Origin of the sequence: Mycoplasma crocodyli MP145 (assembly GCF_000025845.1) — a bacterium.
Lineage (GTDB): Bacteria > Bacillota_I > Bacilli_A > Mycoplasmatales > Metamycoplasmataceae > Mycoplasmopsis > Mycoplasmopsis crocodyli.
The window spans coordinates 807402-922744 of sequence record NC_014014.1 but is presented as its reverse complement, the minus strand read 5'-3'; the positions used below and the strand labels follow the sequence as shown (position 1 = coordinate 922744).

At 27.6% G+C, this 115343-nt stretch carries 86 protein-coding genes (2 of these 86 cut by a window edge); 68 read left to right on the top strand and 18 right to left on the bottom strand.

The features are described from left to right. The 4 genes from MCRO_RS03935 to MCRO_RS03920 all read left to right on the top strand — a co-directional run. Positions 1 to 2314, top strand: the final stretch of a protein-coding gene (locus MCRO_RS03935; RefSeq protein ID WP_041594092.1) for an ABC transporter permease. Its footprint begins 5546 nt before the window's first position; the window shows 2314 of its 7860 coding nt (coding positions 5547-7860); its start codon lies beyond the left edge, outside the window; its stop codon occupies positions 2312 to 2314. After that, positions 2314 to 3264, top strand: a complete 951-nt coding sequence (locus MCRO_RS03930) for an ABC transporter ATP-binding protein (RefSeq protein ID WP_013054548.1) — start codon at positions 2314 to 2316, stop codon at positions 3262 to 3264. Before MCRO_RS03935 ends, MCRO_RS03930 begins: the two co-directional genes overlap by 1 nt. Positions 3265 to 3346: 82 nt before the next feature. Further along, on the top strand, positions 3347 to 4822 hold the full coding sequence (gene lysS, locus MCRO_RS03925; protein WP_013054160.1) for a lysine--tRNA ligase: 1476 nt from the start codon (positions 3347 to 3349) through the stop codon (positions 4820 to 4822). Beyond that, a complete protein-coding gene (locus MCRO_RS03920) occupies positions 4822 to 5649 on the top strand; it encodes a Cof-type HAD-IIB family hydrolase (protein WP_013054422.1) in 828 nt (275 codons plus the stop codon). Before lysS ends, MCRO_RS03920 begins: the two co-directional genes overlap by 1 nt. Positions 5650 to 5714: 65 nt before the next feature. On the opposite strand, the gene glpK is transcribed toward MCRO_RS03920, so the two are convergent. Beyond that, positions 5715 to 7244, bottom strand: a complete 1530-nt coding sequence (glpK, locus tag MCRO_RS03915; protein ID WP_013054761.1) for a glycerol kinase GlpK — start codon at positions 7242 to 7244, stop codon at positions 5715 to 5717. Positions 7245 to 7251: 7 nt separating this feature from the next. Then, a complete protein-coding gene (gene glpO / locus MCRO_RS03910) occupies positions 7252 to 8397 on the bottom strand; it encodes a type 2 glycerol-3-phosphate oxidase (protein ID WP_013054559.1) in 1146 nt (381 codons plus the stop codon). Between the two features lie 371 nt (positions 8398 to 8768). Here glpO and MCRO_RS03905 point away from each other — a divergent pair, with 371 nt between their 5' ends. From MCRO_RS03905 to MCRO_RS03895, 3 genes are all read left to right on the top strand, one after another. After that, complete coding sequence (locus tag MCRO_RS03905) at positions 8769 to 9521, top strand: MIP/aquaporin family protein (RefSeq protein WP_013054441.1); 753 nt, start codon at positions 8769 to 8771, stop codon at positions 9519 to 9521. Positions 9522 to 9624: 103 nt separating this feature from the next. Next, positions 9625 to 10812 (top strand): hypothetical protein, encoded by a 1188-nt coding sequence (locus tag MCRO_RS03900; protein ID WP_013054626.1) that lies wholly within the window; start codon positions 9625 to 9627, stop codon positions 10810 to 10812. A gap of 145 nt (positions 10813 to 10957) precedes the next feature. Then, entirely contained in the window at positions 10958 to 12109 is a 1152-nt protein-coding gene (locus tag MCRO_RS03895; RefSeq protein ID WP_013054308.1) for a trigger factor-related chaperone, read from the top strand. A gap of 19 nt (positions 12110 to 12128) precedes the next feature. Here MCRO_RS03895 and MCRO_RS03890 read toward each other — a convergent pair whose 3' ends face one another. Both MCRO_RS03890 and lplA read right to left on the bottom strand, forming a co-directional pair. Next, on the bottom strand, positions 12129 to 12917 hold the full coding sequence (locus MCRO_RS03890; RefSeq protein WP_013054803.1) for an alpha/beta hydrolase: 789 nt from the start codon (positions 12915 to 12917) through the stop codon (positions 12129 to 12131). Continuing rightward, entirely contained in the window at positions 12910 to 13899 is a 990-nt protein-coding gene (lplA, locus tag MCRO_RS03885; RefSeq protein ID WP_013054510.1) for a lipoate--protein ligase, read from the bottom strand. Before lplA ends, MCRO_RS03890 begins: the two co-directional genes overlap by 8 nt. A gap of 121 nt (positions 13900 to 14020) precedes the next feature. On the opposite strand from lplA, the gene MCRO_RS03880 reads away from it, so the two are divergent. Beyond that, positions 14021 to 14845: an MAGa3780 family membrane protein gene (locus tag MCRO_RS03880; protein WP_148207934.1), complete on the top strand. Its 825-nt coding sequence runs from the start codon at positions 14021 to 14023 to the stop codon at positions 14843 to 14845. Positions 14846 to 14861: 16 nt separating this feature from the next. On the opposite strand, the gene MCRO_RS03875 is transcribed toward MCRO_RS03880, so the two are convergent. Continuing rightward, complete coding sequence (locus tag MCRO_RS03875; RefSeq protein WP_013054213.1) at positions 14862 to 15179, bottom strand: hypothetical protein; 318 nt, start codon at positions 15177 to 15179, stop codon at positions 14862 to 14864. A 64-nt stretch (positions 15180 to 15243) separates the two neighbouring features. Between MCRO_RS03875 and mf1 the strand changes: the two genes are divergently transcribed. Then, positions 15244 to 15981, top strand: a complete 738-nt coding sequence (mf1, locus tag MCRO_RS04010; protein ID WP_013054448.1) for a diacylglycerol cholinephosphotransferase Mf1 — start codon at positions 15244 to 15246, stop codon at positions 15979 to 15981. Between the two features lie 50 nt (positions 15982 to 16031). Here mf1 and MCRO_RS03865 read toward each other — a convergent pair whose 3' ends face one another. Beyond that, on the bottom strand, positions 16032 to 18902 hold the full coding sequence (locus MCRO_RS03865; RefSeq protein ID WP_013054356.1) for a lysylphosphatidylglycerol synthase transmembrane domain-containing protein: 2871 nt from the start codon (positions 18900 to 18902) through the stop codon (positions 16032 to 16034). 2 nt (positions 18903 to 18904) lie between these two features. Next, on the bottom strand, positions 18905 to 20173 hold the full coding sequence (gene serS, locus MCRO_RS03860; RefSeq protein ID WP_013054430.1) for a serine--tRNA ligase: 1269 nt from the start codon (positions 20171 to 20173) through the stop codon (positions 18905 to 18907). A gap of 137 nt (positions 20174 to 20310) precedes the next feature. Between serS and rpmH the strand changes: the two genes are divergently transcribed. The 6 genes from rpmH to MCRO_RS03830 all read left to right on the top strand — a co-directional run bounded on the left by rpmH (position 20311) and on the right by MCRO_RS03830 (position 27757). Continuing rightward, the gene (gene rpmH / locus MCRO_RS03855; protein ID WP_013054135.1) at positions 20311 to 20457 is read left to right on the top strand and encodes a 50S ribosomal protein L34; all 147 of its coding nucleotides are present in this window, start codon (positions 20311 to 20313) and stop codon (positions 20455 to 20457) included. Next, positions 20457 to 20795 (top strand): ribonuclease P protein component, encoded by a 339-nt coding sequence (gene rnpA / locus MCRO_RS03850; RefSeq protein ID WP_013054172.1) that lies wholly within the window; start codon positions 20457 to 20459, stop codon positions 20793 to 20795. Before rpmH ends, rnpA begins: the two co-directional genes overlap by 1 nt. Next, positions 20773 to 22665, top strand: a complete 1893-nt coding sequence (gene yidC / locus MCRO_RS03845) for a membrane protein insertase YidC (protein ID WP_013054409.1) — start codon at positions 20773 to 20775, stop codon at positions 22663 to 22665. Before rnpA ends, yidC begins: the two co-directional genes overlap by 23 nt. A 62-nt stretch (positions 22666 to 22727) precedes the next feature. After that, complete coding sequence (locus MCRO_RS03840; RefSeq protein WP_013054348.1) at positions 22728 to 25688, top strand: transglutaminase-like domain-containing protein; 2961 nt, start codon at positions 22728 to 22730, stop codon at positions 25686 to 25688. A 213-nt stretch (positions 25689 to 25901) separates the two neighbouring features. Further along, positions 25902 to 26729 carry a DNA adenine methylase gene (locus tag MCRO_RS03835; RefSeq protein WP_013054605.1) on the top strand — a complete coding sequence of 276 codons (828 nt, stop codon included), beginning with the start codon at positions 25902 to 25904 and terminating at the stop codon, positions 26727 to 26729. Between the two features lie 95 nt (positions 26730 to 26824). Beyond that, positions 26825 to 27757 (top strand): type II restriction endonuclease, encoded by a 933-nt coding sequence (locus MCRO_RS03830; RefSeq protein ID WP_013054507.1) that lies wholly within the window; start codon positions 26825 to 26827, stop codon positions 27755 to 27757. Between the two features lie 86 nt (positions 27758 to 27843). On the opposite strand, the gene MCRO_RS03825 is transcribed toward MCRO_RS03830, so the two are convergent. Further along, a complete protein-coding gene (locus MCRO_RS03825; RefSeq protein ID WP_041594089.1) occupies positions 27844 to 28353 on the bottom strand; it encodes a hypothetical protein in 510 nt (169 codons plus the stop codon). A gap of 248 nt (positions 28354 to 28601) precedes the next feature. Between MCRO_RS03825 and MCRO_RS03820 the strand changes: the two genes are divergently transcribed. Beyond that, positions 28602 to 29471, top strand: a complete 870-nt coding sequence (locus MCRO_RS03820; protein WP_013054133.1) for a thymidylate synthase — start codon at positions 28602 to 28604, stop codon at positions 29469 to 29471. After that, positions 29471 to 29944 carry a dihydrofolate reductase gene (locus MCRO_RS03815; protein ID WP_013054223.1) on the top strand — a complete coding sequence of 158 codons (474 nt, stop codon included), beginning with the start codon at positions 29471 to 29473 and terminating at the stop codon, positions 29942 to 29944. Before MCRO_RS03820 ends, MCRO_RS03815 begins: the two co-directional genes overlap by 1 nt. A gap of 40 nt (positions 29945 to 29984) precedes the next feature. Here MCRO_RS03815 and nrdE read toward each other — a convergent pair whose 3' ends face one another. From nrdE to MCRO_RS03795, 4 genes are all read right to left on the bottom strand, one after another. Further along, positions 29985 to 32141 carry a class 1b ribonucleoside-diphosphate reductase subunit alpha gene (gene nrdE, locus MCRO_RS03810; RefSeq protein WP_013054617.1) on the bottom strand — a complete coding sequence of 719 codons (2157 nt, stop codon included), beginning with the start codon at positions 32139 to 32141 and terminating at the stop codon, positions 29985 to 29987. A gap of 7 nt (positions 32142 to 32148) precedes the next feature. After that, positions 32149 to 32604, bottom strand: coding sequence for a class Ib ribonucleoside-diphosphate reductase assembly flavoprotein NrdI (gene nrdI, locus MCRO_RS03805; protein WP_013054725.1), 456 nt, complete (start codon positions 32602 to 32604; stop codon positions 32149 to 32151). An 8-nt stretch (positions 32605 to 32612) separates the two neighbouring features. Next, positions 32613 to 33635 carry a class 1b ribonucleoside-diphosphate reductase subunit beta gene (gene nrdF / locus MCRO_RS03800; RefSeq protein WP_013054480.1) on the bottom strand — a complete coding sequence of 341 codons (1023 nt, stop codon included), beginning with the start codon at positions 33633 to 33635 and terminating at the stop codon, positions 32613 to 32615. Positions 33636 to 33779: 144 nt separating this feature from the next. Beyond that, entirely contained in the window at positions 33780 to 34358 is a 579-nt protein-coding gene (locus MCRO_RS03795) for a hypothetical protein (protein ID WP_041594088.1), read from the bottom strand. 88 nt (positions 34359 to 34446) lie between these two features. Here MCRO_RS03795 and MCRO_RS03790 point away from each other — a divergent pair, with 88 nt between their 5' ends. From MCRO_RS03790 to hinT, 3 genes are read left to right on the top strand one after another with little or no spacing between them, the layout of a single operon-like run. After that, complete coding sequence (locus MCRO_RS03790; protein ID WP_013054769.1) at positions 34447 to 36615, top strand: HinT-interacting membrane complex protein P80; 2169 nt, start codon at positions 34447 to 34449, stop codon at positions 36613 to 36615. Positions 36616 to 36623: 8 nt separating this feature from the next. After that, positions 36624 to 37868 (top strand): HinT-interacting membrane complex lipoprotein P60, encoded by a 1245-nt coding sequence (locus tag MCRO_RS03785; RefSeq protein ID WP_013054144.1) that lies wholly within the window; start codon positions 36624 to 36626, stop codon positions 37866 to 37868. A 1-nt stretch (position 37869) separates the two neighbouring features. Next, the gene (gene hinT / locus MCRO_RS03780) at positions 37870 to 38190 is read left to right on the top strand and encodes a histidine triad protein HinT (protein WP_013054145.1); all 321 of its coding nucleotides are present in this window, start codon (positions 37870 to 37872) and stop codon (positions 38188 to 38190) included. 90 nt (positions 38191 to 38280) lie between these two features. On the opposite strand, the gene MCRO_RS03775 is transcribed toward hinT, so the two are convergent. Next, positions 38281 to 38580, bottom strand: coding sequence for a thioredoxin family protein (locus MCRO_RS03775; protein WP_013054366.1), 300 nt, complete (start codon positions 38578 to 38580; stop codon positions 38281 to 38283). A 186-nt stretch (positions 38581 to 38766) separates the two neighbouring features. Between MCRO_RS03775 and MCRO_RS03770 the strand changes: the two genes are divergently transcribed. Genes MCRO_RS03770 through MCRO_RS03760 form a run of 3 tightly spaced genes read left to right on the top strand, consistent with a single transcriptional unit; the run spans position 38767 to position 40143 of the window. Continuing rightward, positions 38767 to 39240: a hypothetical protein gene (locus MCRO_RS03770; protein WP_041594087.1), complete on the top strand. Its 474-nt coding sequence runs from the start codon at positions 38767 to 38769 to the stop codon at positions 39238 to 39240. Then, the gene (locus MCRO_RS03765; protein WP_049757060.1) at positions 39240 to 39749 is read left to right on the top strand and encodes a DUF4231 domain-containing protein; all 510 of its coding nucleotides are present in this window, start codon (positions 39240 to 39242) and stop codon (positions 39747 to 39749) included. Before MCRO_RS03770 ends, MCRO_RS03765 begins: the two co-directional genes overlap by 1 nt. Next, a complete protein-coding gene (locus MCRO_RS03760) occupies positions 39742 to 40143 on the top strand; it encodes a hypothetical protein (protein ID WP_013054188.1) in 402 nt (133 codons plus the stop codon). The genes MCRO_RS03765 and MCRO_RS03760 overlap by 8 nt, the downstream gene beginning before the upstream one ends. Positions 40144 to 40263: 120 nt before the next feature. On the opposite strand, the gene ffh is transcribed toward MCRO_RS03760, so the two are convergent. Together ffh and MCRO_RS03750 are read right to left on the bottom strand one after the other, a co-directional pair. Next, positions 40264 to 41610, bottom strand: a complete 1347-nt coding sequence (gene ffh / locus MCRO_RS03755) for a signal recognition particle protein (protein WP_013054790.1) — start codon at positions 41608 to 41610, stop codon at positions 40264 to 40266. Positions 41611 to 41780: 170 nt separating this feature from the next. Further along, positions 41781 to 42017 (bottom strand): YdbC family protein, encoded by a 237-nt coding sequence (locus MCRO_RS03750; protein ID WP_013054527.1) that lies wholly within the window; start codon positions 42015 to 42017, stop codon positions 41781 to 41783. 284 nt (positions 42018 to 42301) lie between these two features. Between MCRO_RS03750 and MCRO_RS03740 the strand changes: the two genes are divergently transcribed. The 9 genes from MCRO_RS03740 (at position 42302) to MCRO_RS03700 (ending at position 51376) form a co-directional block, all read left to right on the top strand. Next, positions 42302 to 43297 (top strand): YwaF family protein, encoded by a 996-nt coding sequence (locus tag MCRO_RS03740; RefSeq protein WP_013054696.1) that lies wholly within the window; start codon positions 42302 to 42304, stop codon positions 43295 to 43297. 234 nt (positions 43298 to 43531) lie between these two features. Beyond that, the gene (gene dnaX / locus MCRO_RS04005; RefSeq protein WP_013054457.1) at positions 43532 to 45562 is read left to right on the top strand and encodes a DNA polymerase III subunit gamma/tau; all 2031 of its coding nucleotides are present in this window, start codon (positions 43532 to 43534) and stop codon (positions 45560 to 45562) included. Positions 45563 to 45583: 21 nt separating this feature from the next. Beyond that, the gene (locus tag MCRO_RS03730; RefSeq protein ID WP_337998352.1) at positions 45584 to 45859 is read left to right on the top strand and encodes a YbaB/EbfC family nucleoid-associated protein; all 276 of its coding nucleotides are present in this window, start codon (positions 45584 to 45586) and stop codon (positions 45857 to 45859) included. Between the two features lies 1 nt (position 45860). Then, positions 45861 to 46442, top strand: coding sequence for a toprim domain-containing protein (locus tag MCRO_RS03725; protein ID WP_013054585.1), 582 nt, complete (start codon positions 45861 to 45863; stop codon positions 46440 to 46442). A gap of 1 nt (position 46443) precedes the next feature. After that, positions 46444 to 47106: a dTMP kinase gene (tmk, locus tag MCRO_RS03720; RefSeq protein ID WP_013054367.1), complete on the top strand. Its 663-nt coding sequence runs from the start codon at positions 46444 to 46446 to the stop codon at positions 47104 to 47106. Continuing rightward, positions 47087 to 48010: a DNA polymerase III delta subunit-related protein gene (locus tag MCRO_RS03715; RefSeq protein ID WP_013054327.1), complete on the top strand. Its 924-nt coding sequence runs from the start codon at positions 47087 to 47089 to the stop codon at positions 48008 to 48010. Before tmk ends, MCRO_RS03715 begins: the two co-directional genes overlap by 20 nt. Then, positions 48003 to 48716 (top strand): 16S rRNA (cytidine(1402)-2'-O)-methyltransferase, encoded by a 714-nt coding sequence (gene rsmI / locus MCRO_RS03710; RefSeq protein WP_013054270.1) that lies wholly within the window; start codon positions 48003 to 48005, stop codon positions 48714 to 48716. Before MCRO_RS03715 ends, rsmI begins: the two co-directional genes overlap by 8 nt. Before the next feature lie 124 nt (positions 48717 to 48840). Beyond that, positions 48841 to 49491, top strand: a complete 651-nt coding sequence (locus MCRO_RS03705) for a GntR family transcriptional regulator (RefSeq protein WP_013054453.1) — start codon at positions 48841 to 48843, stop codon at positions 49489 to 49491. A 61-nt stretch (positions 49492 to 49552) separates the two neighbouring features. Continuing rightward, positions 49553 to 51376, top strand: a complete 1824-nt coding sequence (locus MCRO_RS03700; RefSeq protein ID WP_013054545.1) for an alpha-amylase family glycosyl hydrolase — start codon at positions 49553 to 49555, stop codon at positions 51374 to 51376. 398 nt (positions 51377 to 51774) lie between these two features. On the opposite strand, the gene MCRO_RS04115 is transcribed toward MCRO_RS03700, so the two are convergent. After that, the gene (locus tag MCRO_RS04115) at positions 51775 to 51984 is read right to left on the bottom strand and encodes a hypothetical protein (RefSeq protein ID WP_013054624.1); all 210 of its coding nucleotides are present in this window, start codon (positions 51982 to 51984) and stop codon (positions 51775 to 51777) included. 72 nt (positions 51985 to 52056) lie between these two features. Between MCRO_RS04115 and MCRO_RS03695 the strand changes: the two genes are divergently transcribed. The 6 genes from MCRO_RS03695 to MCRO_RS03670 are packed head-to-tail and all read left to right on the top strand — an operon-like array spanning position 52057 to position 60905. Beyond that, positions 52057 to 54468 carry a type 2 periplasmic-binding domain-containing protein gene (locus tag MCRO_RS03695; RefSeq protein ID WP_013054701.1) on the top strand — a complete coding sequence of 804 codons (2412 nt, stop codon included), beginning with the start codon at positions 52057 to 52059 and terminating at the stop codon, positions 54466 to 54468. A gap of 32 nt (positions 54469 to 54500) precedes the next feature. Continuing rightward, complete coding sequence (locus MCRO_RS03690) at positions 54501 to 54977, top strand: hypothetical protein (RefSeq protein WP_013054673.1); 477 nt, start codon at positions 54501 to 54503, stop codon at positions 54975 to 54977. Then, on the top strand, positions 54964 to 58071 hold the full coding sequence (locus MCRO_RS03685; RefSeq protein ID WP_013054758.1) for an ABC transporter permease subunit: 3108 nt from the start codon (positions 54964 to 54966) through the stop codon (positions 58069 to 58071). The genes MCRO_RS03690 and MCRO_RS03685 overlap by 14 nt, the downstream gene beginning before the upstream one ends. Further along, the gene (locus MCRO_RS03680) at positions 58071 to 59048 is read left to right on the top strand and encodes an ABC transporter permease subunit (RefSeq protein WP_013054255.1); all 978 of its coding nucleotides are present in this window, start codon (positions 58071 to 58073) and stop codon (positions 59046 to 59048) included. Before MCRO_RS03685 ends, MCRO_RS03680 begins: the two co-directional genes overlap by 1 nt. A gap of 1 nt (position 59049) precedes the next feature. Continuing rightward, positions 59050 to 60252 (top strand): ABC transporter ATP-binding protein, encoded by a 1203-nt coding sequence (locus MCRO_RS03675; RefSeq protein WP_013054351.1) that lies wholly within the window; start codon positions 59050 to 59052, stop codon positions 60250 to 60252. 2 nt (positions 60253 to 60254) lie between these two features. Beyond that, positions 60255 to 60905 (top strand): hypothetical protein, encoded by a 651-nt coding sequence (locus MCRO_RS03670; protein WP_013054596.1) that lies wholly within the window; start codon positions 60255 to 60257, stop codon positions 60903 to 60905. Positions 60906 to 60972: 67 nt separating this feature from the next. Here MCRO_RS03670 and MCRO_RS03665 read toward each other — a convergent pair whose 3' ends face one another. Beyond that, positions 60973 to 61395 (bottom strand): Dps family protein, encoded by a 423-nt coding sequence (locus MCRO_RS03665; protein ID WP_013054330.1) that lies wholly within the window; start codon positions 61393 to 61395, stop codon positions 60973 to 60975. A gap of 169 nt (positions 61396 to 61564) precedes the next feature. On the opposite strand from MCRO_RS03665, the gene MCRO_RS03660 reads away from it, so the two are divergent. The 9 genes from MCRO_RS03660 (at position 61565) to MCRO_RS03620 (ending at position 81617) form a co-directional block, all read left to right on the top strand. Further along, the gene (locus MCRO_RS03660; RefSeq protein ID WP_148207932.1) at positions 61565 to 63595 is read left to right on the top strand and encodes an alpha-amylase; all 2031 of its coding nucleotides are present in this window, start codon (positions 61565 to 61567) and stop codon (positions 63593 to 63595) included. Next, positions 63585 to 65222 carry an alpha-amylase family glycosyl hydrolase gene (locus MCRO_RS03655; RefSeq protein ID WP_013054405.1) on the top strand — a complete coding sequence of 546 codons (1638 nt, stop codon included), beginning with the start codon at positions 63585 to 63587 and terminating at the stop codon, positions 65220 to 65222. The genes MCRO_RS03660 and MCRO_RS03655 overlap by 11 nt, the downstream gene beginning before the upstream one ends. Positions 65223 to 65226: 4 nt before the next feature. Continuing rightward, entirely contained in the window at positions 65227 to 67596 is a 2370-nt protein-coding gene (locus tag MCRO_RS03650) for a glycosyl hydrolase family 65 domain-containing protein (RefSeq protein ID WP_013054538.1), read from the top strand. Beyond that, positions 67589 to 68257 (top strand): beta-phosphoglucomutase, encoded by a 669-nt coding sequence (pgmB, locus tag MCRO_RS03645; protein ID WP_013054781.1) that lies wholly within the window; start codon positions 67589 to 67591, stop codon positions 68255 to 68257. Before MCRO_RS03650 ends, pgmB begins: the two co-directional genes overlap by 8 nt. A 199-nt stretch (positions 68258 to 68456) precedes the next feature. After that, a complete protein-coding gene (locus MCRO_RS03640; RefSeq protein ID WP_041594085.1) occupies positions 68457 to 68945 on the top strand; it encodes an NfeD family protein in 489 nt (162 codons plus the stop codon). A gap of 9 nt (positions 68946 to 68954) precedes the next feature. Beyond that, positions 68955 to 69848 (top strand): SPFH domain-containing protein, encoded by an 894-nt coding sequence (locus MCRO_RS03635; RefSeq protein ID WP_013054216.1) that lies wholly within the window; start codon positions 68955 to 68957, stop codon positions 69846 to 69848. Between the two features lie 116 nt (positions 69849 to 69964). Further along, on the top strand, positions 69965 to 74707 hold the full coding sequence (locus MCRO_RS03630; RefSeq protein ID WP_013054187.1) for a family 20 glycosylhydrolase: 4743 nt from the start codon (positions 69965 to 69967) through the stop codon (positions 74705 to 74707). Between the two features lie 157 nt (positions 74708 to 74864). Next, on the top strand, positions 74865 to 79409 hold the full coding sequence (locus tag MCRO_RS03625) for a glycoside hydrolase family 20 protein (protein ID WP_013054473.1): 4545 nt from the start codon (positions 74865 to 74867) through the stop codon (positions 79407 to 79409). 174 nt (positions 79410 to 79583) lie between these two features. Further along, entirely contained in the window at positions 79584 to 81617 is a 2034-nt protein-coding gene (locus MCRO_RS03620) for a discoidin domain-containing protein (RefSeq protein ID WP_013054509.1), read from the top strand. A gap of 28 nt (positions 81618 to 81645) precedes the next feature. On the opposite strand, the gene MCRO_RS03615 is transcribed toward MCRO_RS03620, so the two are convergent. Further along, positions 81646 to 83265 (bottom strand): ABC-F family ATP-binding cassette domain-containing protein, encoded by a 1620-nt coding sequence (locus MCRO_RS03615; protein ID WP_013054622.1) that lies wholly within the window; start codon positions 83263 to 83265, stop codon positions 81646 to 81648. Positions 83266 to 83364: 99 nt separating this feature from the next. On the opposite strand from MCRO_RS03615, the gene pip reads away from it, so the two are divergent. From pip to MCRO_RS04000, 21 genes are all read left to right on the top strand, one after another. Next, positions 83365 to 84297 carry a prolyl aminopeptidase gene (pip, locus tag MCRO_RS03610; protein ID WP_041594084.1) on the top strand — a complete coding sequence of 311 codons (933 nt, stop codon included), beginning with the start codon at positions 83365 to 83367 and terminating at the stop codon, positions 84295 to 84297. Positions 84298 to 84399: 102 nt separating this feature from the next. Then, positions 84400 to 86637 (top strand): P68 family surface lipoprotein, encoded by a 2238-nt coding sequence (locus tag MCRO_RS03605; RefSeq protein ID WP_013054131.1) that lies wholly within the window; start codon positions 84400 to 84402, stop codon positions 86635 to 86637. 2 nt (positions 86638 to 86639) lie between these two features. Further along, positions 86640 to 87545, top strand: coding sequence for a thermonuclease family protein (locus tag MCRO_RS03600; RefSeq protein ID WP_013054735.1), 906 nt, complete (start codon positions 86640 to 86642; stop codon positions 87543 to 87545). Between the two features lie 9 nt (positions 87546 to 87554). Next, positions 87555 to 89648 (top strand): ATP-binding cassette domain-containing protein, encoded by a 2094-nt coding sequence (locus MCRO_RS03595; protein ID WP_013054347.1) that lies wholly within the window; start codon positions 87555 to 87557, stop codon positions 89646 to 89648. Beyond that, entirely contained in the window at positions 89641 to 90687 is a 1047-nt protein-coding gene (locus tag MCRO_RS03590; RefSeq protein WP_013054272.1) for a carbohydrate ABC transporter permease, read from the top strand. Before MCRO_RS03595 ends, MCRO_RS03590 begins: the two co-directional genes overlap by 8 nt. Next, on the top strand, positions 90647 to 91612 hold the full coding sequence (locus MCRO_RS03585; protein ID WP_013054575.1) for a carbohydrate ABC transporter permease: 966 nt from the start codon (positions 90647 to 90649) through the stop codon (positions 91610 to 91612). The genes MCRO_RS03590 and MCRO_RS03585 overlap by 41 nt, the downstream gene beginning before the upstream one ends. A 118-nt stretch (positions 91613 to 91730) precedes the next feature. After that, complete coding sequence (locus MCRO_RS03580; RefSeq protein WP_013054486.1) at positions 91731 to 93302, top strand: type I restriction-modification system subunit M; 1572 nt, start codon at positions 91731 to 91733, stop codon at positions 93300 to 93302. Beyond that, positions 93302 to 94555, top strand: a complete 1254-nt coding sequence (locus MCRO_RS03575; protein WP_013054598.1) for a restriction endonuclease subunit S — start codon at positions 93302 to 93304, stop codon at positions 94553 to 94555. The genes MCRO_RS03580 and MCRO_RS03575 overlap by 1 nt, the downstream gene beginning before the upstream one ends. After that, on the top strand, positions 94548 to 97535 hold the full coding sequence (locus MCRO_RS03570; protein WP_013054645.1) for a type I restriction endonuclease subunit R, EcoR124 family: 2988 nt from the start codon (positions 94548 to 94550) through the stop codon (positions 97533 to 97535). The genes MCRO_RS03575 and MCRO_RS03570 overlap by 8 nt, the downstream gene beginning before the upstream one ends. Positions 97536 to 97631: 96 nt before the next feature. Then, on the top strand, positions 97632 to 98681 hold the full coding sequence (locus MCRO_RS03565; RefSeq protein WP_013054268.1) for an ATP-binding protein: 1050 nt from the start codon (positions 97632 to 97634) through the stop codon (positions 98679 to 98681). Next, positions 98674 to 100872 (top strand): S8 family peptidase, encoded by a 2199-nt coding sequence (locus tag MCRO_RS03560; protein ID WP_013054762.1) that lies wholly within the window; start codon positions 98674 to 98676, stop codon positions 100870 to 100872. Before MCRO_RS03565 ends, MCRO_RS03560 begins: the two co-directional genes overlap by 8 nt. 143 nt (positions 100873 to 101015) lie before the next feature. Next, positions 101016 to 101954 (top strand): RluA family pseudouridine synthase, encoded by a 939-nt coding sequence (locus MCRO_RS03555; RefSeq protein ID WP_013054784.1) that lies wholly within the window; start codon positions 101016 to 101018, stop codon positions 101952 to 101954. Positions 101955 to 101986: 32 nt separating this feature from the next. Beyond that, the gene (locus MCRO_RS03550) at positions 101987 to 102949 is read left to right on the top strand and encodes a hypothetical protein (RefSeq protein WP_013054675.1); all 963 of its coding nucleotides are present in this window, start codon (positions 101987 to 101989) and stop codon (positions 102947 to 102949) included. Between the two features lie 179 nt (positions 102950 to 103128). After that, the gene (locus tag MCRO_RS03545; RefSeq protein ID WP_013054258.1) at positions 103129 to 103563 is read left to right on the top strand and encodes a hypothetical protein; all 435 of its coding nucleotides are present in this window, start codon (positions 103129 to 103131) and stop codon (positions 103561 to 103563) included. Then, positions 103556 to 104323: a hypothetical protein gene (locus MCRO_RS03540; protein WP_013054360.1), complete on the top strand. Its 768-nt coding sequence runs from the start codon at positions 103556 to 103558 to the stop codon at positions 104321 to 104323. The genes MCRO_RS03545 and MCRO_RS03540 overlap by 8 nt, the downstream gene beginning before the upstream one ends. A gap of 292 nt (positions 104324 to 104615) precedes the next feature. After that, the gene (gene rpsL / locus MCRO_RS03535) at positions 104616 to 105032 is read left to right on the top strand and encodes a 30S ribosomal protein S12 (protein ID WP_013054446.1); all 417 of its coding nucleotides are present in this window, start codon (positions 104616 to 104618) and stop codon (positions 105030 to 105032) included. Between the two features lie 27 nt (positions 105033 to 105059). Further along, positions 105060 to 105530: a 30S ribosomal protein S7 gene (gene rpsG / locus MCRO_RS03530; RefSeq protein WP_013054539.1), complete on the top strand. Its 471-nt coding sequence runs from the start codon at positions 105060 to 105062 to the stop codon at positions 105528 to 105530. Positions 105531 to 105545: 15 nt separating this feature from the next. Then, complete coding sequence (fusA, locus tag MCRO_RS03525; protein ID WP_013054314.1) at positions 105546 to 107636, top strand: elongation factor G; 2091 nt, start codon at positions 105546 to 105548, stop codon at positions 107634 to 107636. A 259-nt stretch (positions 107637 to 107895) separates the two neighbouring features. Further along, entirely contained in the window at positions 107896 to 108693 is a 798-nt protein-coding gene (locus MCRO_RS03520; protein ID WP_013054766.1) for a hypothetical protein, read from the top strand. 116 nt (positions 108694 to 108809) lie between these two features. Continuing rightward, positions 108810 to 112727: a discoidin domain-containing protein gene (locus tag MCRO_RS03515; RefSeq protein WP_013054325.1), complete on the top strand. Its 3918-nt coding sequence runs from the start codon at positions 108810 to 108812 to the stop codon at positions 112725 to 112727. A 196-nt stretch (positions 112728 to 112923) separates the two neighbouring features. After that, a protein-coding gene (locus MCRO_RS04000; RefSeq protein ID WP_013054286.1) for a beta-N-acetylglucosaminidase domain-containing protein crosses the window boundary here: on the top strand, positions 112924 to 115343 show its start. The gene runs 3463 nt beyond the window's last position; the window shows 2420 of its 5883 coding nt (coding positions 1-2420); it begins with the start codon at positions 112924 to 112926; the stop codon falls past the right edge of the window.

Sequence of the window (115343 nt, the reverse complement as noted above, 5' to 3'; positions counted from 1 at the left end):
TGGATACATACTTGGTTTTTTACTTCAAAGTCCAACAATACGGATATTAGATAATTATTGAACTCTTCCTATTGTAACAACGAACTTTTCATGATTCACCTTATTCTTCACCTTAGTTCTTCCTTTTATTGGAATGTCATTATTAATTGTTGTTACTTCATTATGATCGTTAAGATATAAATCAATAGATCTTATGTCAGGTATCACAGAAGTTCAAACTGGTGAAATATATAGAAAATATCACTCTAAGTTTAGAAACAAAAAGATCACAACAAAGTTTGGCGCTTCATTAATTTTCAATAGTTTTTGAAAATTATGTTCATTTGCATTAAGTGTTATTTTAACAGCTATTACAACAATTTTTGGTATTTCAACATTAGGTGTTTTTGATAAAAGTATTTCAAAAACATATGAAAATAGAGCATATAAATATAAGTATGATTTACAAACTCCAACCATTGAGGGTGGAGCCTTAAATCCCTATAGTCCAGATGATTTAGAAAAATCACTGTATGTAACACAGGGAATAAGCCCTGAACTTAAAAGAAATAATTTCGATTATTTTAAACCAGGATATTCAAGTATATTAAATGCTGAAAATACAACAAATGGCGTTTTAAATAAACATCCAAATGGTATAACAAATAAATATAGTCCACATATAATTACACAATTTTCAATCAACCTAAAAGTTGATTCAGGAGTTGCTGTTGATCCTTGATCAATCGCTTATAATTCAATGCCTGATACTCAAAAATCTAGAATAACTCAACTTAGAAATAAGATGGGAATAGAACTCGAAAAAACTCAAGAAGGATTAATTTATAACTCTCAAGGTAATTTAGACATCAATAAAACAAGAGTTGGAAAAGGATTCTTTAGATATTTAGCAAATAATGTCGTACCTCTTGATTCAAAATTTGTTTATATGGAGTGAAACTCAGATAAATCTTCTTATGATGTCAAAACCATAACTACTCGTGCATATAGAGATGAATATAGAGAATTTTTAGTTAAAGCTTACAAAGATGTTTATACAAATAAAAAACCGGATAATGATTTCTTTATTGCTTTTGGTGGAATTTATTTTGACCCTAAAAATGATGAAAAATACACACATGTTTTAACAGAATTTAACGGCAACAAGGTAAGTATGTATGGATATCAAAAAAATTCACAACAAATAAAACTTGTTGATTCATCAGGAAACGATTTAACTGACGAATTGAATAATTCTAAATATGAAACAACTCCATACATTCCTTTAGTAATTAATGAAGTTGTTTCAAAAAAATTCGGACTTGGAATAGGTAGTGAATTTACAAGTGAAGTCTTTAATAAAACCAATAGATATACAAATAAGTTTAAAGATGCAATTAAACAACCGGTTGAAAAAAATCAAACTTACAACTTTAAAGTAATAGGAATTAATTCTACATATATAAATTATGAATTTATAATTCCAAAAACATGAGCAGATAAAATCACTGGACTTGATAAATTAGACTTTAATGGTGGCGAACGATTTAATGGAATCTTATCTAAATCAGTAAAACCAGAACAATTAATAGGGTCTGCTGCACTTTATTCAATGAGTGGTTATTGACCTGCTTTCTCGTCGTTTGATTTAAACACAATGGAACAAGATGATAAAGTAGAGATATTTGAAAACATATTTGGAAAAGAAGGAATACTTCTTAAAAACGGATATACAAATCAAGATATAGCAAAATTCATTTTAGGACAAGATAGCGACGATTATAATGAAGCACTTAAAATAGGTAAAGCAAACCCTGATGAATACATAAATAAATACTCAGAAATATTTGATAAATCTTTATATGTTCCAACAGCATATTCTCTAATCGCAAGTGATATTGAAATAGGGTTCACTAAAACTATTGCACAAACTGTTCAAATTATTGTGACTGCCGTTATAATTTTAAGTTTTATTGTTTCTTCAATAATTCTAATACTTGTATCAAGTATATTAGTTTCTGAGAACGAAAAAAACATAGCAATTTGAACTATATTAGGTTATTCACAAAAAGAAAAATTAAAAATGTTCTTTGGAATATTTATACCTTTTATTGTTGTTGCGCTTATTGTTGCAATTCCACTTGCACTACTTCTCATAAAAATATTTGCATCGTTCTTAATTGTTTCTGCTTCAGTGTCAATTCCAATAACATTATCAATAGTAAATATAATAATTACATTTATAGTAATAATAGGAATCTTTTCACTTACCTCAATTCTTTCTTGAAGAAGAATTAATAAAATAAAGGCAATCGATTTATTGAAAGGAAAATAATGGCCAAAACTAATAAAGAAAATGATGTTGATGTAACACAAATTATTGACTTAAAAAGCATGACTGATCAAAAAATAACTAGACACAATATTTTTGAAATTCTTGACCAAGAAGGCGGAGTTAAACAAGCAAAAGTTGCTCGTAAAATGGCCAAAGTTCTTAAACGGGCATCAAATATCAAACGTAAAAGGGATGAGTTTAAAGGACTGAAAAACAACAACAATGCTATTATAGAAGTTCAAAATGTAAGTAAATATTACTTATCAGGTGATGTTGTTACTCGTGTATTAAAAAATATCAATTTGACTATAACAAAGGGAGAAATAGTTGTTATAGTTGGTAAATCTGGTGGTGGAAAAAGTACATTATTAAACTTAATAAGTGGATTAGATAGACCAAGTAAAGGTAATGTTATAGTTAATAATGTAAATCTTCCATACTTAAATGATTCGCAATTAACTCTATTTAGAAGAAAAAATGTTTCATTCATTTTCCAAAACTATAACTTACTACAAAACTTATCAGGTTATGATAATGTTGAAACAGGAGCTTATTTACAAAAAGACAAGGATAAAAAGTTTGATATTAATGAACTTTTTACGCAATTTGAACTAATGGATGTTATTGATAAATATCCTTCACAAATGTCTGGTGGGCAACAACAACGCATTTCTGTTTTACGGGCATTAGCAAAAAACGCGGATATAGTTTTCGCCGATGAACCTACTGGTGCTCTTGATAACAAAACAACCGAAATAGTTCTTACAACCCTTTATGAAATGAACCAAAAATATGGAACAACAATTATTATTGTTACTCATAACCCAGACATTGAAAAAATGGCTTCAAGAGTCATTAGAATTAATAACGGTAAAATTAGTGCAGTCAAGATAAACAAAAGCCCAGTTCACCCTTCGAAAATTGAAATTAAAGAAAATTCAGTTATCTAAACAAAGCAAGCAAAATGTTTGCTTTTTTTATGCAATATCTTATAATTAATAAATATATTAAAAATAACTAATAAGGACAAAAATGAGCAATATTAAATATACAGAACAAGAAACAATCAGGAGAAATAAATTAAACTTCTATAAAGAACAAAATATAACTCCTTTTAAACTTATGAAAAAACTTGTAAAATTTGATTATAGTGATGAAATCCAAAATAAATTTTCTGGTTTAACAAGAGAAGAATTAGAAGAAAAAAAAGCAGTAGTTTCAATTTCGGGAAGAATAATTTCTATGAGAGGTCCATTCATTTTAATAAAAGATTATCATGGAAAAATACAGGTTTACTTCAATAAAAAGGAAGATGAAAAATTAGCTAAACTCGTTGATTCGTTTGACTTAGGAGACATTATTTCAGTTTCTGGAATAGTGATGAAAACACATACAAACGAGATAGCTATACGTTCTCAAAAAATTGAATTGTTAACAAAATCACTAAAACCATTACCTGATAAATATCATGGTTTAACAGATATTGAAGAAAAATATCGTAGAAGATATGTTGATTTAATTGTTAATGAAGATAGTAAAAAAGTTTTTTGAACAAGAACAAAAGTAGTTAGTGAAATAAGAAAATACTTTGATGAATTAGAATACATGGAAGTTGAAACTCCATTTTTACATGACTATATTTCAGGAGCTGCTGCAAGACCTTTTAAAACTCATCACAATGCCTTAGATCAAGAATTTGTACTTAGAATAGCAACAGAGATTCCTCTTAAAAAATTATTGGTTGGTGGAGTTGACAGAGTTTATGAAATGGGAAGAATTTTTAGAAATGAAGGAATCGATACAACTCATAATCCTGAATTTACAACTATTGAGTTTTATGAAGCTTACTCTAATCTTGAAGGTATGATGAAGAGAACTGAAGAAGTTTTTAAAAGAATTGCTAAAAGATTAGGTAAATACAAATACATTAATAATGGTGTTGAAATAGATTTGAGTAAACCTTTTAAAAGACTTGATATGGTAGATGCAGTAAGTGAAGCAACTGGTGAAGATTTTAGAAAAATTTCTTTCGAAAAAGCCTGTGATATAGCTAAAAAGAACAAAATTAAAGTTGAAAAATTCCATAAAATAGGTCATATTATTAGTAATTTATTTGAAGAATTAATCGAACACAAATTAATAGAACCAACATTCGTAACTGGACACCCAATTGAAATTTCTCCACTTTCAGCAAAGATGGACGATCCAAGATTTACAGAAAGAGCCGAACTTTTTATTAATACAAAAGAATACTCAAACATGTACACTGAATTATCAGATCCTATTGATCAACTAGAAAGATTTGAAGCTCAAATTTCAGAAAAAAATGCTGGTAATGATGAGGCAACTGATATAGATTATGATTTTGTTGATGCACTTGAATATGGTATGCCACCCGCTGGTGGTTGTGGAATAGGAATTGATAGATTGGTTATGCTTTTTAGTGAAAAAGAATCAATAAGAGATGTGCTTTTATTCCCAACATTAAAAAGAAAAAGAAATAATTAATGAAAAAAATTTTTGCTTTTGACTTAGACGGAACTTTATTAAATAAAGAAAACAAATTACATCCACACACCAAAAAAATCATTATAAAAGCTAATAAATTAGGACACACCAATGTTGTAGCAACAGGTAGAGGAATCAAAAAAGTTATGCCTCTTATCGTCGATAAAACACTAGAAGGATTTGATTATCTAATATGTTCAAACGGTGCTTTTATATACGATGTGAAAAACAAACACAATATTTCACTTGGCAAGGTTGAGCCTTCATCTTTTGACTTTTTAGAAAAACTTGCTAGAGAAAGAAACTTAATAATTACTCTTGATACTGATAAATTCAACGGAACTTGAATTCCGAAAACAGACACTAAAGACTTTCCTGATTGAATGAATGAAACATTAATAATGGATATGAACATTTTAAACAGATGTTCTCTAGAAGAACTAAGAATTAAAGCTAATGAAAAAGATGCGGTTATCTTTCAAATAGCTTTAAGAAGTCCAATTGAAATTGCAAAAGAAGTTACTAAACAAGCACTTGATGAACTTGGGAATAAGCATGCGGTTTTCTTGACGAATGCCATTTACACAGACGTTTGCCCTTTTGGAGTTTCAAAATATAACGCACTTGAACAATTAATTCAAAATATCAGTTTTAAAGGTGATTTAATAGCGTTTGGAGATAGCGGTAATGACATCGAAATGCTTCAACATTCTAAAAAAGGTTTTGCAATGGGAAATGCAACAGAAGACGCAAAACAAGTTGCAGACGAAGTTATCGGAGATCATAACACAGGTACAATTGGTGAAACAATTGAAAGATTCATCTAAAACAATATTTAAAAAGTTGGATTCGATCCAACTTTTTTGTATAAATATCTTATTTGTTTTTTAAATTATTCTATATCTTTTAATCAATTAAGTGTTCTTGTAACACCAACTTTTCAAGCTTTAAGAAGTTTTTTAATTTTTTCTTTGTCCATTTTTGGTGATCACTCAGCACCAACTTTAATTTTGTTTTCAAGTTCTTCTGTGTTCTTTCAATATCCTACATGTAGCCCCGCTAAGAATGCGGCCCCCATTGCTGTAGTTTCTACATTCTTAGGACGTTGAACCGTTACATCTGAAATCGACGACTGGAATTGCATTAAATAACTTGAATTAGAAGCCCCGCCATCAACTTTAAGAACTGGTATTTTAGCATTAATATCTTTTGACATAGCTTCAATCAAATCATTACTTTGGAAAGCAATTGATTCTAAAGTAGCTTTAATAATGTGTTCTCTTCTTGTTCCTCTTTCAAGTCCAAATATTGCACCACGAGAATAAGAATCTCAATAAGGTGCTCCTAATCCCGTAAATGACGGAACAACAATAACATTATGTGTTTCATCTTTTGCTGCAAGATTTGCATAAAAATCACATTCTGCTGAATCGTAAACTATTCTTAACGAATCTCTTAATCATTTAATAGATGCCCCTGCAATAAATACAGAACCTTCTAAAGCATAAACAGGTTTTTCTTTTCCTATTCTTCATGCCACAGTTGTGAGTAAATTATTTTTTGATAAAATCGGTTTTGTTCCAATATTCATAAGTGTGAAACAACCTGTACCATAGGTGTTTTTGACCATTCCCCGTTCAAAACACAATTGTCCAAAAAGTGCTGATTGTTGGTCTCCGGCAACTCCTGTAATTGGTACTTGCCCTGTTGCTCTATTTGATCATAAAGTAGGAACAACAATACCATAATCATCCGATGACGATTTTACTTCAGGAAGTATATCTCTAGGAACTTCAAAAGTTTTAAGTAGTTCATCATCTCAGTCCATAGTATTAATGTTAAATAGCAATGTTCTTGATGCATTTGAAACATCAGTTGCGTGAACTTTTCCGCCGGTTAATTTTCATATTAATCATGTGTCAATAGTACCTGCTAGTAAGTTACCTTCATCATAAGTTTTCTTAGCAAGAGGAACGTTTTTTAATATTCATCTAATTTTAGTCCCTGAGAAATATGGGTTAATAATTAAACCGGTTTTTTCACGAATTGTATTAACTAAGTCTTTGTTTTTTTCTAATTCTTCACAATAATCGCTTGTTCTTCTATCTTGTCAAACTATTGCATTATAAACAGGAAGTCCTGTTTCTTTGTTTCATAAAACAACAGTTTCTCTTTGGTTTGTAATTCCAAGAGCCATAACGTTATTAGATTTAATTTCTGCTTTGTTTTTTGCAGATTGCATTGTTGATAGTTGTGTATTCCAAATTTCTAATGCATCGTGTTCTACTCAACCACTTTTTGGGTAGTATTGAGTAAATTCATTTTGTGAAACACTAAGCATGTTTGCTTTATCATCAAAAACTATACTTCTACAAGAAGTAGTACCTGAATCAAGTGTAATAATATATTTTTTATCTTTCATTTTTCTCCTAACTAATAACTTCGAATTTTGGATCCCAATTTTCGTTTTTCTTTAAGTTCATTTCAAGCAATTTCACAACTTCTTCAGCAATAATTGGCGCTGAAGAAAGAGCTGGTGATTGCATACCTGCTGCAAGAATAAAATCTTTATCATTCTTACTTTTTCTAATAACAAAGTCATTAGTTTCAACATCAATAGGTCTTGAACCGGCCAAAGTCATCATAGTTTTATCAACATCTAAATTAGGAATTAACTTTTTACCTATTTTTCCAATGTAATCATATTTTTCTCTAGTAACAAGTCTGGTTTCTTCTTTAGGTACTCCGTCTTCAGCGGTAGGACCAACAATATAATGACCATCTAATGTTGGGGCTACAACTACACCCTTACCATGAATAGTAGGAACCATAAAAACAACAGAATTAACTAAATTATTTATATATTTAGTTAAAACTCTATATTCACCCCGTTTAGTTGTTTGTTTGAAATCGTCAAAATTATTTTCATTTGCGATAACATCAGCATAGTGTCCTGCTGCATCGACAACTTTTCTTGCAAGAATTTTTTCTTGCCCTTCTATTGATATTTCAAAGAACCCTTCTCTATTTTTTTCTATTTTAGTAACTGTAGAATTTTTCATTAAAGTTAAATTGTTTTTAAGTGAAGCACCAACAAGTGCTTTTGTAGCTTCAACAGGAGCAATAGCCCATGATGAAGTACAAAGCAACCCACCAATAATTTCTTTAGATAAATTTGGTTCTCTTTTTTGAATTTCTTGAGAGTTAAGAATTTGCATGTCCTCCGCTTTAACTTTATTTATTAAACCTCTATCATATAACATATGTATGTGCTTCATTTCTTCTTCATTGAAAGCACAAATTAAAGAATCAACCTTTACTCTTGGAAATGTTAAGTGTTTAAATCATGTGTTAACCCATTTCCTATTACCCTTAACATTCATTCAAGCCTCGATTTTGTGCGGTTCTGGATCAAAACCACCGTGAATAAGTCCTGTATTAGCAAGAGAAGTTTCTGAACCAAGTACTGGATTTTTTTCTAAAATTACAGTTTTTACATCATATTTACTTAATTCATAAGCTACACTTGCACCAATAATTCCACCACCAATTATTGCAACATCGTATTTTTTCATAAATACTCCTTTCATTAGTTTGTACATAATAATTATATTTTCGATTATCAAATAACTAAGTATTTAGTCATTTTTTCCTAAAATGTGGTAGTTTCCACTTTTTGATAAAAAAAATTAAAACTATTAACTTATCTAAAAAACAACAAAAAAATAACTTTTTGTTTTTTTAAATAAAAAAGTTTAATTAAAAAGTTAAAAAAATATACTTATAAGTAAATTAAATTAAAAGGTGAAATGTGCAAAATGTGGAAACATCTCCATTTTTTATTATGAAATGTGGAAACATATAAAAAAGTTTTTAAATCTTATAAAATTATTATGGAACTTTTCAGAGAGTTTCAAATCTTTATATAAAACAAAGGAGAATAAAGATGCCTGAATTATTAAAATTCTTCTTAGGTGAATTTTTTGGTACAGCACTTCTAATTATTTTAGGAAATGGTGTTTGTGCTGCGATGTCATATAAGAATATGTTTGCCGCTTCAAAAGGAGGGAATTGGGTTCCGATCGCTCTAGGTTGAGGTATGGCAGTTCTACTAGGAGTATTGGTTGCTAATGCTTTTGGTACAGGAGGACATTTAAACCCAGCTGTAACAGTTGCTTTTACAATTAGTGGTGCAACAGCTATTAAAGCAATGCCTATTTATATAGTAGCTCAATTTGCTGGAGCAATGTTTGGACAAGTTATTTTAAACTTAGTAACATACAAACACATTCAAGAAACAGATCAACTTGTTGTTAGAGGATGTCACGCAACAGGACCTGCATATCCAAATGCAATAGTACAAAATTTAGGAATGGAATTCTTAGGAACGGTAATTCTAATTGGTACAATTATGTGTTTAGGACTTGGTGCAAATAATATGACTACAACCTTTGGACCTTTAATTGTAATGATCATTGTTATGTCAATCGGTTTTTCATTAGGTTCAACAACAGGTTATGCAATTAACCCAGCTAGAGATGCTGGACCAAGATTGGTATTTATGTTGATGCAAATGTTGCCATTAAAAGGTTCAAACAAAACAAGTGCTAACTGAGCATATGGATGAATACCAGTTGTATCACCAATATTAGCAGGAGCAGTTTTAGGACTTTTAGCAAGATTTGTTACATTAGCTTAACAAATTTAAACAAGGTTTTATTACCTTGTTTTCTTATTTTTAAATAATTTGTTATCATTAAAATAAGATTTTATAAACATAAATAAAAAAGATTTGAGGTATTATGAAAAACAAAAAAAATAAATTATTATTAGTGGGCTCAGTTTTAGGTCTTGCTTCTATGACAACCATTGTAGTTTCATGTGGAAAAAATAACAATGATACTCTAAAAGAAAAATTAGATCAATTAGAAAAATTACAATCAACAATTTCACCAATTTTAAATAACACGTTGTTCACAAAATCAAGTGAAATTAAAGAAAAAGATTTTGATTTTAAAATAGATAAAACAATTTTTGGGATTAAAGATTTTTCAATAACTAATTTAAAAGATGATAGTTTAACTATTAATTTTTCTGTTTTCATTATTTCTAATCCTGAAAAAAACTTTACTACCTCAAAAGAAATTACTGAAATTGTTAAATTAATTAAACAAACTTTAAATGAATATATTAATGTAGTCAATGCAGATGTACAAAACAAAGAGAGTATTGAAATAACAAAGGTTAAGATTGATGATATTTTGTTGCAAATTGACAAATCTTCCTATTCTATTGATGATGCAAAAATAACAATAATTAACCCTATAACTCTTAATTATTCGGCATTTATTTCTTATAAAGAAAATCCAAATATTAAGTTTAATTTTACAAAAGAAATAAAAGGTTTTAAAATTCCGAACAGTGATAATATTGAGGCTATAAAACGTAATGAATTAAAAGTTGCTGCACAAACAATTATTGTTAGTGTTCCTTCAAAAGCAAGTTTAAAATCTAATGATGTAAGAGAACGTGATTTAAAGATTATAAACTTTGATAACACTAAATTTAACTTATATGAAAAAAACATTAAAACCCTATCACCAAGCCAAATAGAGTTTTCTGCAAAACTAAAATTTATAGATACAAAATGAGATTTTGAAGAAACAGTTAAGGTAGTTATTTCGGGATTTAAGGAAGATAAAACAGACGCTCAAAAACTTGCTGAATTGAATTCGGTTTCTGAAAATATCATTGCTGATGTTGAATCTAAACATAATAAAGAAGCTAAAACAATACAAGTGAATGATGTTAAATTAAGTAACTACAATATTGCTAATTATGAAATTACCAATAAATCTATTAAATTAATTTCTGATAGAGAAATTGAATTTAGTGCAAAACTAAAATTTAAAGATCCTAATGAAAAACATGAAGTAAATATAACAAAGAAAATTGTTGGGTTTATGGTTCCGGAATCCAATATAAGTTAAAGATGATAATATTTTGATCAGTTGATAAACTGCTTATAAATCAAAAATATAATAATATGTAATCTTAATCATTATTGGTTAGGATTATTTTATTTATAAATTAAATTATATTTTTATTGTAAAATAATTAGAATTAAGGAGAGAAATGAAAATAACACAAGAAAAAATTGAGTTTAAAACTCAGGGTGATGAATGAATTTTGACACAAAAGAAAGCGCTTGATTATTTGGAAACATTAAGAAAAGAAAAGATAGTTCAAGAAGATATTTTGGAGTTTGCTACCAACAAGTTTTTAAATGATAAATTAACAGAATTCATTGCAAATAAGGCAAAAAAGGAAAATAAATTTTATAGAGATCCGATGTTAATTGATAAAAAAGTAACTGCAGAATCTTTGGAAGCACAATTATTAATATTCTATTATGATGATGTTGATTTTACAATTTTTGAAAGGGAAACAAAAATACCTTTTCTTCAAAAAGATAACAAAGAAATGATAGAAAACTTTACCAAAATGTACATGCTCAATTATTCTTTTGAAAAAGAGCAAGATAAAATTGATGAAAAAACAAGTGCAATTCAAATGGACTTATTAGATGAAAATGATAAGTTAATTTCTTCTGGTTCAAAATTATTATCTAACAATCCGCTTTACAAAACAATTTATGCGAAAAAAAGTGATATCAAAAAAGGTGATATTTTAATAATGGACAAAAAGTCTAAAGTTAAAATTAATAAAATTTTTACTAAATCAATAGAACCAATCACCAAAGATAATGTTGCTAATTTAAATGTTCCAGAAATTAAAACATTAGATGATGCAAAAAGATTTGTTGCTAAAATTGCTAATTCTCAATTTGTTAGATTAGAATTACTTAATTACAAAAGAGATATATCATTTCATTTTTCAAAATTAATTTTAAGTTCAGAATTATTAATAAGCGATCATCTTATTAATGCTTTAAAAACAGAAAAAACAGAAATGGTTGAAAAAGCTATAAAAGATAAAAAAATATCTCTTACAGACGAAGAAAAGCAAAAAGAAATTGATATGCTAGTTTCTGTTGATATATCTGAAGGGCTTCTTGAAAAATATTTTTATAATAAATTTGTTGATACTATAACCAACAAAGAACTTGAAGAAGAAATAAAATTTTTAAAACACAATCCAATGCTTAACACAGAAATAAATTTAAATGAAATTGCATTAAGCGCTTTAATCGATATTAAAGTTGCTCTCCATTATCTAAAATTAAATAACAAAAAACTTCATGACGAAATAATTGAAAACTTTTAAAAAAAAGAACCTTTGGTTCTTATTTTTTTGTAATTAATTCAAATAACTCTTTACTTCTTTCGTAGATAATTGCATGTCCTGTTTGCGGTAAAAAAGTTATATTGATTTTAGATTCTTCGCTTACTTTTTTAAGACCTTCGGAAGGAGTATATAAGTCGTTATCACCTGTAACTATTGTCGTGTTTAAACAATCGAGAAATAGAGGCTTTAAATTCTTATCTAATCAATCGATGTTTAAAATTTGATTTGAAACCATTGAACCAAATTTTAATAATTGAATTTTAGACTTAAGCATATTTTTTTCGGAAATTATTGATGCACTTCTTTGTAATATGTCGCTAGGATTATAAAACAAAGTTAAATACGATCTTTTAGCATCAATAATGTTTTGTGGTAAAAGTCTATTTCTTAAGTCATTTTTTTCTTTTTCCGAAAGAAATAAATTGTAGTTAAAAGGTGAAAGTAAAAATGTCTTTTTAACAATTTTATTATTATATAAGGCACTATATGATCCTAACGAGTGAGAAATAACTGTTATATCGAAACCACCTAATTTTTGCTCTATAAACTTTTTGGTTATTATTGGATAAAGCTCAAGGTCTATGCTGTCTTTTGAACCCGAATTTCCACATCCAGGAAAATCAAAAGCTGCTCAATTGTAGTTGATTTCTAATAATTTAAATAAAGGCTTAAATGTTTTATATGTATCAGCAAAGCCGTGAAGGAAAAGAAAAATATCTTTACTGTTTTTATTTGCTATATGTATTTTGAAATCAATTTCAAAATTTTCTAATTCTATTTTATTCATTTTTACCAAACATTAACTCAAGTACTTCATCAATTGTTATAGATCCAAAATAATTATTTAAGTCTATTTTTTCTAAAACTTTCTTAATTTCGGTGTCCTTATATCGAACATTCATTAATGATTTTTCAACATCTGATACATCACTTTTGCTTAAAAAATCACCTTCAAATTTTATGTTTGTTATTTTTCCTCTAGCCACGTTGTACTTTACTTTTAAAATACCACCAGGAAATTTTGCGATATTTTCAGCATCAAAAACAGCTACTTTGTCATATACTCATTTTTCGCTTTTTCTTTCATCAATAAGTTTGTTTAAATCATTAGAAATTATTCCTGCTGGTATTTCTTTTCTAACTGCGCCATAGTTGTTTACAAAAAAACTAACAAGTTTATTTATGAATTCCTTTACATCTATTTTATAATCTAATTCCTTAGCTATATTTGTTACTCTTGCTCTAATTGATTGAATTCCTTTTGATTCTATTTTAAGCTTTGAAGGATTTAAAGCTTTAGATAATTTTGTTAAATCTACGTCAAAAAGAAGGGTACCATGAGAGACTATTCTATCTTTATATATATATTGAGCATTTCCGCTTATTTTTGCACCGTTACACAATAAATCGTTTCTACCGTGAAATTCGGCGTTTAAACCAAGAGAATTTAAAAAATCAATTATAGGTTTTAAAAAAGTCTCATATCCACCATCCGATTTATTTGTGTAAATAAACGAAAAATTAACATTTCCTAAATCGTGATATACAGCTCCTCCACCACTCAATCTTCTAGCAACCTGAATATTATTTTCCTTAACAAAATTTTTGTTTATTTCTTCATGAGCATTTTGATTTCTTCCGATTATAACTGCATTTTCGTGTTGGTAAATATAAACCAAGTCATMTTTTTCATTATCATTTTTAATTAATAACTCCTCTATACTTAAATTTACATAAGGAGAAAGGTTTTCTGATACAAATATTTTCATAGTTTTATTCTATCAAAATATTTTTTTATTAAGGCTATTTTAAAAATATGAATAAAAAAAACAACAAATTTTTAAAGTTGATTTTTTTATAATGCATATTTGTTTAATCTATAATAGTCTCATGAAAAATAAAATTATAAAACCAATACAAAATTACTTTGTTGATTGAACATTAAAAAGGAAGATGTTTTTAATAGTAGGAATATCATTATTGTTTATTAATATTATTGTTTCGATTCTTAATTTTTATAGTTCAGCAACCATTGTGTTAGAAAAGATTAATTCTCAAGAAATAAAAGAATTCTTAAGTGAAAATAACCTAATTCCTTCTGCGTTAGCAACAACTTGAAAAACAACAATGACTTTTACAAATATAAGTAACTATATATTAGCGATAATGTTTATTGTTTATCCCTTTTATTGAAAAAATAAAAAGACTCAAGCATTTGTTTTTTCTTCTATTGTTTGAATTTCAATAACTTTTTTAGTGTATTGAACACTAATTTCTTGAAATGGAGTTGATTGAAAAAATCCACTTACTGCAATAAAAAGTTTAATTGTTCATGTAACAAACCCGTTGGCAGGATATATAATGTTTTGAATAGTTCGAAAGGATTTTGAAATATCTCGTAAAACAATTTGACTAAATAATTTATTTATTTTAAGTTATTTTGCGCTTGCGTTAATCATATTTTTAGTTACATATAATTTTTCAAATATATCTACCACAAAGGTAAATCCATATAAAGCTGCCGATATGACAGTTTATAATTTCCTTAATCCTGTTCAACCTTTCTTCTACAATGGAACAAACATATTTGTTGTATTAACTTTAAATTTCACAATGGTTTTATTAGGTGTGTTTTTATCGCCTGGACTTGCATATTTAATAAAGTTCATTTATAAAATAAAAATTACAAAGAAAACAAAAACAAAAAACGACTAAGTTGTCGTTTTTTAGTTTACACTGTAATTTTGAAGTTGGTAACTTTATTTGTTAAGAAGTCTACGAACTCAAGTTTGTCTTCAGCAGATAATCTTAAGTTTTCAATACCTGTAAATTTAATTCTAGAAACGTCAAATCTCAATTGGTATCCGTTCATTTCTAAGAAAAATAGTAAGTCTTCCATAAATCATTCACAGTATTTTTCTGAATAGTTTATATCTCTTAACATTGTTCCTAATTCAATAGTAAAGTGTCTATTGTGATAATCTAATATTGCAAAGCTAAATGATAAATTTAACTCTTTAGATTTTTTTGTTTGTAGTTCTGTGTTCATAGTGATTTAAATTATAATGTTTTAAAAAGAATATTTTTATAAAATGTGTAATAATATTCAATATATGAATGATAAGCAAAAAAGATTAATGAAACTTTTAAATGAATTAACAACAATTTTAGACAAAGAAAATATAAAATATTCCTTAGGTTTTGGTTCGCTTTTAGGAACTGTTAGACACGGTGGTTTTATTCCGTGAGATGATGATGTAGATGTATTAATTGACCATGAAGGTCTTGAAATTTTGTTCAAAAAATATCCAGACAAAGTTTTTTGAACAGATAATTCAAAAAACTTTTTACCATGATCCAAGTGATCTAATGATAAAGAAAATGATGATGACCCTGTTGTTATAGATTTGTTTCCAGTCATTAAAACAAACATTAGAAATGTAAACAAAACTTTTTCATTAAAAAATAAATGTAAATTTATAAGTGGTTTTTTTAAGACGCAAATACCCAAACGTTTATACTATTTAATTATTATAAAGATCTTTTTCTTCCCATTTATTTTTTTTATCAAAAAACTTTCATATAAAACATATTTAAGACAATTAAAAATAGATAATAATGAACCACATGTTTATTATATTATTTCACCACCCTTTAAAAAAACATATTTTAAAAAACATGTTTTACCTGTTGATCCGTTTAATGTTGAGTTAGTCAAGTTTCAAGATACAAGTTTTAAATGTTCTAAAGAAAGAAATACTTTATTGTTAAATTGATATGGACAAAAATATATGACTCCAAAAAAATGATTAACCAACGTTAAACATTATGGCTTTTACCATGTTAAGTAGCAAAATTTAAAATGTTGGATTGCCCCCAACATTTTAAATTTTATTTTAAATTATATTCACATATAAAGTCCAGAAACAACTGCAATCCCTACAACTCAAACAATTGTTGCAGCAACATAAAATGTAGTTTTTAATTTAACATTTTTTATGTCGTTGTTTTCCATAATGCAAAGATTTCGTCTTTTTCGAGCGTATTTATTTTTTCTGGTTTCACCTATATATACCGTTAACAAGAACAATGCTGATAACAAAGAAGGTATGATTACAGATGCTACAGAATTTACTGCAGTTACTATTGTTGAAACGTCTTTTGTTGAAATGTAGACACTTTCAAATTTACCGTGCTTATCAATATTAATTGTTGTTGATTGAGTAATTTGAGAGAAAATTTGTTTTATGAAATACTCTGCCGTTCCTGAACCACCTGGAGTGATGCTTATTGCATTTGCAGTATCGGCCAATGTGTATCCAAAAACAGCATTAAAGTATGTTCCGCCTGCTAAATTGGTTTTGAAAGCACCAGACAAAATTCCGTATATTCCTAGCCCGTTAGTAAAAATTTGAATAAACTTATAGAAAAATAATTCTAAAAATATTTTTCAATTTGTAAGTAGCATCTTTAGAGTTTTTCTATTAATAGAAAGAATTTCTTCATAATTAGCTCTTTTTTTATCTCAATCCAACACAGGAAGAAACACAATTTTTGTACCTATAAAAATAATTAATTTTAACAAAAAGTTTTGAACTTTTTTAACGAGGGTTGCGAGTACAACAACAAGTCCGATCATTGTATCAACAAAAATGCCAAGAACAAGAAAGGCAATAAATATTTGTGTATTCTTATCTTGCAAGTCATAAAAAATGTCTGAAAATAAATATAAACCAAGCGGTATTATTATAAAACCCTGAACGACACTTTTTATTTGATAAATTATTGTCGATGATATAGTTACTGAAACAATTACATTTCCCGGAACACCTTTTTTTCGCAAATATCAGAAATTTCCAACGTCAGCACCTAAACTTTTTGGAGTAATTTTTTGGAGAATTTTACCTATAAAGGAAATTGTAATTACATCACGTCACGTTACTTTTTGATGTTGGAATGTAAGTGACCTTTTTCAATATAACGATGTTATAAAAAGGTCTACCACAACCATTGAAAATATTGAAACAACCCCTATTTTAATTTTATAATTTCCATAAAAAGCAGAACTAAATAATTTTCAAAAAACCTTGGTTGTATCAACACCGGGTTGTTTTTTTTCTAATTGATATACACTAGTAAATAGAAAAACAAAGATAAGAATTGTAATTAAAACAAAAACCAAATACTTTATAACAGATAAATATTTTCGCTTTATTTTTACTGTATCATTTTTAATATCTTCAATTGCTCTTAATGCAGTTTTCTCATTTGTAATTGCTAATATTTTCGACTCATTTGTTTTTCATTTGTTTTGAACATAGTAAGTTATTTTAGAATAAACCATTGAATATTTTAGTATTATACTTGTTCCATTACTTAAGTAAATTTTAACTATTCAAAAAGGTTTATCAAAACCACTTTCTATGATATCTTTTCTTATAATTGTTTCGTTTTCAATTTTGTCTAACAACTTAATTCTAGATAAGAATTTCGATGCATCAGTATATGTTGAATTAAAAGACATGATTTCATTATAATAATGATTATATGGTGCTGTTAAAAAATCTATGTAATCAACAATTTCATCTATTTTTTTGTATCTATTTAGAATATTAGATAGCTCTTCCAAAAATTTGTATGAGTTATTTGTTTGTGTCTCGTCATCATAACTTAGAAATACATAATCTTCGTTAAAATACAATAATGCATTTTTATCAGATATAACTTGCTCATAGTTATATTCATCAACTTCTTTAATTTTTATTTCACGAACTTTTGCTCACTCATTAATGAAACTTGTGGTAGCGATAGTTTTAACAATATATTTGTTTTTTAGTTCGTTTTTATCAATATTTTTGATTATATTATCAAGATAAAGTACTGCAATTTCATCAGCGGTTAAATACTTAATTTTTGTTCTTTTTTTGCTTATTGCAACCCTTAGTGAATAGCCTTCATTAGATATCAAAAAAGATATATATTTTGACTTTAATTTTCCTTTAAGAGTTGCTAATTGCAAGGGTCTTAATGTGGAGTTACAACTTATGTTTATTAATGATTTTGATATAGAAACCGTTTTTGATTTAAGAAAATTTTTATAAAAAAACTCGTTAGTTTTATCAGTAATTGTAAAATAACTAGACCCATCAAAGTTTATTTTATTTTTACTTAAATAGTTATAAATATGATGGTCAAAAAAGTTTTCTTCATATTTTTCAACAGGAACTTGAAATGATAAATCTTGTGAATTTTGTATTGTTTCATATACCATTTTAGAAACAATTTTTTCGCTAAAAACATTTCCGTTACCATAAAAAAAACTAATAGTTGTTGATTTTTCATCATCTAAAAATGAAGAAAAATCAACAATGTAATCACTGTTTGATTTGGTGATAAACATAAATTTTATCGGTTTTGGAATTAATGATGAATCCTTAAACGAGTTAATTTTTATCCCGTTTTTATACAAAGTTCTTGCAAAAATATTTGCATATAAGTTCGAATTTTTTTTATCATCGTAGTTGATAAACACACTTGAATTTTGTTTATTTTCTTTTATCATTAATGAAAAAAAGTTAGCAAAAAGAAGGATGGTTTCGGGCTTTAAACCGAAAGCTTCATCTGATTTTTCCATATAAATTTTGTTTTTGTAAACTTTAAGAAAATTATCTTTACTATAGAAAAGATTTCCTATTTTCTTGGTGTTATCAATTTGATTTAATGGATTGATAAATTGTTTTTTTTGTTGTTCTAACTTTTCATTATTATTCATATTTAATTAATTACTTTCAAGCCATTCATATATGGAACAAGTACTGTTGGAACTGCTATACTTCCGTCTTTATTTTGGTAATTTTCTAAAATTGCTGCAACAATTCTATCGATAGCTAAACCCGATCCATTCATTGTATGCGCATATTGAGTTTGATTATTTTCATCTCTATATCTAATCATTCCTCTTCTTGCTTGGAAGTCTCCCATGTAGCTAACACTAGAAACTTCTCTGAATTTCATTTCGCTTGGTAATCATAATTCAAGGTCAATTGTTTTTCTTGAAGAAAAACCTAAATCACCAGTACACAAAAGAACTTCTCTAAATGGAATTTCAAGTTTTACGAGTACATCTTTAGCATCTTCTAACATTTTTTCAAATTCTTTAATTGAGTCTTTTTCACTAGTTATTTTTACCAATTCAACTTTTTTAAATTGGTGATTTCTTATTATACCACGTGTGTCTCTACCTGAACTTCCGGCTTCGGATCTGAAGCATTCTGTAAATGCAGTGAATAAAATCGGAGAAGTTAAATCAACGATTTCATCATTGTAAATATTTGTTAACGGAACTTCGGCAGTTGGAATTAAATACATTTCGCCACCTTCAAGAGTGAATAAATCTTCTTTAAATTTTGGCAATTGTCCTGTTCCATATAGCATTTTATCTTTAACTATAACAGGTGGTAAGCATTCAATATACCCCTTAGAAGAATGTAAATCAAGCATAAAATTCATAAGCGCTCTAACTAGTTTAGCCCCTTTATCTTTATATAAAACAAAACGAGAACCAGACATTTTAACAGCTCTTTCCAAGTCAAAAAGATCAAGGTTTTTACCTACCTCATAGTGTGGTTTAATTCCTGTGATTAAACCACGACCTAACTTATCGTGATTTCTAATTACTTGGTTCATAATTTCATCTTTACCAACTGGAACATCTTCTAGTGGTAAATTAGGAATATAAGCTAATAAATTATTAATTTCATTATTAATTTCATCTGCTTTTTTTAGTAAAACTGCTTGCTCATCTTTTACTTTCTTAATTTCTTTTTTAAGCTTGTCTATAGCAGTTTTATCATTTTTATTTATTCCAAATTCTTTTGATAAAATCCCTAATTGTGCAGACATTTGTTGTGCTGCAGTCATTGCTGAACCACGTTGTTTTCCTAATTCGATAACTCTATCAATAATGGTTAAATCAAACGATCTATTTTTCATTGCTTTTTTGACTAATTTATCATTTTCTAATATAAATTTTATGTTTAACATTGTTCCTCCAATTTTCCTTAAAATTATAATACATTAAAATATTTAATATAAAGTATTTTTATAATTAAAATAATATTAATCAAAAATTATTTTTTTTGTATAATTAAAAAGCACTTATTCAATTCAAGGAGGCAAAAATGAGTAAAAGAACATTCCAACCTAACAAGCGTAAACATGCTAAAGTACATGGTTTCAGAGCAAGAATGCTTACTGCAAACGGTAGAAAAGTATTAGCTGCTAGAAGAGCTAAGGGTAGAAAACAATTAACTGTATCAGATAAATAATGAAAAAACAATATCGTCTACAAAAAAACTGAGAGTTTAACGATCTTATTCAAAAAAATAAGCAGTTTTCAAACAATTATTTAGTTTCGTATTTTGAACGTTCAGAATCGCTAAAAGTTGGAATAACCATTCCTAAAAAGTTTGCTAATGCAGTATGACGAAATTATTATAAAAGACAATTAAGAGCTATACTTCATGAGTTAAACATTTATGAATTTAAGTTCCACTTTGTTTTTATAATCAGAAAAGATTTTTTGAAAGCGGAATATGCAATCAAAAAACAATCAATACAAAAAATGTTAGAGAAATTTAAAAATGAATCAAAAAAGATCAAATAAATTTGATTATTTCACTAATGACAAGGACCCGGTAGAAAAGAAAAAATCTCTACTTAAAAAAGTATGGTATTGATTAAAAATAAGTTTATATGTACTTGTTTTTGGTCTTACTATTACTGGTTGTGTTCAGTCAATAGCAATAAAAACATCTGGAGAAACAGGAGCAGGATTAGAACTTTATCGTAATAAAGAAGATATTGCACCGAAAGTAAAATCTTTTTTAGTAGAAGAAAAAGAACTAATCAAAAAAGACAATTCGAAAGATGCCGAAGTAATTAAACTACCTACAATAACCGCAATAAGTGAAGAAAATATTCTTATTAAAAACAAGGACATTTTGAACTTGTTAAGAGAACAAACAAAAAACAACAAGGGTGAATATGGAGCTTACAACTCATTTAACTCTGCTATCAGAATCAAAAAAGATGGAAAAGAATTAACTGGTTCTGAAATATATAAAGACAAGGGAAGATTTTTATTTGATGTAAGTAACACAAAGGAATATCAACCTATTACAACTTTCACAAACATCTATACATTTGCAAATGCAGTAGATGTTGAAACACAAAAAGATGCTGCATCACCTTTAAAATCAGATAAAAATGATACTAATAAAATAACATGAGTTTCAGGAATTAGTAAAATAGATAATGATTTTAAAGCGTATGACATAGCTAATTTAAAAAATGAACTTGAAGCTAAAGAAAAAGGGAAAAAAGATTATGTAATTTATTACAAATCAAAAGCTCTTTTCTCAAGGGATATTCTTCAAATATTTTATAACTTAACCTTCACCGATCAAAAATGAAAAGACTTGTTTGATAATAAAGATCCAAGTACTTTTATTAAAGAAAATATAATTGATAAATTTAAAAACAATCAGGAAGTAAGGTTAACATATGTCCAAAAAGAAGGAATTTTAACTTACCACAAATTATTATCAGCACAATTAAATGAACTTGGTTTTGCTAAAACACTAACCTTAGGTTATGATGCATCTAATAAATATGATATAGATATTAGACACTCACATGTGCCTGGTGCTGCAATGCCATATTCTAATGCTGCACAAAAACCAATTACAACATGATCTGAATCATGAGGTCTTGGACCTTTCTATGGATTAATTGTTTATCCGATTTCATATGTTTCACAAGCTCTTAGACAATCATTACCAGACTTATCTGGTTGAAGTACTATCTTTGTTATTATTATAGTAGTTGTAATAATTAAAGCTTTTTCACTTTTAATCACATTCAAAAGTATTGTTGGGCAATCTATACAAGAAGACCTACGTGGTAAAAAAGCTCAAATAGAGGCAAAATATAAAGATTTTGGTAACAACAAAATGATGAAGGCTAGAAAACAACAAGAACTTCAAAAGCTATACAAAAAAAATAATATTAATCCACTTGATCAGTTTCTTAGTGTAATTGTTTCTATGCCAATATTCTTTGCGATGTGACGTGTTATTCAATGTATGCCAGAAATTAAGTCAACTATTTGATTAGGTCTTAACTTCTCATCTACCTCATATTCAAGTTTATTTGCTGGTCAATGGCAATATCTTGGAATTATAGTGATTGCTGTTGGAGTTCAATTAGTATCTCAAATACTTCCTAGATTATTAAATAGAAGACGTTTAAAAGAACGTATATCTATAGCTGAAAATGAAGCACTAAAAAAATCAGAAAAAACACAAAGAATAGTTATGATAGTTTTCTTAGTTATTACTTTAATGTTTACAGCTGGTGTTCAAGTGTATTGAATAATTACTGGATTGTGAACTATAGGTCAAACTATCGGAATTCACTATTTAAAGAAAAGTGCTTGATGAAGAACTAAATATTCAAAAAAATTCAAAGCATAAAATTTTAAAAGTTTCTCATTGAGAAACTTTTTTAAATTCAAAAAATTTGTTAAAATCAAAATATGAAAAAAACAACTTTTAAAAAATATATAAAAACATCTTCAATATTAAGCATGTTTTCACCTCTGATATTTATTAGTTCTTGTACTAATGACAAAAACAGTAATGTTTTAGATAGTATTAATGTTCAATATGAGAAGTTAGAATTTGACTATAAAAACAAAAACGAAACTCTTGTAAAAGATATTGAGTTGGATAACATTTTAATAAAAAACTTAGATCATAATAATTTTAAAATAACAGAATTAAAGGTTATTTTAATTGATGCTAAAAATAGAAGTGTATCAATTTCAGGTAAGTTATGAAGTAAAGCGGATAATTTAATTAACAAAAAATTCAGTATAAAAATCGATGGCTTTAAGCAAACAAACATTCCCACTAGTTCAACTTCCGAACCTCTAGAACAACTTCAAGATCAGACCAATGAAGAAGCTTTAAAAGTGACTGTTGATTATTTAAATAAGTCCTTAGTTCGTGCTGAAAATGCTGACATATCTAATCTTCAATTCGGTAATTATAACAATGAAATTTATTCAATTACAGAACCAAAAATTCTAAGTTATTTTCAAACAACAATAGCTATTCAAGCAAAGGTCGTATTAAATATAAATAACAAAATTTTCAGTATTATAACAAAAGAAATAGATGGTTTCGAAAAACCAAAAATTGACGATCAAAAACCTCCAACAAGTCCTGATGAACTAAACGAAACTGAAAAACATTTACTTGAAAATGTTATGAATGAAAAGAATTTTATATATAGTTTTGAACCTAAAAAACCTCACCATACTAGTTATATAATTAACAACAAAGAGGAATTTCTTGGATTAATTATTGAATTAATCAAAAGAGGAAATGAAGTTGATGTTAATATAGAATTTAAAATTTCTGATGAAGATATAGCCAAAACAATTATTGATTTTTATACAAATCATTACATTGATTATACCTATTTATACAACTCATCTTCTGATAATAAAATATGTCCAAATTTATTTTATGATGAGATTAATAAAAAATATGTTCTTAGGTTAAAATCTAATATAAACATATTAAAAAATTACACAAGACATTCAATTTATGATTTCATAACAAAAGGCTTAGATAGATTAAGCCCTAGTATGAGTGATACCGAAAAAGCCTATGAACTAATGAGATATGTTTCTGACACTACGGAATATTCTGAAAAGTATAGAGGAATTTATGATAATAGAATGCAAAATGATATAGGAATTTGTGGAGATTGATCAGAGAGATATCAGTTACTTTTATCTGCTGCAAATATTCCTTCAGTACCTGTTGTTAGTGATTTTCATGCATGAACAAAGGTTCTTTTAGATGGTAAATGATATAATGCCGATCCTACCTTCTTAAAACCGCTTAGCAACAAGTTAAAGTTGTCTTTAAATAGTTCTATTAATAATTATAGTTATGTAGGTTCATTCTTAAATACGGATGATGAATTTAAAACAACTAATGTCGAAACCGGGGAAACTATATATGGCCATGGAGCTCTAAGAAATTGAAAACCAGTACTTTGAAATCATTCTGGTGCAGCTAACTATATAAAAGCAGAAACAAAAAATACAAGTTATTTTTCAAGAATGTTTTCAACAAGCAGCACTATGTTTTACAATGAAGAAGATCGTTCGTGATATTTTTATGGATATAATTTAAAATCAGAAACTCAACCTAAAACAAGTATGCTTTATAAGTTGAGCGATATTAATGGAGAACCTTCATTAGTTACTGAATTTAATTCAAAAGTTACTGAATTAAACTACGAATTAAGTAACATAAGTATGCTCAAATGAAAGAACTTTTTAATTTTTGGGAAAATTGAAAATGGATCAAAATCAAATCCTATAGCATATGATCTAACAACAAAAACGTTTGTAGAATTTTATGATCAATCAAGTCCGTTCCAATCTTCACACCACCCTATGTATTTATCTAGCGATGGAATATTATTTAGCGGAAATAAAAATGATGGAACTGCACAAGATAAAAACATTAAAAAAATAGATTTAAATAAAACTGTTTTAGCACAATCTATAAATGTAAAAGCTATAGTTCAAAACGCAAGAACTTTTATAGATACACTTTCTAAATTGAGATTATTAAATTCATTCTTACAAGAAGGAAGTGATAAATTCACTATAACAAAGACTGAAAAAGAGGAGTTATCTACTAAAATACAAAGTTTCAAAAAAATTTATTCAGAGAATATAAATAACACAACTTTTGATTGGATTACAAAAGTAGATGAACTAAAAGAAACGATTGCAAAATTCGAACTTCTATTTAACAAACCATTTAAAAAAGAATTATCTACAAAACCATTTATTCACAGCGATTTGAATCCAGTAAAATACTTAACAAAGGAACAAAGAAAATATAATCAAGTATTCCACATAGGAGCATCATCGTTTTTTGGAGACAATATCACTAACTCTCAAAACCTTACTTATACATGATATGTTGACGGTATACCAACAGAAACTTTTAAAATAGCAGATGCAAATTTCGTTATTCAAGCAGTAAAACTTAAAGATAATATGAAAGTTTTTGTTGTTGTTTCAGATTCGTTTAATAAAACAAGTCAAGTTAAAAGTTCTACATTGACTATAAAATTTTTAGATGAAACAAGTAACAATGATTTAATGCCACTTTCATCAACCGATTTTTCTGTATTATCTAATATTGCACCTGGTCAAGATAGCAAAAAAATTGATTTTAAAATTACAACAGAAAATTTTAATTCTTCTAAATTTGACTTTTCTTGAAAACTTGTACATAACAATAAAGTTATAAAATCTGGTTCTGATTTAAATATTACTTATAATAAAACAACATTAGATGACGACGATTATGGATATTATCAAGTAGTATATAAATTAGTAAATAAAGACACAAAAGAAGAATTGTATTGAAAATCAAATACATACTTTGCATATAAATAAAATTAATAAAACCATATTCACCTTATTTATAGGTAAATATGGTTTTTTAAACAAGTCAACGTTTTATATTGTATTTAATTTTAGTTAATTAAATTATTTGATATTTATTAACAAACGAGAGTTAAAAAATAAGAAAATAATAGATTTTTAAATATTTTAATAATATTTATTAACATTAATTATAATTAAAATTACAAACTATAAGGAGATAAAATGGAACGTTTAACACCCTTTGTAAAATGAGTAGGTGGTAAAAGACAATTATTAAATGTAATTAGTAATTCACTACCTAAATTCTATAATGATTATTATGAACCGTTTGTAGGTGGCGGTGCTTTATTACTTTTTCTTAAACCAAAAAAAGCATTCATTAACGATATAAATAATGTATTAATAAACACTTACAAAATCATAAAAAACAATCCAGATGAACTTATAAATTTATTAAGCAAATTCGATTCCTCTAATATTGATAAAGAAAAATACAATAATTTAAGAAATAAATTTAATAAAAAAATTATTAATCAAGAGTTTGATGTTGAGCAATCAGCGTTATTTATTTTTCTAAATAAAAAATGTTTCAATGGCCTTTATAGAGTAAATTCAAAAGGTCTTTTTAATGTTCCGTTCAACAACAAACAGAGAGGAAGTTCCTTCTCGAAAGAAAATATTTTAGCAATTAGCAAGTATTTAAAAAACGTTGAAATACTAAGTGTAGATTTTGAAAAAAGTGTAAATAATGCTAAAAAAGGAGATTTTATTTTTTTGGATAGCCCTTATGTACCTCTAACCGAGACAAGTTTTCATGAATATTCAAAAGAAGGTTTTACATTAAACGATCATATTAGATTGGCTAACTTATTTAAAGAACTTGATAAAAGAGGATGTTATGTTATGTTAACAAACCATAATACAGAATTAATAAATTTTCTTTATAAAGATTTTAATATAAAAACTGTTTCAGTAAAAAGGATGATTAATAGTGATGCAAAAAATAGAGTTGGTGAAGAAGTTATAATTACGAATTATGAATACCAATAATTCAAAAACCATATTAAATATTAGATTGTAGTAATATTGAATTGAAATAATTATTAATACAACCAAATAAATAAAAGATGATTGGAAGAAAATATATGAGCGAAAATCATAAAAACAAACTTATTGATAAATTTGTTAATACATTATTAGAAACTAATAGAAGTTTCAATTTTTTTGTAGACTGAAATAATTTAATTGAAATAGAAAAATACGATGTTGAATTAAATGCATTAAATTCTTTGATTAGAGTGAAAAACTTTAAGGAGCGTTTTATAGAATTATTAACAAAAGTTCCAAGTGTTATTGCTACTTTTCCACTACTGTTTGCATTAAGCAGAAATGAAAGAAAAGTTCTTGAAAAAGGTAAATCAAAGTTGAAAATATTAAATTTAGCAAAAAGTTTTTACTATAAATATTCATTTATTGAATATAAGTCAAATTCATTTTTGTCAAGCGATGAAAAAGAGCTTTATTATGCTCTCTTTAAAGATATGGGTTTAGAGAATTTATTTACAAATTTACTTGAGAAAAGTATAAAAGATTATGTATCCGGTGTATTAGTTGGTCTTGATTCTAATGGAAGAAAAAATAGAAGTGGTAGAGCTTTTGAAGATATTTGCCAACCATTAATTGCTGAGATTTGTAAGAAATATGATATAACTTTACTTCAACAAAAGAAACTTGGAGAATTAGCAAATTTCGGCATTCCAATTAATGATGATTTTCGAAATAGAAAAGCAGATTTTATCTTAATCAAAAATAGAAAAGCACTTAATATTGAGGTTAATTACTTTTTTGCTGGCGGTTCAAAACCAGAGGAAATTATAGATAGTTATATCAACAGAAATAATGAATTAAATTTAAGAGGTATAAAATTTTTACTGATTACCGATGGCTTATGCTGAGATAATAATTCAAAAAATCAATTAGAAAAAGCATTCAAATACATAACCTTAATGAATTATAATATGTCAAATGATGGTTATCTTGAAACAATAATTAAAGACGTTTTTTTATTGAACAACTAAACTTTTTTCATGAAGTTTGAATTTAAAAACCACGTTCACCTTATTTACAGGCAAAAGTGGTTTTATATATCTTAAAAGATTAATTATTATTTATTCTTTTTGGTTGATTCTAAATATTCATCAAAAAGAGTTTTATAGCTTTCTTTTTGTTCTTTATCTAGTTCTTTAAATCTAGAAACAATATCCATAATATTTTGGTTGCTTGATGAAACATTTTTATTAAATCTTTCTTTTTTGTTTTCTGATATTGATGTTAATCTTGCTACGTAAATTTCTAAATGATTAATGTATTCAACTTGTATTTCTGTTAATGCATTGAATTTATTTTTAAATCAATCTGTATTGCTGATTCCTTTTAAATTTTTTAAAATTGTTGAATATTCATTAATGTTTTCTTCTAAACTTTTAATGCTTGATCATTCTTTGAAAAAGTCAATTTCCTCTCTTGGTTTTTCACTTCTATCGAATTTTGGTTTATTGTCAAAACCCCTGTCATCTCTTCTTCTATCATCTTTATTTCATGATCTGATGTTGTTGTTTGGTCTACTTGATCTTTTTGAATCGAAACCTTTTTTGTCTTTATTGAACTCTCTCATATACTGCTTTCTTTATCTTTATTAATTAAAGATATTACTTATTATATAGTGTTTATTTTATTTAATTATAATTAGTAAAAATACTTTAATATGATTTTATAAACATAAAAAATATTAAAGTATTTTTGACACAAAAAAAGAGATATAAATTATTAAATTTCTAGATTAATAAAAAATGTTTTTTATTTTTTAATTCATTTTATTAATCTATAATTATTTTCACTATTCATATATATAAAGGAGCAAAAATGACGCAATATCTAAAACTTCTAAAAACTGTATTAAATACCGGAATGGTAAGAAGAGATAGAACAGGTACCGGTACTATTGGTGTTTTTGGTACTCAAACAAGATATGATTTAAGGAAAGGATTCCCTCTTTTAACAACTAAGAAAATGGCTTGGAAATCTATAGTTGTTGAACTTCTATGATTCTTGAAAGGCGAAACCAATATAAAATACTTGGTAGATAGAAATGTTAATATTTGAAATGAATGACCTTATGAAATTTACAAAAGATCAACGGATTTTCAAGGGGAAACCATAGAGGAATTCATTAATAAAATTAAGAATGATAATGAATTTGCAATCAAACATGGAAATCTAGGACCTGTTTATGGTAGACAATGAAGAGATTTTAATGGTGTTGACCAAATTAAGTATGTAATAAACGAACTTAGAACAAAACCTTTTTCTAGAAGAATTTTAGTAAGTGCTTGAAATCCTGAAGAAGTAGATAAAATGGCTCTTCCACCATGTCATGCTTTATTTCAATTTTATGTTTCATCTAATGATGAATTATCGCTACAACTTTATCAAAGAAGTGGTGACTTATTTCTTGGGGTTCCATTTAATATTGCTTCTTATGCATTATTATTGCACATGGTTGCACAAGTAACAAACTTAAGAGTGGGCGAATTTATCCATACAATCGGAGATGCTCATATTTATTCAAATCACGTTGATCAAGTAACTGAGCAATTAACAAGAAGACCTTTTAAACTCCCAACAATTATTTTGAATAAAAAAGTTAAGGAAATTTTTGATTTCGAATTCGAAGACATAGAACTTAAAGATTACAAGTCACACTCTAGAATTAAAGCAGAGGTTTCTGTTTAATGATAAAGCTGATAGTTGCAACTGATAAAAACAATTTAATTGGTAATGTTGATAAAATGCCGTGAAGAATTAAAGAAGAATTCGAACACTTCAGAAATACAACAATCAGCCATTCTTTATTGTTTGGTAGAACTACTTTTTTAGGTTTACCTGGAAAATTAGACAAGAGAACAATTTATGTATTATCAGAACAAACACTCGATAATTGCATTACAATTCACAACGAAACAGAACTTAAAAACTTGTTTGCTAAATTTAAAACTAATAATGAAGTTTTATTCATTGCAGGTGGTAAATCTATTTATGAAAAGTATTTTGAATATGCTGATGAATTATTAATTTCAAGAGTTGATGGCGATTATCAAGGTAATGTTTATTTAAACCTTAACTTATCAAATTATGAAGTTATAAAAAAACAAAAATTTGAAAAATTTGTTGTAGAAACATACAAAAGAATTCAAAAAACGCACTAGGCGTTTTTTTGTATTTGACTTTGTAATAGTTAAATATGAATTATATTACACAAGAAGTACATTCAAGATTTTCGCTACCTTCAAGAACATCTTGTCTTATTCGAACATAATAAATAGAAGCACATTTTTGTTTAAAAGCATAAATATAAGCTTTATTTAAATCACGCGTTGTTACTGTATCTTTAACAAAAAGGGTTAGAGAAATTGCTTGATCAATGTGTTTTTGAGCGGCAGCGACAACATCAATAATTGGTAATGGTCCAACTTCATAAGCACCCATTTGGTAGTACTTTTTGTTTTCTTCACTTATTTTGTATGCAGGAACATAAACACGTCCTAGTTTTCCTTCTTTTCTAACTTCAACATCCGCTACAACAGGTTGTAAACTTGGTGTACATCCTGACAAGTAACTTATTGAACCGGTAGGCGCAATAGCCATTAAGTGAGAGTTTGCAAGTCCAGTTTTTTGAATTTCTTTTGAAAGTTCTTTTCACTCTTGTTTGGTTGGAATATGAACATCAAACTTTTTGAATAATTCAGCAACAATTTGACTTTTTGGTTTATATTCATCATCTTTTGCTTTTGTATATTTATCAAAATATTCACCAGTTGCAAATTTTGTATTTTCGAAATTAGCAAATTTTCCAAATCCTTCTTTAGCTAATTTATTTGAAGCTTTAAATGAGTGATATGCAAATGTGTAGAAGAATAAATCTGTAAATTCAACAGCTTCTTTAGTATTATAGTAAATGCTATTTGTCGATAAGAAACCATGTAAGTTCATCGCTCCCAACCCAATAGCTCTATTTCTTTTGTTTCCGTTTTGAATGCTTGGTGCAGCACTTAAATCAGAGTTTGTAGCTATGTGATTAAGAGCATAAATTGCACGATATATTGAATCAGAGAATTTGTTTCCTGCTTGCATTAATTTATCAATATTCATTGAACCTAAGTTACATGCGATGTCTTCACCTAATTTTACAAATGAAAGGTCAGGATTATATGTTGTTTCAGAACTTGGTTGCGCAATTTCAGAACAAAGGTTTGACATAATAATTCTACCAGGGTGAGCACTTCTGTCATTAACTGTATCATCAAAAAGTAAATAAGGATAACCAGATTCAAAGTGTAATTCAGCAATGGTTTGAAATAATTTTCTAGCACTTATAAATGTTTTTTTAATGTTTTTATTATTTAACATATTGTAATATTCTTTAGTTATTGAAATATCACTAAATGCTTTTCCATATTCTCTTTGAACATCATAAGGAGAAAATAGAGCCATGTCTTCATTATTTTTAGCTAATTCGAATGTAATATCTGGTAAAACTAATCCTAATGAAAGTGATTTAATACGGATTTTTTCATCAGCATTTTCTCTTTTTGTATCAAGGAAAGTCATTACATCGGGGTGATGAGCACTTAAATAAACTACTCCAGCACCTTGACGTTGTCCAAGTTGATTTGCATATGAAAATGAATCTTCAAGAATTTTCATAACAGGCACTATTCCTGTTGCTTGGTTTTGTATATTTTTAATTGGAGCACCTAATTCACGAAGGTTCGTTAAACAAAGAGCAACTCCGCCACCACGTTTTGATAATTGTAAAGAGGTTGAAATTCCTCTTGCAATTGATTCCATGTTATCTTCAACTCTTAATAAATAACATGAAATATATTCTCCACGTTGTTTTTTACCAGCGTTTAAAAAAGTTGGTGTAGCCGGTTGATATCTTCCACTCATTATTTCTTCAAGTGTAGCTTGTGCAACTTCAACATTTCCATCTCCAATGAAAAGCGCATTCATTAAAGCTCTATCTTCATATTGTTCTAAATATTCAGTATCATCAAAGCTTTTTAAACAATAAGCATTATAGAATTTTAAAGCCCCCATAAATGAAGTAAATTTAAAATGATAATCAATAGCATATTGTCTTAGTTTTTCAATATCTTTAATATTATATTTTTTTACCAATTCATCTTCATAATAGCCATGTTTAACTAAATAATCAAATCTTTCTTTTATAGAATTAAAGACTTTTGTATTAGGTAGAGCATGGTGCTTCATGTATAATCTGGCAGCTTCGTGATCTTGAAAAAAATCACTTTTTCCACAAGCCAATAATTTACTTTTTGCGTTTAGAGCAATATATTCATCATAGTTATTTATGTCTGCAAGTTTTGTTTTCTTAGTCATGTATCCCCTATTTTCCTCAGAATTCGTCTAACATTTTAGCAACGTTTTTAACATCATCTGCAGTTCCTAGCAATTCAAATTGATATAACAATGGAACATTTAATTTCTTAGATAAGATTGGACCAGCTAAAGCAAATGTATCGCCAAAGTTCGTGTTTCCACTTGCTATAACTCCACGACAATGTTTTCTATTAGATTCTTTATTTAAGAATTTAATAACTTGTTTTGGAACTGCTCCTTCTTTAAATTCTCCACCACCACTGTAGGTTGGAGTAATAAGAACAAAGTCCTTATTAACATCAATTTCTTCAGATAATTCATATGGAATTCTTACTGAAGGTTTATTTAATTTAAGTATAAAACGGTGTGTGTTATTTGAAATTGATGAATAATAAACAACAAGTACATCACCTTTCGGTCTTTTAATATCTTTATCTGTTACTTTAATTACATCTTCGTGCATTCTTCCTCCTAAAATTCTCAATCTTCATCTTCTGTTTCTTCGGTAACACCCATTACATAAGATGATCCGTTTCCTGAGAAGAAATCATGGTTTTCATCTGCTCTTGCTGAAAGTTGAGCAAATATTTCTGGTTCGATTCTTGTTTCTTCATCTGTAAAAGGTGAATCATAACCAAGGTTTTGTAAGAATTTACCAGCATTATAAACACTAAATCTAATAGCATCTTCAGCTAGATCAAATCCTTCATATAATTTTGTTAAGAATTTCTTTTCAGCATCTATTAATCTATATAGTAATTCAAAAACAAATTCTTTAAGTTCTGCTTTTCTCTTGTCAGATAATTTAGCAACTTTCTTTTGGTATTTATATCCACTGTAGTAGTTGTGGATAACCTTATCTCTTAATATTAATCTAATAATATCTGAAGTATTTGGTAATTTCGATCTTGCTGATAGATAAAATGGCAAGTAAAATCCTCCATATAATAAGAAACCAGGCATTAATGCGGCTGCTACTTTTGATTTAAGAGGGTCTTCACAATGATAATAAGGAATTAAGATTCTTGCTCTTTCTTGTAATTCTTCATTAGCAATTACTCATTCATGTGCCTCTTCAATTTGATCACTTGAACAAAGTGTCGAGAAAATCGTTCCATATGATCTTGCATGTACTGCAACCATAAAAGCAAAGTTTGCATAAATAACTTGTTCGTGATCAGTAAGTGCATTAGGAATTTGTGCTATATCACAAACTGTAGCTTGGATTGTATCAAGCATTGTTAATCCTGTGAAAGTTCTTGTAATTAATGTTTGTCATTCATCACTAAGCGTTCTTCATGAAGGGATATCGTTTGATACAGGAATTTTTTCTGGTAATCAGAAGTTTTGTGTTACTCTGTTTCAAACTTCTAAATCTTTATCATCATTGATGATATTTCAATTTACTGCTCTCATTTTTCCGTTGAAACCATTACGTTCATATTCCAATGGCGAGACAGATTCTTTATAATATTTATTATTATTTCTACTCATTTATAGCTCCTTTTTTTAGTAGTTAAAACTATGTTAGCATATTAAATTACTCTCACTTTAAACTATAAAAAAAATTCCAAAAAGTGGAATTTCCACATTTTGGAATTTGTTTGGAATAGTATTTTTTTATGTTAAAGTAATATATTAATTTTTATTATCATATAAATTATATATTTCCAATAGATATGGATAGTTTTCGTTTTCGATGCTTAGAACTTCATATCTGTCGAAATTTATGAAGTCAATTTCTTTTAAAAATATATCTTGATTATCATCAATTATAGTTCAAAATTCAGGATTTCTTTCATATACCAAATCAATTAAATAACTAATTTCAATCGTTTTTTTAGATGGTAAAAAATAGAAGAAACTAGGCTTATTTGTTAATTGCTTATAAATTTTTTTAGCATTTAAAGTTCTATATTTCTTTTCACTTGTTGGAACTAATAATTGAATGTTTAAGATTACACCATTGTATTTATAATATGGCAAAAAAGTTTTATCTATGGAAAAGTTAGAAAATAAAAATTGGTCTTTATACTTAAATTTAAGTTCTAAAAAATCATTGAATTTTAATGCGATTTTAAAGTTCTGATTTGTTGAAATATTGTTGTTATTAACTATGTCATAGAGGTTTTCGCCACATATAGAATAAATAATTTTATTCGTTTTAGCTAATGTATCAAAATTGTTGAGTGCTTGTATTGTTTTTGTATTTATCATATAAATAATTATAATTAAAGTTTAGTGATTAAAAAATATTACTCTATAATTTATAATATTAAATATATAAATAAAAACGAGGTTAAAGATGGCGAAACAACGTAAATCATTTTTTGAAAAATTAACTGAATTAAATACTTCTCATGAAGAGAGTAAAAAAGTAAAAAGTATCAAGAAAAAAAAGAATTTTAAAATCTGAATAACATTAGGTGCTTTAGCTGTGGTTGTAGCATCTGCTATTACCATTCCACTAGTTATTAACACAACAAAAGTAAACTATAAACCTGCAAGAGCTAATGATCAAAAAGTTTTAGAGTTCATCAATGATAAAGGTGAGAAAGTTTCAATAAATGTTGAGCAATTAACAAATGATTTAAAATCAGGTGACACTAAGATCAAAGAAAAAAATGAAGAGCTATATAAAAAAGCCATTTTTTATCTTTATGAACAAGAACAAAAAGCTTCTGTTAAGTTCCAAAGAATTTGAAACTTCTCAAGAGAAATAGGTGAACAAGAAAACAATAATATTGCACTTAAATCAATAGAAGAAGTAAGAAAAGCTCAAAAAGATAAATTGAATGATGTTAAAAGAACCACACAAAATAATTATGGTTTCGAAAATTGAGAAAAACAATTCACTACACAATTGGCTTCAGAAGAATATGGTAAAAGCACAAGTGAAGAAGAAGCTATAGAATTCTTGGTTTTCAAAGAAATTGAACACAATGCACTTAGATCATTCCAATTGGAAAATGCAAATGATACTTTATTTAAAACTAAAAAAGACATAAATAGAGTAGCAAGTGCGGATATTTTTGAAGTGGACTCTGACGGAAATAAAGTTCTTGATAAATCTAAAAATCCGATTATAATCGTTAAAAAAGGTGATAAGTCATTTAAGGAATTTGTTAAAGAAAAAAATTATTTTGAAGTAAAAGATTCTGAAAAAATTATTACTCTTAAAACAAGAAGTTTTATTCCACAAAAATGAAATGTTGATCCTTTTATTGATGACTTTCTAAAAAATAATACACCTTATGTTTCGAGTCTATTTACAATTCCGGGTGTTCCACCGACATTATTAAGCACACCTTGAACAGTAGATAAAGATAAGTATATTAACCTTGCTTTATATTCTATTGTTGATAATAAAGTTGTTTTAAACGGCTCATTGATTTCTAAATTTAAAAATATTGAAGATTATGTTTTAGAACCAAATGATGAAAAAAATAAAGATAAAGCATTATATGAAAATTATTTAAATGCTCTTTCTTCTGACCCGGATGAACTTAAAAAGAACTTGGGCTCATCAGGAGTAACGAGTTTAACTCAATTATTCAAAAATGATAACGCTTCATTGGCTATGGCAATGGTAAATGATTTATTTGAAACTAATACACACAAATTACCAGAAGTTGATTTAGAAACTTTATTTAAAGAGAACTATAATACTTCAACATTTGCAAAAATCGCTGCATTATTAGCGGAAACAAAAACAATTGAGACGGAATATACATCTGCAACAGAAGAAACTAAAAAAGCAGAAGCTTTAAATAAGTTGTCAGATAAAACAAAAGAAATTAATACAATTATTAAAACATATTTAACTCAAATAAAATCTGATGAATTTAACACTACAATTGGTGAAAATTATAAAAACACATTTGTAAAAACACACAAAAATGAAGAATATTTATCGTTTGCGTATAATGTAAAAGGTGCACCAGGTGTAAAAGCAATTATTACTCAGGGCGGAATCTCATTATTAACTTATAAAAAAGTAGATACAAAAGAAAAATTCATGAAGTTATTAAAAAGTGATTTAGTTAATTTATCGGAATCAAAACCAGATTACTTTAAAACTCTTCAAATTCTTAATGCATCATTAACAAGTAAAAATTCAATCATTGATTTTACGCTTCAAGATTCAGGTTTTGATAGTTATTTAAAAACTCAAACAAATATTTTTTCTGAAGATAAAAAACAAAAATACAATGATCAAGATTTAAATAATTTAAAGAATTCAGCAAGTTCAATAAGAGTTGGTGAGTTAAGATTAGATGCTTACAATGCTCTTGAAAAATCACTTGCTTGAATTAAGGGATTAATCAATACAAAAACATCTTTCAACTTCCAATATAAAGATGGAAAATACTATATTGACTATGATAAGGCTGGAACAACATCAGCACTTTCTACAAATACAGCTAAAGAAGAAATTCTAAAAAGAATTCTTGCTGAATTCAAAATAAAATAGGAGATAAAATGAAAAGAAAATTATTAATATTATCTACACTTTCAACAAGTGTTATAGCTCCTATTGCTTTTACAATTTCGTGTGGCAAAAACCAAGATTCGTCCGATTTAATTAAACAAGATGAATTATTTAAAGGAGCTAATGTTAAAGTTGTTGCTGAAAAAATTTGAACTGAAAAAACTTTGGCATCACTTTATAATATAAAAGCTCCAACACTAAATGATGAGTTCCTAAATAAAGAATCTCAATATTACAAAGATGCATATCAAGCATTCAAAACATTTTCTGAATTTAGTGTTGGTCTTGATGAGTTGTTCTACATGAAACAATTATCAACTTGATCGTCACAAGGTATTTTTACAGCTGATGAAGCAAATAAATTAGCTTCAATAACAAAAGGACAGCCTACAGAAGAACAATTTAATATCATTTACAAAAATAAGGCAACAGGATTTTCAATAGACTTAAATAAATTACTTTTAGTTAATAAATATTTTGACATAAAAGATGATAAATCTCTTTTAAAGATTCATCCTGATTATGCCAAGAATAAGCCAAATTATGATACAAATCAATATAATTTAATTGCCTATGCAATGTCGAAAAACTTTGTTCAAAAATGAGAATATGTTTCTAAAGAAGTTACTGATTTATTTTCTGAAAAAACAAAAACTATCAATAAAATTTCTGATTTTACAAAGTTACTTTCTAAAACTTATGAACAATCAGTTGTAGCAAATGAACAATTATTATTTACTGAAAATAAAGAAACAGAATTAAAATTAGGTGGATATGTTGGGCTTGTAGCTGATGGAATTAATGCTTATGGACTTGATGTTGACATGGATAAATTAAAGAACGCAACAAAAGGTTTCTTATACGGATTTTATTCAAATAATGATGATAAATCATTAGTTCATCTAAAAACAAATTCTGAGGATTTTGAAAAATCTATCCCTTTATACAATGTTAAAAACAAAGATCTTTCAGTTACTTATTTAAATCTTATTTTACCTATTGGTAAAGAAGTTGAAGAAAAAGATAAAGATGGAAAAGTGACGGGTAAAAGTAAAGTTTTATCATTTGATAACACGATTTACAAAGACCACTTAACAAAACTTTCGTTTAGTTTTGTACTTGCAGATAAAAACGTTTTTGATGTTGCTAAAAGTGCTTTCATTAAATTAGGTTATAAATTGCAAGTAGATGATCCAATCTTAAAAGAAACATTGAAAGGTTCTGATTTAATTTAATATGGCAGACAATGTATTTCAAAAAATAATTAATAAAGAAATTCCCGCTGAAATCCTTTATGAAGATGATAAAGTAGTTGCTTTCCTTGATGCATTTCCTGAACAACCAGGACACTTCTTGGTAGTGCCAAAAGAAAGTGCAAAAAATTTACTAGAAAATAGTGATGAAATAATATCATATGCTTTAATAAAAGCAAGAGAACTCGCTAAGAAACATGTAGTTGATAAAGGTATTGGATCATTTAAGTTAATTATTAATACGGGTTCAAAAGCTGGACAAACCGTATTTCATACGCACATTCACATAATTCCTTATAAATAACAAAATTATATTTATAATGAACTTAAATTATTTATTTATAAAAAAAGTTGGTTAAGCCAACTTTTATTTTTTAGGTTATTTGAATTAAATTTATTTTTTTAATTCTGCTGCTAATTGTTCATATGGACGGTATCCCATAAATTGTTTCAAAACAACACCATCTTTATAAACAAATGTTGCAGGTATTGATGAAACACCCATTTCTGCTGCAAAAGCTTTATCTTCATCAATGTTTACTCTATAAACATCAACACCATCTTTTGAGCTTAATTCATCTAGTGACCCTTTGTACATACGGCAAGGTCCACATCATGAAGCATAGAAAACTAATAATTTAGTTCCAGATTCTAATCCTTTTCCAAGTGTATCTTTTTTTACATCGTGTAACATACTTATCTCCTTTCAAGTATTTTTTATAGTATTATTATAGCAAAAAATATAAAAACAAAAGATTTTTTGCAAAAAAAATAACTTTTTAGAAATAGAATACTTTTGTAAAGTTTTTTTAAAAAACCAAATCAATAAGCTTTCTTACAAAAAATTTTTAAAATTTTACTTTTGTAATAAAATTCATTTATGAATAAAATTATTTTAGAATTACAAAAGAAAATAACAAGAGACAAGTTAGCATTGAAAATTTATTCATTTCTTGATAAATTTATGGGTATAGCAATAACTGTCTTAAACTTAGCAATTATCGCTATTGCAATTTTTGCTCTTGTTAGATTAACAGGCATCATTAATGAACTTAATGATAAAAAGTGATATACAAATACTTCACTATTTCTAATTATGTTTTTAACTATCATAATTATTTTTCAATTTTTCTTAACTATATTTTTAGAAATATATAAGAGAAATATGAAGGATACAAGATATTTAAGAATCAAAAACTCTATTGAAAATTTATATATAAAGTATGTATATGGATACATGAGTGATGAAGAAATGTATAAATGTATTGATAATTTGTATGTTGCATTAAATAAAAAAGACAAGTATGTTGTTATGAGTGTAATTAAATCACATCTTAGAAACGAGGAGAAATAATGATTAATAAGTCAGGTTTAAACTTATTTCAAAGTTATCAAAAACAAGTTAAAAAATCATTAATTTTTTATGGAGTGTTTTATTATATTTTAAACTTAATAACAATTTTTTCTGCTTTGTTTACAGGGCTTTTAGCAACGTGATTTTTAGCTGGTGCTTCAAAATTTTATCCCGAAGGATCGATCAATCCATATATAACAGCATTAAATGACAATAGTAATTATGTAATTTTGCTTTCTATAATTAACGCTTGTTTAGCACTGTTGTCAGGTTTAATTTCTTTCTTCTCTATAAATAAAAAGTTTACAGAATATAAAGAAAAAAATATGAAACTTAAAATAGAATACATGCTTTTTATATCGGGAGATGTTCATTATAAAGAACTAAGTGAAGGTGAAAAAGAATATAGATTATATAGAAGAGCGATTTCGATAGTAAATACTGATAGATTTAGAAGTGAAAGTATTTTGAATAACAAAATTATTTTGGAGGATAAAGACGATGATTAATAGTGAAGAAAAAGTAAATGTTCTAACAAGAAACATTGACGAAGAAGTAAATTCAATATATAAAAAAGCGAAATTAAAATATATGAAGGTTAGAATAATTTTCGTTACACTTTCATTAATTTCTCTACTTATTTCTGCTTTGAGTATTATCTTAAACTTATTCGCCATTAGATTTAATATATATCCAATACAATTAATGAAACTTTTTGTATCTATTTCAGTTATAACAGTAGTTGTTACTTTTATTGTTTCAATTCAATCGTTTTTTAACATTTCTAATGCCAAAAAAGTTCTTGAACTCGAAATTATTAAGAACCACGAAACAATTGAAATGATAAAAGAAAATGAAGATATTTCAAAAGAAGACTTTGATGATAGAATAACAAGAATTTAATCCAACAAATTTTAATAGTTATATAAATCCATATTTATAATAATATGGATTTTTTTATACTTGTGTTAATAAAAAAACTTATTTAACTTGCGTATAGTTAAATAAGTTTAATTATAGCGATTAGAATAACCCACCAAAACCACCAAGACCACCACCGTTTTTCATCTTGGTTGACATCTCATTCATTTTTTTAGACATCAATTCAAACTCGGAAATCAGCTTATTGTATTCTTGAGCACTTCTACCACTTCCAGTCATTATTCTATTTTTTCTAGAAGCTTGTTTTAGAAGTTTAGGATTCTTTCTTTCTTCTTTGGTCATAGAAGAAATAAGTATTTCAAAAAGAGCCATTTTTTCTTCAGCTTTATCTATTTGCTCATCATTAATTTTATTGGCTAATCCACCAGGCATCATTTTAAGTAATTTTGAGAACTTACCAAGCTTTTTAATTTGTCTAAGTTGTTCCATTAAATCATCAAGTGTAAAGTTTCCAGAAAACATTTTGTTAATCATTTTACCGGCTTGTTTTTCATCGATAACATCACTAGCTTTTTCTATCAGTGAAAGCACATCACCCATTCCCAAAATTCTATCAGCCATTCTATCAGGATAAAATAAATCAAGGTTAGAAACTTTTTCACCAGTTCCTATAAATCTAATTGGAAGATTTAAAACTTGTCTAATCGATAGAGCTGCACCACCTCTTGCATCGGAATCTAATTTTGTGATTATACTTCCTGTAAGTTTCAGGTTAGAGTGAAATGTTTCAGCAACATTAATAATATCTTGACCACTTAACGCATCTGAAACAAAAAGAATTTCATCTGGTTTTGCTATTTTTTTGATATTTTGAAGTTCTTGCATTAATTTTTCATCAATAGATAAACGACCAGCTGTATCAATAATTATTAAATCATTTTTATTCTTGTAAGCTTCATCAAGTGCATTTTTAACAATATTTTCTGCTGTATTGTTTGTTCCTTCTTGATAATAATCAACTTGAATTGATTTTGCTAAAGTAACTAATTGGTCTACGGCTGCAGGACGATAAATATCAGCAGCAACAACTAAAGGTTTTTCAATATTGTGCTTTTTCTTAAAGTAATACGATAATTTTGCAACTGCCGTTGTTTTACCAGAACCTTGAAGTCCACACATCATTATAATGTATGGTTTTTTTTCAATTTTGAGTTCAACAACTTTACCACCAAGTACCTTAATTAATTCTTCATGAACAATTTTTATAAATTGTTGAGAAGGATTTAATTTTCCAACCAAATTTGATTCAAGAGCCTTTGCTTTAACGTTGCTTATAAAATCCTTAACTACTCTTAAATTAACGTCAGCTTCCAAAAGTGACATCTTAATTTCTCTAATAACTTCAATTAAGTCTTCTTCTTTTAAGACTGTTTTTTTAGACATTTTTGCTAATGCCTTACTCATTCTTTTTTCTAAAAAATCTAACATATTTATATTATACAAGTAAAACATAAATAAAATTTGAGTTATAAAAAAAACTTACCACGCTTAAAATAAGTAAAATATTATTTTTACATTTGGCATGATTTCTTTTGTTTGTCTACTCGTTTGTTTAAGTTAGTATAAAAAAAGCTTAAACATATATTAAGCTTTTAATATTATTTTTTTACCAATGAAATTAGTTTATCCATTTCTTCTTTTGATAAGGCAACTCCCTTACCCATTTTAGAATGGTCATCGTTTCAGTCTCTAATATCATACTTAGGTTCTAAACCATTTCAACTAACTAAGTTTAATTCTTTAGTTCACCCTTTGTTTGAAACTGATATTTTACCTAATTCTTCAACAATTTCATATTTGATTTCAGGTATGTTATTATTTTTTTTGATAGCCATTGTGCTCCTTACAAGATGATTAAGTATTTATACTTATCTATTATATAATTATCTATAAAATATATAAAATAAATAAGGAATTATTTTTTTCCTTTATAATATACATTATTCATATATAACGAAAGGCAAACATGCGTAGAATCGTAAGAGAAAAAAATAAAGAAAAAGCTCTTAAAAGAGCACACAAATTATCTTTAGAACTTGCTAGAGACAAAAGAAGAGCTGAAAAACAAAGCACAAAATAAAATTGCTTGTCTTCAGCTTTTTTATATTATAATTTTTCCATGAACAAATCGCAATTTTACTTTTTAGAAAAAGGTTTCTTTTCATGGACGGGAAACCACTATACATTCCATGATATTACTTCACAAGTCATTTTTCATGGATTCTCAATAATTTGCTTTATTGCATTTTTCCTACTTTGACTCTTTAAAAGAGAGATTACAAAATCATATCAAGTAAAAAATTCTTTTTTAAAAAGAAATGAATCACTTGTTTTTCAAGTTATAGGTTTTGCAATTTTACTTTTTATTATATTAAGAATATCCATGCTCATTTCAAGAAGTTACCCTAATATGTGAGAAATAGTTCCCTTACATTTATGTAGATTAACACTATTTTTATTAGCTATATTTCTAATAATTAAAAAAACAGAATACTTTAAATATGTTGCTATAGTTCAAGTTGGTGGAGCTATGATAGCTCTATTAATTCCTGATATGCGTTTTGCATATACATTTACCGAAAGTGCTATTTTTAATGGACAAGCATATAATGCTGGTCAAAAAATTTTCTTCTCAGTAGGATGAGACAACTTCTTTTTTATGGACTATTTACTTGCACATGGTTTCGCAATATTAGTTCCTCTTATATTCTTTATATTGAAACCAACAGTAATAACAAAAAAAGATACAGTTTTATCATTTACCTTTTTTGGAACTATTCTAGTAACTGTTTTCTTTATTAATTGAACTAGTTATACCTTTGCTACTAGTCCTGTTTGAAAATCTAATTACTTTTATGTTGGTAAGGATGATGTAAATAATTTATCTAACTTATTTGGAGTACTAAGCCATTGACCATTTAATGTATTTACATTTACTTTATTTGGTGCTATTTATTTATTGAGTGGCACTGGAGTTTATTTACTTCAAGATTCTGTTTATTTTGCAAAAGATAATGGGAAATGAGTTTTTAGAATTCAAAAATCAAAAGCTTGATTAGCATATAAAGAAACTTTGAAAGTTTTCAACAAAACAACCAAACAAGTTGAACGCTAGTGCGTTCTTTTATTTATTGCAAATCAAAAAAATACTTAATTCGAAAAATACATATCTTGATAAAACTAGCTTTTATTTATTTGAAAAATACAAGATCCTTTTTAAATAAAATTTTTAGTCTAAAAATTATCTTTTTTCTAGTCCTAATTAAGTATTTTGCATTTATGATTTTTTAACTTTATTTTAGAATATATAAGTTAATAATTTAAAATAGTAATAATGGTTAGGAGGAATATGAGTTATCAAGCATTATATAGAAAATATAGACCAACTACCTTTGATGAAGTTAAGGGTCAAGAACATATTGTTGTTACTTTGAAAAATATAATTTCAAGCCGTAAAATAGGGCACGCTTATATATTTAGTGGTCCAAGAGGTGTTGGTAAAACATCGGTTGCAAGAATATTTGCTAATGTTTTAAATTGCATGCATCAAGAAGATTTAACTAAAGCATGTCCGGATTGTTATAGACTAATAAAAAGTAATATTGATGTTATTGAAATGGATGCAGCTTCAAATAATGGAGTTGATGAAATAAGAGATTTAAAAGAAAAGGTTGAGTTATTACCCACCTATGGACGTTATAAAATTTACATAATTGATGAGGTTCACATGCTTTCAAAAGGTGCTTTTAACGCTTTATTAAAAACACTGGAAGAACCACCTGCACATGCAATTTTTATTTTAGCCACAACCGATCCTCAAAAAATTCCATTGACTATTTTGTCTAGATCTCAAAGGTTTAATTTTAGAAGAATTGCTACTAATGTTCTATCAAAAACCTTAGAAGAAGTTCTTAGTTCAGAAGCTATAGAATTTGAAAAAAATGCTCTTCAATATATAGCAAGATTAGCTTCAGGCGGATTAAGAGATGCACTTTCAATAGCTGATCAAGCGGCTGCTTATGGTTTGGGTAAAATAAGATTAATTGATATTATGTATTCATTTGGATTAACGTCAAATGAAAATTTAATTAAGATTATTAACTATTCATTTAAAAATCAACCCAAGGAATTAATTAATTTATTTAACGAAATTAAAGATGCAGGAATTGATCCTATCCAATTTATTCAAGGATTAATTGGAATTATTAAAGATTGAATTATTTTTCAAAAAACTAGAGAGACTTCTTTATTGGAAACTTGTGATGAAGGCGAGATAAATAATCTTGCTTTAAATAATGATTATGCACTTGAATATATTAATAATTTATATTCTTTACTTAAAGAGGTTCAAAAATCCACATCTCCCTATCAACTAATCGAATATGGATTAATAAAGAACATCAACTTGAAGGCGGAAGTTCCAAAAATTCCTTTTGAAATATATCAAAATGAGATAAAAAATCAGCAACGTATTTTAGAACAAAACCAACCTAAAATTGTTGAACAAAATGTTCCTAATGAAGCTCTTAAAACCGAATTGGCAGAGGAAGTAATAAAAATGAAAGACCAACAACAAAAAGATAAAAATATTGAGCAACCATTATTCAAAAATAACCAATCAGAATTTATGAAATCCATTAATGAAGCAATCAATATGACTAATGAGATAACAATAAACAATAATGAATTAAATGCTCAAGAAGAAGATTTAGAACAAGATCTATTTACAAAAGGTTTTAAATTCGAATCAGTAACTGATGATAATCAAATAATTACAACACAAGAAATAAGTCTTGAAGAAGAACTTAAAAATAGTTCATTAACTGGAAAAAATACATCTGAGTTTTCGATGACTTTTACAAAAGAAAATCCGCTTAACGAACAAGAAGAAAAATTAGAAGAATTTATTGATATTTATGATACTGATCAAATATTAAATGCACTAGTTCAGTCAAGACAATCTATTATTTCTAAATATGAAAAATATAATGAAATTGCTTCTTTTTCAGCAAATTCACACTTGAATTTAAAAGAACAAATTAAATTATTAAGCAATCTAAAATTATTGTGTGCTAGCGACAACTTTTTATTGGTATACACCGATAATGATGTAAAATTAAACACAATAAAAAATAAAAGAAATACAAAATGAATACAAGATTATTTTGTTGAATTTTATGGTTCAATGAAAAGTATAATCCCAGTTTCGAAAGAAGCATACAAGCAAGCAGTTGAAAAATTTAAAAAATCAAACAAAGATGAATTAAAGAAAAATATTAAACAAATTGAACTACCAAACATAGAAGGTGGATCAAACAATGAAGAAGAAGATTTATTGAAGAAAATCTTTGGAAGCAATGCAACATTTATAAAGAAATAAGGAGAAATTATGAGCATGGAAATGATGAAACAACTAAGAAAAATGCAAGATGAATTAGGCAAAAAACAAAAAGAGTTAGAAAAGAAAGAATTTGTAATTGAAAAACAAGGTGTTAAAGTTACAATTTTAGGAAGTAAAGTAATTAAATCAATCAAAATTGACGAAGCTTTAGTTGATCCTGAAGACATAGAATTACTTGAAGATTTAATTGTTTTAGCGATTAATGAAGCAGTGGAAAAAGTAGGAGAAGAAGAAGATGCACTAATGCCTAATATGCCTGGTGGTCTTCCTTTCTAAGATGGAAAATAACCCAATTAATAATTTAATTAGTTTAGTTAAGAATATAGATACCGTCTCAAAAAGACAAGCTGAAAAAATAGTTAGTTGGATAATCAATTGTCCGAAAGAACAAATCAATGAATTAGTAAGCGCTATTAATTTAGTTAAAACAAATATTAACAAGTGTTCAATTTGTACAAATTTAACAACTAACGAAGTGTGTGAAATTTGTACAAGTGAAGATAGAGATAATATATTAATGGTTGTTGAAAACTTTAACAACATAAAAAAAATTGAAGAAAATGAAATATTTAATGGAAAATATTTTGTGTTCAGTGAACTAATTAAGCCGAAAAAAACAAGTCAAGACATTGAAAAGAAGGCTGAGGAACTAGCTCAATTTTCAGCTAACTTTGATGAAGTAATTCTTGCGATAAGTCCAACACTTGAAGGTGAAATAACCAACGAGTTTTTAAGGAAATATTTGAAAAACAGAAAAATTAATGTAAGCTCAATTTCAATTGGTATTCCGGTTGGAGCAAATATTGATTATATTGATAGTATTTCACTAAAACAATCAATAATAAATAGAAGGAAGTAACATGTTTATAACATTTGAAGGTTTAGATGGAAGTGGTAAAACAACAGTTATTGAAAAAGTAACTGAATTATTACATAAAAAATTTCCAGAACTAAAATACATATTAACTCGTGAACCGGGTGGTAAAGATATAGTTGAAGCAGAAAGAATAAGAGAAATTATTCTAGATAAATCATCAAAAATTTCTCCTGTAACTGAAGCACTTTTATATTCTGCAAGCAGAAGAATTCATCTTGAACATGTTATATGACCTTCATTAAAAGAAAAAAAGCTTGTTCTATGTGACAGATTTATTGATAGTTTTTATGCATATCAAGGATATGCAAGAGAACTTGGAATTGACTTTGCTACGTCACTAACTGAACTAATTATTGACAATACAATTCCCGATTTAACAATCTTTTTTGATATTAACCCAGCTGATTCGAAAAAGAGAAGATTAGCTAATAGGTTAGTTCACGATAGAATGGATGATGAAACCGAAATATTTCATAATAAAGTTTATGATGGTTATTTAAAAATAATCGACAAAGATAAAAACAACCGCTTTATCATTGTCGATGCTTCAAAAAGTTTTGATGAAGTAGTTGAGCAAGTTATTCAAAAGTTAATGGAAAATGAAAAATTTTTGAGGTATTTAAAAGATGTTAAGCTTAAATGTTAAAAAAATAATTGATAACATTTTTTTAAACAAAAAATTATCACATTGCTATCTATTCAATTTAATAAATCATACTGAAGATCAAGAAGTTCTTCACTATTTTATTTCTAAAATAGAAGGTGATGATGTAGATTTAAAAAACACTCAAAACATCTATACTATAGAAGCTTTGGACAAAAAAACAATTAAAAAAGAAGACATTCTAGAAGCTTTTAAAAACATTGATTCAACAAGCCAATTTGATAATAAGAAAAAAATTATCATAATACAAAATGTAGATTTAGCAACACTAAATGGTATAAATTCTATCCTTAAAATTATAGAAGAGCCAATACAAAATAGTTTGATTTTATTAACAACCTCAAATATTTCAAGGGTATTGCCAACAATAAAATCACGTTCTTTCTTAATTAATGTTTTTGCGTCGTCAAACAAAAAAGATGCATATGATTTATTTTTTAATTTAACAAAATCAAAAAGATATTCATTAATGTTATGCGAAACATTTGATAATCAAGAACAAGCTAAAGAATTACTTGATGATAAAACAAAAGAGCTTGCTCTAAGTTTAATTGTTGCTTTGGAAAAGTCTTGAAAAAATAAGTATCAACTTTATACTTATTTGAGTTCAAATTTAACGATTGAAAAAAAAGAATTTTCATATTTTTTATTAAAATCACTTGCATATTTTTTTAGATTAATATTGCTTTCATCACCTAACCCTGAGGAGCTAAGATTAATTTCAAAAATAACAAAAAAGAACTTTGAAATTCCAAAGAATACAATTAATAATTTAAACACATTTATTTATGACGTAAATAATTTTATTATTAACGTTGAAGCAAACACATCATTTGCTCTTCAAAAAGAAATTTTATTATCAAAGTTAATGGAGTACTATGGCTAAAATTTATATAGTAGGAACACCAATTGGAAACCTTGAAGATATTACCTTAAGAGCTTTAAAAGTTTTAAGGATGGTTGAAGTTGTTGCTTGTGAAGATACAAGAGTTACGATGAAATTGTTAAATCATTTCGAAATAACTAATAAAAAATTAATAACTTATAATAACTTCAATGAGCAAAATGGCTCGAGAGGAATACTAAAATTAGTAAAAGATAATAACCTTAATGTTGCTTTAGTTTCTGATGCAGGAATGCCTGTGGTTTCAGATCCTGGGTTTGAACTTATAAAACAAGCGATTGAAAACGATATTGAAATTGAATTAGTTCCTGGTGTTAGTGCGAGCATAAGTGCATTTGTACTTTCATCATTTAGCAATAATTTTACATTTCATGGTTTTATAAAAGACAAAAACATTCAACGTGCAAATTACTTAAAAACCCTTGATTTTGGTGCTCACATTTTCTTTGTTTCTCCTCACAAGTTGTTATCAACATTAGAAACAATTTATGAAGTCTTTAAAGATGATTGTGAACTGTTTCTAGGTAAAGAATTAACAAAAATGCATGAAGAACATTTTCGTGGTAAACCTTCTAAAATTATTGAATTATTCAAATCAAATGAAAATGTCAAAGGTGAATTCACAATGGTATTAAACTTGATAAAGAAAAAAGAAATTAAGGTATCGAAATATTCAAAAGTTAAATAATTATTAAAAAACGAGTTATTGTAGTCTCGTTTTTTCTTTGCAATAATTTTGAATTATTTGCAAAGAAAAAATAATGAATCAAAAAAACTTGACCACACAAGTATAAATCAAGTATAATAAGCATATGATTAAAAAAGCAAGTACAAAAACTCAACAAATAGTTATCTATTTGATGGACTTAATTAGAAGTAAAAAAATACCAACCAACAAAATTATGCCTTCAGAACATGCCTTAATGTTACGCTTTGATTGCTCAAGAAGTGCTGTTGTTTCTGCTTATCATAGGCTAGAGGCTCTTGGAGCGGTTTATTCTATATCAAAAAGAGGCCATTTTGTTGCTGAAAACTTTCATAATTTAATAAAACCAATATCTTATATATTGGGTTCAGATGAACATAAGTCAACCTTAAATAAGAACTTGGATCGTGAGTGATTGCAAAGAATGAATATTATTTTTGAAGATGATTCAAGTTATGAAAAGGTCTACATCAAAGATGGAAAAGTAATTTGTTATGCAGATTGTTTTGTTTTAAAAAAATATTTTGACAATGACTTTAACATTAATGACTCACTTATTAATCAACTTGTTTCTAGAAATGGAATAACCAATATTGTTTATCATCTCAAATATGAAGATGTAAATAAATTTGGTTATGAGAAACTTGTTGTTTTATATGTGTTTGGATATGATTTTGATAGTATATCATTTGCCGCAAAGTATGTAATTCATCCAGATAATTTTGATATAAAACATCAGGAATTCTCACTTGTTTAAGGACCAATTAGGTCTTTTTTTTAATCCTTAATCATTTTTTAAAAGTATCTATAATAATAGTATGATGAAAAAAAATATATATAAAACATTAAAAAAATTAACATTAATTTCAAGTCCAATTTTACTAAGTGGGCTACTAATCTCATGTAGTCCAACAAAAGGAGAAAAACAATTGAGTAGCAGCTGAGGAAGTGAAAAATATAGAGCAAATCTTTCATTAACTAATTATGAAAACAAAGCAAATGAAGCAAAATTCATTGCTCCATTTAATAATAATATAGAAAAATCGAATATTAATTATCAACTCTTAGTTTATTCGTTTGCTGACGGTAATGGAGATGGAATTGGAGATTTTATAGGTTTGAAAAATAATTTGAATTATTTCACAAATCTTGGAATAGATCAACTTTATTTATCTCCAATTCATCCTTCTAGTTCATATCATGGTTATGATGTAATTGATTATTGTGATGTAGCAAAAGAACTTGGTGGAATGGAAGCGTTCAAAGAATTTTTAATTGAAGCTCACAAACAAGGAATTAGAGTTTATCTTGATATGGTATTTAATCATACTTCGTTTGAACATCCTTGATTTCAAGAAGCTCTTAAAGGTAATAAAGACTATGAAGATTATTATAGATTTATGCCAAGTAAACACGACGATATAAAATCAGCTTATGGTATTGACGATGCGAATATTAGAAAATATACTCAAAATGATGATCCCAATATTACACCAACCAACAAACATTATGTAGCAGCTTTTAGTCCTTGAATGCCTGATCTAAATTTAGACAATCCTAAATTGAGAAATGAATTAAAAAATGTTCAAAAGTTCTGAGCAAAACTAGGTGTTGATGGGTTTAGATATGATGCATTTTATCACTATTGAGATGGTGGTATGTTCAATCAAAACAAGTATGAACCAACTGATGGTGATGGTTCAAAAACTTCAAAGTTATTTGCCGAATTACGAGAAGCAACAAATAGTGTGATGACAGAAAAAGAAAGACACTCAAATGAAATTTATATGTTTGGAGAGTGATGAAAAACACCTTCAGATGCAAATATGTATTTTTCAAGTGATAAAAACATTGCCCTTAATTCAGTAATTGATGGACAACATTGAAAAAATGGTGATTCACTTTCTATCGAATTCAATAATGAAAAACAACTTATTAAGACCATGAATGATAAAAATAATAATCAAAAGTGAATGCCTTTTTTAGATAATCATGATGTTGATAGATGAATAAATAAATTTAGAAGTTCACTTCAACAACAGTATAAAACGGAAGAGCCTCTTAATGATATATTTAAGTCGGCTCTTCAAGCTGCCTTAGTTCAACTGGTTCTTAGACCTGGATTACCAACTTTATACCATGGTGACGAATTAGACATGCACGGAAATAAAAAAACTGATCCTAATGTTAGGGAACCATTTAATTGAGAAGATCCTGATAAAGTTGTTCTTTTCAATGAAGCTAAATCATCAAATGATCTAATTAAATTAACAGATTCAAAAGTCGAAACAACCGTTGAAAAAGCAATGGAGAATAAAAAATCAACTTATAATATCTTAAAAAAAGCTATTGATATTAAGAAAAAACACATCTGAATTTCCGAGCAAAACGAAAACTATATTAAAAATCCATCTGATTATTTTGAAGGTGAAGTCAGTTGAAACAACACAATAGTTCGTGAAAACGAAAAAGGAGATATTTTTATCTTGCATTATACTTTTGGTAAAACAAAAAGTTTATTCACTTTAAAAAGCGTTGTTAAGGATTTAAAAATAGAACTGAATACAGGATTTTCAGTAAAAAATAATAAATTTGAATCTGAACAAGGGTCCTTGTTGATAATTACTGCAAAAAGAAACTAAAAAAATAAATGTGGAACATATTTCCATATTTATTTTTTTAATATTATTATTAAAGGCAATAACTTTTTACTAATATAACTATATAATAGAGTATTTTGTAAAAAAATAAATATAATATAAATCTTGACCATACAAGGCAAATAATCAAGCAATACAACATATAAATATTTTTAAAAATATATTAATTTAAAGAAAGAATAAAATATAAATGATTATTTAATCAGGAAGGCAAATATCAAAAAATATACTAAATTAGACTTTAAGACAAGGATAAGATATACATTCTTAGGAAAGAGACCACTTGAACGAAAATCTCTTCCTAAAATTATTGAGTATTTATACATAAATTTTTCAAATATGATTATGTCCTTACTTTTATTGGTCTTATTGTTGTTTCTTTATTTCAATAAACAACAATTAAATGCTGATTTTTTTGTGAAAACGATAAATCAAACAACAAGCAAGTTACTCATTACAATATTTCTTTTTTCTTGAATTACTCAAATTGTATTATTTATACACATTTTATACATTCTAGATAAAACAGAAACTATGAAATGGATGGGTATTGCATCATCGATCTTAAGTATACTATGTCTTCCTTTCATCTCTTTTCCATTTACTGTTGTAGCTTACATCAAAAATGAAATTGCATTTGAATAGATAATCTCGGAGGTTTTATGAAAACTAAGAAAATAATAGCTTTAGGACTTGGCGGAGTTTCAGTACTTGCTGTAGGTCTTTCAGCAGCGTGTGGACCAAAAAAAGACAATCCAGACAACAAAGAAGAAAAATTTAAAGAAATTGTTATAGCAGTTGATGGACCACAAAAAGAAATGTATGACTATGTTATTGAACAATTTAATGCAACCGATTTTGCAAAAAAAGGTTATAAAATTAAAACTATCAACAAAGACGTATGGGGAGCAATGGATTTTGGACCTGCTGGTTTTACCGACAGAGATATAGTTCCTGATATTTTCTATGGAGCACAAGATAGAGTAACGACATTTGCACAAAGTAATGCCGTTGCGGAATTAAACGAATTCGATCCAACATTATTTGACAAAATTTTAGCTGTGACCGGTGCTACAAATGAAGAAAAAGAAGCAGCAAAAGAATTTGGTTCTGTTGTTGGAGTTAATGAAGGTGATAAAACATTTAAGCCTGTAAAGAAACTCTTAGCTATTAGACATAATACAGAAGCAATAATTTTAGTATCAACAAATGAACTATCTAAAGTAAAAGCTGATCTTGCAGATGCTAAAACAAACACACTTGAAGGATTAACAAAAGAAGCAAAACTCTTTGCACGTATTCAAGACTTTTGATATGGAAATGGAGCATTAAATGCGGCTCTTAATGATATAACAAAAACTAAATCGTTAAAAGATCCATTAATTTCAAAAATTTTATATACAAAAGCTGGTGGTGCTTTAGCTTCAGGGTTTGTTACAACGGATGAACACCATGCAGACTTTAAAGAAGGAATTAAAGAAGCAGCAAAACTTTACTACCCAATATATGAAGCAGCATATTTAAAATCAGAAACTGAATTCAAAAACACCGAATGAGGTAAAAAAGGAATTACACAAGGAAGCCTTAAAAACTTATTACAAGGAGATATGGGTGCTGTAAATAATGAAGTATTTTCGTTAATGAAAAATAAAAAACTTGAATATGGAATTATCGGTACATGAGACATTCAAAATGCTCAAAAATCAGCTGATGCTAAAACATTTGTAAACATTGGTGAAATTTCAAAAGGAAGACCATACAAACAAGCTTCAGGATCATGATCGTACATGATTAACGCACGTAATAATGGTTCATCAAAAGAAAGAAAAGATGCAATTAAAGAAGTTCTTAAATTAATTTTCTCAAGCGAAGCATATTACAAATACTTTAAATTAGATTCAAAAGTTCCATACTATCTTGCATCACAAGTTAAAGTTAAAGAACTACAAGCAAAAGTATCAACTCTTCCAAAACAAGCATTAGATAAATTAATTAAGGACACAGGTTTTACAACAACTGAAGAATTTAATAAAGCTTATAATGAACAAGTTGGTAAAATTGAAGCCGCATTAAAATACGAAGTTAATTCATGATCGGTTGATAAAGATCCTAAAAATGCACTTGATGCAAAAAATGAACTTGAAGCATATGTACTTAAAAAAGAATCGTTTACAGAGTTAAAAGATGCCGAAAAAGAAATTGCAGACTTCAATAAAAACTTCGGTAAAACAACTGGTTTAAGAAACGCTATTGCTGCTATCTTGGGTGTTGATTTAAATCAATTACTTGGAAATAATGAACCATGACAAATAGGACTTGGTATTCTAAAAGATGGTTTAAAATTTGTTGAAGAAGCAAAAACGGATGCTGAAAAGATATTGGCTGAAACTAAACAGTCAGATACTTCATTACATATAAGAAAAATGGAAAAATACATTTTTGGAGCAAACGGTGACTCTGATAGTGATAAAGATAATTTATTAGATGAAATTATCAAAAACTTCAAAGAAAACAAGTTGGATGCATTCAAAAAAGCAATGGTTGATAAAGCAATTTTAGTAAATAAAGAATTAGCTAAAACAGTTCAACCTAAAGAAACAATTGAAAAAGCGGTTGAACTATACTTTAACTACTATAAAACAAAAGCGTTATTAAAGAGCTTTGGTAATGATTATCAAAAATCAGCTAAATTTACTAAAAAAGATAACACTAAATCTGAATATACATTGATGGGATCAGCAGACATCGTAAAAGATTACGAAAAATCACTTGCAGTTGATAAAGTGCTAAATGTTTTAACATCTACAAAATCAATTCAAGATGGTGGTTTAGGAGTTCCTAACTTTGGTGGTCGTTTAGATAACTCTAACCCTCACTTTGGAAACGTTGCATGAGGTTCATGAAACGAAAGTACATTCGGAAATAAAACATTCCTTGAAGAAAAATCAAAAACAGTTAAAACATTTGACGACTTTGTTAATGTAATTGAAACTCAATTATCAACATTATACAAACAAAAAATTGATGCAATTACTGCAACATCAGGATCAGGTTTAATAATATTCGCAAAATAAAAATTAATATCAACAAGCAAACATATTACTATATGCTTGTTTGTTGTTCTTTAATAATACTTTTATTAATTTTTTGAATATTTACATCAATTAACTTTCCTCCAAATTTACCAAAATTCGAAGGAACTAATTCAGATATTGAAGCACAGGAAAAAACCTTTATAACAAATTACTATTTAGGAAAGGTTATGTCCTATATATCTAACTCACTAGTTATTATTGCTTTTGTTATTTATTTAACATTAGCAAGACATAGAGTTCAAGTTGGGTACGGCTTCTTCATATCTTGAATAATTGTTTTTACACTTCTAGGATTTGTTTGTCATGTTTCGCCGTATTCACATCATTCAAATGGCTTAATTGCAATTGGAGCCTTAACTTCAATTCTAACGACCTCAGTTCTTATTTACCTTATTTATAGTGCAATAAAATTACATATTGAACGAAAAGTTCAATATTATGAGTATTATAAAATTCATAAGCAAAAAAACAAAAATGGAAACACTTAAACTTTACAACTGGTATGATAGTGAATTTGAAACTATCTTACCTGAACAATCACAAACTCTGAATGCTTATAAAAAACAAGTTCAACTGGTTTTTGACAGGCGTTTAGATGCAATTAAAACAACTAAAAATGTTGACAAAGATTTATTTTTAAGAGCTAGAACCAAACTACAAGATAATCAAAAAAGAGAATTAAGTAGTTTAAAAGTTGCTTATAAAAATAGAGTTAAAGTCTTGTCAGATTCTATAAAACAGCTTAGCTATACAAAGAACATCAAGACTTTAATTAACTTTGAAATCAACAAAATAAAAAAGGAAAGAGAGGATTTATATGCTTATATTAGAGATTTTGAAAAGTCTCTAAAAAACACAGGCGATTCTCAAGAATTCAAAGTTTCTTCATTAAGAAAACTTGTTGAAAAAACAAAGAAAGATGAAATTATAATTTTTGAAAAGCACGCCATTTATTCAATAATCTTGACCTATCTTATGAATAATAATGATACTGATTTTCAATTGACTAAAATTGAAAATAAATTGAATGCATTTGAAAAGGAAATATTAAAAAGAAAGCCTTCACTTGAATCTGAGATTAAGAATTTTTACAAATCTCTTGAAGCCAAGAGAATTAAACTTTTTAACAAAAGAAGCGACCTAGAAACAAAATACAATTCAACAAAAATGATGCAAAAAGAACTATATCTAAGGCAAAAAAGTAATATCAAGTTATCGTTTAGTAAAAAAATACTTGAACTTGAATATGAATATAATCAAAAATATTCAACCCATTTATCAGAAGCTAAAATGATAAAAAAAGAAATGATTGCAAAGATTAAAGAACATGAGTCACTTATCAAAAATAATCAAAAACATAACCAAGAAAAAATTAAAAAAATTATAAATTCAGCGAAAAGTAAAGAGCAAAAAATTAAAGCTATTTTTGCACAAATACAAAGACATACTGGGACATTATGTGATATAGATTTAAAACTTGGATATCAACAATATTTATGCAAATTATTAAAAATTGAAACTGATACTGAGATTATAAAACTTGAAAATTCAAGAAATAACTTATATCAAAACATAACAGAATTTAATCAATTTTCAAACATTAAAGAACACTTAAAAATAAATGAAGTAAGACTAACAAAATTAGTTATTTCAAACAAAATAATTGATAATAGAGGCCTAACAAAAATTAGAAAAACATTTTTCTCGCTTGAAAATAAAATAAGTTCATTAAAAGTTGTTAATTCATTTATTAAATCTAGAAAATTTTATGAACTTTCAAAGGTTCAAAGCAAATACACCTACAATGGTTTATTTAATAAAGAAAAATCTAATGCATTATTTGAAAAATCATTAGATTTAAATTCGACACTTAAAACTTTTAATTTTGAAAAAGCTGATGCAATTTTTGATTTATATAAACTAAAAGAAAACAATAAATTAAAAGAAGAAAAAACAAATTTTGATGCTAAAAAGAAAGAAATAAGCAAAAAATTCAAGATTGAAAAAGAAGAATTAAAAGCTAGAATCAAATCAAATGAAATTTCGAAACAAGCTTATAAAAATAAACTTATTGAAATTAAAATTGATAAGAGGGAAGCAATATATACTGAGATGCTTTCATCACAAGCAAAGAAGAATAAGGAAATTTTAAAAACTATTTTCTTTAGAAAAAACAATGCTAAAAAAGTGGTAAATAAAATAGCAGATTCAAAAATTTCTGAGGCAATTAAAACCTTTCCGGTTGAAATGAACAAACACATAAGATGATTATCGCTTGTCTTAGGTTTCCTTGTTCCGGGATTGTGTGAAGTTTTATTCTTTAAACAATTTATTAAAGGATTTATAATGCTTGCAGTAACAGTTTTTGTTTATGCAGCAATTATTCCATTTTCAATGGGTGCTTATTGAGATAAAATGGGTGGAATTCCTGGCTTTAGCGATCTTGGAAAATCAGAATTTAATAGTTCAAAAGGAGTTTTTACTGACGCCAGATATTACTTATTTGGTRGTGTAATATCAGTTATATTATTTACTTTTGCAATAACTTATTTCATAATTTCAGCCATAAGCGCCCATAGAGTTGCTAGAAGTTTTGAAAGAGGTTGCAGACCAAGTAAGTGAAGTCATACAAAGAGATGATTGAATACTTCTGGTTTCCCTTGATTAATTTCTATACCCGGTTGAATGTTGATGATTTTTATCGTTATTTCTCCTGTGGTAACTTCGATATTAATTTCATTTACAAATTATGGATTTATGCATGAAGCTCCCGGAAGAACAGTTGATTGAGTAGGGCTAGAGCAATGAGGAAAATGATGAATATTTAGAGATCTAAAACTAGGTTTATCAATTCAAAGAGTTCTATCATGAACGTTTATATGAACTTTATTCGGGGCTTTAACACCAATAATTGTTGGATTTATTGTAGCTATTTTAGTTAATAACCAAAGAATTAAAGGTAAAAAATTCTTTAGAGTAATTTACATTATACCTTGAGCAATTCCTGCCTTTGTTACAATTCTTTTTCTAAAAAGCGGATTCCAATCAAGTGAAACATCATTATTTAACATGATCTTATTAAAAATGGGCTTTATTGATTCGCCTATTGATTGATGATCTAACGCCAATATTATTAAAACTCTTTTAATAATTATTCAAACTTGAATTGGACATGCATGAATATTCATGCTTGTAACTGGTAATTTACAGTCAATTCCAAAAGATATTTATGAAGCTGGTTCAATTGATGGTGCAAGAGGGTTTAAAATCTTTAGGTATTTAACCTTGCCTGCTCTACTTGCTTCAATAGCTCCTATGTTGATTAGTCAATTTGTTGGAACGTTTAATAACTTTACAATAATTGCCTTATTCTCTGGTGGGGGACCAGCATACACCACTCCAACAGCTTTTGGAGAAGGTACAACCGATATTATTATTTCATGAGTTTATAAATTGGCTTCTGGTGCTGTTAAAGTTGAAGGTGATCAAGCCTTTGCTGCAGCACTTACCACAATAGCAGCGGGAATTAGTATAGCTGTTGCTTCTAGAGGATTTATAAAATCTATGTCAAGGAGGGATTAATGAGTTTTTACAAATCATCTTTACAAAATAAAGTAGTTAGTGACAATCATTATAAAAAGAAAAGAATCAAACTAAATCAATCCGATACTAAACCTCCAACTGCATTTGAAATTATTTGATTATTTTTTAACTACATCTTCTTGATATTTTGAGCAATAATAATATTATTCCCAGTTGTATCTCTAATTGCATCGTCGTTTAACGTGCAAAACTTTAGATATGTTACACTAACACCTTTCAAATTTGGATTAGATAACTTTAAATATTTATTTATTCCGTTTGGTGAGCCAGTTGAATTTATGGGGCCTGGTATAGTAAGTAAAAGCCATTTTACTAATTGATATATTAATACAATTTTAATAGCAATATTAACAACTATTGTTTCAACTACATTTGTTGCATTAAATGGTTATGCTTATTCAAGATTTAAATTTGCTGGATCTAAACACTCGTTAACTATCATTATGATGGTTCAAATGATACCAGCAACATCGTCACTTATTTGTTTATATATGGTTGTTAAAATGGGTGGATCTCTTGGAGTTCCTCCTGTAATCATGTTAGTAATAATTTATTCTGGTCAAGCTATAACAGGTAATACATTTATGCTTAAAGGTTACCTTGATACAGTTTCGGCCGAACTTGACGATTCGGCAAAAGTTGATGGATGTAATAACTGGGGACTGTTTTTCAAAATACTTGTACCCGTTATAAAACCAACACTAGTTATGACTTCGTTATGATCATTTCTTATACCATTTACTGATGTTATATTACCTAAGTTTGTTATATATGACTTGAAAAATACAACATTAGCTGTCGGCCTTGATTCATTCTTATCCGCCGAAGCAAAACAAATTAATGCTGGTGCTTATGCTGCTGGTGCTTTATTAGCAACGGTTCCTGCATTCTGTCTATTTATGTACTTACAAAGATTCATTGTTGGTGGTCTTTCAGAAGGTGCGGTGAAAGGATAATATGTTTAAAAACAAAAAACAAAACATTGATTTTTCAAATGAAGATAATATCGAATTTGAAAAAATTGACCTAGATGCAATGGTAGAAGAAATTGGGAAAATCAGTTCAAATAACAACGGTGCTGAAATTAATCTTGTTAATATTTCTAAGAAATATGAAGGAAATGATAAATATACACTTAAAGATATAAACCTTAAAATTGAAGCCGGGAAATTCTGTATATTCCTTGGCCCAAGTGGTTGTGGTAAAACAACACTACTTAGAATGATTGCTGGATTAAACTCAATTACATCAGGTGATTTACTTTTTAATGGTAAAAGATACAACAACCTTTTACCAAGCGAAAGAAACATTGCTATGGTATTCCAATCTTATGCACTTTATCCACACATGAACGTTTATAACAACATTTCTTTTGGATTAAAAATTGCAAAAGAAAGAAGAGATGTTATTGATCGTAGAGTTAAAGACGTAGCAAAAATTTTAAAAATTGAAGATTATCTTTATAGAAAACCCAAGGATTTATCAGGTGGCCAAAGACAACGTGTTGCTATTGGTAGAGCCATTGCGAGAAAACCACTTGTTTTCTTAATGGACGAACCTTTATCAAACCTTGATGCAAAACTTCGTGAAAGTATGCGTCGTGAAATAGTTAACATTCATAGAATGCTTAACACCACAAGTATTTATGTAACTCATGACCAACTTGAGGCAATGACTATGGGCGATCAAATAGTTGTCTTCAACGACGGTATCATCCAGCAAAATGCAACAGGTAAAGAGTTATACTTTAAACCAAAGAACATTTTTGTTGCAAGATTTATTGGAAGCCCAACAATGAATATTTTTGATGCTAAAATGAAAAGCGGAGTTGTTATTTCAACTGATAATACCATTAAATTAGAACTTAATCCAGAACTTAAAAACCTTGTTCAAGAAGGTCAAAATTTGGTCATTGGATTTAGATCTGAGGATATAGTTCTTAGAGGACTGAAATCAACAAATGGATTTGAAGCAACAATAACAAACATTGAGCTAATAGGTAAAGAACAATTAATTACTGTAAAAATAAGTAATGACATTGAACTTACAGCAACAGTTTCAAACAGTTTAGAATACAAATTATATGAAAGAATTAAGGTTGATTTTGACTTATCAAGAATTCACATATTTGATAAAGAATCGACTAATAGAGTTAATTAATCATGAAAAAAATTAACTTTTTAAGCAACTATAAAAAGAGAAAAATAATAATATTTTTAATATCTTTATTTATATTTATTTCTATTACTTTGTTAGTTTTACAAACAGTGGATTATATCTTAAGAATTCCATTTGAAAAAGAGTGAGCTTTAGGTGGTGTTTTTAAATCAGGAATAACCGAAGCAGAAAAATTAAAGACAATAGAAAAACAATTACACAGCCAAAATTTATTGAAATTTTATTCAATATTAATGTCTATCTTGTTGGCTTTATTAATGATTTCATTTATTTCTCTTATTGTTGGTCAAATTAAACTTTACGCTAATAAAAGTAATTCAAATATAGAACTTAAAATTTCTATATTTGCCTTATCTACAGCACTATTATTTGGATTTGTATTTTTATCAATGCAACCAATTGATGTAACAAGAACAATATATAGTGAAGAACTTAAGTTTAATATTACTGATATTTTAGAAAGAATTTCATATACAAAAGGATTTGTTGCATATGCCCTAATATTAGTATCGTTTATTTTAAATTTAAGTGCTAAAAAGAAATTTGGATTTATCACAAATGATGTGATAATAAACAAAGAATTTAAAGATACAAAGTTTATCGAAGAAGAAATTAATGCTATTTTAAACAAATAATTAATAAAAAACACTTACTTTTGTGAGTGTTTTTTTTCATCATTGTTTTTTTAAAAAAGATTAAATACTAATTTTTAGAAGTTTTTTTAAACATTCAAATTGCTTTATGTAACGATAAAACTATTTCGTCTAGAACTGGTTGAATTCTAAAGTCAACATCTTTAATTTTCCCTATGTAATCTAAAATAACTGTCATATCTTCTGCAACCAATTTAGTTGCTTCAGCACAATGTCAACTTTTTGATTTTGTTTCACTAATTAAACTTTCTTCTAAAACTTCTTTGTATGAACCAAGTGCAAGTTCATCAAACATTACTATTTTTTCGGCAACCTCGTCAGTAAATCCACTTACTTCATCATATAACTTATCTAATTCTTCATGTACTTCAAAAAAAGTTTCTCCATAAATATGTCAATGCATGTTTTTAATTTTTTGTGCAAGCACACTCAATGATGCTTGTAATTTCTTTAATTGTTCTGTTTGTTTCATAATTTACCTCTTAACAAATATATATTAAAAAAATATTAATTTTTTTAAAAAAAATATTTTCATTAATTTGTAAAAAATGATCTTGACCTTACAAGTTATATGTTAAGTTAGATTATCAAGAATTTAGACATAATAAAAATATATATAATTAAAAATTTAAAATATATATATGAATTTTAGAATAATGAAAAATAGTCAAATTATTGACTTCGACAAAAAATTTGCAAGAGTCGATGCTGAACTTGGAATTAAGTTCAAAAACGGAATGTTTAATTTTACATTTTGAAGACCACTATCGCCAAAGGTTCAACTTGTGATTTTTGATCAAAACGAAAAAGAAATAGAAGCATTTGATATGCAAAATAAAAATGAGTTATGAACTGTTGCTATTGACAAAAAATATGACGGATTACTTTACAAATATAGAATTACAAATGATAAAAATGAGGTTAATTTAGCTCTTGATCCATATGCTAAAGCACTAGCTAATTTTGACTGAAAAGGAAAAGATAACAATGTTGGTTTTGGTCTAATCATAGACTTAGATTCTTCAAAAATTAAGCATGAAATAACAAAGTTAGAAACAATATGAAATAATTCAACTGACCCAGTTATTTATGAATTGCACATAAAAGACTATACATCACTTTTGAATCAAAACGATTTTAAAAGTAGATTAGGAACATTTAATTGTGCTCTTGAAAAACAAATTTTTCAAAATTTGAATGATTTAAACTTTACTCATTTGCAACTTTTACCACTTCATACCGCTTATACAATCAACGCTAACAATGTCAAAATAATTAAAAAAGGTGAAGCAAATGGTTGAGAAACTAATTATAATTGGGGTTATGATCCACACAATTATTTTTCTCTCAATCAATCATATGTTCAAAAAACTAATGATCCATATGAAGCCATTTTAGAGTTTAAAAAATTTGTTGATGAAGCTCACAAAAACAAAATTGGTATTATTCTTGACGTGGTTTATAATCACACAATGACCAACAAAATTTATGATGAAGTTCTTGATGGATATTACTATCGATATAATAACGAAAGAATGGTTAAACCAGTTAATTTAGCGCCTGTTGCAAGCGAGAGATTAATGGTTAGAAAAATGTTTGTTGATTCTTTAGTTCATTGAGTTAAGACATATGATGTAGATGGTTTCAGATTTGATTTATCAACTTTTATTGATAAGGATACATTAGAATTAATTTGCAAGACACTTAGAGAAATAAAACCAAACATTGTTCTTCATGGTGAAGCTTGAAAATTCAGTGACTTAAATTACAAAAATTCATTTACAAAAGGTGTTACAAATAATGATCAAAATTTTGCTTATTTTAACGACACACATAGAAATGCAATTAATGGTTCAGATTTTAATGGTCATCAATATGGACTTAATAGTAAATATTGTTCTAAGAAATTTAAACAATATACAATAAGCACTTTTGGTAATTTAAAAACATATGATAACACTTTTAACAAAGATCCTAAAATAGTCAAATATGACTTGTATGCAGATGATTTAGGTGTTGTGCTTAACTATGTTGCATGTCATGATGGATATACATTGTGAGATAAAATAAACATTGATGTTAATGGTTCGATAGAAGAAAAAATAGCTGCTTACAAACAATCGTTAATGGCTTCTGTTTCTTGTCAAGGAAGACAATTGATGCTTGCCGGAACTGAATTGCTTCATTCGAAACCGTGTGACAAAACTGGTGAGGAATGATACAAAGGAGCCCAAGCGGTTGGCGAACAACTTTTTGATGATAATGCAGATGATAATATTTTTTGCAATAATACATATAAAACAAGCGACTTTGTTAATGGCTTAAAATGAAGTCATTTAGATAAACCAGAAACACAAGAAGTTTATAAATTCACTAAAGAATTATTAGGATTAAGAAATAATACTAACTTCTTTAGATTAAAAAATGCTGAAGAAGTTAAAAAATCATTTAAGTTTTTAAACAACTCATTTAGTAAAAATGTTTCTTATAAAATAAACACAAGTGATGGTGTTGCTTATGTTCAACACAACTTTGGTAATGTTAAATCAACACTTGATTTTAAACTAAGTAAAGATGATAAATTAATTAGTTCAAAACCAATTATTGACCTAAAATACTTACCAGCTAGATCTTCAATTATTATGATAAAAAGAGGAAAAAATGAAAATTAAAAAATTAAAAGATAAAGTACTTTATCAAATATTTCCAAGATCATTTAAAGATTCAAACAATGATGGAAATGGAGATATAAACGGAATTATTGAAAAGTTGGATTACTTACAAGAATTGGGTGTTGATGGAATTTGACTTTGTCCAATATACGAAACAAATTTTGTTGATGCAGGTTATGATGTGCTTGATTATAAGAAAGTTTGAAAACAATTTGGAACTTTAGAAGAGTTTAAAAAATTAACTTTTGAAGCCAAAAAAAGAGGCATTGATGTAATTATGGATATTGTTTTAAATCACGTTTCAAATGAACATCAATGATTTAAAAAAGCTTGTGAATCAGATAAAAATATTGAACATAATTACTTTATTTGAAGAAAAGAATTGACCGAAAACGAAAAGAAAGCTCAAAGTATTTTCGGCGGTTCTGCTTGAGAATATGTTCCTAATGTAAAAAAATATTACTTTCACTTATTTGCAAAAGAGCAAGTTGATCTTAATTGATCTCACCCAAGTACTATTAAGGCAATGGTTGATGTAATTAACTTTTGGTATAGTCTTGGTGTAAGAGGTTTTAGACTTGATGCTATTAAGCATGTTGCAAAAGACTTTGACGACATAGAAAATATTTATTTTTCATGATGCAAAGGAAGTGTTGAATTTTTAAAGAGCTTTTATGAATTGGCTTTTAGCGATAAAAAAGATGCTTATACATTAGGAGAAGCAAGTGGAATAAGTTTAGATGAATTATTAAAATATGGAGCAGGAAAAGATAAGGTAGCAGATAATTACTTCAACTTTAGTTGATGATGAATAGGTTGAGGCAAAGAAACCGGAAGAAAAGGATATGATGCAAATTGAGATCACAAAGAATTTGCATATCAACAAAAACCATTTCAAGAAAATGAAAATGTTAAACCTGAAATGATTACAAACTTTTTATCAAATCATGATACTTCAAGAAGTATTTCGAGATGAGGTGAAATAAATTACTTTTGAGCAGAATCTGCAAAAAGTCATGCTTTAATGTTATTCTCCTTAAAAGGAATTCCATGTGTTTATTACGGAGAAGAAATTGGTCTTTTAAATAATAGATTTTACTCACGTGAAGATTTCAAAGATTGTGATATTTTCAGCGGGTTTTTAGATTTGGTAGATATTGAAAAAAAATATACCGAAGAAGAATTCTTAAAATACTGTAATATCAACTCAAGAGATGCAGGTAGAGCAATCATGCAATGAGAGAATAGTTCTCACAAGGGGTTTACCAAATCAAAAACCCCTTGAATAAAATTTAATGATAACAATTTTATTCAAGATAATGTTGAAAACCAAGTTAAAGATGAAAACAGCATATTAAATTTTTATAAAAAACTTATTAATATTAGAAAAGAAAAATTCCCAAATGTGCTAATTGATGGGCTTTCAGAAATAAAAATTATTAATGATATTATAGTAATTGAAAGAAAACAAAATAATGAGAAAATAGTATCATTTATAAATATGTTAAATAAGAATATTCAAATAGATTTACCAAAAGGTGATGTTCTTATTTCATCATATAATCAAAAGAATAAAACAAATGAACTTAGAGCTTTTGAATCAATAATGATTAAAATTAAGGAGTAAAAAAATGGAAAAATATTTATCTTACGATATACAAGGTAAAAAAATTACACAAGATAAATTTAACTCAAAATATACAGCTAAAACTGAAAGTATTTTTTCACTAGGTAATGGTTATTTAGGATTAAGAAGTGCTGATGAAGAACTTGATTTTTACAACAAACCAAACTTGTTTGTAAATGGAATTTTTAACAAAGATACTGATGAAGAAGTTTCTGAACTTGCAAATTTAGCTGATTCAACACAAACCATGATTGACATAAATGGTGAAACTTTTCAATTAAGAGAAGAAGATTTATATAATAAAACAATTGATATTAGAAACGGTATTTTAACAAGAACAATTCAATTTAAAAGAAAAAGTGGGTTGTTTCAATTAGTTTTCCAAAGATTTGTTTCACAAGAAATTAAACATGTTTATGCTCAAAAAATATCATTGACTTGTTTAGAAAATTATGAAACAAACCCAATTAATGTTAAATTATTTCCGACAATTAATGGACAAGTTAATAACACAGGAACTCAACATTTTAAAGAAGGGAATAAAAGAAGAACTTCTTTAACTTCGATTAAAATGGAACAAGAAACAACACATTCAAAAAGATTTATTGTTCACAATATGGTTACAAATTTGACACTAAATGGAAGAAAGATAGAAGGTGGAACCGATGATTATGTTGTTCATATTTCAAGACGTGCTATTGGATTTAATATAAATTTAAATTTCAAGCAAGGCGACACAATAAACTTAGAAAAAATTATGTCTGTAAATACATCGATAGACATTGATGGAACTACATTAAGCAATAGAGATGTTGACCACAAATCTTCATTATTATTAGATAAATTACAAAAGACAAATTATAAAGATTTACTGGATAGATCAATCATAGCAATGAGATCAATCTGAAACCAATTTGACGTAAAAATTAAAGGTGATGAAAATGCTGAATTTGACTTGTTTGCAATGGAATTTGGAATTTTTCACATGAATAATTTTATCCCTAAAGATTCGGTTTATACAAATGTTGGGGCTAAAGGTTTAAGTGGGGAAGGATACCAAGGACATACATATTGAGATACAGAATTTTTTATAAATCCTAACTACTTATTTACAGATCCGAAAATTGTAAGAAACTTACTAACTTATAGATACTTAGGAATTAATGGTGCTAGAGAAAAAGCACTTTCACAAAAACTAAGAGAAGAGGAAAGTAATCTTCAAGGAGCACAATATCCGTGGGAAATGGCATGACCTACAGATGGCGAAGTTTGTCCTTATTGAGGTCAAGCCGATGTTGTTTCAGGAAAACAAGTTCCAATTGCTTCTAGGCGTCAAGAAATTCACGTGTCAGCAGATATAGCCTATGCTGTAAATCAATATTTTATAGCTACTGGTGATCAAGAATTTATGGATAAAATGGGTTACGAAATGATAATCGATACTGCTATCTTCTACGCAAATAGAGCCGAATTGAATAAAAGAAATAAATCTTATGAAATTAAAGATGTTATGGGACCTAACGAATATAAAGGAAACATAAATAATAATGCATATACTAACTATATGGTTAAATATAACATTGGATTAGCTCTTGATTTATTAAGTAAATTATCTGAAGAAAAACTTGAAGCACTAAGAGAAAAATTACCTTATGAAATTCCAACCGCATTAATGGAAACAGTTTATAACAATATTAAATTACCCAAACCAAATAAAGACGGTGTAATTTCGGAAAATGATCAATTTTTAAATTTAGTAAGAAATGATATTTCTAACTTTCAAATGTTAGGGGATGCGGGTAAAAAATTATTTTCAACAACGGATGGTCAAAAATTACTATCGGGTCAATTGGTTAAACAAGCTGATGTTGTGTTATTAACATACATTATGCCTCACTTATTTGATAAAGAAATAATAGAAAAGAACTTTGATTTCTATGAACCTATTACAACTCATGATTCATCACTTTCTTCATCCACTTATGCTCTACAAGCAATTAGATTAAGAAAAATGGACTTAGCTTATAAATTGTTCCAATATTCACTTAATATTGATTTGGGTCAAAATATGAAGTCATCAGATGCAGGAATTCATGCAGGATCATTGGCTGCAATTTGACAAGTAATAATTTTTGGATATGGTGGTTTTGCTTGATATAACAACGAAATTAACATTGACCCAATTTTACCTAAAACTTGAAGTGAATTAACTTATTCAGTAACTTATCAAGGTGTAGTTTTAAAGGTTGTAGTTAACTCAAATGATTTTACTGTGTGAGTAGAATCAAAAAGTAAAATGCTTAAAATAAAAATTCAAGGAAATGAAGTTATAGCCTCAAATATTCCACAAACATTTAAGGTGAGAAATGATTAAAGGTTTTGTTTTTGATTTAGATGGTGTAATTACAGACACAGCTGAATTACACTTTAGAGCTTGAAAAGAAATAGTTGAAAAAATAGGAATTCATTATACTGCAAAAGTTAATGATAAACTTAAAGGTCTTTCTAGAATAGATACGATAAAAGCTATTTTAGAGGCTTATAAAAAAGATAACGATTATACTGAACAAGAAATTTTAGAAATGGCTAAGGTTAAAAATGATTTCTATAAAAAACTTCTTGAAAGTGAAATTAATGAAAGTTTTACACTACCGAATATAAAGAGAATTATTTTAGATGCTAAAAAAAATAACATTAAACTCGCTTTAGCTTCTAGTTCATATAATGCACCAATGATTCTTAAAAAGTTAAACTTAGAAGAATACTTTGATTTTATTGTTTATCCAGGAAATATCGCCGAAGGAAAACCGGCACCAGATATTTTTTTAGCCGCTGCAAGAGGTATTGGGGCAGAACCACATGAATGCATCGGATTTGAAGATGCCCCTGCTGGACTTAAAGGAATTCTTGATGCTGGTATGCATTCGGTTGTTGTTACACATGATTCAAAAGACGATTTTTCCGAAGCAGATTTAATTGTTAAAACAACTTTAGAACTTACTTTTGATAAAATAAAAAAACACTTTAAATTTTAATTTTCATTTAAAATATATTAAATTATTTCAAAATAAAAATTACCAATTACTCTATGATAAAGGGATGTTGGTAATTTTTATTTTTAAAATTAAATAAATAGACAATGGACGATTATAATTCAGCATTAATAAATTTTCAGATTTGTGAAAACTATGACTGCATTATTTTGTTAAATAAATAATTCTATATAATAATTATATGCATGAAAATATTTTAGGTCTTCCTTCAGAACAATTTGCTATGCTTGTTATTTGAATATTGGTTATTATTATAGCGTTGGTCGTAGAAATTGCTACAACTGGTGTCTATAGCATTTTAATTTCTATTTCAGCAATTCCTTCTCTAATTATTAGTTTAGTTACTAAACAAAATTTAGGAATTATTTTAACAGAAGTATTCTTGTTTTTGGGTTTTTCGGTTTTATCAACGGTTTTATTTTTCCACTTAGGTAAAAAAATTTCAAAGAACAAAACAAATTATCCAGTACAAGAATTATTAAACAAAGAAGGTATGGTTATTGAAATATTTGATCAAATAAAAGATGATCAAGTATTCGGAATAATAATAGTTGAAGGTAAGAAATATAGAGCTAAAAGGCCAACTCAAAACACATTTTTTAGTAATGGCGATTTAGTGATTATTGAGGCAATAAGTGGTAATACATTATCTGTTATCCACAAAAAATAAAGGAGCATAATGACAACGGGAATTATTATTTTAATTGTACTTTCAGCAGTTTTATTAATTGCATTAATTATTGTTTTGGCAACATCAATTAGAGTTGTTCAACCAACTAATTTTTACATTATTGAAAGACTAGGTTCGTATAAAAAAACATGGGAAAATGGTATACATGTTAAACTACCATTCATTGAAAAAATTGGAGTTGTTAACAACTACAAAGAAAAAGTTTTGGATTTTGAACCACAAGATATTATTACAAAGGATAACGTATCTATTAAGGTTGATACAGTGGTTTTCTTCCAAATTACAGATGGGAAAAAATTCGCTTATGGAGCTGAGCAACCAATATTTGCACTTGAAAAATTAGCTTCAACAACATTAAGAAACTTACTTGGAGAATTAGAACTTGATGAAACACTTACTTCAAGAGAAACGGTTAACGCTAAATTAACTTTAACTCTTGATGAAGCTAGTGATTCATGAGGAATAAAAGTTCATCGTGTGGAATTAAAAAATATAACTCCACCTAAAGCTGTTCAAATGGCAATGGAAAAACAAATGCAAGCTGAACGTGAAAAACGCGCTGCAATTCTTGAAGCAGAAGGTCGCAAAGAAGCGGCGATAAAAGTTTCTGAAGGACACAAAGCCTCATTAATTTTAGAAGCACAAGGTCAAAAAGAATCTTCGATTTTGAAAGCTGAAGCTCACAAAAAGAGTATTGAATTACTTAATCAAACCAATATTACTAATCAAGTTTTAACATATAAAGCAATTGAAGGATTAGAAAAATTAGCTAATGGTAATGCAACAAAAATCATTATTCCGCCAAACTTACAAAGTGTTGCTAGCATAATGGGGACTGCCGCAGAAATTCTTAATGATAAAGAAACAAAACTAAAAAAATAATATGAAAAAATAATCACTCAACAATGTTGTGTGATTTTTAAATCAAAAATTATTTTTTATTCTTAAGAAAAGAATAGAATTAATTCCATAAAAAAATTAATTAATTGGAGTTAAAAATGAAAAAATCAAAAATACTTAAAATCTTTGGAGCGTCAGCTATTATGCTTTCGGCAACGGCAACTATAATTGGAATTTCAGCTAATAGTTCAAATAATTATACTGCGCCAAGTTCTGTTGAAGAAACACCCGATCAAAGAATTAATTTGTTGAAAGGAAAATCTGGAATTACAACAAATAGTTCTTCTGTTCAAAATCTTTCAAATATACTTGACGGTAGCCGATCTTCTAAATGAATAAGCGAAGAAAGAACATCGACGAAATTAAATCCATTTTGAGTAATGGTTGATCTTGAAACTAAAATTACTGTAAAATCGTTTAATGTGCTTTTCGAACAAAACAATATTAAACATTTTAAACTTTTCTTATCTGAAAATAAAACAGATATAGATAAAAGTGAATCGCTAGCTTACGATTCTCATGAAATGTCAGCAGGTAATATGTTTCATGAATATAGATTTGATCTAAAAAAAGAAAAATCAAATATTCAATTTGCTAAGCTTTTAATTTTGGATTGAGATGTTGATAAAAATTCAAAGAGCCAAGTTTCAATAGTTAATTTTGAATTATTTGATTCACTGTTTAGAAAAAATGTTAAGTACTCAATGTCACCAATAAATTATGCACTAAACAAATCTGTAGAAGTTGATGATCAAGAAAATGTTTATCCAGCAAAAAACGCGGTTGATGGAAATAGAGAAAACAAATCAAGATGATCCACAAACGAAAAAAAACCTGATTTAGTTCCTGAAGGTCATTACTTAATAGTTGATTTAGAAACTAAAAAACAAATTAGATCATTAGATTTATTGTTTGAAAGAGATAACATACTCGATTTTGAAATTTACGCAGCTAATAAAAAAGAAGATTTGGCTAAAAAAGAAAATATTATTTATACAATGAGTAGAGAAGGGAATGGAATCAAAAAAACAAATTATAAATATAATTTCTCAGCTGATATAGAAGCTAAATATGTAAAACTTTTAATTAAAAATTGAGAACCCGGTTCATTAAAATGATCTAATACTTCAGTTGTTGAATTCAGTTTATTTGATCAAGAAATTGAGACTGCTAATCTATCTGATTCTGTTTATGCTATTGAACATTTAGTAATGAATGAAGGAAAAACAAAAATTTTATTTCCTGAATTACCTCTAAGTCATAAATTAGAATTTAATGGCGCAGATTACGAACAAATTGTAGATAGTGAATTTAATGTACATAAACCGTTAACTTCAAAAGAGGTTGTTTTAGATTTTCAAATTGTTAATAAAGAAAATGGACATGTTGATAAATATACAAACAAAAGAATTATGATTCCTGGTCAATTCGAACAAGATCCAGCTAACAATAAAAAGCCAAATATTATTCCTGAAATTGCTGAATGATATTCAAATACAACCGAAAAATTTACGGTTAGTCAAACTTTAAATACCTATTATATAGGTAAAAAAGACAATTCATCTAAAAAATTATTAGATGAATTAGTTAAAGATTACGAAGAAATAACTGGCAAGAATTTAAAAATTATTAGTGAATTACCAATAGATTTTTCAACAATTTCAAACTCATTAATTATTGACCTTTCAGATAAAAATATTGGCGGTTTTGATAAAGAAACTTACACAATGGATATAAATAATAATATATCAATTAAAGCAACTCATACAACCGGAGCTTATTGGGCTACAAGAACTTTATTGCAATTATTAAGGCTTGATGATCAAAAACAAAGCATTGTAAAAGGGCAAATGAAAGATTATCCAAAGTATAAAGTTCGTGGATTTATGCTTGACGTTGGTAGAAAACCTGTATCAATGCAAATGTTAAAAGATATAACAAAACAAATGGCTTGATATAAAATGAATTCATTCCATGTGCATTTAAGTGATAATTTAATTGACCTAGAAAATCACGTTTCACATAAAAATGATGCGGGAATGGAAGAATCATTTGATAGTTATTCTGGTTGAAGACTTGAATCAGGAGTAACTAATTCTGAAGGAAAAACAGTTGCTTCGGAAGATTTTCATTATACAAAAGTACAATTTGCAGAATTTATGGAATATGCAAATGATTTAGGTGTAGATATTGTTCCTGAACTGGATTTTCCAGCTCATGCACTTGCCGTAACAAAAGTTTTTAAAGAAGTTGCAGTTAAAGAATGAATGTCAAAATGACCAACAAACTATCGCCCTCTAACTGATCATATTGATATTAGAAAACCCGCAGGTATTGAATTAATTAAAAAATTATTAGATGATTATATAGATAACGCAGGAATATTCAGTAAAGAAAAAGGTGTTGTAGTTCATATTGGAGCAGACGAATTTGAAAGTGATGGAGATGCTTATTATAATTTTTTAAATATCATGTTTAGACATTTTAAAGAAAAAGATGTAAAAGTTAGACTATGAGCAAGTTTATCTAAAATTACCAGCAATGTAAAACTTGATCCTGAACTAATTAAAGATGTTGATATGAACCTTTGGTCTTTAAGATGAGCAAATCCTATCGATATGTACAACATGGGATTTAATATAATAAATACTATTGAAGGTGATGGATATATGGTTCCGCGTGGAAAAGGTGATAGGGGTTCATATCAAGATTTTCTAGATATTGAGCATATTTATAATAATTGAGAAGCTAATAATCCAGGGGGTTATAAAATCCCGGAAAGTTCAAAACAAATGCTTGGTGGTTCTTATGCAATATGAAACGACAAGCTTCTTGACGTGTTGGCTAATGGAGTTAATGAACATGATTTATATATAAGTTTTCTCGATGCTCTTCCAAGTTATAGTGTTAAACTTTGAGGAAACGGAAATGATAAAAATGATTTAAATTGAAAAGAATTTAGCAATTTAATTTCTAAAATTTCTACATCTCCAAACATTAATCCATTAAAAGAGGTGAAACTTGAGCCAAACAGAAGACAATTATTTAATTATAATTTTGAAGGATCAAGCCATAATGAAATGCTTTTTGATAAAGCTGGAACCAACAAATTTATCACCAATTTAAATAATGCTTTTCTTAACAATGATGCTAGTGAATCTTACCTTCAATTAAATGGTAAAAATTCATCTGCGGACTTGCCTATAGGTGTATTGGGATTTAATAACAAAATCAAATTTAGAATAAAAAGAGAAAAATCATCCACTCCTCAAGGTGAAGAAATTCTATTTTCAGCAAAATCTGAATATGGTGATTTTGCAATAAAAACAAAGCAAAAAAATTCTAATAATTTTGGTTTTAGTAGAGAAAATATGGACTACATATTTAATTATGAATTACCATTTGATAAATGAGTTGATATTGAACTTATTTGTGAACAAGATTCAACAAGAAGAGGGTTTTTAAAACTCTTTGCCGATGGAGTTTTAAAAGATGAAAGACCAGTTGGTAAAAATGGATTTAAATTTACAAATGGCACAGAACACACATTTAAAAATAGTTCATTCTTCATACCTCTTGAAAAAATAGGGGATAATAATAATTCTTTTAAAGGAAAAATTTCAAATATTTCATATGAAAACAATTGAACTGGAAATAACATTGATGAATTAACCAGGTTAGAAAATGTAAGAACTTCATATTCCGTTGAACCAAATACAATTCCAAGTAAAATTGCTAATCTACAATCAAATGGTATTGATCCTACAAAAGAGGAAATAGCCTTTCAAATTATTGAAAGAAACGATCTTGAATCATACATAATTATAAGACAAACATTGACTTCAAAATCCAATGCAGCAACAAAATTTACAAAAGATATCTTGCTAAATATTGAGTTAGATTACCTACTATTAATTAAAAATCATTTTATAATAACTGAGCAATTATACTCATCTGAAAGTGTTCAAGATTATAATGAATTAGTTAAAACGATTGATCTAACATTAATTAAAAATCAAAAAAGTTTTGATGAAGCTGTTCAAAAAGTAAAAGCATTCAAAAACAAATTGATTTCAAATTATAGTGTTCTAAAATCTAAAATTAATGAACTAATAACAATTTCTGATAGTGTCAATTATACTAGAGAAACTTGAAATAATTATGTTTCTAAACTTGATAATTTATTAAAAAATTCTAAAAACGAATTAAACAGAAGTGAGTTAGCCGAATTGTTAAACAAATTAGTTCCTTATAAAAACGATCTAGTTGAAAACAAGGTTGATGCATCGAAGAAACTAAATTCAAAATCAATAGAATTTAAAGCTGAGTTCTACACAAATGAATCGGTTACTCTATTCAAAGAAATGATTAAAAAGTTAGAAAACAAATTGCAAGAAAAAGATCATTTAACTGTTCAAGAATTATATGATTTTAACTTGCTTATTAATTCAACTGAAAATGATTTAAAAACTAATAAAAAAGAAATAGAAGAAATGATAGAAACATATTTATCAATTGACAAAACAAACTATACAATAGCCTCTTTTGATAATTATATACTCAAAATTAATAACCATAAAAGTAAACTTTCTAAAAAGGATAATATAACAAAAAGTGAAGCAAAAACTTTAAAAGAAGCACTTGAAGAAATATCTAAAACACTAACTAAAAAAGATTTATCAAATGGTGTAGACTCTTCTGATAAATCAGATGATGTAACTGCTAAAAAATCATTATCAAGTGGAGCTGTAGCGGGGATAGTTATTGGTTCTTTATTAACAGTTGGATTAATTGGATTAATAACTTTCGTGATAATAAAAAATAAAAAGAAATCAAAATAAATGTTGATATAATAACTACCAATTTGCTGGTAGTTTTTTATTCCAACATATGGAAAAAATTTCCACAAATCAAATTTTATTTTTAATTCATCATATAGTAATATTATTGTTTCATCTAATTATAAATATTACTATTAGATATTTTGGAGGGATATATATGAATAAAAAGAAACTTTTAACTATTGTTAGTGTTTCATCAATAATAGGGGTGATGGGTGCTTCAGTGGTAGCGCTTTCTGCAACACCAGAACCAAAAACTGTTCCAGCAGAAAGAGTAAATTTATTAACCGGCAAAACAAAGGTTACCAGTGATGATCAGGAAGGACCTTTTCCAGCAACTTCTGCAATAGATAATGATAGATATTCAAGGTGATCAACAAACCAAAAGACTTCAACGAAAAATAATCCACATTGAATTAAGGTGGATATGGAAACACCACAAACAGTTAAATCATTTAACATTTTGTTTGAAAGAAATAACATAAGGCATTTTAAACTTTATTTATCAGCAACAGATGCAGATATTAATAAATCAGAATCACTGGTTTATGATTCTAATGAAATGAGTGGAAGTCAAATCAAATCAGAATATAGAATGGATTTATCTACCGAAAAAACAGGAGTTCGCTTTGCTAAACTTGTAATTCAAGATTGAACTTCGCAAGGTGGAGGAATAAACTATGCTAACACCGGAGTTGTGTCTTTTGAATTGTTTAATTCTTATTTCAAAAAAAACGTTGCTTATTCCACAACATTAAATAATCTTGCTAAAGGAAAAACCGCTACTGCAAGTAATAATGAAACAGGGAATACACCTAATAAAACTGTTGATGGTGACGAAAAAACAAGATGAGCAACAGAACGCAATGAATCATCAGCCGTTCCTAATGGGCATTTCTTAATGCTTGATTTAGGAAAACAAGAAAAAATAAGATCATTTAGTTTGTTGCTTGAAAGAAACAACATTTCAGAGTTTGAAATTTATGCAAGTAATACAAAAGCAGATTTAGAAACAGCAACAACAATGAAAACTAAATTAATTTACTCTCAAATTAGAGAAGCAAATTCAGAAAAATTAGAAGAGTATAAATACAATTTTACAGTTCCTGTTACTGCTCAATTTATAAAAGTATTATTTAAAAAATGAGATGCGGGTAATAATAAATGACCTAATGTTAGTGTGAGAGAATTTTCACTTTATGATCAAGAAATTGACACACATAATATTTTAGAAGATTTAGCAACATTAGACAATTTACAATTAAATGCCGAACAAACAAAGTTGATTATTCCAACCGTTCCTGCGGGTTATGTATTAAAATATTTGGGAACTGATTATGAACAAATCATTGACAAAAATTTAAATGTACATAAGCCATTAACTGAAAAAACAGTAAAAGTTGATTTTGAACTCACTCAAACAGCTACAGGTAAAATTACAAAACTTTATAACAAACCAGTAAAAGTACCTGGATTACACACTCAAGAAGCAGCAAAAAATAAGAAACCTAACCTAATTCCTGAACTTGCTGAATGATATTCTGATTCAACAGAAAAATTAGAATTAGGAGACAACCTTAAAGTTTATTATAAAGGTGATAAAGATGTAAACTCTACAAGAATGTTAAATGAATTAATAGCTGATTACAAAGAAGTAACTAATAAAACAATTACTTTAGAAGAATCGCCTGCTGATGAATCAATAATTAAGGGTGCATTAATTATTGATTTGACAAAAAAAGAAATTCCTGGTTATGATAAAGAAACTTATGGTATGGAAATCAAAGATAACATTAAGATTAATGCAACAAATTCAATTGGAGCTTATTGAGCAACAAGAACATTTTTACAAATTTTAAAATTAGATGAAACTCACTCAAAAATTGAAAAAGGATTAATAAAAGATTATCCAAAATATAGATTAAGAGGAGTAAGTATTGATGTTGGTAGAAAACCTATGTCGATCGAAATGCTTAAAAACTTTGTTAAAGAATTATCTTGATACAAGATGAATTCATTACAAGTTCACTTAAGCGATAACTTAATTTGACTTGAAGATCACGTGCCTTCAAAAGATAAAGAAGGTATGGAAAAAGCATTTGATGCTTATTCAGCTTGAAGACTTGAATCGACTGTAAAAAATAACGAAGGTAAAACAGTTACTGCTGACGACTTCTACTACACAAAAGAACAATTTGTTGAATTCATCAATTATTCAAGAGAACTTGGAATTGAAATAGTTCCTGAGCTTGACGTTCCAGCTCATGCCTTATCAGTAACAAAAATATTTAAAGAATTTGCGCTTATGGAATTTGGTGGTCACGGTGGTGGTCGAAGACCATTAATAGATCACATTGATATTAGAAAACCGGAAGCAATAACTTTAATTAAAAAACTATTAGATGAGTATATTGATAAAGATGGAATCTTTAGTAAAGATAAAGGGATCACTGTTCATATAGGAGCTGACGAGTTTGAAGGATCTCCTGATTCATACTATGATTTTTGCAATATTATGTTCCAACACTTTAAAGATAAAGGTGTCCAAGTTAGAATTTGAGGTGGGTTTTCTAGAATAAAAAGTTCAACAAAATCGATAAATAAAGAACTTGCAAAAGATGTTGAAATGAACTTATGATCAAACGATTGATCTAAACCTATGGACATGTATGATTATGGATATAAAGTAATTAATACTCTTGATCAACCTGGTTATATGGTTCCTAACGGAGGTGGCGGAAGAGGAGTTTATCAAGACTACCTTTCAACCCAAAATATATATAACACTTGAGAAGCAAATGTTGCGGCTGGAGCACATTTACCAGCAGCATCAGATCAAATGTTAGGTGGAGCATTTGCTATATGAGGTGATGCTTTACTTGACACACATGCTACAGGATTAAATGAACTTGATTTACATACAAGTTTAATGGATGCATTGCCTGTTTATGGATTAAAACTATGAGGAAACGGTAATGATGGAAACGATTTAGATTGAACTAAATTCCAAACGTTAAATGAAAAAATCGGAATTTCACCAAATGATGATTCACTAAAAATAAGAAAAGTTGAAGCTGATAGAAGACAATTATTTAATTTTGATTTTAAAGGTAAAACAGATAATGAAAAATTATTTGATAAAGCAGGAACATATAAATTAATTACTAATTTAAATAATGCTACTCTTGTAAAAGATTCTGCTGATTCATATCTACAATTAAATGGTGGTAATTCATCAGCAGACTTGCCTATAGGTATATTAGGATTTAATAATAAAATTAAATTTAGAGTAAAAAGACAAGCGGCACCAGCAAATCAAAAGGAAGAAATTTTATTTTCTGCTAAATCTGAATATGGTGAATTTGCTATTAAAGCAAAACAAAAATACACAGGAAAATTTGGATTTAGTAGAGAAAACATGGACTATTCATTTAATTATGAACTACCATTAGATCAGTGAGTTGAAATTGAATTAGTATGTATTCCACAAGGAACTAAACGTGGTAAAACTAAATTATTTGTAAATGGAACCGAAACCGGGGGAGAAGCGGTTGGAAGAAATGGATACAAATGAAATAACGGAACAAAAACAGATGAAGTTACATTTAAAAACAGCACATTCTTTATGCCTCTTGAAAAAATTGGTTCATCTTCAAATTCATTTAAAGGTCAAATAAGCAACATATCGCAAACTAACGAATGATCAAAAGCTGATAAAACAGAATTACAAAGATTAGAATCAATTAATTTAACAGTAAAAGGTCCAAGATTACAACCAGATAAAATAACTAATTCTCAGCTTGTTGTTTCAGGAAATGATTCATCAAAAGAAACAGTAACATCAAAAATTATTGAAGCAAACAATCAAGAATCATACATTATAGTTAGAGAAACGATTACTTCTGTTTCTTCACCAACAGATAAAATTGTTAGAGATATTTTGGTTGATATTGAACAAGATTTTCCAACAATGTTTGAAACTCAAATTAAAATTGAAGAAGATCATTATACAGAAGCTTCTGTTAAAACGTTTAAAACAGAAATAGCTAAAATAGATAAATCTACTTTAACAACCAAAAGTGAATATGATAAAGCAATAACAACTGTTAATTCTGAAAAGACAAAACTTGTTGAAAACAAAGCATTAATTATTAAAGATATTGAAGATACCAAAGGAACGGATCTGTCAATATATTCTCAAGAATCGGTTGATAAATATCTTTCAGCCTTAGAAAAACAAAAAGGCATCTTAGAAAATAAACAACATATTACAAGAACTGAATATACTAGTGAAAAAACTAATTTAGTCGATCATAAAAAATTACTTATTGAAAATAAAGTTGTTGCAAAACAAAAGGTTGAAGCAAAAGAACAAGAAGTTAAAAAAGAAGAATATACACCTGAGTCATTAGCAAAATATGAAGAAGAAATTAAAAAGCTAAATGAAAAAATAAATAATAAAACTTCAATGACTAAAGAAGAAGAAAAAGCCATTGAAGAAGAATTAAACTTAATTCAAAAAGCTTTAGTTAAAAAATCTACTTCTCCTGAAACTCCGACCACTCCAGTAGAACCTACAACTGCTCCTAAGAAGAAGTTGTCAGGAGGTGCTATAACTGCTATAGTATTGTCAACATTACTAGGATTTGGTGTTGTAGCAGCAATCATTCTATTTATCATAAAAAGAAAAAAAGATAAATAATACAATTTAAAAAGTTAAATCTCATAATTTTCATATGAGGTTTTTCTTTTCATTGACATCTACACTTAATTAAAAGGATGATTGGTAAATTTTTAAAGTTTTTTTCAATTTACTTTTATATTAATATTTATATAAAATATTAATAATTAATAACAAATTATAATAAGGAGAAAAATGAAAACCAAGAAAATTATAGCTTCATTGGGGAGTGTGGCTATATTATCAATTCCAGCAATGGCTTTAGTTGGCGTATCGACAAATACCACTGCTGTAGTTGAAAACAGTAATCAAAGAGTTAATTTAGCTCTTAATAAAACCAAGGTTACTGTTGACAATGAAGAAGTACCTAATCCTAAAGCAGGAGCATTAGATAACGATAGAGTAAGTAGATGAGCTACATTACAAGGAAAGTCTACCGAAACAAATAATCACTGAATGTTGATAGACTTAGAAAAACCGGAAACTATTAAATCATTTAATGTTATGTTTGAAAGAAACAACATTAAACATTTTAAAGTTTATATGTCTGTTACTGCAGAAGACATTGATAAAGAAGAATCGCTTGCTTATGATTCTAAAGCAATGGAAGCGAGTGATATGATTCATGAGTATAGAATCGATTTAGTAGATGAAAAAACGAATGTTCAATTTGTCAAGTTACTTATACAAGACTGATCAGCAACAGGTGGTGGTATTACATGAGAAAATACTGGTGTTGTATCGTTTGAGTTGTATAACTCATACTTTTTCAAAGATGTAGTTTTTCCAACGAATTTAACAAGCTTGGCATTAAATAAAACCGTTGAAGCTGATGATGAAGAAGAAAAATTTCCAAAAGCAAATGCAGTTGATGGAATTAGAACTAAGGAATCAAGATGATCAACACATCAAAAATCACCAAATGAAATTCCAAATGGACACCATTTATTAGTTGATCTAGGTTCTAAACAATCAATTAAATCATTAGATCTTCTTTTTGAAAGAGATAATATTCTTGACTTTGACATATATGCTTCAATAAATAAAGATGATTTAACTAACACCGAAACTTTAAAAACGAAGTTAATTTACTCTAAAAAAAGAGAAGCAAACGGTGTTAAAAAAGCAAATTATAAATACAACTTTTCAATGCCTGTTGAAGCTCAATTTGTTAAGTTAGTTATAACAAAATGAGATGCAGGTTCAATAGCATGAACTAATACTGCTGTTTTAGAATTTAGTTTATATGACAAAGAAATCGATACAGGTGATATTAACTATAAAAAACTTATTGAATTAGAATCTAAAATAGATGAAAATATTTATACACAAGAAAGTTCTTTCATTTATGGAAAGGTGATTGAATCAATTGATAAAGAACATATTACATCTCAAGAATTGTTTAACACAGCACTTATAAAAATTAGTGAAGCAAAAGAGAAACTTATTTCTAATTCTACTGTGCTAAAGGTTAATTTGGAAACTTCAAAGAATAATATTGATAAAAATATTTATACAAATGAATCGATTATTAAGTATCAAGAAGCTATTCAAAACAAGTTAAATTCTTTACCAAAATCAGTTACAAGAGAACAACTTACTCAAGAAATCGAAAGCATTAAGGAGTTTAATAAATTACTTGTTACATATAAAACTTTTTTAGTTTATACTTTAGAACAAGCAAAAATAATTGAAAATAAAGAAATTTATACAACTCAATCTCAGGATGTATTTCTTCAAGAACTTACCAAGAAAATAGAAGAAGTCAAAGCTATTCAAACAATAAATAAAAGTGAGTATGATAATCAAATTTTAGAACTTAAAAACAAAAGAAGTTTACTTGTTAAAAATCAAGCTATTGCTTTAGCACAAGTTGAACAAAAATCAAATGTTGATCAAAAAGACACATTTACAACTGAATCGCTTTTAGCATATAAAAATAAAGTTGAAGAAATAAAACAAAAAGTTTCTAAAAAACCAGAAATGACACTTCAAGAGCAAAAAGAAATTGAAAAAGAATTAAATCAAATAAGTAACATACTTGTTAAAAAATCTACTTCAAGTGTTGTTGAAAGTAAACCAACTCCAACACCGGAAAAACCAAAAAAAGACAGTAAAACCTCTTTACAGTCTTATGGATTTATAGTTATTACAGCATTGTTGGTAGCTGCTTTAATTTTCATGATTGCTTATTTAATAAGAACAGAGATGATAAAGAAAAGAAGATAAAAAAATTGCAAGAAATTGCAATTTTTTATTATTTTTCAAGCATTATTTGATCGTAATCTTCAAGAGTCCCTCTAAATAAGAAACTTTCTTTATTATCTTTTATTTCTAAAATAACATCAGCACACTGGTTAACAAAAGCGCGGTTATATGTTGTAAATATAGCGCCACCTTTAAATGATTTAACACCTTCAATTACTGAATCGATACTTTCTGTATCCAAGTGATCAAGTGGTTGATCTAGTATAATGAAGTTACTTTCAAGTAACATCATTCTAGAAAACATTAATCTTGCTTTTTCTCCACCACTTGTAACAGATACTTTTTTAAAGACAGAATCGTTAGAAAAGAGCATTCTACCTAAAAACCCTCTCATTCTCGAATCGCTATTATCTTTAGTTTCTTCAGTTGAGTTATGTGAAGGTCATTTTGATATCCAATCAATTATTGTTTCATTACCTTTAAAGAATGCGGAGTTATCATTTGGAAAGTGTGTTGTTTTTATTGTTTGACCTCAAGTAACTTTTCCTGAAGTTGGTTTTAAGTTACCGGCTAGTATTTCAAGTAATTTTGTTTTTGCTATATCATCATCACCAATAACTACCATTTTTTCACTAGGAGTTAAAGTAAATGATATATTGCTAAATAATGTTTGACCTATTTCATTAACATATGTTAAATCTTCAACATGCAATATTTGTTTACCATGATCTCTATTCATGTCTCATCTTATAAATGGATATTTACGGTTAGATGGCTTAATTTCATCAAGTGTAATTTTCTCAAGTGATTTTTTACGTGATGTAGCTTGTTTTGACTTAGATGCATTTGCACTAAAACGTGCAATAAAATCTTTAAGCTTTTCCATTTGTGCTTCTTTTTTAAGATTACTTTGTTTCATCATTTCTCTTGCTAGTTCTGATGATTGTTTTCAGAATGAGTAGTTTCCTGTATACATTCTTGCTTCAGAAAAATCGATGTCAACTGTATGTGTACAAATAGCATCTAAAAAGTCAGAGTCATGGCTAACTACTATAACAACATTTTGATAATCAATCAAAAAGTTTTCTAGTCATTTTATGCTTTTTAAGTCTAAGTGGTTAGTTGGCTCATCCATTATTAAAATGTCAGGATTACCAAAAAGAGCTTTTGCAAGCAATACTTTAATTTTTTGGTTAGCCGTTAAATCATGCATTTTAACTTCCCATTTTTCCTTTGGTATAGATAAATTTGACAATAACTCTTGTGCATCGTTTTCTGCTGTTCATCCACCAAGTTGACCATATCTATCTTCTAATTCACCAGCAAGTGTATAATCTTCCATTGTAGCATCAGGGTTAGCATATATAGCATCTTTTTTTTCTTTTACCGAATATAAATCAGTATTACCCATAATAACAACTTCTGTTACATTATAGTCGTTATAAGCATTATGATCTTGTGATAAAACAGAAATACGCTTATTCTTTTCAATAATTATGTTTCCTGAACTTGCTTCTATTTCACCAGCTAAAATCTTTAAAAAGGTAGACTTACCCGCTCCATTTGCACCTATTATTCCATAAGTATTTCCATCTAAAAATTTTAAATTAACATTTTCAAAAAGTTTTTTATCACTAAAAATTTTTGATAAATTTTGAACCTCTATCATTTCACCTCCGAATTATCATATTATATGATATTTGTTTAAAAATAATATTAAGTATTAATAAATAAGTTTTATAATTTTAAGATAGTTTAAGGAGTGATTATGAAGCCATTTGTTTACGAAGAAGGTTGATTAAAAGTTGACGATCACCACGAAATATTTTATGAACTATCCGGAAATAAAAAAGGAGTTCCTGTTATATTTTTACATGGTGGACCTGGAGGTTCGTCAAGCAAAAATTCTAAAGATTTCTTTAATCCTAAATTTTACAACATCATCGTTTTTGATCAAAGAGGTTGTGGTAAAAGCAAGCCTATTGCATCAACTATTAACAACACAACTTGAGACTTGATAGCTGATATTGAAAAATTAAGAAAAATGGTTAAGGCTGAAAAATTACTAGTTTTTGGCGGGTCTTGAGGCTCGACATTGGCACTTAGTTATGCTATAAAACATCCGGATAGAGTTCTAGGATTAATTCTAAGAGGAATTTTCTTAGGAACTAAAGATGAAATACATTGATTATATCAAGAAGGTGTTGATAAATTTTTCCCTGATGTTTTTGATAAATATAAAAATTATTTACCACTCGAGAAGCAACAAAACATACTTAATTCATATCATGATTTGTTGACTGGTTTAGATGAAGACAAACGTTTAGAAGCGGCTACCCATTTTTCTTATCTAGAAAGTAATTTAGTTACATTAAAACAAAATAATTATCATTTAAAATCAAACTCTAACGAAATTTTAAGTATTTCAGCATTAGAAACACACTATTTTGTTAATAATTGTTTTTTTGTAAGTGATAACTGAATAATGGAAAATTTAAATAAAATAAAGAATGTTAAAACATACATAGTTCATGGAAGATATGATATGGTAACATTACCTAAATACGCTTATTCATTGCATAATTCGTTAAATGATTCAACTTTATTTATTGTTGGTGAAGCCGGACATTCGGCATCTGAAAAAGGAATTTTAAAGAGATTAAAATGATGTTGTAACGACATAAAAAAATATTTGAAGTAGTTTAATTTTTAATTTTTTCCATATTTCCACATATAGGTCTCAAAGCCTATATTTTATTTTATACGTAATATAATATATAGGCGATTTATATACGGAGGAAAAATGAAACTTAAATCCAAAAAAATGATAATTGGATCAGCTACAGTTTTAGCTTTAACTGCAACAGCAGTAAGTGCTATTTCATGTGGTGTAAATAGATTTGATACTAATGATGATAATAAAGTTGTTATAGGAGTTGGATTATCTAAAACAGGTCCACAAATTTTTGCTTTAGAACAATTAGCAGAAATTTACAATAATACAGAAAAAGATACACCAGATTTTGTACCTGTTTCTGTAGAATCTTTAGGAAACAGCTATGGAGATGTTACTTCAAAAGTTGTTCAATATATGAAAGTTGCTGATAAAAAACAATTACCAAATATGTTATTAGCATACCCAACAGCATTGGCTTCAATAGCTGGTTATAAAATGGAGCTCAATTTAGCAGATAAAACTGTTACAATGAATGGAAAAGACAAAAAGGAAACACCAGTAGGTGACCAATACGGAATTACACGTAATTTATTTGAAGAAGACTTTATGACTTTCAACGATAGAATTGCTAAAGTTGTGCCAGGAAACATAAGTGCACTTCCATTTGCTAAATCTTCATTGGTTACAGCACTTAACGGACCAGTTCTAAGTTATGTAATTGAAACAATGACTTCAAATGGGGCAACTATTAAAGCGGAAGATAAAGACTTCTTTGATAAAATTATTGCAGCTGGTAAAGGCGATAGAAATTATGTTGTTAATTTATGGGGAAAAGTTGTTGAAGCAGAAGCAAAAAAATCAAAAGATTATGTAATTTCACGTGAAATATTCAATAATGGAACAACATTAATTGATTTTGCAGTTCGTGCACAAAATCTTTTTGAAAACTCAAAACAAAATCCAAAAGGGTCTTTACACATGCTTGGAATCGATGATATTGCAGGATTCTTAGCAACAGAAGTTTTTGCAATGACAGCAAAAGAAAAGAATGACTTTAAGGAATTCTATATTAAATTAAAAGAAGGAAACTTCATTGATTACAAACCATATGAACAAAAAGACACTCTTGCATATAAATCATTAAGTAAAATTGCAAAAACATTACTTGAAGCAGCGAGACAAGGTGCAATTTACATTGGAGGGAATGGAGCTTATTCATCTACATTCCAAGTTAAACACCAAATTGGTTTCGCAATCGGTTCAACAGCTGGTCATGACCACAATATTAAAGCAGAAGCTAAACTAGGATTTGATTACTCGATTGAAAAAGTTGAAATTCAATATAATACAATTTGAACATTAACACAATTAGGGGAACAAGGTACTCCGAATTTAGTAGCTGAAATTACACAAGGTAAATACAAAAACAAATTATTTAATTCAAAAGCTACACCAAAAGGTAAACACGATCTATTTTTAGCAACAGAAAAAGATGATAAAGATTTTGCTGATGCAATAAAAAATCTAGACTTAAATAAAAATCCTATGATATTCTTAGGAAATAAAACCTTAGATAATATTTTAGCAAAAGATGAAAATCAAAAACATGTTAAAGAATTGGGTATTGTTTCAGTTAATACAAAGTCTGAAACTTCTTCAGAAATTACAAAATTATACATCGTACCTAACGAAACAACACTAAATGACAAATCATTTATTGTTAAATTTAAATTAACAACAGAAGGAACTGTTCAAAAAGGTGAATTATTTGTAACTAATGCTCCTAGAAAATGAGAAGCAACAGATGCTATGAATGCTGTATATCTTCAAGGACCATCATTAATTGCAATCCATGGAAATGAAAAAGAAGATAAAGCAACAAGAAAATTCATTAAATGAGTAACCGATACATCTAAGAAATTTAAGTTTAAATTCAGAACACAAAATGGAGCCATTTACTATTTAGATAAAGATGGAAAAATGGTATACGAAAAAACTAAAGAAGGTGTTTTAGTTCCTGATGCTGAATCAAAATCAGGTGAATTTACAGCTTTAGAGTACGTATCACTTCAAGCTTCATACATTGTTCCATATAAAGGTGCGTTAGAAAAACCTGATAAAAAAGCAAACATCTTCGTTAAACAAACATATGAAGATTTCAAAAAAGCTATTACAGAAGCAGGATGATCACTAGTTGAAGAACCCGCTGACTCATTAACAGACGCTTATAGAAATGTTATTGTTTCAACATGAAAGAGTCCATTTACATCAATTTTAAATGGAACTGAGAACGAACCATTGGCTACATACGAAAACTCAATTCTTCCAAAAATTAATAGTCAATCATCACCATTTGATAGATAATAATGATTAGTAAAAAACTAAAATTATCATTGATAGCAATACCTTTTGTGCTATCAGTTCCTTTCATAGTGGCTTCATGTGCAAAAAACTACACAATTGAACAAAAAATTCAAAAAGGTAAGGAAGAATTAGATAAAGTTAAATTTGATGAAAAGTCAGCATATAAATTTTCAGATGTTGATTGATCAAAAGTAAAGTATATTGAAGGTGAACTCGATAAATGAGCAGATGGTGACACACCATACCTAAAAAATATTACTGCTGGTGATAATGAAATTTCTCGTTTGTTTTATAAACAAAATGAAGCTGAACTTAAAAAAGGTAAAAAAATTAGAGTTTTAGGAATTGATACACCAGAAAAAGCTTTACCAGGAAATATTGAAATCAAACCTATTGAATTAGTATGGGCGCAAGCAGCATCTAAATTTGGTGAAGTTACAATTTTACCAAACCAAAAAGTAAGAGTTATGACTGATGGACAACCAAGTTATGATAGATTAGTTGGTTCAATTTATTTTGGTGATAAATTCGAATATGAATATTCAACTGAAATAGTAAGAGCTGGTTATACATTACCAAATGGTTCAGAAGCTCTTAAAGCAACTCTTGATGGTGAAGATTTACCTAGTTACTATCAATCATATGGAATTGTTTTAGCTTACAAAGAAGCTAAGAAAAAACAAAATGGTTTTTGAAAAATATTCAACGATGAATATGATGTAACCAACAACACAAGTGGAATTTATATTTCTAGACAAAATAATGGTTGAAAAATTTACTCAGATAAAGATTTTTCTGATGAAGGCTTCACAACCATTGAACAAATAATAAAAGCAAACCTTCGTTTTGAAGAAAACAAAGGTAAAAAAATATCGGATTTTGTTTACATACCAGTAAACAAAAGATAATGGAGAAAAATGAAAATAGAATTTTTATCTTCTCTAAAAGGCAAAATAAAAGCTAAATCTATTTCTAAAAATTTAGATAACAACAAGGATGTCCTTGATCGTATTGATTATTTTAGAAAGAAAAGATTAGAAAGTAAACAACAAGAATTACCTGCTATTGAGCTAAAAAACTTGTTTATCGACTTCGGGGAAACCTTAGCAGTTGATGATGTAAGTTTTAAGATTAAAAAAGGTACACTTGTTACTTTATTAGGACCATCGGGTTCAGGTAAAACAACAACACTTAATGCTATTGCAGGTTTATTAACACCAACCTCTGGAAAAGTTTTATTCCAAGGTAATGATGTTACAAAATATTCACCTCAAAAGCGTAAATTAGGTTTTGTGTTTCAAAATTATGCACTTTATCCACACTTAAGTGTATATTCTAATATTGCTTTTCCATTGAAAAATGACAGTCATTGAAAAAACAATATTCTTATGAAAAAAGAACTTGCAACAATGAAAATTGCAAGTATTTACCTAAAACGTCTTGGTGCTAGCCAACAAGAGATAAACGAACTAAATAGTACATTAAGCGATTTTTACTATTTAAAACAAGATACATTTCATAATTACGAAAGAATTCTAGCTGAATCAATTGAAGAATTTGAAAATGCTAAAACTAAATTTAAAATGGCTAAGATTCACAGAGATGCACAATTATCATCTCTTGCTAAGTCAATTTTAAAAAGCATTGAAAATTTAAAAATTGATACAAAAGCTAAAATATCAGCTGAGACACTTAAAGCTAATGAGCAAAAAGTTCTAGGACTAGAAAAAGAATTTACACCTTTATCAATAGAATTGCTATCAGTTTCAAGTTTAAGTAAATCATCAAAAGGTGATGATGCCCAAAACAAAGTTAACGAGATACAAGATTACTTACTCAAAATAAACGCCCAAATGAAAGAAAATATTTCATTGGAAGATAAAGTTAAACTACTAAAACACGAACAACAGGTTTTAGTAACTTTATTCAAACATAAATACTCTATAAATAGAGCAAAAGTATTTAAAGCTTATTCAGAAGAAAAAGCTACAGCTCAAAAAGAATTTAATTTAGTAAAAGCTAAATATTCACAAGACAAAGATTCTAAGAACTTAGTTAAAGAAGCTTATCAAGAATCAAAAATTTTACCTGATGTAATGCTTAATATTCATTTAAAACTTAGAGCTGAATTAAATGCCAAATATAATTTCTTCTCAGTGATGAAGGAAAACAAAAAAACTCGTGAAATTATATTTAATGAAGAAGAAAAAGCATTACTAGAAGAATATTCAAAAGACATTATTACAATTAAACAAGCTATTCATAGAGATGTTATGGAAGTTTCAAAACGTGTTGAAATTATTCCTATTCTTCAAAAGAAACCTACTCGTTTAAGTGGTGGTCAACAACAACGTGTTTCTATAGCTCGTGCTATAGTTAAAAAACCAAAAATTTTATTAATGGATGAACCACTTTCAAACCTTGATGCAAAACTTCGTATTTCAACTCGTCAATGAATTAGAGAAATTCAACAATCACTTGGTATAACAACAGTTTTCGTTACTCACGACCAAGAAGAAGCTATGTCGATTTCCGATGTTGTAATATGTATGTCTACTTCTAAAGTACAACAACTTGGAACACCACTTGATCTATATAATAAACCAACGAACCAATTTGTTGCTCGTTTCTTAGGAATGCCTGAAATGGCTCTTTTCCCAGCTATTGCAAAAAATGGAAAAGCCTATGTGCTAGATAAATTGGTAAAAGGAATAAGTGTACCTTCCAGAGATACAGGTAATTTAAACATCGGAGTTAGAGGTGAAGATTACTTAATTAAATCTAAACCTACAACCGATTCTATTACTGGTCAAATAATAGCACTTGAAGATTTTGGTAAGGAATCTAAATTACTTGTTGTAGTAGAAAATGTTGGAAGAATCAATATGCTACTTGGTAATGAATACAAATATAAAATAGGTGATAAAATTCACTTCGAACTTCCTATAAATAAACTTCATGTTTTTGATGCTGTAACCGAAAATCGTTTGGAATACAAAATCAATGACTAATATGTATGCTTGAATAGCAAAAACTTTTCCGTTTTTATTTAAATATGGAACCAAAAAAGTTGCTGCTAAAAAACCTAATATATCAGCATCATATTTAGAAAAGAAAACTCCTTTTTACAAACCTTTTCTATTAATTTTACCTGGTGTAATAATAATTTCATTATTCACCATTGCACCATTCTTTATAACAATAAAAGATGCGTTTTTACCTCTTGATAATCCTGCGGATCCTCAATCAGCACATTTTTCATTAGATGGTTTTAAGTATCTTCTTAAAGATCCGTTATATGGTGTTGCACTTCGTAATTCATTACTTTATGGATTACTTTCATTACCGATAATAATTAGTATTTCTCTAATTATATCCTCGGCAATTTCATTACTTTACAAAAAATGAGCAAGAGGTTTATGACAAACAATTTTCTTCTTACCATATGTAACAAGTGGAGTTGCTATATCACTTACATTCATTAATATCTTTGATGCTAAATTCGGAGTTATTAATAGTGCGTTTGGTGTAAATATTGCTTGATTAACTTCTGGTAACGATTCTGGTTGAAATGCTTTTGTTGCAATGTTCATTTTAGGTATATGACAAAACTTAGCATTCAATATCTTAATTTTTACAACAGCTATGTTGTCTGTTGATAAAAATTTATATAAATCAGCTTCTATTGATGGTTCAGGAACTGTAAAACAATTTTTCAAAATTACATTACCTTCTATCAATAAAACAACAACATTCTTAATAACTATTGGTGTTATAGGAGGTATTAAGGTCTTCCCACTTGCATTGTTCTCAAACAATCCAGCAGAAGCTATCCTAAATGGTGGATCAACACTCATGCTTTATGTATATAATGCAGTTATAAGTTCCCGCTTCTCTGATGCTGGGGTTGCATCTATCTTCCTATTCTTAATAGGGGTCGCCTTCTCAACAATCCTACGTGGTGGTTTTGATATAGTTATTAAACTCGCAAATCAGTTAGGAGAAAGAAATGTTCAAACAAAAATTAATTCTACAAAACTGATTCGGTAAAAAAAGACTTGCAAGAAATGGTCAAAAAGTTTCTCAGCAAGTCCATGAAACATCTTTATTCTCATTAGGATTATCAGTTTTAAGCAAATTAACTATTCTATGTTTATTTGGTCTAGTTATTTTGTTCCCGTTCTACTATATGGTTGCAACATCATTAATGTCTAACGACCAAATCGATTTAATGAACTCGGGTGGTGGACTGCAATTAGTTCCTGATGGACTAAATTGAGAAAACTTTAGTCAAGCATTTGTTGAAGGTTATTGAAAAGCCTTAGGTGTAACATTTAGTAACGTTTTGATTTCTGTTGTTTTAAAAATAGTAGTCACAATGTCACTGGGTTATGCTTTCTCACTTCAAAAATGAGCCGGTAAGAAAATAATATGACGTATCTTACTTTCACTATTGGTACTACCTGAGGTTGCTTTACTTTCAGGACAATACCAAATGGTTGTTAATTTAAGTCTTCAACAAGAATTGCATAAAGTTATTTTAGCAATCGCTCTTCCTTTCGTTGCATCTATATTCAATGCTATGATGTTCAGAAATGCTTTTGAAGCAATTCCTGGAAGAATAAAAGAAGTTGCACTAGTTGATGGAGCTACAGGAATGAGATATTTCCTTAAAATAGCTGCACCAATGGTAACACCAACAACTTTAACTATTATTATTCTTACATCTCTTGCTTCATGAAACAGCTACTTATGACCAGCACTTATTTCTGGTAATAAGATTGACGTTATGTCAACATGATTATTTACTGTTGGTATTAGACGTAGTGAAACAGGAGAAAATATGGGTCTTTACCAAAACATCCGTATGGCTGGAGCTATCATTGTTATTGTTCCTATGTTCATTGTATACTTCATTTTCCGTAAAAAGATTATGAACGCTATTTCTAGACAAGGATCAACAATTAAGGGTTAATAAACTAATTATCACACAACCAATTAACACTTGAAAGATACTGCTTATGCAGTGTCTTTTTTGACCACATTTTGTATTAATTAGTTATAATAATAATTACTATTTAGGAGATTTTAAAATGAAAAAAGTTAAAGATATTGACCACAAAAAAGTGCTTCACAACAAACTATGAGATCTTGCTAATAAAGTGAGGGGTAAAATTAATGCAAGTGAATTTCAACAAGTATTTTTAGGTATTTTATTTTATAGATTTATATCAGAATATTTTGTTGATAAAGTAGAAGAAAATGGACTTAAAGATTATTCTAATAAGAATGATGATGACATTGAAGTTCTTAAAATGAAAAAAGATTTACCCGACTTAATTGGTTTTTTTATAAAACCTTCACATCTTTTTGTTAATTTATCAAAAGATGTTCACCTAAATGAAAATATTAATATTGATATTAATGATATATTTAATAGTATTGTTTCAAGTGCGAATATAAATGATAGCGAAAATATTCTTGAAGGAACATTTCCAAACTTCAACAATTTAAATTTTTTAAATATAAACAACAACAATGAAAATCAACTTAAGAAAAAGAATAATATAATTACTAAAACAATTTTAACGGTTGCAGAAATTGATTTTGGTTCAAAATTTGATGATCACTCTATCGATACGTTTGGTGATGCATATGAATACTTAATAGGTATGTATGCAGCATCGGGTGGAAAATCAGGAGGAGAGTTTTTTACACCACAAGAAGTTTCAAAGTTTTTAGCCAATGTTACTCTCGTTTACAAAAATAGTAAAGATATTTATAGTGTTTATGATCCTACATGTGGAAGCGGTTCACTTCTTTTAAAATTTAAAAAAATTCTTAATAATCCATATCTTCATTTTAGTGGCCAAGAAAGTAATCCAACAACTTTTTCACTATCAAAAATGAATCTAATAATTCATGGTGTTGAATTTGACAAAATAGATTTAAAATGTGGTGATACACTAAATGACCCATTACATTTAGAGAAAAAGTTTGACGTTGTTGTTTCCAATCCCCCTTACTCAATAGCTTGAGAAGACTACAATGAAACTAGTATCAGAAGTGATGAAAGATTTAATATTGTACCTACACTTATGCCTAAAAGTAATTCAGATTTAGGTTTTGTACTTCATTCATTATATTCTCTGGATAAAAAAGGAGTTGCAGCAATTGTATGTTTTCCGGGAATGTTTTACAGAGATAATGAAAGCGAAGTAAATATTAGAAAATATTTGGTGGAAAATAATTTTATAGAAGCTATTATAGTTATGCCTAATAATATGTTTTTTGGAACATCAATTTCGGTTAATATAATGGTTTTGAACAAAAACAAACAAACAAAAGATATTTTATTTGTTGATGCATCAAGTCATTTTTATAAAGATGGGAAAAAAAATAAAATGTCTGAACAAAATATTGAAAATGTATTAAAAATAGTTAAAGACAGAAAAGATATAGAAAACGTATCAAAACCAGTTGCTAATGAATTCTTTTTAGATAAAAGTGTTAATTTAAGTCCTGATAGATTCTTTAAAAAAGAAGAAGTCAAGGAAGAAATTGATATCATTAATTTAAATAAACAACTTAATGAAATTACTTCAAAAAATCAAAAACTAAGAGAACAAATTAAGAAATTAATTTTTGAGTTAGAAGGTAAGTAATGAATATTCTTGACCTTATAAATAATCTTAGTGAAGATGAAGTTAATATTAAGAAACTTTGAGAAGTTACATATTGAGATAAAAAATTTAAAAATATTGATAAATCTAAACAACCTAAAACAATTAAGTATAGATACCTAGAAGCATCTACTTTAAAAGACTTAATTGTTGAAGGTGGTGATGTTAAAATTTTATCAACAGGTAAGTTTAGTGCATACACAACAAAAGAAAAAGCGGGTGATTTTTTAGCATATGGTGAAGTAGTTTCAATACCTGGAGGTGGTAGTGCAATTATTAAATATACAAATGGTTATTTTTGTACAACCGATAATAGGATTATGACTTCAAGAAACAAAGATATATTAAATAATAAGTTTTTATATTTTTATCTCAAGTTAATTAATCAAGATGTAGAAAATACCTATAGAGGTGCGAGTATAAAACATCCTGAAATGAGAAGAATTTTAGATTTAAAAATTCCAATACCACAAATAGAAATTCAAAATAAGATAGTTGAAATTTTAGATAAGTTCGAAGAACTTGAAGCAGAGCTTACAGCAGAGCTTACAGCAGAGCTTACAGCTAGATATAAACAATACAACTACTATAAACAATTATTATTAGATTTTAGTAATAGAAAAGATGTAGAGGTTAAGAAACTTTGAGAAGTTACATATTGAGATAAAAAATTTAAAAATATTGATAAATCTAAACAACCTAAAACAATTAAGTATAGATACCTAGAAGCATCTACTTTAAAAGACTTAATTGTTGAAGGTGGTGATGTTAAAATTTTATCAACAGGTAAGTTTAGTGCATACACAACAAAAGAAAAAGCGGGTGATTTTTTAGCATATGGTGAAGTAGTTTCAATACCTGGAGGTGGTAGTGCAATTATTAAATATACAAATGGTTATTTTTGTACAACCGATAATAGGATTATGACTTCAAGAAACAAAGATATATTAAATAATAAGTTTTTATATTTTTATCTCAAGTTAATTAATAAAGATGTAGGAAATGCCTATAGAGGGGCAGGTATAAAACACCCTGATATGAAAACCATTTTAGAATTTAAAATCCCTATTCCATCAATTGAAGAACAAAATAAAATTGTTGAAATCCTAGATAAATTTGAAATATATTCTAATTCAATTAACGAAGGTTTACCGCTTGAACTCGAATTAAGAAAAAAACAATTCGAGTATTATAGAAACAAACTATTTAATTTTAAAGTAGGTAAGAATGAATAAAAGATATTTGCCATTAAACACAATAATTGATAAATTTGAACCGATTGTTAACTGTGATCAATCATATCAATCTGAAGAAGATCTAGAAAAAAAATTTATATCAGATTTAATTCGCCAAGGTTTTGAATATAAAAAAGATATAAAAACAGAAAAAGAATTAATAGATAATTTTAAGCTTTGTCTAGAACAATTAAATAATTGCACTTTTAGCGAAAACGAATGAAATCAAGTTTTTAAAGAATATATTGAAAATATCACAACACCTAAAGAAAGTCTTACTAAATTTAGTGAACAACATATTATAGAAGTACTTAAAGATGATGAAACATTAATGAATGTTAAAATATATGACAAGAAAAATGTTGAACACAATATTTTACAAGTTATAAATCAATTTCATCCTAGTGATGAATATGCTAATAATTATTATGACGTGACAATTTTATTAAATGGACTTCCTATAATACATATCGAACTTAAAAGAAGAGGTGGATCAATCGAGGAAGCATTTAATCAAATAAGAAGATACCGTAGAGAAACAATGTGCAAAGATAACAATAAATTTTATTGATATATTCAAATGTTTATAGCGTCAAACGGCACAGAAACCAAGTATTATTCATCTACTCTTATCTCTGAAGAGCAAAATGATAAAAGAAGAAAATTTGAATCTAAAAATACTTATAAAAAAGCTTTGTGTTGAACCGATTCGTTAAATAATCAAATTCACAATTTAGAAGACTTCACAAACATATTTTTTAAGAAAAACACTACTTTAAACGTTATTCTTTTTTATAGTGTTTTAACACTAAAAAAACAAATAAGGATATTAAGACCTTATCAAATTTGTGCAGCAGAGAAAATTTTAATTAAAACTAAGGAATTCATTGAAAAACCTAACCCTACTTATGATGAAAGAAAAGGTGGTTATATTTGACATTCAACAGGAAGTGGTAAAACATTAACTTCTTTTAAATCGTCAACATTAATTTTGGACCATCTTTCTGATAAATTGCATAAGGTGGTTTTTGTAGTTGACCGTAAAGACTTAGATGAACAAACAAAAAAAGAGTTTGAAAAATTTCAAAAAAATTGCGTTTCATCAAGCAAAAATACCGATGAACTTGTTGAAGTATTTAATGATAATTCTAAAAAAAGAAATATTGTTGTAACAACTATTCAAAAACTCGGTTGACTTACTGGTGGACCAAAAATTTCAAAAGTTAAAGATAAGGATAAAAAAATAGTTTTTATTTTTGATGAATGCCATAGAACCAATGCTGGTGAAATGCACAAAAGAATAAAAGAACATTTTAAAAATAGTTTAGTTTTTGGTTTTACCGGTACACCAATTTTTCCGGAAAGACAAGATGATATATTTACAACTCCATTTATTTTTGGAGATCAATTGCATAGTTATAGAATAGATCAAGCATGTAAAGATGGAATTGTATTACCATTTCAATATAATCAAGTTAAAACAATGTCTTATAAAGATGAATGTATTCCTGATATCAATGTTAAAGACATTGATCGTAAGGCAGCCTTTTTTGATAAAAGAAGATTAAAGGAAGTTGCCACATTCATTGTTAATAATATTTCTAACCAAAACAAGCAAATAAGAGAAACAAAGTTTAATGCACTTTTTGCCGTTTCATCTATAGAAATGGCCATTGAATACTATCAAGTCTTTAAAGAAGTTCAAAATGAATTAGGTACAAATTTAAAGATTACTTCAATTTTTACATATGATCCTAATGATGCGAATAGTGATGATGAAGGAAATATAACAACAGAACATTTAAATTCAACGCAAAAAGAATCCCTAAGACAAATTATGTATGATTACAATAAAATGTACAACACAACTTATGATTTAAGTACATACGAAGGTTTTCATAGTAATTTAACAACAAAAATAAAAGAAGTTGAAATTGATCTTGTTATAGTTGTTAACATATTGCTAACAGGATTTGATTCGGAATATTTAAGCACTCTATATTGTGATAAAAAACTAGAAAAGCATGGGTTAATTCAAGCTTTTTCAAGAACAAATAGAATAAGTAATTATGATAAACGATTTGGTAAGATTTTTTCGTTCAGGAATAATGCTGTTCAAATGGAAGAAGCATATAAAATTTATGCTTCAAGTTGATATGGGGCTAAAAACATTGGTGTTCCCACATATGAAAAATTTTATGAATTTTATAAAGAAATATATGAAAATTTTATTAAAACATATCCTAATGTTGAATATGTTTTTAAACTTTCATCAATTATTGAAAAAGCAAAATTTATAAAGGCATTATCAGAATTGATAGAAATGATTACAAAATTGTTATACATTCAAGAATTTGATAATGATAACAACAAGAAGCTTCATAGTGATAGATATATCGAAGATTTAAAATCGTTATCAATTGAATTTAGAACACAACTTAAAAAAGTAAGTGACGAAGAAAAAACTAATATAAATGAATATATTGATTATTGTGCTGAAATAGTTAGCTCAACTAGTTATGGACTTCAAGATATACTAATAGATGTAAATAATATTTTAAAGGGACATAAGGAAACAAGTGTATCTGATTTGATTAGAAAAATAAAATCTAGTTTAAAACTTTTTAAATTGAAAGACTTAATCGAATGATTTGTAAATAAATTAATTACAAATAATAAAGTTGTTGAACTAAAAGACTCTGTGAAAATAACATGCTTGTTTAATGAAGAGTTAAACAAGATTTGTCAAGAAAATAAATTTGATTATTATAAATTATATGAAGCAATTAAAGCATCAATAAAAACATTAAAACCTCTTTCGTTATCTGATATAAACAAAGCAAGATTAGGAGATACTAATATATTTGAAAGATTGAAAAAAGTTCAAGAAGAAATCAGAGATTTGTTTAATAATTTAAATATTGAAGAGGTTGGAAATGACTATTCTTCAACAAGAATTGACGATATCATATTTAAATAACACTAAAAAATCACTTTCTAAAGAGGGTGATTTTTGTCCCAAATTTTAATATAATGTCCCAAAAAGTTGTATAATATATGTGTGAGGGGGTTGTTCATGACGATTAAGAATATTTTAAATCTAATTAGATATCATCAAGATAAAAATGATATTTCATTCGCTAATGAGGCACTCGAAATAGCGCGAAAATTTAACCAAAAAGGTGATAGAGACATATATGAATATATAATATTTTTACTTTCAAATGATGAACAGTTTCTTCCACAAATAATTGAGGAAAATTTTCAATTCCTTTATAAAGATAATAAATTTAAACAATCTTTATCAATACCAGAATCAATCATGGAAGATGTAAAAGGCGTCTTAAACGCAATCAACCAAAATGTAGGAATCAATAAATTTCTCTTTTACGGTGAACCAGGAACTGGAAAAACCGAAACCGTTAGACAAATAGCCAAATTATTAGAAAGAAGTTTATATATTGTTAAAACAGAAAATTTAATTGATTCGAAACTTGGACAAACACCTAAAAATATTGAAATATTATTTAATGAGATTAATGAAATTAGGTATAGCAAAAAAGCTATTATTTTATTTGATGAACTCGATTCGTTAGCGCTTGATAGAATAAATTCAAATGACATAAGAGAAATGGGAAGAGCAACAAGTTCGTTTTTAAAAGGACTTGATAACTTGAATGAAAATATTATTTTATTTTCAACAACTAATTTATATGACAAATTTGATAAAGCGCTTCTCAGAAGATTTCAAGCTCACATTAATTTTAATAGATATGATAGAGAAGATCTTATTCAAATATCGGAGCAAATACTTTTTAATTTATTAAAAACATTTAAAAAATCATCTCCTAATATCAAAATGTTTAGAAAAATTATTCAATTATTTAGCACAATTCCTTACCCGGGTGAATTGTATAATTTAATTAGTTCATCACTTGCTTTTAGTGATCCTAATAAAGAATATGACTATTTAAGACGATTATATTTAAAAGTTTCAAACAATAATAGTAATTTACAAAAAATGCAAGAACAAGATTTTAGCATTAGAGAAATTGAGATACTGACTGGGGTTTCAAAGAGTAGCGTTGCTCGTGATCTTAAAGAAAAGAGTTTAATAAATGAATAAAAAATATAATAGTTTAATTGTAATAAATAATTCTTTTAAGCGTGAAGAACGTAAATTTAATTTTGAAAAAATGCTTCCTAATAATAGTTATTTAAAAACCGAAAGACTAGAAATCATTTTGAATAACTTAATAAATGTTGTTAATTATTGAAAAACCGTTCCAATTAATGTCGATCCAATAATAACTGTTTACTATAATAAAACAACTTCTAAATCAAATCTTATTAGTGGGCTTTTTAACATTAGTAATGATAATATTGTAGGTTCTTTTTATCAATACAGTGAGTTAAAACATGCCTATGTTTATACGATACCAATTGAAAAAATTTATTGTGCAATTGATGAATTAAATAAAATTATTGATTTTTTTAAAAAAGCCGATATAACTGTAATCAATAATGAAGTTTTAAATAAGATTTATGGTAAAAAAACAAAATCTTCCAGTATATTAAAACCAAAATTTAAAAAAATAATTATTGATGTTTTTTACATTGATTTGATAGAAATAAAAACATCGGTCGATTTAGATAATAAAATAAATAAAATAATAACGTTTTATAACACCAAAAGAGATACTAAAAAAATTTTAAATGATTTAGGTGTTGATTTATCAAAGATAAAATTCTTGAGAAGAGATCATAAAACTTTCTTAGCATATGAGGATGAGCTTAAGTTAATCTTAGAAAAGGTACCCTTTTTAATAGGTCTCGAAAGTCAAGCGTTATCTGATTTTGACGAACTTAGCAATTCTATAAGTTATAATAAGTTAAACATTAAAATAGATGATCCTAAAAATGAGCCTACTATTGGTTTGTTGGATGACGATTGTTCAAATAACTCTTATTTTTCAAAATGAGTAGATGTCCATAATTTAAATAATTCAAGTTCTTCAAACCAAAGCGATCACTCTTTAGTCGTTTCTTCAATTTTGGTTGATGGTCATAGATTAAATCCTAATTTAAATGATGGCTGTGGAAATTTTAGGGTTAGACATTTTTCAATAAAACCAGATAATTCTTCATTTAATAATATTGATTTATTCAATAGAATAAGAGACATAGTAAGTGAAAACAGGGATATAAAAGTTTGAAACTTATCTTTTGGTACAAGCTACGAAACAAGCAATAATTCAATTTCACTTGGTGGATTTGAAATTGATAAAATACAAATTGAATTTGATGTAATTTTTGTTATTTCAGGAACAAATAAAAATAATCTTAATCAAGAAATACGTATTGGGTCTCCAGCAGATTCTATAAACTCATTAGTAGTTAACTCCGTTGATAAAAACAATAGACCAACTAGTTATTCTAGATGTGGTAAGGTTTTACATTTTTTTACTAAACCTGATGTTTCGTATTATGGAGGAACAGTAGATGATCAACAGCAAGTGGTGAGAAATGGAAGTTTTGATTATTCTTTCGGAACATCTATTGCTGCTCCGTGAATATCAAGAAAAGTTGCATATCTTATTCATACAATGAATTTTTCCAAAGAAGAAGCAAAAGCTCTAATTATAGATTCGGCAGTTAAATGGAATAAATTAGATTATGAAACATCCAAATACATGGGTCATGGCGTTGTTCCAATAAGTATAAATGATGTTATCTTTTCTAAAGAAGATGAAGTAAAAATTATAACTTCCGGAATATCTAGTTCATATAAAACATATATTGATGATATATTGATACCTGATATTGAAGAAAAATATCCATATAAAATTAAAGCGGTCATGTCTTATTTTCCTGAGTGCTCAAGAAACATGGGTGTAGATTATACAAATACGGAACTAAATATAAAGTTTGGTAGATTATCCGAACCGGATAAAATTAAAGATATTTCACACGATCCTCAAAATAGCGATGACGATATTCCTTTAAACGAAAAAGACGCCAGAATGTTTTTCAGTAAATGAGAAAATGTAAAAGTTATAGGTGAATTTAAAGAAAGAGTTCTTCCTAAGAAAACCTATAAGGCAAAAAAATGAGGTCTTCAAATTATTAAAAATAATAGATTTTCAAAAAAATATGATATCAGGTTTGGAATTGTAATAACTTTTAAATCTCTAACTGATAAAATTAGGTTCGACGCCTTTTTCAAAAGTTTAAAATTTTTACTTAATGCAAAAACGATCGAATATGAAGCTATTAATGAATTTAATCTTAAACTTGAAGAAAAAATTAATTTATAAGAAAACAAAAAATCATTTTTATTTGTATACTCTTGAAAACTGAAACACTAAGATATTTTAGAGATAGAAAAACTTTGAAATTTACACTTATATTTAACAATAATAATACATATTAATTTAAAATCTTTTTGTATAATTCATACATGTTAAAAATAGAAGTTACATATAAAGAAAGAATTGATAAATATATATCAAACAATTCTGAAATTTCAAGAAATGATATAAAAGCCTTGATTGAACAAAAGGCTGTTTTTGTAAATGATGTTGTAGTAAATCAACCGAAATTTATTGTTAGAGAAGGTCAAGTAATCAGTGTTACAAAATTAATTGATAAAGAAATTCACATTGAAGCACAGGACATTGATCTTGATATAGCGTATGAAGATGAACACTTATTAGTTATTAAAAAACCAAGTGGAATGGTTGTTCATCCTGCTCCAGGACATCATGAAAACACGCTAGTTAATGCCTTACTATTTCATTTTAAAAATAATCTTTCAAATGAAAATGGCTTACTTAGACCTGGCATAGTACATCGCATAGATAAGGATACAAGTGGTCTATTAATAGTTGCTAAAACAAATGAAGTTCACCAACTACTTTCAGAAGGTTTTTCAAACAAGTCAATTAATAGAAAATATTTTGCTATTTGTGATGGTGTTTTAAAAAGTAAAAAGATGAAATTAGACTTGCCTATAGGTAGAGACGTAAAAAATAGACAACAAATGAGTGTCACAAATTCAAATTCTAAACATGCAATTACCAACCTTGAAATGCTTAAGAGTTTTTACTTTGACAATCAACCAAAATGTCTTGTAAAAGCAACTCTTGAAACTGGAAGAACACATCAAATAAGAGTTCATTGTGCATATATAAACAATCCAATTTTTGGCGATTCAACATATGGAAAAAAAGTCGATGATTTTAATCAAAGATTGCATGCATATAGGCTTGAATTTGTTCATCCAATAACAAATAAAAAAATCATTATTTATTCGAATCCACCAAAGGAATTTGGAATCTGTGATTTTGATTTTGAAACATTTATAAAAAATGAAAAAGACAATGATATTAATTTATAATTGTATAATTAACAAGTAATATAAGGAGAGAAATGTTAAAGAAAAAAGATTATTTATCATTTAATACAAAAGAAGAACTCTTTGCAAATCATGAAAAAGACACATTTAGAATTTGAATTTGAGGTTTTTTAGTTTCAATAGTTATCCTATTAATAATATCAATAGTTAATCTTGTTTTAGTTGGACTTGAAAAAAACGCTATTATTGCCTCGTTTGTCGACACACTTAAACTAAGTGATGCTTATAAATCTAAACCAACAAGCGAATTAGAAGCGGTTGCACTAAATGCTTATGCAACTGGTCCATTATTACAAAATATTTTGCAATCAGTTTGTTTGGTTGTAGCTCTAATTTTATATGTTAAAGGTGTAGTAACTTCATACAAAAATAAATCATTTCACCATTTATCTGGTTGACCAACAACAATAATTGGTTTGTTGGTAATCATTAATGTAATATTCCTAGTTACTATATTAACAAGAGGAGTTTCTAAACCTAATCTTAAGTTTGCATCCAATATTATAACAATCGTTTCATCTGTTTTATATATTGCTATATGAGTTATATTTGGTAGAGAAGCAAGTTTTATAAGAAGAGCTTTTGCTGCATACGTTACTAGAGAAAGAAACATGAAAATGATTGAACAATTAAGTAAAGCTGCTGGTCAATCAGGATCGCAAGATTTATTTAATTTGTTTGGTGGTCTATCAGGTGCTCAACAAGTTAAAAGTCAAGATAACACACCAGAAGCAGAAATTATAAGTGAAAAAACTGATTCTTCAAATAAACCAAACAACCTAGAACTTAAACTTATTAAAAAAGGTCTCGAAAAAACTGACGTCGAATCATTCAATAAGCTTCAAGATTTACCTAATGACTCGCTTTTCCAAATAGCTCAAAAACTTCATATTTTCGGTTATGAAGAAATTGAAAAAGATGAATTAATCATTCAAATAATAAAAATAACAAAAGCTGATAATAAAACAAAAAAATAAGGTTTAACTTATTTTTTTAAATACACAAACAATAATGAAGTCAAAATTTTCAAAAAACATATTTTTTTATAAAAATAATAAATATTAATTCATTCCATTTTCACTCCTTAAAGTTGAATTTTTAATTCATTAAAAAAATCTAAAATAAATTTGTGTTTTTAAACACTTAAAGGAGAGAAATGATTTTTTTAGGAGAAATTAACAACGAAACAAATATTAATAATACTTCTATTAATTCTACAAATAATGTAATAGATGATATTAGTGTATTAGGAGTTTTGTCAACAAGTGGTAATTTAATCACGAAGGACTCGACGATAATATTAAATTATGGGAGTCTTCTTAATGCTTTTTTACCTCTTGAATTATTTAAAGCTTATAGAAGAGCAATTTGAGCTGGTGGTCCAGGTATGGAGTATACAACTGTATATGAAAAATATTATGATGAATGGGCTAAAAAAACCGATATTATCATTAATGAAAATGAAAAAATAGATTTTGATTTATCTAAAATTGAATATACCGTATCAACGCCATCTGCTAACTCTGATAATTTTGTATCATGAATGACTAACATGGACATTATAGTTAAGTTTGAAGGTCAAAATGAATAAATTAAAATTATTTATACTGAATGAACAAAATGATTTGAAAAAAAGTTTTTTAAATACTTTCTTAAAATCTTTAGTGTTTCTATGTCTTCTTATTTTATGTTGATTAATTGTTTTTGTTTCATCATCATTTTACATTAATATAAAAGCATTTACTTTTAGTCATTTAGTCATGATGCCTTTAGTTGTAACATATTCTTTAACTCATTTGTTTATGAATAAAAGAAAAACAAATATCAAAAATTATTTATTCAATAACTTTTTCTTGAATTTTATTGTATCTATATATTTATGAATCTTACTAGGTTTTTCTTTGTTAATTAATTTAAACAAAGATGAATCTAAACTAAGTATTGATTTTGCTAAATTATTTATTTATACATTCTTTACTTTCTTAATAAATTCATTCATACCATTTTTATTGATTAGAAAAATTAAAATATTACATTTCGCAATACTAGCTGTGATCTTATATCCTATATTATTAATTGCAGCTTTATTAATCTTTCCAAGTATTTCAAAAAATTCACCAGATTCATTTAATAATATAATTTTAGATGTCTTAGTTCCGTTTTATAAACTTAAATTCCTAAGCGAAATATTAATTAATAAAGGTCAAAGACTTATGTTAAATTCATATTATGACAATAGAGTTCTACTAGATTTATTTAGTTATACAAGTCTATTATTTATCTCTTATTGATGTATAAAAAGCTACTTTACGTTTGTAAATGAAATTAAAAAAACATTAACACTTTCTTAAAAAAATAAAATATCAGAAAAACTCAATCATTCTTTGTTTGAGTTTTTATTCTTTTTAACATTACTTTTTACTTAAATAAATTAATTAAAATATTAATAAAATTCTTTTTCAAAAATTTTGCAAAAAATAATAAATCTGTTTTTATTTTTACATAAAACACTACCAATTAGTACTTTTGGTAAAATAAAAAATAAAAAAAAATAAGATACACACGGATATGTTGTTATATAATTAATAAGCTATTTATACAAAAATAGTCCATAATAGAAAACTAATATGAAAGGAAGTAGAAATGCCTACAACAAACCAACTTGTAACAAATGGTCGTAGTTCAAAAACTAAGAAACAAAATGCACCTGCATTAAGTATTATTTTTAACTCATTACAAAAAAAGGCTAAGAAAATGCCTTCTCCATTCAAACGTGGAGTATGTACCCGTGTTGCAACAATGACACCTAAAAAACCTAACTCGGCTTTACGTAAATATGCCCGTGTTAAATTATCAAATGGAATGGAAGTTACAGCTTATATTCCAGGAGAAGGACACAACCTTCAAGAACACTCTGTTGTTCTAATCCGTGGAGGACGTGTTAAGGACTTACCTGGGGTAAGATACCATATCGTTAGAGGAACACAAGATGCTGCTGGAGTAGCAAAACGTAACCAAGGACGTAGCTTATATGGTGCTAAAAAACCAAAAGCTAAATAATTTAATTAATTATCGAAAGGAGACATTATGTCAAGAAAGAAAAGTGCGCCAATAAGAGAAGTACTTGCTGATCCAGTATTTAACTCTGTAATGGTTACAAAACTTATTAATACAATCATGCTTGATGGTAAAAAGTCTATAGCTCAAGACATTTTATATTCAGCTTTTAAACTTATTAAAGAAAAAACACAAAAAGACCCATTAGAAGTATTTTTAACAGCGGTTGAAAATATTACACCTCAATTAGAAATTAGAACAAGAAGAATCGGAGGAACAAACTATCAAGTTCCTACAGAAGTTCCAACACGTAGAAAACAAACATTATCATTAAGATGATTAGTTCAATACTCAAGATTGAGAAATGAAAAAACAATGGATGTTCGTTTAGCTAACGAAATCATTGATGCATCAAACAAAACAGGTGGAGCTATTAAAAAACGCGAAGATACTCATAAGATGGCTGAAGCTAACAGAGCTTTTGCACACTTTAGATGATAATCGTTTAGGTTATTTATGGCTAGAGATTATGAATTAAAAGATTACCGTAATATCGGTATTATGGCCCATATTGATGCAGGGAAAACAACAACAACAGAAAGAATTTTATTCCACACAGGGAAAATTCACAAAATTGGAGAAACACATGATGGTGGAGCTCAAATGGACTGAATGGCTCAAGAGCAAGAACGTGGTATAACAATTACTTCAGCTGCTACAACAGCATTTTGAAAAGGAAGAAGAATCAACGTTATTGATACACCAGGTCACGTTGACTTTACAGTAGAAGTAGAACGTTCACTACGTGTACTTGATGGAGCTGTTGCAGTTCTTGATGCACAAAGTGGAGTTGAACCTCAAACAGAAACAGTTTGAAGACAAGCTACAAATTATAAAGTTCCAAGATTAATTTATGTTAATAAAATGGATAAAGCAGGAGCTGATTTTGCAGCATCTATTTCATCTGTTAAAACACGTTTAGGTGGAAATGCAGTTGCTATCCAATGACCTATTGGAGCAGAAAGCAATTTTAAAGGGATTATTGATTTAGTTACAAGACAAGCTTTCACATACAATGGTGAAGTTGATGAGACAGAATTTCCAACAGAAATTCCTGCCGACTTAGTAGATACAGTTGAACTAAAAAGACAAGAATTATTAGAAGCAGTTTCTAACTATGATGAAGAATTAATGATGGTTGTATTAGAAGGTGGAGAAGTAAGTGAGGCTGAATTTAAAGAAGCTATTAGAAAAGCTACATTAACATCAGAATTCTTCCCAGTAGTTTGTGGAACATCATTTAAAAACAAGGGTGTTAAGAAGATGATTGACGCTGTTGTTGATTATTTACCTTCTCCAATTGATATTCCAGCAATTAAAGCACACCTAGATGAAGAAATTGTTGAAGTTCCTTCAACAGATGATGGAGAATTTGCGGCTTTAGCTTTTAAAGTAATGAATGACCCATATGTTGGTTCATTAACATTCTTCCGTGTTTATCGTGGAGTTTTAGGTAAGGGAACTTATGTGTATAACTCAACTAAAGAACAAAAAGAAAGAATAGGACGTATTCTTCAAATGCATGCAAACAACCGTGCTGAACTTGATGAATGTAGAGCAGGTGATATAGCTGCTGCTGTTGGACTTAAATATACAACAACTGGTGATACTTTAATAGCTGAAAAAGGACAAAAAATCGTTCTTGAAAAAATGGTGTTTCCAGAACCAGTTATTTCTCAGGCACTTGAACCAGAATCAAAAGCTGCTACAGAAAAACTTTCATTAGGACTTCAAAAACTTGCTGCTGAAGACCCGACATTTAGAACATATACAGATGAAGAAACAGGACAAACAATTATTGCTGGAATGGGTGAATTACACCTTGACATTATAGTTGATCGTCTAAAAAGAGAATTTGGTGTTCAAGCAAAAGTTGGAGCTCCACAAGTTTCATACCGTGAAACTATTACAAAAACAGCTGATGTTGAAGGGAAACATATTAAACAATCGGGTGGAAAAGGACAATATGGTCACGTATGACTTAAATTTGAACCTAATCCAGATAAAGGCTTTGAATTCGTTGATAAAATTGTTGGTGGAAAAATTCCTAAGGAATATATTAAGCCAATTCAAAAAGGACTTGAAGAAAAAATGGCTATTGGTATTTTAGCTGGATACCCAATGATTGACGTTAAAGCTACATTATTTGATGGATCATACCATGATGTCGATTCGTCTGAAATGGCTTATAAAATCGCTGCTTCTAAAGCACTTACAAAAGCAAAAGATGCTATTGGTACAGTATTATTAGAACCTATTATGGACGTTGCTGTAGTTGTACCTAGTGACCATATTGGAGATGTTATTGGTGATTTATCACGTCGTAGAGGACTTGTTAATGATCAAGAACAAAGAAACGATGGTGCTACAATAGTTAGAGCTGCAGTTCCTCTTGCTGAAATGTTTGGTTATTCAACAGAATTACGTAGTATGACAAGTGGACGTGGTACATACCAAATGCAATTCGATCACTATGAAAAAACCCCTAAAAATATTTCAGATGAAATTATCAAAAAAAGAAACATCCAAAACAAGGATGAAGAATAATTATTTTCTTACAAAATATTCACAACTTAATGTGAATATTTTTTTAATTTTTTATAAAAAATTCATATTTATACAAAAAAAACAAAGTTTTTGTTTCTTTTTGTATTTTTAATTCGTGCTTTATATTGTAAAATATTAATGACACAATGTGTTAAAGGGATTTTTATGATAATATTAAAAAAAATTTTTAAACCGTTTTCGGTTAAAATATCAACAAATATTTATGTTGATAAATTAGTAAACAATTTTGGAGGTGATGATGTTTAAAATCTACTCTAAATTGTTTTTAAGTGAGTACAAAAACAATTCAAAAGATTTATTAAGGACATTTTATAAATCTTTAATAGCCTTAATTTTGTTGATTTTACCAACACTACTTTTAGCATTTGTTGCTAAAAGTCAACAATATATTTTAATGTATTATTCTCATCTTGCTATTTCTTTTATAGTTTTAGCCTTAATGACCCACTCTTTGTTTTTCTACAAAAAAACAATTAAGATTAGTTCTTTTATTATTAATAATTTATTTATATTTTTATTGAATTTAGGTTATTTATTCATTTCGCTTTTAGTAATTTGAGCTTCTGGAAAACCTTCAGATGAAGGAATTAATATAAACTTTTTACGTCTTGGTATTTATGCTGTTTTATATGTTTTCCTATTTACATTTACGCCATTCTTATTTTTTAGAATTTTTAAAATTGCTAAAATAGGTTTAACATTAATTATATTATGACCAATAGTTATATATGTAATGTTTTTATTAAATAACATATTTATAACTTCATATGATAAACATAATTTACCAACATTTTACTTAATTGTTAGTGATGTAGCAATTCCGTTTATGAAGTTATTTACATTTTCAGCAAGTACTATCTCAAGTACTACATTGTTTGGAATAAATACACTTCCTTCTTCAATATATGATGCATATACATTTTTTGAAGTAGTAAGTTTTTCGGGAACAATTTTCTTCTTATATAAATCAATTACCACAAGTTTTTATATAGTTGCTTTACAAAGAAATATATCTCTAAAAACATTCACATTATAAGAAATTAAACAATGGCTATTAATAGCCATTTTTAATATTTTATTTTTTGCTCTATATTTACCAACTTGGACTAATTTTATTATAATAATTATACTTTTCATAAAAGGAGTTTTAACATGAAAAAAATAACTAAAATATTATTAGGAAGTACCATATTAGTTTCGGTAGCAGTAAGTACTCCACTTTTATTTATTTCCAATAACCAAAAATCAAAAAAATTAATTGATAAACCCAACTATTATAACGAATCAAGCACCACTTTGAGAGCTAATACAAACTTTAATTGACTTAGTGATTTAACATTAAAAAATAAAGATTCTTTAGGTAATGAAGTAAAGATAAATACTAACTATGATGGAAAAACAATTAACCTTAATATTGGTGGAAAGAAAACAGCATTTTTCAAAGGTCTTGGTACGCATTCTGACAATGAATTAATTTATGATTTATCAGACAAATCGTTTGATAAATTTAGTGCCTATTATGGAGTTGATTTTTCAAAAGGCGACAAATCAGCTGGAGTTAAATTCAACTTCTTTGTATCTGATAACGGAACCGATTGAACTTCTTTAAAAGAAGATGCATCAGTTTACAAAGGAAATAGTGAAGCAGGAAAAATAGATCTAGATATAACAGGTAAAAAAGTTTTAAAAATCACCATAAAAAAAGTGGGTGGTTCAAATAGTTATAATCATGCTGTTTTAGCACATGCTATGTTTAGAAAATCAAGTTATCCATTCGAACTAAAAACTACATATGATTTTATAAAAACACCTGAGGAATACAAGCAATCAATAATAGCAAAAAATCCTATTTCTTCAGAAGTATCAACATATGAATTAGACTTGTACAAAGAGAAATTTGTATCAAGAGTAGGATATGATTATTTAGTTTCACTCTTTAATGTTGATGAAGAATTGAAGACTTTTATTCAATGATTGTTTAATGATTCTTTAGGTAATAAATTACTTAAGTATTATATGACTGGTGGAGATTTAGATGCAAACAAAACTTCGCAAGAATACTGGGTAAATTCTATTAAAGTTTTACATAGTTTATACAAAAAATATCTAAATTCTTTTAATATCACTTTTGTGGATGAAACCAGTAAAGTTGCACGTGGTGAAGTGTATTTAAAATTAGCTGCTGCAACAGCACTTGTTTATGGTACCGGCGTATGATCTGACTTCTCTCAAAAACGTAGTGATCCGTTAACAAGATTTGAGATTTTCTATAAACTTAGAAGTCAAACCGATCAACAAGATATAACTGAATATATTGAAGAACTTGAGAAAAAAGGAACTGCAACTACCCAATGAGAAAAAGCTGCTTTATTGAGATTAAGAAACAGAGTTAAAGCTGGAACATACTATGACAAACTAAAAGTTGATCATTTTGATAATTTGACTGTTGAACATATGAGATGAATTATTAACTCAGATTTAACTGATGATGAAATTAATTTCTTAAACTACTGATCAAGAAGAAGAGGTATGTCTGGTGGTGGCAATCCACAACCGTTTTCAGGTAACTTCTCAATTGGTGGGTATGATTTTGTTAGTTATACAACCGGAAGTGCTCATAGTGATTTCTTTAAAAAATTTAAATTAAATGAACCTACTTCACCAGAAGCAATTAAAAAATTTGAGGAAATGGATAAGAAATATTTTCTAACAAAATTCGGAATAAAAAATGATGGGGTTTTTAGAAACTGAGTAAGAATGGAAGTTGGTCAAGTTTGTGGTGGTATTTCGAAACAAGGAACAGCAATGCTATCATCAACCGGATATCCATCTGTTGTTGTTGGTCAACCAGGACATGGAGCTTATTTAAATTACAAATATAAAAAGGATATTGATCCAGTAACTAAAACTGAAAAATTATATAAATATTGAGCAATAGACAATCAAGTCGGATCATGAAATGTAGCTGAAAAGGGCGAAAGAATGATACTTGATTGAAGACCGAAGAGAATCAATGGTGATTATTTTGAATATAACGTTAACTATATTCAAATGGCAGAAAACGCTTTAAAAAACAAAGATCAATTTTACAAATCTAATAATCTTTTTGAAACGGCAAGATTTTATGATGATATAGCTAAAAAAGAAGAAATATATAGAAAAGCTATTGAAATTTTTCCTCAAAACTATAATGCTATTTATGCTCTTGATTTACTAATGATAGATCCTACAAATTCAAAAAGTGATGCTGATAAAGTAGCTTTTGGAAAAATGGTTCTAACAAACCTAAAAATGTACCCACATCCATACAACAACATTGTAAAACAAGTTGTAAATAGTCTTAAAGGTGATGAACATAAATTTGAGTTAAATTCGCTTCTTAAGAAAAATCTTGTTAGAGATTCAAGAATAGATAAAAGTGAAGCATATGATCACGGAATAATTAATGAACAAGCAAGAGGTATATTGGGTGATCTAAACACCGATTTAGCAACATTCTCATTTAGTGGTGATAAGGCAAATAAAATAGTTATTAATGATATGTATAAAAATTCTGATACTGAACTTAGATATAGTATTGATGGAGGTTCTACTTTTAAAACATCTCGTGAAAAAGAAGTTTTACTAAGCGATGAAGAAATTACTTTATTAACCGATTCGAATGATATAGTGGTTGGACTTTCAGGAACTTCAGAAACATTTAGAATTAATTTATCTTCACTACCACTAGATTCAAATAAATATTACTATAACAATTTAACTCAAAAATTATATGGTGATGGCGTTGATAAACTTCTATGAAGTGAAGATAAAAAAACTTGAACATCATTTAAAGAACAAGCACCTAAAATAACCGAAGAACAAGGTAAGGAAATTTTTATTAAAAGATTAGCTTTTGATAAAGTTTTACCAGCAGGACCTATTTCATTTACTTTTTATCCTACAAAACTAGAAAAAGAAGATGCTTATCTTCCTACTTATTTATTTAAATTCACAGCTTCTGATGGTGGAAAAAATAAAGAAGCATCAAAAGCTGTTGATGAAGATTTTAATTCATATTATGAAACTGGTGAACAAAAAGACCCTTCTAAAATGTTTATGCAATGAGAGTTTAATAAGCCAATTAAAGTGTCAAAAATTGAGTATCTTCCTAAAGGTGGTAATGGAAATATTCAAGCTGGAAAAGTTTTGTATAGCACAACAAACGATGATGAAGCTTCATTTACAGAATTAACCACTTTTGTTTGAAAGAATGATAATAAAACGAAAATTGTAGACTTTATTTTAGATAAAGAAATTAAGTATTTAAAGATTATTCCTTCACAAGTTCATGGTGGAAAGTTTTTATCAGCAAGAGAAATAAATCTATATGGTCCTGTTAGTGATTACTACTTGGTTGATAATTCAAAATATGAAGTTACTACAAATTCTGAGGAAAAGACTAAGGAAAATAATGCTTTAACAAACGCTTTGGACAATGACTTTACTAATATATGACACTCAAATTGAAATAAAAACCCAAAAGATGTCAATATATTATTTACATTTAATAAGCCATTAACTTTAAGTTCATTGGTTTATGAACCGAGAAAAGATGTTATGAGTGGAATTATAACAAAACTTAAAGTTTCATATTCATTAGATGGTGTTGAATACAAAGACTATAAAACAATTGATTTAAAATCGGATTCAAATTCTAAAGAAATAATCTTTGATGAACCAATCGAAGCTAAATATCTAAAATTAGATGTTTTGGCATCTAGTGATGGTCATTCAGCAGCTCAAAAATTCAGAATTTATGAAAAAAATAAGAATATTTCAATAGATCCAATCCCTGAATTGCCTCAAAATCCAACTCCTAACGAACCAAATGTTCCTAATGTTCCGATTGAACCCAAACCAACAGAACCGACAAATATACCAACCGTTGATACTTATAAAGGACAAAAAGAAACAAATTCAAATAAAATAATATTGTTTTCATCACTTTTTGGTGGGTTAGCACTGATTGGAGTTATAGGATTAGCAACGTTTTTAATTATGAAAAAAATAAAAACTAAAAAGAATTAATAATTCAAAATAAAATACAAAAAACAGCAAAATTGTTGTTGTTTTTTGTATTTTGAAACAATAATATAGCAAGATATTTACTCCTATGAATTAATAATTCACTGAAAAGTGGTAATTTTTTTTCCATAATTTTTCATTATTTTTGATTTGTTTATTATTAACATATATATAAAAATATATAAAAGAGGGAGAATAAATGAAAACAAAAAAGAAGAAGTTATTAGCGTTTTCTAGTTTAGCTTTAATAGGTGCTTTCACACCTATGATGTTAATCTCTGGTAATACTTTGCCAGCGCTTACTAATCCAGTTATAACATTAGTGGATTATAATATAACACCAAATCCACATACTGTAAATTATTTGGATGGTTCATTTTTAATACAAGAAAAATATGAACTTTCAAAGGATGAACTTGATGAACCAACACAAGCAAAACTTGATGAAGTTTTAGCCGTTAAAAACTTAAGTATAGCTGATTTAAATACTAGTAAAAAACTAAGTATAAATTTAGTTGACTTTTCTAAAAATAGTGATTTAAAAACTAAGGTGGTTAATGAATATGGGAGTTTATTTAACCAAGATGTTTTAACAAAAATAGATGCATATGTTTTAATAATTAAAGAAGGAAAAATTACTGTTATCGGTAAGAATTCAGACGGACTTTTCTATGGACTTGTTTCTTTGAAAGATATATTGGAACAAATCAATGGACTTTCAATTAGAAACTTAGTGATTCAAGATTATGCAGATACAGCAATAAGAGGATTTATTGAAGGGTATTATGGACTTCCTTGAACTAATGAAGATAGAATGTCTCTAATGAAATTTGGTGGAAAAATTAAGATGACATCTTATGTATTTGCACCAAAAGATGATCCATATCATTCAAGCAAATGATTTGAATTATATCCAGAAGAAGAACTGAAAAAAGTTAAAGAAATGGTAGAAGTTGGAAGAATGAATAAAACAAAATTTGTTTGAACAGCTCACCCATTCATGTCGAGTCAAAACATTGGTTCAGATGCAAATAAATATGAAGAAAGATTAGCAAAATTAATTGCTAAATTTGAACAACTTTATTCAATAGGTGTTAGACAATTTGGAGTTTTAGCTGACGATGTTGGTTCAGTTCCTAGACAAACTGTTATTAATATGATGAAATCATTAGTAGAATGAGGTAAGAAAAAAGGTGATGTTTATGATTGAGTATTTTGTCCTGCTGGATATAATAATGCATGAACTGATATGAATGAATTAAGTGATTATGATCCTCAATTTCCACCAGAAGTTCATATTTTCTGAACAGGGAATACAGTTTGTGCTCCAATAATACAAGACACATTAAATAATTTCAGAACAAGAAATTTAAGAGCAGGACAATCAAAAAGACGCGCTCCTTTATTCTGATTAAATTGACCAGTTAATGATATAAATAAGAAAAGATTATTAATGGGAAAAGGTGAACTATTACACACTGATATTAATGTTGAAGACTTGGCTGGAGTAGTATCTAATCCTATGCAAGAAGCTGAACCATCAAAAGTTGCTCTTGCTGCAATAGCTGACTATTCTTGAAATGTTAAGAATTTCAATGCAGATAAATCATGAGAAAATTCATTTAAGTATATTGATGAAAACGTTTCAGATTCATTATTTAGATTAGCTAATCATATGTCAGACCCTGCTCCTAATGGGCATAATTTAGTGTTAGGAGAATCAGAAAACATAGCTTCAGATATAACTACTCTTACTACTAACTTAAATTCAGATCAACCTTTAACACAGGCAAATAAAGAGAAAATTGAAGAAGAAATGAGTAAAATTATTTATGCTTCGTCCGATGTTCTAACTAATATGAAAAATGTAAGATTCTTGCAACAATTAACACCATTTGCACAATCAATAAGAGATAGAGCAAAAGCTATTAATATGTTTTTAGAAGCATATGAAGACTTTAAAAACGATAAAAAAGCATCAGGTTTTGAAAAATATCAAACAGCCATTGAGTTTTATAATAAAGCAAATTCATACAAACATATTATTATTTCAGGTATGACAAATACTGAAGCTGGTGCAAAAAGATTAATACCTTTTTCAAATAATTTAAAAGAAACAACTTCAAAATTATATAGTGATTACATTTTTGGTGGAGCATTCATAAATAGCCAAAAAATAACTTATTCTTCAAAAAGTAATACAAAAAGTATTGAAGGAAATGTTGACAATTTGAATGATAATAATCTAGGCACAGGTCTTCTTTATAAAGGACATCCAGCTAAAGGTGATGAATATTCAATTACACTAAAAAAACCTTCTACAATTTATGGGATACACATTAATCAAGCAACGAATAACCATGAAACTGATTTTTTCAAAGAATCGGAACTTAAATACACAAAAGACGGTAAGGAATGACTTGATGTTGAAACAACAGGTAAAAAATATACAACCAAAGATATAGATTTATATAATATTAAACTTGAGGGAGTGTTAGGTATAAAACTTGTTAACACAGCTGATTCATCAAACGATAGATGAGCTGGAATAAGAGAATTTAACTTGGACTTTTTACCTAAAGATGAGCCAGTTAAATTAGAAAAATTAGCCATCAAAGC